The 115,343-nt window shown below is 61.9% G+C and carries 99 protein-coding genes and 2 pseudogenes (1 of these 101 running past the window's edge); 43 read left to right on the top strand and 58 right to left on the bottom strand.

Annotated features, from left to right (window positions below):
* The 8 genes from D0550_RS36405 to purU form a co-directional block, all read right to left on the bottom strand.
* Positions 1 to 446: the beginning of a 3-hydroxyacyl-CoA dehydrogenase NAD-binding domain-containing protein gene (locus tag D0550_RS36405; protein ID WP_116810156.1), read on the bottom strand. Its footprint begins 1,675 nt before the window's first position; 446 of the gene's 2,121 nt are visible here — the first part of the coding sequence; it begins with the start codon at positions 444 to 446; its stop codon lies beyond the left edge, outside the window.
* A gap of 14 nt (positions 447 to 460) precedes the next feature.
* Entirely contained in the window at positions 461 to 2,653 is a 2,193-nt protein-coding gene (locus D0550_RS15830; protein WP_116810155.1) for a TonB-dependent receptor, read from the bottom strand.
* Positions 2,654 to 2,721: 68 nt separating this feature from the next.
* Positions 2,722 to 4,050 (bottom strand): MFS transporter, encoded by a 1,329-nt coding sequence (locus D0550_RS15825; RefSeq protein ID WP_161965854.1) that lies wholly within the window; start codon positions 4,048 to 4,050, stop codon positions 2,722 to 2,724.
* 4 nt (positions 4,051 to 4,054) lie between these two features.
* Positions 4,055 to 5,200: an alpha/beta fold hydrolase gene (locus D0550_RS35325; protein ID WP_161965853.1), complete on the bottom strand. Its 1,146-nt coding sequence runs from the start codon at positions 5,198 to 5,200 to the stop codon at positions 4,055 to 4,057.
* Positions 5,197 to 6,978, bottom strand: a complete 1,782-nt coding sequence (locus D0550_RS15815) for a feruloyl-CoA synthase (RefSeq protein WP_206606321.1) — start codon at positions 6,976 to 6,978, stop codon at positions 5,197 to 5,199. Before D0550_RS15815 ends, D0550_RS35325 begins: the two co-directional genes overlap by 4 nt.
* Before the next feature lie 118 nt (positions 6,979 to 7,096).
* The gene (locus tag D0550_RS35185) at positions 7,097 to 7,384 is read right to left on the bottom strand and encodes a hypothetical protein (RefSeq protein ID WP_162604298.1); all 288 of its coding nucleotides are present in this window, start codon (positions 7,382 to 7,384) and stop codon (positions 7,097 to 7,099) included.
* A 19-nt stretch (positions 7,385 to 7,403) separates the two neighbouring features.
* Positions 7,404 to 8,018: a methylenetetrahydrofolate reductase gene (locus D0550_RS15810; protein WP_116810152.1), complete on the bottom strand. Its 615-nt coding sequence runs from the start codon at positions 8,016 to 8,018 to the stop codon at positions 7,404 to 7,406.
* Between the two features lie 13 nt (positions 8,019 to 8,031).
* The gene (gene purU / locus D0550_RS15805; RefSeq protein WP_116810200.1) at positions 8,032 to 8,877 is read right to left on the bottom strand and encodes a formyltetrahydrofolate deformylase; all 846 of its coding nucleotides are present in this window, start codon (positions 8,875 to 8,877) and stop codon (positions 8,032 to 8,034) included.
* A gap of 136 nt (positions 8,878 to 9,013) precedes the next feature.
* Here purU and D0550_RS15800 point away from each other — a divergent pair, with 136 nt between their 5' ends.
* The 4 genes from D0550_RS15800 to D0550_RS15785 all read left to right on the top strand — a co-directional run bounded on the left by D0550_RS15800 (position 9,014) and on the right by D0550_RS15785 (position 11,933).
* Entirely contained in the window at positions 9,014 to 9,961 is a 948-nt protein-coding gene (locus D0550_RS15800) for a LysR family transcriptional regulator (protein ID WP_116810151.1), read from the top strand.
* 18 nt (positions 9,962 to 9,979) lie between these two features.
* Positions 9,980 to 10,642 carry a hypothetical protein gene (locus D0550_RS15795; RefSeq protein ID WP_116810150.1) on the top strand — a complete coding sequence of 221 codons (663 nt, stop codon included), beginning with the start codon at positions 9,980 to 9,982 and terminating at the stop codon, positions 10,640 to 10,642.
* A gap of 62 nt (positions 10,643 to 10,704) precedes the next feature.
* Positions 10,705 to 11,451 (top strand): class I SAM-dependent methyltransferase, encoded by a 747-nt coding sequence (locus tag D0550_RS15790; RefSeq protein ID WP_116810149.1) that lies wholly within the window; start codon positions 10,705 to 10,707, stop codon positions 11,449 to 11,451.
* A gap of 122 nt (positions 11,452 to 11,573) precedes the next feature.
* A complete protein-coding gene (locus tag D0550_RS15785) occupies positions 11,574 to 11,933 on the top strand; it encodes a hypothetical protein (RefSeq protein ID WP_116810148.1) in 360 nt (119 codons plus the stop codon).
* Here the strand turns inward: D0550_RS15785 and D0550_RS15780 are convergent.
* The 5 genes from D0550_RS15780 to D0550_RS15760 all read right to left on the bottom strand — a co-directional run bounded on the left by D0550_RS15780 (position 11,914) and on the right by D0550_RS15760 (position 19,708).
* Positions 11,914 to 13,296 (bottom strand): sensor histidine kinase, encoded by a 1,383-nt coding sequence (locus D0550_RS15780; RefSeq protein ID WP_116810147.1) that lies wholly within the window; start codon positions 13,294 to 13,296, stop codon positions 11,914 to 11,916. The two genes, D0550_RS15785 and D0550_RS15780, sit on opposite strands and share 20 nt — an antisense overlap.
* The gene (locus tag D0550_RS15775) at positions 13,289 to 13,969 is read right to left on the bottom strand and encodes a response regulator transcription factor (protein WP_116810146.1); all 681 of its coding nucleotides are present in this window, start codon (positions 13,967 to 13,969) and stop codon (positions 13,289 to 13,291) included. Before D0550_RS15775 ends, D0550_RS15780 begins: the two co-directional genes overlap by 8 nt.
* A gap of 79 nt (positions 13,970 to 14,048) precedes the next feature.
* Positions 14,049 to 17,165, bottom strand: coding sequence for a multidrug efflux RND transporter permease subunit (locus D0550_RS15770; protein WP_116810145.1), 3,117 nt, complete (start codon positions 17,163 to 17,165; stop codon positions 14,049 to 14,051).
* Complete coding sequence (locus tag D0550_RS15765) at positions 17,162 to 18,325, bottom strand: efflux RND transporter periplasmic adaptor subunit (protein WP_206606320.1); 1,164 nt, start codon at positions 18,323 to 18,325, stop codon at positions 17,162 to 17,164. Before D0550_RS15765 ends, D0550_RS15770 begins: the two co-directional genes overlap by 4 nt.
* 9 nt (positions 18,326 to 18,334) lie before the next feature.
* Positions 18,335 to 19,708 carry an efflux transporter outer membrane subunit gene (locus D0550_RS15760; RefSeq protein WP_116810144.1) on the bottom strand — a complete coding sequence of 458 codons (1,374 nt, stop codon included), beginning with the start codon at positions 19,706 to 19,708 and terminating at the stop codon, positions 18,335 to 18,337.
* A gap of 90 nt (positions 19,709 to 19,798) precedes the next feature.
* Between D0550_RS15760 and D0550_RS15755 the strand changes: the two genes are divergently transcribed.
* Positions 19,799 to 21,073 (top strand): O-acetylhomoserine aminocarboxypropyltransferase/cysteine synthase family protein, encoded by a 1,275-nt coding sequence (locus tag D0550_RS15755; RefSeq protein ID WP_116810143.1) that lies wholly within the window; start codon positions 19,799 to 19,801, stop codon positions 21,071 to 21,073.
* 68 nt (positions 21,074 to 21,141) lie between these two features.
* Here the strand turns inward: D0550_RS15755 and D0550_RS15750 are convergent, their stop codons facing one another.
* The 3 genes from D0550_RS15750 to D0550_RS15740 all read right to left on the bottom strand — a co-directional run bounded on the left by D0550_RS15750 (position 21,142) and on the right by D0550_RS15740 (position 23,448).
* Positions 21,142 to 22,080, bottom strand: coding sequence for a LysR family transcriptional regulator (locus D0550_RS15750; protein WP_116810142.1), 939 nt, complete (start codon positions 22,078 to 22,080; stop codon positions 21,142 to 21,144).
* A gap of 1 nt (position 22,081) precedes the next feature.
* Positions 22,082 to 22,819: a cysteate racemase gene (gene cuyB, locus D0550_RS15745; protein ID WP_116810141.1), complete on the bottom strand. Its 738-nt coding sequence runs from the start codon at positions 22,817 to 22,819 to the stop codon at positions 22,082 to 22,084.
* A gap of 152 nt (positions 22,820 to 22,971) precedes the next feature.
* Positions 22,972 to 23,448, bottom strand: coding sequence for a hypothetical protein (locus D0550_RS15740; RefSeq protein ID WP_153067195.1), 477 nt, complete (start codon positions 23,446 to 23,448; stop codon positions 22,972 to 22,974).
* A 1,002-nt stretch (positions 23,449 to 24,450) separates the two neighbouring features.
* Here D0550_RS15740 and amaB point away from each other — a divergent pair.
* The gene (gene amaB, locus D0550_RS15735) at positions 24,451 to 25,968 is read left to right on the top strand and encodes an L-piperidine-6-carboxylate dehydrogenase (RefSeq protein ID WP_116810139.1); all 1,518 of its coding nucleotides are present in this window, start codon (positions 24,451 to 24,453) and stop codon (positions 25,966 to 25,968) included.
* Between the two features lie 126 nt (positions 25,969 to 26,094).
* On the opposite strand, the gene D0550_RS15730 is transcribed toward amaB, so the two are convergent.
* Complete coding sequence (locus D0550_RS15730) at positions 26,095 to 26,418, bottom strand: helix-turn-helix domain-containing protein (RefSeq protein ID WP_116810138.1); 324 nt, start codon at positions 26,416 to 26,418, stop codon at positions 26,095 to 26,097.
* A 242-nt stretch (positions 26,419 to 26,660) separates the two neighbouring features.
* Here D0550_RS15730 and D0550_RS36400 point away from each other — a divergent pair, with 242 nt between their 5' ends.
* From D0550_RS36400 to D0550_RS15710, 4 genes and pseudogenes are all read left to right on the top strand, one after another.
* Positions 26,661 to 26,789 carry a hypothetical protein gene (locus tag D0550_RS36400; RefSeq protein WP_275129246.1) on the top strand — a complete coding sequence of 43 codons (129 nt, stop codon included), beginning with the start codon at positions 26,661 to 26,663 and terminating at the stop codon, positions 26,787 to 26,789.
* Between the two features lie 689 nt (positions 26,790 to 27,478).
* The gene (locus tag D0550_RS15720) at positions 27,479 to 27,871 is read left to right on the top strand and encodes a BON domain-containing protein (RefSeq protein WP_116810136.1); all 393 of its coding nucleotides are present in this window, start codon (positions 27,479 to 27,481) and stop codon (positions 27,869 to 27,871) included.
* 46 nt (positions 27,872 to 27,917) lie between these two features.
* Positions 27,918 to 28,430, top strand: a pseudogene (locus D0550_RS15715) (hypothetical protein); the annotation flags it as partial.
* A gap of 377 nt (positions 28,431 to 28,807) precedes the next feature.
* Positions 28,808 to 29,338, top strand: coding sequence for a hypothetical protein (locus D0550_RS15710; protein WP_116810134.1), 531 nt, complete (start codon positions 28,808 to 28,810; stop codon positions 29,336 to 29,338).
* A gap of 64 nt (positions 29,339 to 29,402) precedes the next feature.
* Here D0550_RS15710 and D0550_RS36395 read toward each other — a convergent pair.
* Both D0550_RS36395 and D0550_RS15705 read right to left on the bottom strand, forming a co-directional pair.
* Positions 29,403 to 29,525, bottom strand: a pseudogene (locus D0550_RS36395) (hypothetical protein); the annotation flags it as partial.
* A gap of 34 nt (positions 29,526 to 29,559) precedes the next feature.
* Positions 29,560 to 30,252, bottom strand: a complete 693-nt coding sequence (locus D0550_RS15705) for a hypothetical protein (RefSeq protein ID WP_116810133.1) — start codon at positions 30,250 to 30,252, stop codon at positions 29,560 to 29,562.
* Between the two features lie 403 nt (positions 30,253 to 30,655).
* On the opposite strand from D0550_RS15705, the gene D0550_RS15700 reads away from it, so the two are divergent.
* Positions 30,656 to 39,157, top strand: coding sequence for a GH36-type glycosyl hydrolase domain-containing protein (locus D0550_RS15700; RefSeq protein ID WP_116810132.1), 8,502 nt, complete (start codon positions 30,656 to 30,658; stop codon positions 39,155 to 39,157).
* Here D0550_RS15700 and D0550_RS15695 read toward each other — a convergent pair.
* A complete protein-coding gene (locus D0550_RS15695) occupies positions 39,131 to 39,379 on the bottom strand; it encodes a BON domain-containing protein (protein WP_161965852.1) in 249 nt (82 codons plus the stop codon). The genes D0550_RS15700 and D0550_RS15695 overlap by 27 nt on opposite strands.
* A gap of 35 nt (positions 39,380 to 39,414) precedes the next feature.
* Here D0550_RS15695 and D0550_RS15690 point away from each other — a divergent pair, with 35 nt between their 5' ends.
* Both D0550_RS15690 and D0550_RS15685 read left to right on the top strand, forming a co-directional pair.
* Positions 39,415 to 43,362, top strand: a complete 3,948-nt coding sequence (locus tag D0550_RS15690; RefSeq protein ID WP_116810130.1) for a chemotaxis protein CheB — start codon at positions 39,415 to 39,417, stop codon at positions 43,360 to 43,362.
* Positions 43,363 to 43,563: 201 nt separating this feature from the next.
* Entirely contained in the window at positions 43,564 to 45,342 is a 1,779-nt protein-coding gene (locus tag D0550_RS15685) for an SLC13 family permease (protein WP_116810129.1), read from the top strand.
* Positions 45,343 to 45,794: 452 nt separating this feature from the next.
* Here D0550_RS15685 and D0550_RS15675 read toward each other — a convergent pair whose 3' ends face one another.
* The 4 genes from D0550_RS15675 to D0550_RS15655 all read right to left on the bottom strand — a co-directional run bounded on the left by D0550_RS15675 (position 45,795) and on the right by D0550_RS15655 (position 49,825).
* Positions 45,795 to 46,514 carry a Crp/Fnr family transcriptional regulator gene (locus D0550_RS15675; RefSeq protein WP_116810127.1) on the bottom strand — a complete coding sequence of 240 codons (720 nt, stop codon included), beginning with the start codon at positions 46,512 to 46,514 and terminating at the stop codon, positions 45,795 to 45,797.
* A 130-nt stretch (positions 46,515 to 46,644) separates the two neighbouring features.
* Positions 46,645 to 47,130 (bottom strand): hypothetical protein, encoded by a 486-nt coding sequence (locus D0550_RS15670; protein WP_116810126.1) that lies wholly within the window; start codon positions 47,128 to 47,130, stop codon positions 46,645 to 46,647.
* Between the two features lie 98 nt (positions 47,131 to 47,228).
* Positions 47,229 to 48,560, bottom strand: coding sequence for a Na+/H+ antiporter NhaA (gene nhaA / locus D0550_RS15665; protein ID WP_116810125.1), 1,332 nt, complete (start codon positions 48,558 to 48,560; stop codon positions 47,229 to 47,231).
* A gap of 554 nt (positions 48,561 to 49,114) precedes the next feature.
* Positions 49,115 to 49,825, bottom strand: coding sequence for a Crp/Fnr family transcriptional regulator (locus D0550_RS15655; RefSeq protein WP_206606319.1), 711 nt, complete (start codon positions 49,823 to 49,825; stop codon positions 49,115 to 49,117).
* Between the two features lie 396 nt (positions 49,826 to 50,221).
* On the opposite strand from D0550_RS15655, the gene D0550_RS15650 reads away from it, so the two are divergent.
* Together D0550_RS15650 and D0550_RS15645 are read left to right on the top strand one after the other, a co-directional pair.
* Positions 50,222 to 50,572, top strand: a complete 351-nt coding sequence (locus tag D0550_RS15650; RefSeq protein WP_161965850.1) for a DUF4398 domain-containing protein — start codon at positions 50,222 to 50,224, stop codon at positions 50,570 to 50,572.
* A 33-nt stretch (positions 50,573 to 50,605) separates the two neighbouring features.
* Positions 50,606 to 51,439 carry an OmpA family protein gene (locus tag D0550_RS15645; protein WP_116810121.1) on the top strand — a complete coding sequence of 278 codons (834 nt, stop codon included), beginning with the start codon at positions 50,606 to 50,608 and terminating at the stop codon, positions 51,437 to 51,439.
* A gap of 104 nt (positions 51,440 to 51,543) precedes the next feature.
* Here D0550_RS15645 and D0550_RS15640 read toward each other — a convergent pair whose 3' ends face one another.
* From D0550_RS15640 to D0550_RS15625, 4 genes are all read right to left on the bottom strand, one after another.
* Complete coding sequence (locus D0550_RS15640; protein ID WP_116810120.1) at positions 51,544 to 51,822, bottom strand: hypothetical protein; 279 nt, start codon at positions 51,820 to 51,822, stop codon at positions 51,544 to 51,546.
* Between the two features lie 25 nt (positions 51,823 to 51,847).
* Positions 51,848 to 52,228 (bottom strand): hypothetical protein, encoded by a 381-nt coding sequence (locus D0550_RS15635; RefSeq protein ID WP_153067194.1) that lies wholly within the window; start codon positions 52,226 to 52,228, stop codon positions 51,848 to 51,850.
* Between the two features lie 16 nt (positions 52,229 to 52,244).
* Positions 52,245 to 52,868, bottom strand: coding sequence for a hypothetical protein (locus D0550_RS15630; protein WP_153067193.1), 624 nt, complete (start codon positions 52,866 to 52,868; stop codon positions 52,245 to 52,247).
* A gap of 332 nt (positions 52,869 to 53,200) precedes the next feature.
* A complete protein-coding gene (locus tag D0550_RS15625) occupies positions 53,201 to 53,416 on the bottom strand; it encodes a CsbD family protein (protein WP_116810117.1) in 216 nt (71 codons plus the stop codon).
* A gap of 305 nt (positions 53,417 to 53,721) precedes the next feature.
* Between D0550_RS15625 and D0550_RS15620 the strand changes: the two genes are divergently transcribed.
* From D0550_RS15620 to D0550_RS15600, 5 genes are all read left to right on the top strand, one after another.
* Positions 53,722 to 54,312 (top strand): hypothetical protein, encoded by a 591-nt coding sequence (locus tag D0550_RS15620; RefSeq protein WP_153067192.1) that lies wholly within the window; start codon positions 53,722 to 53,724, stop codon positions 54,310 to 54,312.
* A gap of 62 nt (positions 54,313 to 54,374) precedes the next feature.
* Entirely contained in the window at positions 54,375 to 54,785 is a 411-nt protein-coding gene (locus D0550_RS15615; protein WP_153067191.1) for a hypothetical protein, read from the top strand.
* Between the two features lie 224 nt (positions 54,786 to 55,009).
* Positions 55,010 to 55,285 (top strand): RNA recognition motif domain-containing protein, encoded by a 276-nt coding sequence (locus D0550_RS15610; RefSeq protein ID WP_116810198.1) that lies wholly within the window; start codon positions 55,010 to 55,012, stop codon positions 55,283 to 55,285.
* An 85-nt stretch (positions 55,286 to 55,370) separates the two neighbouring features.
* Positions 55,371 to 55,598 (top strand): hypothetical protein, encoded by a 228-nt coding sequence (locus tag D0550_RS15605; RefSeq protein WP_116810114.1) that lies wholly within the window; start codon positions 55,371 to 55,373, stop codon positions 55,596 to 55,598.
* A gap of 78 nt (positions 55,599 to 55,676) precedes the next feature.
* Positions 55,677 to 57,239 carry a PAS domain-containing sensor histidine kinase gene (locus D0550_RS15600; protein WP_206606318.1) on the top strand — a complete coding sequence of 521 codons (1,563 nt, stop codon included), beginning with the start codon at positions 55,677 to 55,679 and terminating at the stop codon, positions 57,237 to 57,239.
* A gap of 17 nt (positions 57,240 to 57,256) precedes the next feature.
* On the opposite strand, the gene dsbG is transcribed toward D0550_RS15600, so the two are convergent.
* From dsbG to pstS, 4 genes are all read right to left on the bottom strand, one after another.
* A complete protein-coding gene (gene dsbG, locus D0550_RS15595) occupies positions 57,257 to 58,045 on the bottom strand; it encodes a thiol:disulfide interchange protein DsbG (protein ID WP_116810112.1) in 789 nt (262 codons plus the stop codon).
* Between the two features lie 99 nt (positions 58,046 to 58,144).
* On the bottom strand, positions 58,145 to 58,951 hold the full coding sequence (pstA, locus tag D0550_RS15590; protein WP_241520814.1) for a phosphate ABC transporter permease PstA: 807 nt from the start codon (positions 58,949 to 58,951) through the stop codon (positions 58,145 to 58,147).
* 41 nt (positions 58,952 to 58,992) lie between these two features.
* Entirely contained in the window at positions 58,993 to 59,982 is a 990-nt protein-coding gene (pstC, locus tag D0550_RS15585; protein WP_116810110.1) for a phosphate ABC transporter permease subunit PstC, read from the bottom strand.
* Positions 59,983 to 60,013: 31 nt separating this feature from the next.
* The gene (pstS, locus tag D0550_RS15580) at positions 60,014 to 61,060 is read right to left on the bottom strand and encodes a phosphate ABC transporter substrate-binding protein PstS (RefSeq protein WP_116810109.1); all 1,047 of its coding nucleotides are present in this window, start codon (positions 61,058 to 61,060) and stop codon (positions 60,014 to 60,016) included.
* A gap of 91 nt (positions 61,061 to 61,151) precedes the next feature.
* Between pstS and D0550_RS15575 the strand changes: the two genes are divergently transcribed.
* A complete protein-coding gene (locus tag D0550_RS15575; protein WP_116810108.1) occupies positions 61,152 to 61,940 on the top strand; it encodes a creatininase family protein in 789 nt (262 codons plus the stop codon).
* Between the two features lie 13 nt (positions 61,941 to 61,953).
* On the opposite strand, the gene D0550_RS15570 is transcribed toward D0550_RS15575, so the two are convergent.
* A complete protein-coding gene (locus D0550_RS15570; RefSeq protein ID WP_116810107.1) occupies positions 61,954 to 63,153 on the bottom strand; it encodes a GTP cyclohydrolase II in 1,200 nt (399 codons plus the stop codon).
* 57 nt (positions 63,154 to 63,210) lie between these two features.
* On the opposite strand from D0550_RS15570, the gene D0550_RS15565 reads away from it, so the two are divergent.
* On the top strand, positions 63,211 to 64,137 hold the full coding sequence (locus tag D0550_RS15565; protein ID WP_161965849.1) for a RibD family protein: 927 nt from the start codon (positions 63,211 to 63,213) through the stop codon (positions 64,135 to 64,137).
* Here D0550_RS15565 and D0550_RS15560 read toward each other — a convergent pair.
* From D0550_RS15560 to D0550_RS15545, 4 genes are read right to left on the bottom strand one after another with little or no spacing between them, the layout of a single operon-like run.
* The gene (locus D0550_RS15560) at positions 64,118 to 64,933 is read right to left on the bottom strand and encodes a class I SAM-dependent methyltransferase (RefSeq protein WP_153067190.1); all 816 of its coding nucleotides are present in this window, start codon (positions 64,931 to 64,933) and stop codon (positions 64,118 to 64,120) included. The two genes, D0550_RS15565 and D0550_RS15560, sit on opposite strands and share 20 nt — an antisense overlap.
* Positions 64,930 to 65,985, bottom strand: a complete 1,056-nt coding sequence (locus D0550_RS15555) for a glycosyltransferase family 4 protein (protein ID WP_206606317.1) — start codon at positions 65,983 to 65,985, stop codon at positions 64,930 to 64,932. The genes D0550_RS15560 and D0550_RS15555 overlap by 4 nt, the downstream gene beginning before the upstream one ends.
* Positions 65,986 to 66,034: 49 nt before the next feature.
* Positions 66,035 to 66,436, bottom strand: a complete 402-nt coding sequence (locus tag D0550_RS15550) for a 6-pyruvoyl trahydropterin synthase family protein (protein WP_116810104.1) — start codon at positions 66,434 to 66,436, stop codon at positions 66,035 to 66,037.
* Entirely contained in the window at positions 66,436 to 67,410 is a 975-nt protein-coding gene (locus D0550_RS15545; protein WP_116810196.1) for a zinc-dependent alcohol dehydrogenase, read from the bottom strand. The genes D0550_RS15550 and D0550_RS15545 overlap by 1 nt, the downstream gene beginning before the upstream one ends.
* Here D0550_RS15545 and D0550_RS15540 point away from each other — a divergent pair.
* Together D0550_RS15540 and D0550_RS15535 are read left to right on the top strand one after the other, a co-directional pair.
* Positions 67,409 to 68,152, top strand: coding sequence for a CDP-alcohol phosphatidyltransferase family protein (locus tag D0550_RS15540; RefSeq protein WP_161965848.1), 744 nt, complete (start codon positions 67,409 to 67,411; stop codon positions 68,150 to 68,152). The two genes, D0550_RS15545 and D0550_RS15540, sit on opposite strands and share 2 nt — an antisense overlap.
* A complete protein-coding gene (locus D0550_RS15535) occupies positions 68,152 to 69,837 on the top strand; it encodes an alkaline phosphatase family protein (protein ID WP_116810102.1) in 1,686 nt (561 codons plus the stop codon). Before D0550_RS15540 ends, D0550_RS15535 begins: the two co-directional genes overlap by 1 nt.
* A 52-nt stretch (positions 69,838 to 69,889) precedes the next feature.
* Here the strand turns inward: D0550_RS15535 and D0550_RS15530 are convergent, their stop codons facing one another.
* From D0550_RS15530 to D0550_RS15515, 4 genes are all read right to left on the bottom strand, one after another.
* A complete protein-coding gene (locus D0550_RS15530; RefSeq protein ID WP_153067188.1) occupies positions 69,890 to 71,494 on the bottom strand; it encodes a PepSY-associated TM helix domain-containing protein in 1,605 nt (534 codons plus the stop codon).
* Positions 71,491 to 71,688: a hypothetical protein gene (locus D0550_RS15525; RefSeq protein WP_206606316.1), complete on the bottom strand. Its 198-nt coding sequence runs from the start codon at positions 71,686 to 71,688 to the stop codon at positions 71,491 to 71,493. The genes D0550_RS15530 and D0550_RS15525 overlap by 4 nt, the downstream gene beginning before the upstream one ends.
* A 374-nt stretch (positions 71,689 to 72,062) precedes the next feature.
* Complete coding sequence (locus D0550_RS15520; RefSeq protein WP_116810100.1) at positions 72,063 to 73,076, bottom strand: transposase; 1,014 nt, start codon at positions 73,074 to 73,076, stop codon at positions 72,063 to 72,065.
* A gap of 145 nt (positions 73,077 to 73,221) precedes the next feature.
* The gene (locus D0550_RS15515; RefSeq protein ID WP_206606315.1) at positions 73,222 to 73,923 is read right to left on the bottom strand and encodes a hypothetical protein; all 702 of its coding nucleotides are present in this window, start codon (positions 73,921 to 73,923) and stop codon (positions 73,222 to 73,224) included.
* A gap of 332 nt (positions 73,924 to 74,255) precedes the next feature.
* Between D0550_RS15515 and D0550_RS15510 the strand changes: the two genes are divergently transcribed.
* The 3 genes from D0550_RS15510 (at position 74,256) to D0550_RS15505 (ending at position 77,760) form a co-directional block, all read left to right on the top strand.
* A complete protein-coding gene (locus D0550_RS15510; protein WP_116810098.1) occupies positions 74,256 to 76,250 on the top strand; it encodes a PAS domain-containing hybrid sensor histidine kinase/response regulator in 1,995 nt (664 codons plus the stop codon).
* A complete protein-coding gene (locus tag D0550_RS37155) occupies positions 76,247 to 76,360 on the top strand; it encodes a hypothetical protein (RefSeq protein WP_414717297.1) in 114 nt (37 codons plus the stop codon). The genes D0550_RS15510 and D0550_RS37155 overlap by 4 nt, the downstream gene beginning before the upstream one ends.
* A 260-nt stretch (positions 76,361 to 76,620) precedes the next feature.
* On the top strand, positions 76,621 to 77,760 hold the full coding sequence (locus D0550_RS15505; protein WP_116810097.1) for a DEAD/DEAH box helicase: 1,140 nt from the start codon (positions 76,621 to 76,623) through the stop codon (positions 77,758 to 77,760).
* Here the strand turns inward: D0550_RS15505 and D0550_RS15500 are convergent.
* Complete coding sequence (locus D0550_RS15500; protein WP_116810194.1) at positions 77,757 to 78,995, bottom strand: DEAD/DEAH box helicase; 1,239 nt, start codon at positions 78,993 to 78,995, stop codon at positions 77,757 to 77,759. The two genes, D0550_RS15505 and D0550_RS15500, sit on opposite strands and share 4 nt — an antisense overlap.
* An 11-nt stretch (positions 78,996 to 79,006) precedes the next feature.
* Positions 79,007 to 80,377 (bottom strand): ATP-dependent RNA helicase DbpA, encoded by a 1,371-nt coding sequence (gene dbpA, locus D0550_RS15495; RefSeq protein WP_116810096.1) that lies wholly within the window; start codon positions 80,375 to 80,377, stop codon positions 79,007 to 79,009.
* 83 nt (positions 80,378 to 80,460) lie between these two features.
* On the opposite strand from dbpA, the gene D0550_RS15490 reads away from it, so the two are divergent.
* Positions 80,461 to 81,057: a DUF1415 domain-containing protein gene (locus tag D0550_RS15490; protein ID WP_206606313.1), complete on the top strand. Its 597-nt coding sequence runs from the start codon at positions 80,461 to 80,463 to the stop codon at positions 81,055 to 81,057.
* An 11-nt stretch (positions 81,058 to 81,068) separates the two neighbouring features.
* On the opposite strand, the gene D0550_RS15485 is transcribed toward D0550_RS15490, so the two are convergent.
* The 7 genes from D0550_RS15485 to D0550_RS15450 all read right to left on the bottom strand — a co-directional run bounded on the left by D0550_RS15485 (position 81,069) and on the right by D0550_RS15450 (position 88,853).
* Positions 81,069 to 81,818, bottom strand: coding sequence for a 3-keto-disaccharide hydrolase (locus D0550_RS15485; protein ID WP_116810095.1), 750 nt, complete (start codon positions 81,816 to 81,818; stop codon positions 81,069 to 81,071).
* Between the two features lie 93 nt (positions 81,819 to 81,911).
* A complete protein-coding gene (locus tag D0550_RS15480) occupies positions 81,912 to 82,598 on the bottom strand; it encodes an RNA polymerase sigma factor (RefSeq protein ID WP_116810094.1) in 687 nt (228 codons plus the stop codon).
* The gene (locus D0550_RS15475; RefSeq protein ID WP_414717298.1) at positions 82,595 to 82,939 is read right to left on the bottom strand and encodes a cupredoxin domain-containing protein; all 345 of its coding nucleotides are present in this window, start codon (positions 82,937 to 82,939) and stop codon (positions 82,595 to 82,597) included. The genes D0550_RS15480 and D0550_RS15475 overlap by 4 nt, the downstream gene beginning before the upstream one ends.
* Positions 82,923 to 83,471: a DUF4142 domain-containing protein gene (locus tag D0550_RS15470; protein ID WP_116810093.1), complete on the bottom strand. Its 549-nt coding sequence runs from the start codon at positions 83,469 to 83,471 to the stop codon at positions 82,923 to 82,925. The genes D0550_RS15475 and D0550_RS15470 overlap by 17 nt, the downstream gene beginning before the upstream one ends.
* A 100-nt stretch (positions 83,472 to 83,571) precedes the next feature.
* Positions 83,572 to 83,964 (bottom strand): RidA family protein, encoded by a 393-nt coding sequence (locus tag D0550_RS15465; RefSeq protein WP_116810092.1) that lies wholly within the window; start codon positions 83,962 to 83,964, stop codon positions 83,572 to 83,574.
* Between the two features lie 314 nt (positions 83,965 to 84,278).
* Positions 84,279 to 87,305: an AAA domain-containing protein gene (locus tag D0550_RS15455; protein ID WP_116810090.1), complete on the bottom strand. Its 3,027-nt coding sequence runs from the start codon at positions 87,303 to 87,305 to the stop codon at positions 84,279 to 84,281.
* 87 nt (positions 87,306 to 87,392) lie between these two features.
* Positions 87,393 to 88,853 (bottom strand): AAA domain-containing protein, encoded by a 1,461-nt coding sequence (locus D0550_RS15450; RefSeq protein ID WP_161965846.1) that lies wholly within the window; start codon positions 88,851 to 88,853, stop codon positions 87,393 to 87,395.
* A 124-nt stretch (positions 88,854 to 88,977) separates the two neighbouring features.
* Here D0550_RS15450 and D0550_RS15445 point away from each other — a divergent pair, with 124 nt between their 5' ends.
* Genes D0550_RS15445 through D0550_RS15420 form a run of 6 tightly spaced genes read left to right on the top strand, consistent with a single transcriptional unit; the run spans position 88,978 to position 94,234 of the window.
* Positions 88,978 to 90,000: an AAA family ATPase gene (locus tag D0550_RS15445; RefSeq protein ID WP_116810191.1), complete on the top strand. Its 1,023-nt coding sequence runs from the start codon at positions 88,978 to 88,980 to the stop codon at positions 89,998 to 90,000.
* A gap of 2 nt (positions 90,001 to 90,002) precedes the next feature.
* On the top strand, positions 90,003 to 90,854 hold the full coding sequence (locus tag D0550_RS15440; protein WP_116810088.1) for a DUF58 domain-containing protein: 852 nt from the start codon (positions 90,003 to 90,005) through the stop codon (positions 90,852 to 90,854).
* Complete coding sequence (locus D0550_RS15435) at positions 90,851 to 91,732, top strand: hypothetical protein (RefSeq protein ID WP_116810087.1); 882 nt, start codon at positions 90,851 to 90,853, stop codon at positions 91,730 to 91,732. The genes D0550_RS15440 and D0550_RS15435 overlap by 4 nt, the downstream gene beginning before the upstream one ends.
* Positions 91,729 to 92,742 (top strand): vWA domain-containing protein, encoded by a 1,014-nt coding sequence (locus tag D0550_RS15430; protein ID WP_116810086.1) that lies wholly within the window; start codon positions 91,729 to 91,731, stop codon positions 92,740 to 92,742. The genes D0550_RS15435 and D0550_RS15430 overlap by 4 nt, the downstream gene beginning before the upstream one ends.
* Complete coding sequence (locus D0550_RS15425; RefSeq protein WP_116810085.1) at positions 92,739 to 93,275, top strand: MxaK protein; 537 nt, start codon at positions 92,739 to 92,741, stop codon at positions 93,273 to 93,275. Before D0550_RS15430 ends, D0550_RS15425 begins: the two co-directional genes overlap by 4 nt.
* Positions 93,272 to 94,234 carry a vWA domain-containing protein gene (locus D0550_RS15420; protein ID WP_116810084.1) on the top strand — a complete coding sequence of 321 codons (963 nt, stop codon included), beginning with the start codon at positions 93,272 to 93,274 and terminating at the stop codon, positions 94,232 to 94,234. The genes D0550_RS15425 and D0550_RS15420 overlap by 4 nt, the downstream gene beginning before the upstream one ends.
* Here D0550_RS15420 and D0550_RS15415 read toward each other — a convergent pair.
* The 4 genes from D0550_RS15415 to D0550_RS15400 are packed head-to-tail and all read right to left on the bottom strand — an operon-like array spanning position 94,210 to position 99,734.
* Positions 94,210 to 95,775: an amino acid adenylation domain-containing protein gene (locus D0550_RS15415; protein ID WP_116810083.1), complete on the bottom strand. Its 1,566-nt coding sequence runs from the start codon at positions 95,773 to 95,775 to the stop codon at positions 94,210 to 94,212. The two genes, D0550_RS15420 and D0550_RS15415, sit on opposite strands and share 25 nt — an antisense overlap.
* Positions 95,776 to 95,779: 4 nt before the next feature.
* On the bottom strand, positions 95,780 to 96,031 hold the full coding sequence (locus tag D0550_RS15410; RefSeq protein WP_116810082.1) for an acyl carrier protein: 252 nt from the start codon (positions 96,029 to 96,031) through the stop codon (positions 95,780 to 95,782).
* 11 nt (positions 96,032 to 96,042) lie between these two features.
* A complete protein-coding gene (locus D0550_RS15405) occupies positions 96,043 to 98,595 on the bottom strand; it encodes an SGNH/GDSL hydrolase family protein (protein WP_116810081.1) in 2,553 nt (850 codons plus the stop codon).
* Positions 98,592 to 99,734, bottom strand: a complete 1,143-nt coding sequence (locus D0550_RS15400; RefSeq protein WP_116810080.1) for an acyl-CoA dehydrogenase family protein — start codon at positions 99,732 to 99,734, stop codon at positions 98,592 to 98,594. The genes D0550_RS15405 and D0550_RS15400 overlap by 4 nt, the downstream gene beginning before the upstream one ends.
* 486 nt (positions 99,735 to 100,220) lie before the next feature.
* On the opposite strand from D0550_RS15400, the gene D0550_RS15395 reads away from it, so the two are divergent.
* Genes D0550_RS15395 through D0550_RS15375 form a run of 5 tightly spaced genes read left to right on the top strand, consistent with a single transcriptional unit; the run spans position 100,221 to position 107,374 of the window.
* Entirely contained in the window at positions 100,221 to 100,817 is a 597-nt protein-coding gene (locus D0550_RS15395; RefSeq protein WP_161965845.1) for a c-type cytochrome, read from the top strand.
* Positions 100,817 to 101,971 carry a cytochrome-c peroxidase gene (locus D0550_RS15390; protein ID WP_116810190.1) on the top strand — a complete coding sequence of 385 codons (1,155 nt, stop codon included), beginning with the start codon at positions 100,817 to 100,819 and terminating at the stop codon, positions 101,969 to 101,971. The genes D0550_RS15395 and D0550_RS15390 overlap by 1 nt, the downstream gene beginning before the upstream one ends.
* A gap of 2 nt (positions 101,972 to 101,973) precedes the next feature.
* On the top strand, positions 101,974 to 103,494 hold the full coding sequence (locus D0550_RS15385; RefSeq protein ID WP_116810078.1) for a parallel beta-helix domain-containing protein: 1,521 nt from the start codon (positions 101,974 to 101,976) through the stop codon (positions 103,492 to 103,494).
* Positions 103,495 to 103,526: 32 nt separating this feature from the next.
* Positions 103,527 to 105,947 carry a TonB-dependent receptor gene (locus D0550_RS15380; RefSeq protein WP_206606310.1) on the top strand — a complete coding sequence of 807 codons (2,421 nt, stop codon included), beginning with the start codon at positions 103,527 to 103,529 and terminating at the stop codon, positions 105,945 to 105,947.
* A gap of 17 nt (positions 105,948 to 105,964) precedes the next feature.
* On the top strand, positions 105,965 to 107,374 hold the full coding sequence (locus D0550_RS15375; RefSeq protein WP_206606309.1) for an aldehyde dehydrogenase family protein: 1,410 nt from the start codon (positions 105,965 to 105,967) through the stop codon (positions 107,372 to 107,374).
* On the opposite strand, the gene D0550_RS15370 is transcribed toward D0550_RS15375, so the two are convergent.
* Both D0550_RS15370 and D0550_RS15365 read right to left on the bottom strand, forming a co-directional pair.
* Entirely contained in the window at positions 107,358 to 108,701 is a 1,344-nt protein-coding gene (locus D0550_RS15370; protein ID WP_116810075.1) for a sensor histidine kinase, read from the bottom strand. The genes D0550_RS15375 and D0550_RS15370 overlap by 17 nt on opposite strands.
* Entirely contained in the window at positions 108,698 to 109,438 is a 741-nt protein-coding gene (locus tag D0550_RS15365) for a response regulator (protein WP_116810074.1), read from the bottom strand. The genes D0550_RS15370 and D0550_RS15365 overlap by 4 nt, the downstream gene beginning before the upstream one ends.
* Positions 109,439 to 109,665: 227 nt before the next feature.
* Here D0550_RS15365 and D0550_RS15360 point away from each other — a divergent pair, with 227 nt between their 5' ends.
* Genes D0550_RS15360 through D0550_RS15350 form a run of 3 tightly spaced genes read left to right on the top strand, consistent with a single transcriptional unit; the run spans position 109,666 to position 111,954 of the window.
* Positions 109,666 to 110,406 carry an SDR family NAD(P)-dependent oxidoreductase gene (locus tag D0550_RS15360; protein ID WP_174842499.1) on the top strand — a complete coding sequence of 247 codons (741 nt, stop codon included), beginning with the start codon at positions 109,666 to 109,668 and terminating at the stop codon, positions 110,404 to 110,406.
* Positions 110,407 to 110,416: 10 nt separating this feature from the next.
* Complete coding sequence (locus tag D0550_RS15355) at positions 110,417 to 111,451, top strand: alpha/beta fold hydrolase (RefSeq protein ID WP_116810073.1); 1,035 nt, start codon at positions 110,417 to 110,419, stop codon at positions 111,449 to 111,451.
* Positions 111,451 to 111,954 (top strand): cytochrome P460 family protein, encoded by a 504-nt coding sequence (locus D0550_RS15350; RefSeq protein ID WP_116810072.1) that lies wholly within the window; start codon positions 111,451 to 111,453, stop codon positions 111,952 to 111,954. The genes D0550_RS15355 and D0550_RS15350 overlap by 1 nt, the downstream gene beginning before the upstream one ends.
* Before the next feature lie 14 nt (positions 111,955 to 111,968).
* Here D0550_RS15350 and D0550_RS15345 read toward each other — a convergent pair whose 3' ends face one another.
* Together D0550_RS15345 and D0550_RS15340 are read right to left on the bottom strand one after the other, a co-directional pair.
* Positions 111,969 to 112,574: a response regulator transcription factor gene (locus D0550_RS15345; protein WP_116810071.1), complete on the bottom strand. Its 606-nt coding sequence runs from the start codon at positions 112,572 to 112,574 to the stop codon at positions 111,969 to 111,971.
* Entirely contained in the window at positions 112,571 to 114,538 is a 1,968-nt protein-coding gene (locus D0550_RS15340; protein ID WP_116810070.1) for an ATP-binding protein, read from the bottom strand. Before D0550_RS15340 ends, D0550_RS15345 begins: the two co-directional genes overlap by 4 nt.
* A gap of 236 nt (positions 114,539 to 114,774) precedes the next feature.
* Between D0550_RS15340 and D0550_RS15335 the strand changes: the two genes are divergently transcribed.
* The coding region (locus tag D0550_RS15335) for a glycosyltransferase family 2 protein (protein ID WP_349770720.1) at positions 114,775 to 115,343 on the top strand (569 nt) is incomplete at its 3' end.

The following is a 115,343-nucleotide window of genomic DNA, read 5'->3' as shown; positions in this document are numbered from 1 at the left end:
GCCGCCGCACCAATCACTCGCGGCAGCCGCTGCGTGCCGCCCGCGCCTGGAATCAATCCCAGGGTGATCTCCGGAAAGCCGAGCTTCGCATCCGCAGTCGCCACTCGGTAGTGACATGCGAGCGCCAGCTCGACGCCGCCACCAAGTGCCACGCCCTGCACAGCTGCGACGATCGGTTTGTTCGACGCTTCGATGGACGCGAACACCGCTTGCAATGTCGGCTCAGTCATCGGCCCGTCGAATTCGCCAATATCGGCACCGGCCGAAAACGTCTTGCCCGAGCAGGCGATGACGACGGCCCTCACAGACTCATCGGCGAGCGCTGCCTCAAGTGCACGCGCGAGGCCGGCGCGGACCGGTGCTGCCAGAACATTCACTGGCGGATAATCGATCAGCGACCAGCCGATCCGGTTCCTGCATTGATACTGAACGGCTTCAGGAGGCATCGATCCCTGACTCCTCAAAACTTATAACCGGCGGTCACGCCGTACGTCCGTGGCGGCAAATAGGTGCCGGTGATCGTGCGCGCGGTGGATGTCACATAGATGCCGGACACGATCATCTCGTCCGATAGGTTCTTACCCCAGAAATTCAATGTGAACTTGCCGCCGACGCCGGTGTACAGCAGGTTGGCGTCATACAGCGTAAAGCCGTCCTGGCCGGTCACATCGTCATTGAACTCGGTGTAGTACTGCTTGTCCCGGCTCGACACAACGCCGGTCAATGCCAGCGATGCGCCGCTGGTCAGCGGCCACTGGTACGTCGCCGACAGCTCGGCAGTCCAATCCGGTGTGTTACGAGGACGGTTCCCCGTCAGGTCTTCAGGCGGCAGGCTCGATCCGCCCGGCCCGAAGAGCGCCGGGTTGATCGGGTTCTGCGACAGGAACTTGTCGAAGCGGATGTGATAATAGGTGCCGGCAAACGACATCTTGAAGCGGTCGGTGGCGAGCCAGCTGGTTTCCAGCTCGACCCCTTTGCCGTCGGTGGTTGCTGCGTTCTCGAGCCGCGCGGCATAGAACGGCGGCGCGGTGATGGCGTAAGTGCGATCGTACTGCGCGTCCTCGACCTTGTACTTGAACGCCGCGATGTTGAGCATCAGCGTGTCCTTCAACAGCCGGCTCTTCAAGCCGGCTTCGATGTTCTCGATGGTCTCGGGATTCACCAGATTGGGCACGCGCTCGCCCAGGTTGGCCGTGCCGCTCTTGAAACCTTCCGAATACGTGGCGTACAGCATGACCGAGTCCACCGGCCGCAGCTCGACGCCGAACTCCGGAGAGAAATCCGAATAGTCTCGCGACGCCCGCCGCACCGGATCGAAGACGGCGGCCGGGTCCACCGGGCTGGCCACTGCAAAATGATTCTCCATCGTGCGCTTCTCGGAGCTGTAGCGCGCGCCCGCTTTGATAGAGAACATCTTGGTCAGATCGTAAGTGAAGTTGGTGAACAACGCCCAAGCGTCCACATCGAGCGTGGCGGGCACGATCACGCGTGAGCGTGCGGGCTGTCGCACCGGATCCCGCCCCAGCAACACCAGACTGTCGATGGACTCAGTCAGGTAATAAGCGGCGGCGATACCATGCAACCTGTCGCCTTCGTAGATGAACTGCAGTTCTTGAGAGAACTGCTCATCGCCGATTGCCTGTAACTGCGTCGTCGACGTGGGCGCCGGCGGGAAGTTGCCGTTGACCGTGTCCGAAACATCGAAATCCTGCGTCAGCCGATCGTCGAACTCGCGATAGTTGGTCAGAGATTTGAACGACACCGCATCGCTCGCGCGCACAGTCAGCGTCGCGGTGGCCGCCCAAGTTTCGCTTTCGAAAGTCGGGCGGAAATCGCCGCCGGCGTTGCGCGAGTTCGGCGACACATTCGGCAAGCCGGTCGCCCGCAGGCTGGGCAGCGGCGGATCAGGAAACATTGGCCCGATGAAGTGCACCGACTTGCTGTGATCGTCTTCCTTGGAATACTCGCCACTGAGCAACAGATCCACGTCCCCACTGAACTTGAACTGCAGGTGGCCGCGCGTGCCGATCACGTTGAGGTCGTCGATGTCCTTGCCACTGCCAGTGTGCTTGCCGAAGCCGTCGCGATGTTGGTAGTGGACCGCGACGCGGCCGAGCAGGTTGTCGGTCAGCGGCCCGCTGATCGCAGAGTCCAGGCCGTAGCTCAAGTCGCTGCCGCCGATCGAGAGATTGGTATAGCCGCCGAAGTTCTGCGTGGGCTTCGCCGTCACCAAGTTGATGGAACCGCCAGTGGCATTGCGGCCATACAGTGTGCCCTGCGGACCACGCAGCGCTTCGACCCGCTCCAGGTCGAACAGCGAGGCGAATTGCGCGGCCGCTTGTGCGACCACCGCGCCATCGACGTGCAGCGCCACTGAGGGATCGATGCCGGCAAACGAGCTATTCAAACCGACGCCGCGGATGAACAGCTTTGCAAACGCGAAGTCATTGCCGAATGTGACACCCGGCACGCGATGCTGCAGATCCTCGAGCTTCGAGATGTTGCTACGGAACAGATCGTCGGCGGACACCGCCGTGACCGCCAGGCTCACGTCTTGCAACGATTGTTCGCGTTTTTGCGCCGTCACGATTACTTCTTCCAGCTCGGCAGCGCGCGCTGTCAACGGCAGCGTCAACGTCAATGCCACGGCCATCGTCGCAACTCGTCTTGATGAATACACGGCAGCCCCCTGTCGTATCGACCCTGATTTATCCGACCTCTTTAGCGGCTCAGCGCCAGCCGCGGCGGCGCGGCCAGCATCGATCCTCGCAGTAACCAGATGGACATCGCGGACAGCACCGCACCTAGCGCCATGATCGCGGCGACGCTGGGGCGGCTCGTTCCTGCCGCCATCAGCCAACCGCCGAGCACCGGACCGAGCATGCCGCCGAAGCGACCCAGCCCGATGGCCAGGCCCGTGCCCGTGGCGCGCAGGTGCGTCGGGAACACGCGAACGAAAGTTGCGTAAAACCCGACTGCCGACGAATAGAGAAACCAGCCGAGCGCGAACGCGACCGCCTTGAGAGCAAACAGATCGGGTTGCGTGCGACCGAATACGGCCAGCGAGAGCGCGGTCAGGAGCATCGCGCCGCTCGCCAATGGTTTGAGATTGATGTGTCGGGCGAGATACCCGAGCAGCGCGCCACCGATGATCCCGCCCAGATTGGTCCAGACAGACACTTCGGCGCCGACACTCGCAGTAAAGCCCAATGCCGTGACGATGGAAGGAATCCAGCCGAGGACGTAGTAGCACGTCATCATGTAGAGGAAGTACGCCGCGCAGATCAGCGCCGTCTGCGCGGCGAGTTCCTTATCGAACGCGGCCCAAACGTTCATGCGCGGCTGCCGCGTTCGGGCTGGCATCTCCGTAATGTTTGCTCGACCCATGCGGCGCAGGATCCAATTCACGCGATTCAATGCGTCCGGTGAACGTTTGAACATCAGGAACTCAATTGACTCTGGCAGGCGCCGCCACACCACGACGAGGATCAGCGTCGACACCACGCCGCCAAAGAGGAAGACCGAGCGCCAGTCGAACTCGCGCAGCAACCAGGCGGCAGCCATGCCGCCCAGCACGCCACCGAGGGGATAGCCGATGGTCATGAGACTGACGCAGAAGTCCCGGCGAGCGTCGTTCGAATATTCGGCGACCATTGCATTGATGGAAGCCAGCATGCCGCCGATGCCCAGCCCGGTGACGATGCGCCAGATCGACAGCATGATCACATCGCTAGCGGTCGCGGACAGCAGCATGCCCACGGTCATCAGAATCAGGCACAGCAGGATGATGGGACGTCGGCCGAGGGAATCGGCAAGCGGCGCCAGCAGCAGCGATCCCACCGACATGCCAACCAAGCCGGTCGAAATGACGATGCCGAGCCCGCCCGGCCCCAAGCCCCACTCGCGCGTGATACCCGGCCCGGCGAAAGTGATTGCGAGGATGTCGAAGCCATCGAGCGCGTTGAGCGCGACACAGATCGCGACCGCTGCGATTTGAAACGAGCTCATGGGCTCGCGACGCAGTTGCGCACTGGGATCGGATGACGTCATGCCCTCACCCACCGCTTTCGACATGCAGGAGAAAGCGTGCCTGACGATGCGCGATGCGCCACAGTCCGTCCGAGCACAATCGCAACGTGTCTTCGAATTCGCCGACGACCTGCCGGTCGGCATGACCCGTCCACACCAACACGTTGCTGATGGCATGTGCTTCGTCGGGCGCGCGCAAATCGACGACGCTTCCGGCAACCAAGTGTCGAGTTACATGGGAAGTGGGTCGCGATCGATAGGACTCGAGCAACGCATCTATACCTTTCAGAGGCTCTTTGCCCGGTCGTACGACGACTGCATCGCTCGTAAAGAACGCGGCGAAGCCGTCGAGATCGTTGGCATCGAGTTTGAGCGCAGCCCGACAAACCACGTCGCGACACGCGGACTCGGCAAGCTGACGTTCTAGAAGTGCGATGGGTCGCTGCCCCTGCGCAATATCTTCCTTACCGCTCAACCATTCCGCCAACGCGGCCGTGACGGCCTCCGGTTGTTCCAGCGTACTCATGTGACCGCTTTCCTCGATGATGCGCAGACGCGCGCCGCGCACGATCACGGCCATCTGCAAGTGTTGCGATAACGGACTCCAGCTGTCCTGACGCCCGCAGGCCACGAGCGTCGGACACTGGATGGCGAGCAACTGCTCCATCGCATTGGGTCTCGCGAGCAGCGCTCGGATCTGCGCAGCAAATATCTCCGGCGTCTTGCGCTCGACCATGTCGACGACGGCTTCGAACAGCGGCGAGTCGAGTCGCTTCGGATGCAGCATCCCCAACGCCCACCGTCGGCCCATCGAGTGCATGCCGTTGCGACGAGCATCCTCGAGCAGCGCCAGCCGAGATGTTTGTTCCTCCTCTCCTCGGACGCCCGGCTGGCGCGGCTGCCAGCCGGAGTCGAGCAGCGCGAGACGCTCGACTCGCTGAGGCGCGAGCCGCATCACTTCGAGCGCCACTCTTCCGCCCATCGAATGTCCCGCCAGTGCGAATCGCTCGGCCGGTGCATCGCGCAGGATGGCTTGGGCCATGTCGGTGAGTGAATCGATCGAGCCATGATCGGGCACCCAGGTGCGCGCGTGGCTCGACAGAGCGCGCCTTTGTTCCGACCACACGAACTCGTCGCAGAGCAATCCCGGGATCAGCACCAGCGTGGTCATGACAGCACCACCACGCCGGGCTCGCGAGCCGATGAATACAACCGCTCCACCATCGCTTGCCGAGCCCCAATCACGGCGCGCTGATTGATCGTGCCTTTGTCTGTGATTTCGCCGGCGGCAATCGAGGGCGGCTGCTCTAGAACGAGCGCACGAGCGACTCGCTGCGAGCCACCTCCCGCTTGATGCGCCAGCGCCTTGAGCAGATCGCTCAACCATGTCTGCACACCGGCATCGGAGAGCCGTGTGGCCGCTGCACTAAGAAACACCAACATGCCCAGCTCGTCGCGATCCTGGCCGACGAACACGACGTCGTGGATGAACGGCGAGCCCGCTGTCAGCACCGCCGAACGCATCGCACCGACATTGACCCAGGTGCCGCTGGAGAGTTTGAAATCCTCGGCGATACGGCCGTCGAAACGCAGGCCGAGCTCGGGCTGTGCCGGATCCAGGAACACCGCGGCATCGCCGCTGCAAAAGAATCCTTCGTCATCGAAGGCCTCGCGGCTGATCTCGGGCTGCCGCCAATAGCCGGGTGTGATGCTCGGCCCGCGATAGCGCACTTCGAGCTTGTCCGCCACAGGGGCAAGCTTCACTTCGACGCCCGGCGCCGGCAGTCCGATCACCCCCGGCTGCCAGGTCGGCAGATGCGCTGAGATAGCGAACGGAGCCGTCTCCGTCATGCCCAATCCCATGGTCATCGGAGTCTTGCGCCCGCGCACCTGCATGGACATCTGGTCGATCGCGTCCTGCACCGGCTTCGGCAGGCCGGCACCGGCGGGAAATATCAATTTCATGCGGCTGAAGAAACGCGCACGCAGCTGCTCATCGCTGCGCATTGCTTCGACCAGCATCTCCAAACCTTTCGGCACGGTGTAGTAGACGCTGGAGGCCACCTCGCGCAGATTCGCCACCGTTTGCGCCATGCCCGCCGCGGTCGGCTTGCCCGCATCGATGTATAGCGTGCCTCCATGCATCAACACCGTTCCCATATTGGCGTTGCCGCCGGCCGTGTGATGCCAGGGCAGCCAATCCACCAGCACCGGCGGCTCCTCTTCGAGAAACGGATAGCACTGCGCATACATCTTCTGGTTGCATGAAAGCATGCGATGCGTGTTGATGACCGCCTTCGGCATGCGCGTGGAGCCGGAGGTGAACATGAACTTGGCGATCGTGTCGCCAGTCACCGCTTCGTGAGCGCGCTCGACGTCGACACTCGCCTCGCCCAGCAGACTGGCGAACGGTGTGTGACTTCGCGAGGAGAAGTGGCCGTTGAGAGCAACGACTTCCGTCTGCGCCGGAACAGCCAGAGATACCGCCTTGTCGAAGACATCGGCATTCTCGGCATACACCAGTCCCGGTGTCAGCAGCGAGACCGCGTGCAGAACCCGACGTGCCTCGGGATCGACGAGCGAATATGCCGGCGATAGCGGCGCGGCCGGCACGCCGATATGCATGGCGGCGAACGTGAGCAGTGCATGCTCGATACTGTTGCCAGACAGAATGACCAGCGGCCGCTCGGCACTGAGGCCCCGTTGCAGCAAACCTGCGCCGATTCTCTGGATCTGTTCGAACGCAGCCGCATAGCAGAGCTTGCACCATTCGCCATGGGCATCGCGCTGGGCGAGCCAGACGGCATCGGGCCGCTCCCTGGCCCAGCGCGTGAGATATTCAGTAAAGCGGCGGGGATAGGAACGCAACGGATCGACAGAGCGCAGCGACCAACAGCCGTCGGTGCGCCGCTCAGCCACTCCTGCGTATGGACCCAGCCTTGTGTCCACTCCATCCCCCGCTCTATCCGACTCTTTGTATTCGATCCGGCGGCAGATTATTGGGAGGCGGCAGACCCGCGCGCCAATACCGAACCGCGGCCAAGCGATAAACTTTGCTGATAGATCCCTAGCCGACGCGGAAGCCGCCGTGCCGATCGAGCGTGAAATCGCCGGCGCCCACGCGCTGCAGCCATTCGCACGTTCGGAGCAATCCGCCGAAAGTGAAAAAATGGACTCCGTCATACAGATCGGGCCGCGACACGCCGGCCAGCGTTCGCATGAGCTTCTCCGGCCCGTGATCGTCGATAAGTTTCACGAGCGCGGTCGGCCTCGCGCCCAGCGCGCGAATCGATGGACCGACGCCACAGCGCACGGCATAGCGGAGCAGCGTCGCGATACCGGCCGGGCCAGCCAAGCCTGCGACGAGCTTCGCGTTAACACCGTCGGCGCGTAAGCCCGCGGCCCACTCGAGAAATGGCGGTGCTTCGAAAGAAAAAGAACTGCGTGAGCAATGTGACCTGCAATCCTGCCGCTTGCGCCAGCTCCGCCTTCTCACGCTCCGCGCGACGGATTTCGACGAGTGACACTTGCGGATGTCCTTCGGGATGACCGGCCAGCGAAATCCGGCGTAAACCGTGTTCGCTCAGCTTGCCGGCTCGCAACACTTCGGCGACCGTCGAATAGGGTCCGCTCGCGTGCGGATAATCGCCGGAGATCAGCAGTATCTCTGCCACCTCGGCTCGGCGGGTCGCTTCGTGCAGGAACTCATCGAGTGTGCGCTCGCTGTCCAGCAAGCGTACCGGCACGTGCGGCACCGGATCGAATCCCGCCTCTCTCACGTCACGACAGGTAGCGAGCGTCTGCTGCCAGGTTTGCTTCGGCAGATGACTTACATAGACCTTTTTTCCCGGCGGTAACAGCGCGCGCGCCCGATGCAGGTGCCGTGCGTCCTGGACGTTCATCTCGATGGAACACTCTCGCGCCATCCTGGCAATGCTGGCCGGATCGACGACGGACGGCGGCATGCTCTCGACCTTGGGTTGTGTCATGGTCGGCCTGGGCTCAGCGAAAGACGACGGTGCGTTTGCCGTTCAACAAGATGCGGTGCTCGACATGCCATTTCACCGCACGCGCCAGCACCGCACACTCGACGTCGCGCCCCACAGCGGCGCAATCCTCCGCGCTCATGGCGTGATCGACGCGAGCTACGTCCTGCTCGATGATCGGTCCCTCGTCTAAATCCTCGGTAACATAGTGCGCCGTGGCGCCGATCAGCTTGACGCCGCGATCGTGCGCCTGCTGATACGGCCTCGCCCCCTGAAAGCTCGGCAGGAACGAGTGATGGATGTTGATGGCGCGTCCCTCGAGCCTTTGGCACAAGGCCGGCGACAGAATCTGCATGTACCGGGCCAGCACGACCAGATCGGCCCGCGCTTCGCCCACGATCTCCAGCAGCTGTTGCTCCTGCCGCGGCTTGTTCTCCGGACTCACCGGCAGGTAATGAAACGGAATGTCGTTGGCGGCGCAGAGCCGATAGAAATCGCGATGGTTGGAGACGATCGCCGGGATCTCGACGGCGAGCGCACCGGTGCGATAGCGATACAACAAGTCATTGAGGCAGTGACCGAACCTGGAAACCAGCAGCACGACCCGCTGTTTCCGGGTGAGGTCGTAGCAGTCCCACTGCATGGCAAACTGCTCGCCGATGGGCGCAAACGCCGCTTGCAGGGCCTCGACCGGCTGGCCCGGCTCGCTATCGAAACAAACCCTCATGAAAAAACGCTGCGCCTGGTCGCCGAACTGCGCGCTCTCCACGATGTTGCAGCGATGTTCGAACAGAAAGCCGGCGACGGCAGCGACGATGCCTCTGCGGTCCGGACAGGAAAGCCTGAGGATGTAACGCTGCATGCGCAACTTTGCTTCGAGGTCGCCCCCAACCCGGACCATGCTCCCGTCCCGGGCCTCATCCGGCAACACGATCTGGAATATTGTCTCTATTTATGAAATGAATAGAGCACGCAGTCCGCATGGGTAATACATCTATATGAGCGAGCTGGACCTGAACCTGCTGTACGTGCTGGTGGCACTCGACGACTGCCGCAGCGTCAGCGACGCGGCTCTGAAACTGCATCGCAGCCAGCCCGCCGTGAGCGCCTCGCTGGGCAAGCTGCGGAGTTTCTTCGACGACCCCTTGTTCGTGCGCATCGGCAATACCATGCAGCCCACGCCACGAGGCCGGGACATCGTCGACTCGGCTCGCGCCATTCTCAGACGCATCGGCACCGATATCATCGCCTCGCCGGTCTTCGATCCCGCGACCCTGGCCGGGCCCATCTCACTGGCCATGTCCGATGTGGGAGAGATCGTATTTCTGCCGAAGCTGCTCAAGGACCTGCGTCGGCTCGCGCCGCAGGCAAGCATCAACGCCGTCAGCCTGCCGGCGGCACAGATTGCCGACGGGCTGGAAGCCGGGACCGTCGATCTGGCCATGGGGTATTTTCCCGACCTGAAGAAAAACAATTTCTTTCAGCAGGTGCTGTTCCTGGATGGCTTCGTCGGTCTGCTACGTGCCGACCATCCGCTGACCGCGAAGAAACTCAGCTTGAAGCAGTTCCTGCAGCTGGAACACGCGGTGGTTCGTGCCGAGAGCCGCAGCCAAGAGGTCATCGAAGGCTACTTGAAACGTAAGCGCATTCAGCGCCGCGTCGTACTGACGACGCCCCACTTCGGCAGCGCCCCGGTGATCGTTGCGCAGTCCGATCTCATGGTCACCGTGCCCGAGCCGCTCGCTTACTATTTCTCGGGCGCCTCGCCGCACGTTCGCATGGTGGGCCTGCCCTTCCCCTCGCCGCGAATTCCACTGCGGCAATTCTGGCATCGCAAGTTTCATCACGACCCGCGGAGCCGCTGGCTGCGAACGTTGACGGCGGAATTGTTCCAGAGGGATCAGCGGTACAGCCGCGATGCTTTGGCTCTACAATCCAGCGCCTGAGCTTCAGGGCGCGGCAAGATGATGACAGCCGGCGATACCATCGACTCCGCGACACGCGTCATCGAGGTACGCGTGGCCGAACTGCGACAATTGTTCAATGAGATGGACCCGGCGCCGTTTCGCAGCCGCGATCTGGATCCGAACGCAGAAGACTTCATCGTTGCGTGGAGCAAAGAGCTGCCGCGCGACAGCGCGCTGGCACTGCAGGTCCATCTCGATCGTTCCCCGGGGCGTCCCGACGAGGCTGCGATGCTTCGTGATGCAGTCCACGAGTATTTCGGTGGCAGGACGATCGCGGCCCGGCAGCGATTGCGTGGTCTGTTTCATCGCGGGCGAATCAGTCTGGTCATCGGGCTCGCCTTTCTGGCGGTGGCGATCGCAGCGAGTCAGCTGCTCGATACGCTGCAGCCGCGCGGTGGCGTCCTCTCCGTCGTGCGAGAAAGCCTGTTGATCGGCGGGTGGGTCGCGATGTGGCGACCGATCGAAATCTTTCTCTACGACTGGTGGCCGATTCGAGCAGAGGCGCGCCTGTTTGCTCGACTGGCCACGATGCCGGTTCGTATCAAGTACGGCACTGAGCGCCCGTCGCAAGCCTGGCAACAAGACTGGCCTGCGGTGTCACAAGATGGGAGGAGCAATCTCCAGCGCCAGGTTCGCGCCCCTGCTCCCGACGCGCAATGACGATCAGAACAGCAGGATCGCATATGATCGTCACTTGAATTCCTGATAGCCGGGCTCCGCGTATGGCACAGAACATTTACGACGATGCGACATTCTTTGCAGGCTATAGCCAGCTGCCGCGCCAGGTGCATGGACTCGCCGCGGCTCCGGAATGGCCAGCGCTGCGCGCCATGCTTCCCGACCTGACAGGCAAGCGGATCGTGGATCTGGGCTGCGGCTTCGGCTGGTTCGCCCGCTGGGCGCGAGAGCACGGGGCTGCATCGGTGCTCGGGCTGGATATATCCGACAACATGATCGGCCGCGCGAGAGCCACCACACAGGATCAGGCGATCGAATATCGGATGGCAGATCTCGACGCGTTCGATCTGCCGGAGATGTCATTCGAACTGGCCTACAGCTCGTTGGCCTTCCATTACATCGAGGACTTCGCCCGGCTGGTTCGTACGGTGCATCGTGCGCTCGTTCCGGGTGGTCATTTCGTGTTCAGCATCGAGCATCCGATCTATATGGCGGCAAAGCAGCCGGGCTGGATGACTCACGAGCAGGGCCACAGAACCTGGCCGGTCGACCACTACGCCAGCGAAGGCGAGCGCCACACGGATTGGATTGCCAGCGGTGTACTCAAGTTTCATCGCACGCTCGGGACGACGGTGAATACGCTCATCGATACCGGCTTCGTGCTGCGACACCTCGAAGAGTTCGCCCCCACCCGCGAGCAGGTTGCTCAGTGTCCCGAGCTGGTTGAGGAGATGGATCGGCCTCTGATGCTGCTGATGGCCGCGCAACGTAACGGCACATACGAAAGCTGATATTTCGGAATTCCCGAGTTCATCAAATCCCTGATTCGTTCGTGTGGCCGTTGACAGCTTTCCGCTGCCGCGTCATTTTCTAGCGCCAATCGATGCCAAACCAACGAATCAGGATGATTTGTATGAATCGCGCACGCAGGTTGAACGGACGAGCGTTGATTTGGCTCTTCAGTGCGCTCGCCGGGGCCTTGCCCGGGATATCTCAAGCAACCTTGATCTATAAGACCGGGCTCATCGACGAGGTCCAGATCGAAAGTCACGAAAGGGTCGGCCGCGAAGATGTGGTCTGGCTGAAGCTGACTGGCAGCTGGGGAGAGGTCGATTGCCTGGCGGACTGGGGCTGGTTCAATTCGAAGACCAGCCCACAACTCCTCGCCGCGGCACTGGCGACTCGGGTGAGTGGGATGCAGGCGAAAGTTTACGTCGACGATGGCATGCCGAAGCTGAGCGGCTACTGCCAGATCACGATTGTGACGATGTGACGATTGGCAGCAGCCCGATCGTCATCGTCACCCGCAGCCCCGGATGATTGTCCGAGAACTCCAGAGTCCCGCCATGCAGCCGGGCAACAGCCTCGACCAGGCTGAGCCCCAGCCCTACGCCCGGCGTACCTCTGCTGGCGTCACCGCGATAGAAGCGTTGCGCCAGCTTGGACTTCTCTGCATCGCCGATGCCCGGGCCATCGTCTGAGACGACGATCTGCGCCGACTCCCCCGTCCGCCGCTGCACCTCGACGCTGATCGCGGCATGCTCGGGAACGTACTTCACCGCGTTGTCGATCAGGTTGCTGATGGCCTGCGCCAGCAGCAGCGGATCGCCGGAGATCCGCACTGGCCCCCGGTCTCGTGCTGTCAGACTGACGCCTTTCAGCTCAGCGGCCGGCAGATAGAACTCCACGACTTCCGCGGCAACTCGCGCGACGTCGACCTGCACGAAACCGGAGCGACGCATGCCTGTGTCGATCTCGGCCAGCCGCAGCAGCGCGTTGAACATGCCGATGACACGATCGACGTCGGCAACGGCGAGCTCGATCTCCGCGAACGTCGTGTTCGAGTCCGGTCGGTTGAGCGACAACTCCTCCAGCCGCGAACGCAGCTCTGCCAGCGGCGTGCGCAGGTCGTGCGCTATGGAGTTGGAAACATTGCGGATGCCATTCACCAGCTGTTCGATCTGATCGAGCATGCCGTTGAGCGTTTGTGAGAACGTATCCAGCTCATCGCCGCGCTGCCGCGTCGGCAAGCGATGGCTCAGATCCCCCTGCATGATGGCGGAGATCGTGTGCCGGATGCTTTCGACACGAAACAGCAGCGCTTGCTGAATCAGGACGCCGCCGACGATGCCCACGATCGTCAGAATGGAAACCGCCACTGCGAGGCCATACCAGAAATTCCTCTGCAGCGGTTCGAGCCTCGCCGTGTCGCGCCCTACCAGCAAGTGGTAGCCGCCAGGCAGCTCGGTGTCCAACAGGACTGAGCGCGTCGGCACGCCACCCAGATTCACAGTGGCCGTGAAAGTTCCCGCCCGCGCTGGCGTGCCTGCCGGCCAGGCGGGCAGATTTCCCGCCAGCGGTCGCAACGATGCGTCCGTCATCAACAGAATTCTTTCATAGGCAATCTGCAGCGCCATACGCTCGTGGATGAATGCAACGAGACCTTCGGGGCCCTCGCGGTGGAAGACCTCGGCCAGTCTCTGTGCATCCTCCCTGAGGAACTCCGCACGGCCATCTTCGATCGTCACTCGCCACGCATACCACAGCGGCGCGGCGAACAAGATGAGCGCAACGATGCCAAAAGCGACATACCCGAATGCCAAGGCCACAGGCGAGAGTTGAACGCTTCTACGCATGCGCCGTAATCATGTAGCCCGCGCTGCGCACCGTGCGCAGCAGCGGTTTCTCGGAGGCGCCATCGATCTTCTGGCGCAGCTTGCTCACGTGGACGTCCACAACGTTGGTCTGCGGGTCGAAGTGATAGTCCCAGACGCCTTCGAGCAGCATGGTTCGCGTCACCACCTGATCCGCGTGCCGCATGAGAAACTCCAGCAGCTTGAACTCCCGCGGCTGCAGCACGATTGCCCGGGCACCGCGTGTCACCTTGCGCGAGAGCAAATCCATGCGCAGATCGCCGACTTCGAGGATCGTGTCCGCGTGGCTGCTCTGTGAACGGCGCACCAAAGCATCGAGACGAGCCAGCAATTCGCCGAAAGCAAACGGCTTGGTGAGATAGTCGTCACCGCCACTGCGCAAGCCTGCAATCCGTTCGTCGACATCCGACAGCGCGCTCAAGATGAGAATCGGCGTGCTGTTACCGGATTGCCGCAGCGCCTTGATGATCGCGAGACCGTCGATCTGACCCGGCAGCATTCGATCCATGATGATGACGTCATAAGACTCGCTGGCCGCGAGAAACAATCCATCGCGGCCGTTGTCGGCGTGGTCCGCAGTGTGGCCGGCTTCCTGCAGTCCTTTCACGACGAAGCGCGTGACCCGCTCGTTGTCTTCTACCAGCAGAACCTTCATGACACACCACTGATATGGATGCCGCACCCAAGATGCTCGCCGCCGCCGTTCTTTGCATCGTGGTGCATGCGTAACACTCCTAGCCCGCAGGTGAATCTGCTGCTGCGGCCGGCACGTGCGCCGCTTTGCGGCGTCGTCCAAGGCGCAGATTGAGGCGATCCAGATACAGGTAAATGACCGGTGTCGTGAACAAGGTCAGCGCCTGGCTGAGCAACAAACCGCCGACCATCGTGTAGCCCAGCGGCTGACGCAGTTCCGAGCCGGTGCCGTGGCCCAGCATCAGCGGCAACGCTCCCAGCAGAGCCGCCATAGTGGTCATCATGATCGGCCGGAACCGCAGCAGGCAGGCCTGGCGGATCGACTGCTCCGGCGACAGGTGTTGTTCGCGCTCCGCCTGAATCGCGAAGTCCACCATCATGATGCCGTTCTTCTTGACGATGCCGATCAACAGAATGATGCCGATGAGCGCGACCACGGACAGATCGAAATGGAACACCATCAGCATCAACAGCGCCCCGACGCCGGCGGAAGGCAGCGTGGACAGGATGGTCAGCGGATGGATGTAACTCTCATAGAGCATTCCGAGAATGATGTAGACGACGACCAGCGCGGCGAGGATCAGATAAGGCTCGGTCTTGAGCGATGACTGGAACGCCTGCGCCGTGCCTTGAAACGTGCCCTCCAGCGCCGCCGGCTTCTGGTTATCTGCCATCGCCTGGTTGATCGCATCCACCGCCTGGCCGAGCGCGACGCCGGGCGCCAGGTTGAAAGACAGCGTGACCGCCGGAAACTGTCCCTGGTGGTTGATGGACAGCGCCGACACATGACCGGTATCGAACCGGGCGAACGTCGACAGCGGGATCTGCTGGCCCGTGAGCGGCGATTTCACGTAGAGCTTATTGAGCGTATCCGGCTGGCTCTGCAGCTCCGGCGTGACTTCGAGAATGACGTGATAGCTGTTGAGCTGCGTGAAGTACTGCGTGACCTGGCGCTGACCGAACGCATCGTAGAGCGTCTGGTCGATCGCTCCGGGCTGAATGCCGAAGCGCGCCGCCTGATCCCGATCGATCGTCAATGACAGCATCGAGCTATCGGTCTGCTGATCGGAGGCGACATCGCGCAGTTGCGGCAGCTTCTTTAACGCGTCCAGCAATTTCGGCGCCCACTGATTCAGCTCATCGGAGTCAGCATCCTGCAACGTGTACTGATATTGCGTGCGAGACAATCGCCCGCCGAGGTTCACGTCCTGCACGGACTGCAGATACAGCGTGGCGCCCGGCACACTCTCCATTTTGGCGCGGAGGCGGCGGATGATCTCGTCAGCGCTTGCCGAGCGTTCACCGCGCGGCTTCAGGCCAATGACTGTGAATGCATTGTTGAGCGGGCGGCTGCCGCCGACCGCCGCGCCCCAGCTCGCGACGTCCGGATCAGCCGCCACCACATCCGTCAGCTGATGCAGTAGTTGCACCATGCGGCTGAAAGAAACGTCTTGGGCCGCATCCGAGATGCCGAAAATGATGCCGGTGTCCTGTTGGGGGAAGAATCCCTTGGGCTCCACGACGAACAAACCAATCACCAGCGCCACGGTGCCGAGGAAGACCAACAGCGTGCTGCGCTGATGCCCCAGGACAAAGTCGAGCCCACGCGTATATAGCGCCAGCATTCTGTCGAAACCGCGCTCGACAATCGTGTACAGGCGCCCGTGTCTTACATGCTTTTCGTCGCGCAGAAACAGCGCGCACATCGTCGGCGACAGTGTCAACGACACGAAGGCCGAAACCAGGATGGTCATCGTGACCGTGAGGGCAAACTCCCGGAACAGACGGCCGACGATACCGCCCATCAGCAACAACGGAATGAACACGGCGACCAGCGACAGGCTGATCGACAGGATCGTAAATCCGATCTCTCCCGCGCCTTTCAACGCGGCCTCGAACGGCGACAGCCCGCTCTCGATGTGACGATAGATGTTCTCCAGCATCACGATGGCGTCGTCGACCACGAAGCCCACGGCGATCGCCAGCGCCATCAGCGAGAGATTGTCCAGGCTGAAGTTGAGGACGTACATCGCAGCTGCCGTGCCCAGCAGCGCCAGCGGCACGGTGACGGCGGGAATGAGCGTGGCCAGGCCGTTGCGGAGAAACAGAAAGATCACCACGACCACCAGCGCGAAAGTCAGCAGCAGCGTGTACTCCACGTCGTGCACCGACGCCTTGATCGTCGTCGTCCGATCGATCACCTTGTCCACCTTGAGCGCCGGCGGCACGGCCAGCAACATCTGCGGCAACTGGGTTTGGATCTGCGACACTACATCGATGATGTTGGCGCCGGGTTGCTTGTAGATCAGCAGCAGAATCCCGGGCTCGTTGTTCTCCCAGGCGGTGAGCTGATTGTTTTCCGGACCGTCGACTGCGACGCCGATATCGCGAATCCGCACTGGCGCGCCGTTGTGGTAGGCCACCACCACGTCGTTCCAGGGAGCGGCCTTGAGCAATTGATCGTTATCGTAGATGGCGAAACTGTGGGCGACGCCATTGATCGCTCCTTTCGGCGACTCGGTGGTCGCTGTGGAAATGACGCCTGCCACATCTTCGAGCTGCAGCCCCAGCGCGGCAATCTTCGCCGGATCGACCTGCACGCGTACTGCCGGTTTCTGCTGTCCGCCGATGTTCACCTGAGCGACGCCGGGAATTTGCGAGATCCGCTGCGAGATCACGTTTTCGGCATAGTCGTCCACCTCAGTGAGCGGCAACGTATCGGAATGAACTGCGAGCACCAGCACAGCGGCATCGGCAGGATTGACCTTGCGGTACGTGGGCGGCGACGGCAGGTTCTTCGGCAATTGTCCGCCGGCCGCATCGATTGCCGTCTGCACGTCCTGGGCCGCCGCGTCGATGTTACGGGCCAGATCGAACTGGATCGTGATCTGCGTCATCCCCAGCACGCTGCTCGAGGTCATTTGCGACACGTCGGAGATTTCGGCGAACTGATATTCCAGCGGCGTCGCCACTGCTGACGCCATTGTCTCGGGACTGGCGCCGGGCAATTGCGCGGTCACCATGATCGTCGGGAAGTCCACCTGCGGCAGCGGCGCCACGGGCAGCAACGGGTAGACCGCCAGGCCCGTGAGGAAGATGCCCATCATCAACAGCGAGGTTGCGATCGGCCGGCGGATGAACGGAGCAGAAATATTCATGACGCACGACTCGGGGTCACCTTGACCCGCGCGCCGGCCCGCAATCGATACTGATTGCTGACCACGACGCGCTCGCCTGGCTGCAGGCCGCTCGCCACGACACTGCGCTGATCGTTCTCCCCTGCGATCTGCAGCGGCCGCGCTTCCACCGTGGAGTCCGGCTTCAGAACGTAGGTGAACATGCCACCGGCGCCCCGCAGTACTGCACTGGAGGGTATCGTCAGCGCATTCTTTTCGGTGCGCGTGAGTACCTTCGCATTGACGAATTCTCCGGGCCACAGCGTGTTGCTGGCATTGGCGAAAGTCGCCTTCACCCGAATCGTGCCAGTGGACTGATCGATCTGATTGTCGATGAGCGACACAACGCCGTGGTCGAGCAGTGTTTTCTCGTCACGAGACCTGGCTTCCACAGTCACCGGCCCGGCTGCGAGCGCGGTGCTCATTGCCGGCAGTGACTCCTCCGGCAGCGTGAATATCACGGCAATCGGCTGCACCTGCGTAACCACGACAATGCCGCCAGTGTCGGTCGCATGCACGTTGTTGCCGGGATCGACCAGACGAATACCGGTGCGTCCCTCGATCGGCGATGTGATATTCGTGTAATCGAGCTGGGTGCGCGCGTTGTCGATCGCCGCCTGATCGACCTTGAGCTGTGCATCGAGCTGCGCCACCACTGCGCGCTGGTCATCGACCGTCTGCTTGCTGGCGAGATCGTTCGGAGCAAGCTCCAGGTATCGCTCCAGATCATGCTGTGCGCTCACCCGCTGAGCCGCATCCTTGAGCTTGGTCGCAGTGGCCTGATCCAGCGCCGCCTGATAAGGACGAGGATCGATCTGCGCCAGCAGCTCTCCCTGCTTGACGGTCTGCCCTTCCACGAAACCCACCTTCTGCAACGTTCCATCCACGCGCGGGGTGATCGTCACGGTGTAGAACGCCTGCACCGTGCCCAGACCTTCGAGATACACCGGCACGTCCGCGCGTGTTGCCGGCATCACTTCTACAGGAACGATTTGCGACGCCTTCGGGTCATTCGCGCCGGCAGCGGTTGTCCCATGCGATTGCGAGAGCCAGCGCCAAGCCAGCAGCGCGAGGACGACCACGCCCGCGCTTAGCATCACCCAACGAGTCGTGCTCATTCCGAACCAACGACGCTCGCTCATGAGGATTGCCTACGCTCGCTGCCAACCACCGCCGAGCGCGTTGAAGAGCCCGACTACCGCTTGCATATGAGAGAGCTTGGCCTGCACGAGCGCATCCTGCGCGGTGAACAGGGCCCCCTCCGTGTTGAGCACGGTCAAAATGTTCACCGTGCCGGCCCGCATCTGCGATTGCGCGAAGTCATACGCACGACGCGCCTTCGTGACCGCGTCTTGCTGACGTTGCTCCTGATCGGTGGTCTGCTGAACCGCCGTGAGTTGGTCCTCGACGTTGCCGAAAGCTGAGATCACGACTTTGTGATAGTCGGCCAGCAACTCGGTGTAACGCGCCTCGTTCAACTGCACCTGGCCTCGCAGCGCGCCGCCTTCGAAGATGGGTTGAGTCAACGCCGCGGTCAGTGCATAGACCCGATTGACCGGATTCAGCACCGTGGACAACGCCGCGCTGACGAAGCCGCCACTCGCCGTCAATTCGATGCTGGGAAACAGGGCGGCACGAGCGGCAGTAATGTCGGCATTCGCGGCCACGAGTTGCGCCTCCGCTTCGGCCACATCGGGGCGTCGAGCGAGGAGCTCAGAAGGCAGCCCCGGCGTTACCCGCGGCTGCGAAAGATCGCCCAGTACACCGCTCGTGACATCCACGTTTTCCGGCGGTTCTCCCACGAGAATGGCCAACGCATTGATCGACTGTCGCAGCTGCTGCGCGAGCGGCGGGATCGCGGCGCTGAGCGTGGCAACTGTCGTGTCCTGTTGGGCGACGTCGAGCGCAGTCACCGTTCCTATCTGTTGCTCCAGCTGCAGCCCTTTGAGAATTTTCTGCGCGGTCGCGAGATTGTCCTGTGCGACGTCCAGTCGTTCTCGCAAACTCAGAACCTGGAAGTACGTGCTGGCAACGCTGCTCATGACCGTGAGCTCGACCGTCGCCCGGTCGTAACGGCTTGCGGCTGCGGCAGCTTTCGCCGCATTGCTGGTCGCGCGATTCTTGCCCCAGAAGTCGACTTCGTAACTCGCGTTCACTTGCGGGCCGAACTGCCAGCGCGTCGTGGGCCCCAGGTTCGAGATCTGCTGGCGTTCGCGGGTCGCAGTGGCGCCGGCATCGACGGAAGGCAGCAACGGCGCCCCGGCGATGCGAACCTGCGCGTCTGCCTGCTCAACTCGCGCGATGGCCGCGCCGATGTCATCGTTCGCCCTATTGGCTTGCGCGATCAACTCGTTGAGTCGGGGCGAATTGAAGCCGGTCCACCAATCGGAGGAAGGCCATGCGGCGGGCTCCTGCGTGCCGGTGTCACGCCACGCGGACGGTGTGGCTACGTCCGGGCGCTGATACTCGCGCCCCACACTGCAAGCACCGAGCCCAGCCAGCAAAAAAATGAGGCCAGTACGCATGGCCTCGACACTACCTCGGCGTCCATGCAGGCCAGGTTGGCAACGAGTTAAAGTCTGTTAATGTGAGCCTTTTTTCCCGCGAGCGAAGCCATGAAAGACCAGACGATCGCCATCCACGGCGGCTACGAAACCGAACCGACCACGCACGCCGTCGCCGTGCCCATCTACCAGAACGTCGCTTTTGAGTTCGACAATGCCCAGCATGGCGCGGATCTGTTCAATCTGGCAGTCCCGGGCAACATCTACACCCGAATCATGAACCCGACGTGCGATGTGCTCGAAAAGCGCATCGCGCTGCTGGAGGGTGGCGTGGGCGCCCTGGCGGTTTCCGCGGGCAGCGCCGCGATTCACTACGCGATCGTCAATCTGGCGGAAGCCGGCGACAACATCGTGACCACGCCGCAGCTCTATGGTGGCACGTACACGCTGTTCGCTCACATGCTGCCGAAGCTCGGCATTGAAGTGCGCTTCGCCGCGAGCGACTCCGCCAGCGATCTGGAAAAGCTGATCGACAAGAAAACACGGGCGGTGTTCTTCGAGTCCATCGGCAACCCCGCAGGCAACATCGTCGACGTAGCGGCCGTGACCGCCATGGCTCACAGCCACGGTGTCGCCACCATCGTCGACAACACCGTCGCGACACCCGTGCTGCTCAAAGCATTCGACCACGGCGCGGACATCGTCGTGCATTCGGCCACCAAGTACATTGGCGGCCATGGCACGACCCTGGGCGGCTTGATCGTGGACTCCGGCAAGTTCCCCTGGGCCACCCATAAAGAGCGCTATCCGATGTTCAACGAGCCGGAAGCGTCTTATCACGGCGTCGTGTACGTCGATGCGCTCGGGCCAGCTGCTTATATTGGCCGTGCGCGAACCGTGCCGTTGCGAAACACCGGTTCCGCATTGTCGCCGTTCAATGCCTTTCAGCTACTGCAAGGAATGGAGACGCTGCCGCTGCGCATGCAACGGCATTGCGAGAACGCGCAGCGCGTCGCCGAGCACTTGCAATCTCACAAAGCCATTCAATGGGTACGGTATGCGGGCTTGAAGGATCATCCGCATCACGCCCTGGCACAGAAATATATGAAAGGTCGCGCCGCGGGTATTCTTACCTTCGGCGTGCAGGGCGGCTTCGAAGCAGGCGTCAAATTCTACGATGCGCTCAAGCTGTTCAAGCGCCTCGTGAACATCGGCGACGCCAAATCGCTGGCGTGCCATCCGGCATCCACCACGCATCGGCAGCTGAGCGAGGACGAACAGCGCAAGGTGGGCGTCACGCCGGAGGCCATCCGGCTGTCAGTCGGTATCGAAGACATCGAGGACATCCTCGAAGATCTCGATCAGGCGCTGGCTGCGGCCCGTTGAACCAGCATCGATGAAGCTGCGGGGGTCGCGGCAATACGTCGCGACCTCCATTCCACTCGTGCTTGTCGTTACGCGCCACGCTTCCGCGTTCGCGCCTGGACTGGCGCCATACCACGCAATGCGCGCCACAACCGCTCTACTTGCGCATTCCGAGCTTGTCGATCCCGATAGGCGACCACCGACATGCTCTGGCTCCAGCCTTCCAGCGGCACCAGAGCTCCCGGCGGTGCACCTTGCGCCGAACAGTCCGGCAGCCAGGCGACACCGCGCCCTGCCACAGCAAGATTGCGCAGCACATCCGCCATGTCTGCCTCGAACACACAGCGACCGATCAGTCGCGGCCGCGCCGATTCGATGATGAGCTCCACCATGCGTCCCAGATAGGCACCGGAGGAATACATCAATAGCGACAATGGCGCCCGCTGCGTGCCCGGAAAATGTTTCTGCAGATTCGCGGCCAGACTCGCCGCCACGTAGGGACGCAGATTCTCCGAGCCGATGACGACGCGCTCGTATTGGGCGGACAGATGAATCGGTTGCTGTGCCGTGTGGAAACAAATGAGCAGGTCCGCATTGCCCGAGACCAGCGCGGTGACCGTGTCGTGAACGTTTCCCGGCAGCGCTGTGCACGTCACATCGTCCATGCCTCGACCCCGCGGCAGACCCGACCACTCTGCCCACCAGGAAGCCAACCGACCGGTTGCGAGAGCATGCGGAAGCGCGATGCGCACCTGCTGCCGCCGCCCGACGACTGCACCGGTGAGCGACACCTTGGCATCCGCCACTTGCAACACGATCTCTGCGGCGCGCTCGCGGAACCGCTCGCCTTCGGCCGTCAGCTTGGTGGGAAAAGTACTGCGATCGATCAGCGGTACACCCAGCCACTGTTCCAGGCTCTGAATCCGCCGACTGAACGCGGCCTGCGAGCTGTTACGGATCTCGGCAGCACGCGTGAAGTTGCCCGTTTCGGCGATGGTCAGGAAATCTTGCAGCCAGCGAATGTCCATACTAATGCTCGAGAGTTAGACGGCGCGCCTCCGTATCGTGACGCATGCCTTCTTTCACACACAACCGGGCGAGCGCGAGGGTCGAATCAATACATCGACTCTGTATCGCCGTATTGGCCAGTGCGACCGGCAATTCGGTGCAGCCGAGGATCAACACTTCCGCGCCTGCGGACAATAAGCGATCCGCCGCCTCGACAGCGGCGTGCGTCGCCTGCGCCAGCTTACCGGCCTTGACGGCTGCGATCGACACATCGACCAGCTGCTGTACGTCCTGGCCGCCACCCAACAACGGCTCGAACCCCGGGCCCAAACGACCGGAATAAACGCCCGCGAGGTGCGTACCTCGCGTCGCCATCAACGCGACCTGCTTGCCGTGCAGCTCTCTGAAAATCAGCTCCTGCCGCACGGCTTCCGCGATGTGCAGCAGAGGCAACTGTTGCAGTTGTGAGAGCTGCGCGTACCAGTGATGAGCAGTGTTACAGGGAATCACTGCGAACTCCGCACCGGCCCGCGCCAGGGTTCGCAAGCCGGCAAGCATCGGCGCCAACGGGGCGTCGCTGCCGGCCATGATCGCACGGGTGCGGTCAGGAATCTGCGGCACCTGATGCACGATCAAGGGCAGATGCTCCTGATCGCAGCTCGCCGGCGTCAACGCCACTACTTTGGCCATGAAGTCGATGGTCGCCATCGGGCCCATGCCGCCGAGCACACCGATCAGGCGCCGCACTGAATCGCTCATTGCGACAGTGTGATGGCAGCGCGTAGCGGCCCGATGCAGACTTTGCATGGCGAGGATTCATGGCAGCCGCCGGCCGTGCGCCCGCGAAATTTCTTTGACGCGATCGACGATCAGCGCGGCTCACCAGCCAGGAACCGGCATCCATCGCCGTCTCACCGCTTTGGATCATCGAGCCATCGGCCGGTGTCGCACCAGAACGGGCGAGCGCGGAACACCAGCTCTTTCGGCGCTTCGTACAGTCTCTCGGGCAATGCAAAGTGCTTGTAGAACAAGCTCGACTCGAGACGCGCGCCCTGCTTCATCGGGTTGCCGCAAGACTTCCAGGGACACACATCCATGGAAAAATCCTGGTACCGGAATTTTTCCTGACCGGCGATCACAGACGCCCGCATCGATGCATTCTCCATGAAGCCCGCGGCGTTCGGCCACTCCGAGGCACCGGTGCATATCTGTCGCCGGCTCTTCGACTCCAACACCAGCTTGAATCGCCGCTCGCTCGGTACATCGACTGCCGTGAACGTGTAATCCCGCTCAGCAACCGGGCCAGCGTCACCGTCCCCGGTCGTCGGCGGCCCCGAGCACGCGCCAACGAGCAGGCTCAGCACTGCAATCGAACCGGGCAACCTCATGGCTGGGCGGTCTCGCCTCCTGCCCGCCTCCCAAGATATTCGCAGCCGTCGCCTTTTGTCCGGAAGTGGGTGAAGCCACACGATGGATCAGCCTTCGATCTCAGAATTGCGCGTGCGAGCCCTGCGACACTTCCTTGGCCTCCCAGACCCATGGCATACGTTAGTTGGTGCAGAACCGGAGATCATAGGGATAGTTGAACCGCGGATTGAAATCTCTACTTTGAACAATTGCTGAAGGAACGACAAAATCGTCGATTGGCAGTTTCCCGTGCAGCCGGTCATCCTTCCTCAGGATGTAAACACATCCCTCACCTTGGTGAGGAGTGCAAAAGCCTGAGGGTAGATCTTTGATGTCGTAGCGAATGCCGCGATCTAGAAAATATACTCGCCTGTCTTCGTAGAAGTAGTGACCGCCTCTTTCATCTGCCCACCTCATTGTCGGGACGCAAATTTCACTGTCCGCATGAGATGTAAGCGCAAGAAGAAATGCTCTCTCTTCATGGCTATATGAAGCTGTCAACTCATAAAGATGCTCCGGCACAATTTGCTCACCTTCTCGTTTCTGAGTCACGCACGACACTTGAGTCGACGCCAGGAGAAGAGCAGTCAGCGCTGTTGTTTTCCACGCTCCATTCATTTACCACCCCATCTTCATCAGGCAGCCTGGTCTCTGGCCCAATCTGAAGCGCGCGAGCGACGTTAGCTCACAACTACTTTTGTCGGGGCGGAAGGAGCGCGCCTTGGCTCTTCCTTGACCCAGCGGAGCTGTTGTTAGATCGATCAGGCCCGGCTGCTATGATGTTGTATGAGTATAGGTCGCGACGGCCCTGCATTGTCAACGCCGCCCGAAAGCAGATTCCGGCAGCATGGCCGTGTGTATCGTCGAGACCGAGCAGGAACGCTGGCGATGAATGTTCCTCCGTCCTATAGTACCTATCACTCTGGCGAGCAATCGCACGACGGCAACGGCCTGTTGCTGACTCAACTCAAAGGGCTACGGCAATGAATGGCATACTGCAACGACTCGGCCTCGAGCCAACGAATCCCGGCACCTGGTCCGGTTCGCGTGCTTCGTCAACGCAATCCGCGCCGCTCATCGAGTCGATCAATCCAACGACCAACGAAGCGATTGCGAGCGTGCGCGCAACCACGCCAGCCGAGTACGACAGCGTCATTTCGGCGGCGAAGGAAGCCTTTGTCGAGTGGCGCAAAGTTCCAGCGCCAGTGCGCGGCGATGTCATCCGACGCCTCGGCCATGCCTTGCGCGACAACAAGGATGCACTCGGCAGCCTGGTGAGCCTGGAGAACGGCAAGATCAAGGCCGAAGGCGACGGCGAAGTGCAGGAGATGATCGACATCTGCGACTTCGCAGTCGGACAGTCGCGCATGATGTACGGCAGAACGATGCATTCGGAACGCCGACAGCATCGCATGTACGAGCAGTGGCATCCGCTCGGCGTCGTCGGCGTCATCTCGGCATTCAACTTCCCGGTCGCAGTCTGGTCCTGGAACGCCTGCATCGCGGCGATCTGCGGCAACGTCAACGTCTGGAAGCCGTCACCGAAGACTGCGCTGTGTGGTGTCGCCGTACAGAAGATCTGTAACGAGGTGCTGGCCACTGCGGGCCTGCCGGAAATCTTTCATCTGATCAACGACGGCGACAACCGGCTCGCCGAGCGCTTCGTCGACGATAAGCGGGTCGATCTGGTCTCGTTCACCGGCTCCAGCGCGGTCGGCCGCAAGGTCGGCGAACGAGTCGCCGCGCGCATGGGCAAGAGCCTGTTGGAGCTCGGCGGCAACAACGCCATCATCGTCGACGAGTTCGCGAATCTCGACATCGCCATTCCCGCCATCGTGTTCGGTGCGGTCGGCACCGCAGGCCAGCGCTGTACATCGACCCGTCGCGTAATCGTGCACAAATCGCGCTTCGAGGAATTAAATCAGAAGCTGGTGCGTGCCTACGGGCAAGTGCGCATCGGCGATCCGCTCGATCCGAAGACGCTGATGGGCCCGCTGATCGATGAGTCCTCGGTCAAGCGCTTCGAGCACGCAGTCGCTGCCGTAACAGCAGCCGGTGGTGAGCTGCTTTGCGGCGGCAAGCGTCTCGATCGTCCCGGCAATTTCGTCGAGCCTGCCATCGCGATGGCGCAGAACGATTGGGCCATCGTGCAGGAAGAAACCTTCGGCCCGATCCTCTACCTGATCCCCTACTCCGAGCTGGATGAGGCCATTGCCATACAGAACGGCGTCGCGCAGGGCTTGTCGTCGGCGATCTTCACCGACAACCTGCAGCATGCGGAATATTTCCTGTCACAGCTGGGCTCCGACTGCGGCATTGCCAACGTCAACCTCGGCACCTCCGGTGCGGAGATCGGCGGCGCCTTCGGCGGAGAAAAGGAAACTGGCGGCGGCCGCGAATCGGGCTCGGACGCGTGGAAAGCGTACATGCGACGCCAGACCAACACGATCAACTGGGGCAAGGAACTGCCGCTCGCGCAGGGCATCGACTTCCGCCTGTAGTTCGGCGAACACGATCCAGGACCGAACGGTCGGCCACACCGGTGGCATGATCGGAACCGGTCGGGCGTCACTAAAAACAAATAATTCGACCAAGCGTGAAACGGACCGGTCGATCGATTGCGGGCCTCAGGGCGCGTCGTCAGCGCCGACGACGCCGCCCTCGCCTTCGAAGCGCATGATCTGTCGTACATCCTGACGGGTGAACTTCAATCTGACGCCGCACCCCATCCCGTCTGCTTCACCGAGCATGACGATTCCAAATTTATCGAAGGCGCGACACACCGCCTCTGCATCACTTTCCGAGTGCAGCCAGGCGCTGCCGTTCGCTTCCATCGCAGCAATCGTCTCGGTCGTCACTCCGACCGCCGCCGCGAAATCCTCTCGGTTGATTCCGGTCAAGGCTCGCGCCGCAGCGATCAGGCGGCCGGTCATCTTGATTTCGGGAGTCATACGCACGCCTCTGTACAAGAAAGCCACTAGCATGCAGGACAACAAGAACGTCGTCATGGTACCGCATGCCGAAGCAGTCATCAGCGTGCCCCCTGGAGGATGCCGCCATGAGTGCAGCTGGTAAGCGCATGTGCTGAAACTCATACGGACAAAGATGCCGAGCACCGGGGCGCAAAGCGTATTACACTGCTAGCCAGCCGGCTCATCGCAGCTGCATCTCACCCCCCAAGCTGAAGAGAACCTTGAACAAAACCCCAAACTACAAGCAGCAAAAAAAGCGTCGCGAAGACATGCAAAAGAAGAGAAACGAAGAAAAGCAGCGTCAGCAGGCCGCGCGCAAGCCTTCCGACATGCCGCCGCCGAAACCTTGAGCGTGATGCTTGGTTGCGCCGGACGGTATCCCGTCCGATGAGCAGATCAGCGCAGCAACCAAGCCTGGCCAGAACGAGTGGCGAGTGGCCAGCAACTCCACCTCTTGCGCTGCGCGCCCGTATCTAACCGGTCGCGCAACGCCACCACGCAACGCCACGCTCCGTTCGCTTTCCAGAGGCCGCAACGTCACCGCCGAGCTCAGCCATGAGCTCCTGCTTGCGGCCGGCCAATTCGGACCCCATCGCCTTCAGGTTCAGAGCGCTGCCCCTGGAGCAGAGGAAACAATTCTGTTCCTTCCTCTTCGACGTGATGTTTGACGTACTCGCTCAGGACTGTCACGGTCGCCGTAGAGCTCGTCCGTAGCCTCAGCGGATTCGAACGTGTCGAACAACTCCGCTACCTCTCGATGTTCCGTCTCCAGCAGTTCGACCACATTGGCAGCCGCGACGTAGGCCCTGAACAACAGCCTCGGCAACGATTGAACAGCGCGTGATCGTTGAGTTGGTCGATACATGTGCTCGGACGCCTACGGTGGAACACAGCGTTTTGCAGATCGCAGCGAATCGCTCTGGCGGCGGCGGACCGAGGACAAAACAAAGCAGGAACTTCGCGTCCTCCTGGCCGTTAGTCCGCCACACGGGGGCTCCATGCGGTCATCTCGATCTCAGCCATCCGCGAGGACCTCTCCATGCCCACGTCATTTTCATTTTCGACTGCTCTACTTGCCGGGCTCCTCACAGTCAGCGCAGTGAATGCGCAGACTACCGAGCCGGCAGCCAAGCCGGTCGCTGCCGACAACACCAAGGCGAATGCGACAGACCGGAACACGGCTGCCAAGTCGCCGACCGATCAATCGAACGATCGGGACGCGATTGCAGTTACCGCTGGCATTCGCAGAGCAGTGCTGGACGACAAGGCGCTGTCGACCTCAGCGCACAACATCAAGATCGTTACCGACGGCGATGTCGTAACGCTGCGCGGCCCGGTCGAGAGCGCCGACGAAAAGCAGCGTGTCGAAGCGTTGGCGATGAAAGCAGCGGCCGGCAAGCAGGTGCGCAACGAAATTTCCGTTGCTCGCTGAGCCCGCAGCCGCCACCTGAATTTTTTAATTATTCGAGGAATCATGTATGAAGAACGCAGTCTACGGCATTGCCAACACCCCTGAGCAGGCCGAATCCATTGTCACCCGGTTGCAGTCCTCGGGTGTTTCGACTTCCGATATCTCGGTGCTTTTTCCAGACAAGGCAGGCACACGAGACTTTGCGCATGAAAAGAACACCAAGGCCCCCGAGGGCGCGACGACCGGCGGACTCGCGGGCATGGGCGTCGGTGGCGCCTTGGGCCTGCTGGCGGGCATTGGCGCGCTGGCTATTCCCGGCGTCGGTCCTTTGATCGCGGCCGGCCCCATCATGGGTGCGCTGAGTGGCGCAGCTGTTGGCGGCGCAACAGGAGGTCTCATTGGCGCTCTGGTCGGACTGGGAATCCCTGAACTGGAGGCCAAGCAATACGAAGGGAAGGTTCGAGCAGGCAATATTCTGATTTCGGTCCACACGGAGAATGGCGAAGAGCGCGCGCGTGCCAAGCAAGTGCTCGAGGAAGCCGGTGCTACGGACGTGAGCTCCACGAGTGAAGCCAGCGTTCCCAAGGACTCACGTGCCACTGCAAGAGTCGTCAGGGAGGACTTCGATGGCGAGGTGACGCGAGGATCAAGCGACGCCAGCGATAGGAGTGCTGAGGAAGTCGATGGCGAGCGCACATCGACAACCAGTGAGCGCTCGGTTGCAACGAGTGCAACTCGACGCCCGCTGTAACACAACACGATGATCCAGTCGGTGCGCCCGAATGGCGCTCCGACTGCAAGCTCATAAAGATACTCCGACTACTTCAGTTGCCCGATGAAGCGTAGTGAAGACTGAATGTTCGCTACCGCACCGAGCGTTCGGCTGCAGCAGAGCAAACTCCATACTTGAATCAAAACGCTGGCAACAATCGGTCGCCGTGGCCGGGAGACGCTCCCATGGATGCCGTTCATTTGACTCATGTGCCGCTTGCCGAAGTGCAACCCGGGTCACTACTTCTGGTGGGACCGACCGACACCGATCTGGAGCAATATTTCGCCATCGCAGCGAATGGAGCCTGGGCCCCCTCCGCGGTCCGCCTGGTGTCCTTGCGGGCCGATCGTGGCGCCCTGCGGGCAGTACGAATCGAGCTTTCGCGCCCGCAGAAGCCTGAGCGCCGCGTCCTGGATTTAGGGCGGCAATTTACCCTGGAGCCCAATCTATATGAGCAAGTCCGGACCGATTTTCGTGAGCTGTCCGAGCTCGAGCCAGGTGACTTGCTCGTGCACGGCGCGCAACACCTGCTCGTGGTTGCGCCCGCGACCAACATGCCGCCGCTGGTCGTTGACCTGAGCGGCGGAGAAGTGATCGAGCTGTCGGCGGCCTCGGTGGCGGTCATCACCCACTGGAACATCTTCGTTCGTAAGGGGGACGGTCAGATAATTTGCTTGGTCGACACCAAGTCCCACAAACAAGCCAGCGCGCACTGATTGCGGATGCTCAGTAACCAGACGAGCCGCGCCGCTGCCATCCGCGCACCAATCCTCCGTAACCCTATAAGAAGGTGCGTGCTGCGGCTCGTTCCGCCTTTTTGACTTTCTTCGCCGCCCGCTTCTCGTCGAGCGTCTTGGTTGGCTTTTTTTTCTGGTCTTTCTTTCGGTCCTGGCCCTTGCTCATGGATCACCCCTTTTGGTCGTCAGCACTGTGGATATCAATCGTTGACGCAGGCCGCGCCGTGGAGGTGAAAGCCCCGGTCGCATTTCCAGGCGTCGCCAGAGTAGTCCAGATGAGCATTCGCCGGGACTCGTACCGCGACGCACGCAGCATCCTCCCGGCGGAAGCCACGTTCACATTCCCAACTGCTTCCAGCGCGCGACAGAAATGCGTTCGCCGGCAGCTCGATGGGAATGCAGGCCGCCTGCGAGGACTGGAAGCCGCGATCGCACTCCCAACCTGGACCGTACGACGAGTCGACCGAGTGCGCGTTGCTCGGGATCTTGATGGCCAGGCATTGGCCCTGCGCCTCGCGATAGCCGCGCTCGCACCGCCAGCCGCTACCGAATGAATCATCCAGATAGGCATGCTGCGGCACTTTGACTGACGTGCACCCGTCGCTGGTTCTCAGGTAGCCCCGGTTGCATCGCCATTCATTCCCCGATGCGTCCAGGTAGGCGTTCGCCGGCACGGCGATACGCGAACAGCCATTGGCGATTCTTTGGAAGCCAGTCATGCATTCCCAGCCCATTCCAGAGCGAGCTGCCGTGGCGTTATCCGGCAGGCTGTCCGGCGCTTCCGCCCGGGACGGGGAGCCCAAGGTCGTGAGCGCCATCAGCAATGCCAACGCCAGCAAGCTTTCGGGGCGCGGCGAACTCAGCGACATCCAAGAAATCAGCTTGTAACTCATTCACCGCTCCTGACGACAGCCCGCAATGTGTGGCGGAATGTAGTACGGCGTCCGTGCGCTAACGAACATAGCCCCGATGCGACCGTAACCGATGCCGCCTATAAGTTCGCTACCGTACCGACGGCTCGGACACCTCAGGCACACAGTGCCTGCTGGAATCCTTCGCTGGAGACATGTCCTTGAACTCGATCTACCATCGTCGCTGGCGCCGTACTGGAACGAATGAGACTCACCGGAGTATGCGCCGATAGCCGCTAATTACAGCCGCAGTGACGCGCGCGATCGATCTCACGCCTCCACGCGCACCCACGGAAGTACGCCATGGAGCAGACCTTTCTTGAAAAGGATCTTATCTCGCCTGCCTGGGTGGCAGCGGCCCGCGCCGCCTTGGAATAGCTCCGCGATGATTCGCGCGGAGTTGTTCAGCATCACGCGACTCGAACAGCACGCTGAAAGCCTGGCGCAATCACAACCCGTCACGACGCGACCGCAACGCAGGCGCTCGCTCAATACGCGCCTGAGCGATAACGAGGCGGTGCTGCTCGGCGCTTATCGCACGATTACTTCGGCAGCGAGCAAAGGCAGCAACATCACACCCGCCGGGGAATGGCTGGTAGACAACTATCATGTGATCGAACAACAGATCCGCAAGATCCACAACGACCTGCCGCCGAGCTTCTATCGACAGCTGCCGAAGCTCGCCGACGGTCCGTTCGCCGGCTATCCCCGTATCTTCGGCATGGCGTGGGCCTGCGTCGCGCACAGCGACAGCCGCTTCGATCTGGACGCGTTGATTCGCTTCGTGCGTGCGTACCAAGTGGTGCAACCGCTGACGATCGGCGAGTTATGGGCCATGGCGATCACGCTGCGCATCGTGCTGGTAGAGAACCTGCGCCGCGCTGCCGAACGCATCGTGAGCGCTCGAGCCGAGCGCGAACAGGCCGATCGAGTCGCCGACCGGCTGCTCGGTGTGAATGGACTCACGATCGATCAACAGGCGCTGTTCCGATACTTCCAGAGGCACGGCGAGCTCCCCGCATCGTTCGTGGTGCAGGTAGTGAAGCGCTTGCGCGATCAGGACCCACGCGTGACGCCAGCGCTGCAGTGGCTGGAGGAGCAGCTCATCGCGCAGGGCACCACCTCCGATCAGATGGTCTACGACGAGCACCAGCGCCAGGGTGCGACCAACGTCACCGTGCGCAACATCATCACCAGCATGCGCCTGATCTCCGACGTGAACTGGGCGGAATTCTTCGAAGCCGTGAGCCTGGTCGAGGCGGTGCTGCGCCGGGAGACCGATCTGGCACAAATGGATTTCGCCACCCGCAACTTATATCGCAGCGCCATCGAGACCTTGTCCCACCGGTCCGCCTGCAGCGAGTTGGAAACAACGCATGCCCTGATCGCCGCCACCCAAGCAATTGCCGCCTCCGATCCCGAGGCGCTCCGCAAGCGGGACCCTGGCTATCATCTCTTGGGACGCGGACGACGCTGCTTTGAAAAGCTCCTTGGATACCGCGCACCGCTGCTCCATTGGCCGCGGGTCCTCAGCGACGCAGTAGGACCCATTGGCTACATTCTTTCGGTGCTACTGGTCGCTACGCTCATCATCTCAGTACCACTGGCCGCACTGGCGGCCGAGGGAATCGCGCTGTCGTATTTGTTGGTGTGCGCACTGCTGGGAATGATTCCCGCCCTCGACTTATCGGTCGCCCTGGTGAACCGTGCGCTGACGCGCGGATTCGGCGCAACGATGTTGCCTGGGTTGTCGCTGCGTAAGGGCATTCCGGCGAGCATGCGAACCATGATCGTAGTGCCGGCGCTGCTGACCACACGCGAGGCTATCGAAACACTGCTCGAACGACTCGAAGTTCACTATCTCGCCTCCTCTCACGGCGAGCTGCATCTCGCGCTGCTGCTGGACTGGACCGACGCGGCGACCGAGCAAACCGCCAACGACGCCGGTCTGTTACAGATAGCGGCCGACGGCATCGCTCATCTCAACCGTGTCCACGACGCTCCCTCGAAGGGAGCGCGCTTCTATGCGCTGCATCGGCGACGTGTCTGGAGCGACAGCGAGCAACACTGGATGGGCTGGGAGCGCAAGCGAGGCAAACTGCATGAGTTCAATCGGCTGCTGCGTGGCTCCGTCGACACGACGTTCATTGCTATCGACACCAGTATGCCGCCGGTGCCGCCCGATGTTCGCTACGTCATCACGCTCGACGCAGATACACGATTGCCGAGAGAAGCCGTGCGACGGCTGGTCGGTAAGCTGGCGCATCCGCTCAATCATGCCCGATTCGATGCGACCACCGGCCGGGTCGTCGAAGGCTATGGCGTGCTCCAGCCGCGGGTGACGCCGTCGCTGCCGATCGGTCGCGAAGGCTCGCTGTTCCAACGCACCTTCTCCAGCATGACCGGCATCGACCCGTACGGCGCGGCGGTCTCCGACGTGTACCAGGATCTGTTCGGCGAAGGTTCCTACGCCGGCAAAGGCATCTACGATGTCGACGCGTTCGAAGCGGCGCTGGCCGATCGGGTCCCGACCGGCTCGCTGCTCAGCCATGATCTGTTCGAAGGCACCTTCGCACGCGCCGGACTCGCTTCGGACGTCGAGGTCATCGAAGAATTTCCCGCGCGCTACGACGTCGCGGCGGCACGCCATCATCGTTGGGTACGTGGCGACTGGCAGTTGCTGCCGTGGCTGTTCGGTCGTCCGGATGCGGCTCGACGCGGCACTGGCTCGTTGCCGCTGCTCGGCCAATGGAAGATGGTCGACAATCTGCGCCGCAGTCTGTCCGCTCCGACTGCCCTGCTCGCTCTGCTGACAGGCTGGTTGCTGCCGCTGCACGCGGCCTCGATATGGACCGCGTTCGTGCTGACGGCGATTGCGCTACCGGCGCTCCTGCCAGCATTGGCTGCGATAGTGCCTCGACGCGGCGTCATCGCCCGCAGTCATCTGACTGCCTGGAGTCAGGACGTGGCGCTCGCCTGCACGCAGATCGGCTTGCTCATCGCATTTCTCCCGCATCAGGCCTGGCTCATGGTCGATGCCATCTGCCGCACGCTGTATCGATTGGCCATCAGCCGACGCAACTTGCTCGAGTGGGTCACAGCGGCTCAATCGCAGCTCGCCGCGCAACCGGGACTGGCGGGTATCTACCGGCACATGAGCGCAAGCGTGCTCGCCGCGCTGAGCGCCGTGACCCTGCTTGCCTTCGGAAAGTTCGCGGCAATCTGGGTGGCAATGCCGTTCGTGATGCTGTGGACCGCGGCACCCGCGATCGCACGCTGGATCAGCGCATCGCCGCTGGTCGCCGGTCGCTTGCCCGTCTGCGACGCCGATCGTCGGGAATTGCGCCTGGTCGCGCGTCGCACCTGGCGATATTTCGAAACGTTCGTCTGCGCCACTGACCGCATGCTGCCGCCGGACAACTTTCAAGAGGATCCGCAGCCCGTCGTGGCACATCGCACGTCGCCGACGAACATGGGCTTGTATCTTTTGTGCACCGTCAGTGCTCGCGACTTCGGCTGGACCGGAACGCTGGAAAGCATCGAGCGCCTGGAAGCGACACTCGCGACCATGCAGCGTTTGCAACGATTTCGCGGCCACTTCTACAACTGGTATGACACGCGCGATCTACGACCGCTCGAACCGCAGTATGTATCCTCGGTCGACAGCGGCAACCTGGCAGCACACCTGCTCACAGTCGCCAATGCCTGCCATGAGTGGATCCGTGTCCCGATCGGTACCGCAGCTCACTTCGACGGCATTGCGGATGCCGTTCACCTGGCCCGTGATGCTCTGCTGAGACTTCCGGACGATCATCGCACTCAGTCGCTCACGCGCCAGCAGCTGGCCGAGTCCTTGACGGGACTATGCAAAGCTTTCGAGCGCGAACCGCCCACTGCGGATATCACGACTGCGCTCGTCCACGCCGACACGCAAGCAACCATCCTGAGCGACGGCGCTCGAGCCCTGGCGAGCGAGCGTGATGCATCGGGATATCAGGATCTGCTGTTCTGGGCGGAGGCGACGCAGCGCTCGATCCAAAGCTGGCAACGCGACCTCCAAGCGCCGGAAACTGGAGACCAGAACATGCCGGGACGGCTGCTGGCACTTGCAGCCTGCGCACGCGAGCTGGCCCTGGCGATGGATTTCGGCTTCCTTCTCGACCCTGAGCGCAAGCTGCTTGCCATTGGGTATCGCGTCCCAGAGGGCGTGCTCGATGAGAGTTGCTACGACTTGCTGGCATCCGAGGCACGTCTGGCGAGCTTCTTCTCCATCGCGAAAAACGATGTGCCGGCAAGCCACTGGTTCCGGCTCGGTCGCGAAGTCACGCCGGTTGGACGTGGCGCGGCACTCATCTCCTGGTCCGGTTCGATGTTCGAGTACCTCATGCCATCGCTCGTCCTGCGCGCACCGGCAGGCAGCCTGCTCGAACAGACCAGCCGCCTCATCGTGCGCCGGCAGATTGGCTACGGTGCATCGCTGGACATTCCATGGGGAGTTTCCGAATCGGCGTATGGCGCGCGCGATCTGGAGCTCACTTATCAGTATTCCAACTTCGGCGTGCCCGGCCTCGGACTCAAACGCGGCCTGAGCGAAAATCTCGTCATCGCCCCGTACGCAACGGGTCTTGCAACCATGGTCGATCCGAAGGCGGCGATGCTGAACTATGCGCGCCTTGCCAGTGCAGGCGCACTCGGCACGTACGGATTCTATGAAGCGCTCGACTACACACGTACCCGGGTGCCGGAGGGCACCGATGCCGTGATCGTCAAGGCCTTCATGGCACACCATCAAGGAATGACCATCGCAGCTGCGGCCAATGTCTTGTTCGACGGCAGGATGCGTGCGCGATTCCACGCCGACCCCATGGTGCAGGCTGCCGAGTTGCTGTTGCACGAACGGACGCCGCGTGATGTGTCCGTTACTCATCCAAGAGCCGAAGAAGTGACAGCCGCCGTGCGCAGCGACGACCGACAGATGCCTACGTTGCGACGGCTGCACACCGCGCATTCCGCCACTCCGCAGACACATATTCTCTCGAACGGACGCTATGCGGTGATGCTGAGCGCCGCCGGGTCTGGTTACAGCAGATGGGGCGACATCGGCATCACGCGTCTGCAAGAGGACGCCACACGCGATGATTCGGGCAGCTACGTGTTCGTGCGCAATGCCGCCAGCGGCGCGGTGTGGTCGGCGGGCTTTCAGCCGTGTGGCGTCGAACCCGACAGTTATGAAGTCACATTCAGCGAGGACCGTGCGGAATTCGTGCGCGTCGACGCGACAGTCATCACAACCCTCGAGGTCGTCGTATCCCCAGAGGACAATGCCGAGGTCCGACGGGTTTCGATCACGAATACAGGCAATAGCGCGATCGATCTCGATGTCACCTCTTACGGCGAGCTGGCGCTTGCTCCACCGGCGGCCGACGCGGCCCATCCCGCATTCTCGAAACTGTTCGTCCAGACCGAGTTCGTGGCAAATCTCGGCGTCCTGCTGGCAACTAGGCGACGGCGCGCCAACGGCGAGCCGGAAATCTGGGCGGCACATCACGTGGCCGTCGAAGGCACGATCCTGGGGACGGTGGAATATGAGACCGATCGCGCCCGTTTTCTGGGGCGAGGCTGCGAAGCTCATGAACCGGTCGCGGTCATGGATGGTCGGCCGCTGACCAAGACCGTCGGTACCGTGCTCGATCCGGTGTTCGCGCTCAGACAGCGCGTTCGCATCCAGCCAGGCGCACTGGCGCGGCTATCGTTCTGGACTTGCGTTTCAGCCACTCGCGCCAGCGTGCTGGACCTGTTCGACAAACATCGGGACGCCAACGCCTTCAGCCGCGCCGCGACGCTGGCATGGACCCAGGCGCAAGTACAACTACATCACCTGGGCATCACGGCGGAAGAAGCCCACTTGTTTCAACGCGTCGCCGGCCATGTCCTGTTCGCCGATGCTTCCTTGAGGCCCTCCTCGGCGGCGATTCAGCGCGGTGGCTGCACGCGACCCACCCTTTGGGCCCACGGCATCTCGGGCGATGTGCCGATCGTGCTGTTGCGGATCGAGCACATAGAGGACATGGCAATCGCCCGGCAGCTGCTGCAGGCACACGAATACTGGCGCTTGAAGCAACTCGCCGTGGATCTGGTGATCCTCAACGAGCGCGCCGCGTCTTATGTGCAGGATCTGCAAATTGCCCTCGAAGGGATGGTCCGCACGCGCCAATCGCAACCACAGCTTCATGTCGACAGCACCAAGGGGTCGGTCTTCGTACTACGCACCGACCTGATTTCCGCCGAGACACGCGCGACGTTGTCGTCAGTTGCGCGGGCTGTATTCATCGGTGCGAGAGGCGCACTTGCAGATCAACTGCACCGTCGCGCGGGTCCCGCGGATGCTCCGACAGGAATGCGGCGGCCGAGAGTGAGTAACAGCGCTCGCACCGGCGTACCGACGCCGCCACAACAGGAATTCTTCAACGGCATGGGCGGCTTCGCGGATGACGGGCGTGAGTACGCGATCACTCTCGATTCCGGACAAACAACGCCGGCGCCGTGGATCAACGTAATCGCCAATCCGCACTTCGGCTTTCAGATCTCGGCCGATGGCGGCGGCTATACCTGGTCGATCAACAGTCGCGAGAATCAGCTCACGCAATGGTGCAACGATCCCGTGACCGACCGGCCCAGTGAAGTTCTGTATGTGCGCGATGAGGATACCGGAGTACTGTGGACCCCGACGCGCGCGCCGACATGCGATGCCAGCGCGCCCTATCACGTTCGTCACGGCTGGGGCTACAGCGCCTTCGAACATCACGCCCATGAGGTCGCGCTCGAGCTGCTGCTCTACGTGCCACTAGAGGATTCCATCAAGATCTCTCGACTGCGGATCCGCAATACCTCGACGCGAAATCGACACCTCTGCGTGACTGCCTACGTCGAATGGGTCCTGGGCACGTCACGCGCCGCATCCGCGCCCTTCGTGGTAACGGAAATGGATGCTCAGACCGGCGCGATGTTCGCTCGCAATCCATGGAATTCTCAGTTCGCGTCACACGTCGCGTTCGCAGATCTCGCTGGTCGGCAAACGCAGTGGACCGGCGACCGCTGCGAGTTCCTCGGACGGCATGGCACACTCGAGCAACCGGCTGCGTTGGGCGTCGTCCCTCAGCTTTCCGGGCGCGTCGGAGCCGGCCTGGATCCCTGCTGCGCACTGCAGACGTCGATCACGGTCGAGCCGGACGAATGCATCGAAATTGTTTTCCTGCTCGGTGAAGCCGCGAGCGCGGCCGATGCACGCTTGCTGCTGCAACACTATCGCAACGCCGATCTCGATGCCGTGCTCACCCGCGTCAAGGATTTCTGGGACGAAACGCTCGGCACGATTCGAGTCAAAACACCGGATCGCTCCATGGATCTGATGCTCAATGGCTGGCTGCTATATCAAACGTTGGTGTGCCGTATCTGGGCGCGTTCGGCGTTTTACCAGGCCAGCGGCGCCTATGGATTCCGCGACCAGCTGCAGGATGGGATGGCGATCGTGACATCGCAGCCAGCGCTCACTCGTGAACATCTGCTGCGCGCAGCCGGCCGTCAGTTCCGGCAAGGAGATGTGCAACATTGGTGGCTGCCACCGGCCGGGCAAGGCGTTCGTACGCGCATCAGTGATGATCGAGTGTGGCTCGCGTACGCCGCCGTCCACTACCTCATCAGAACCGACGATACCGCGGTTTTGGACGAAAGCATCGCGTATCTCGAAGGCGGCACGCTGCAACCCGGGCAACACGACGCGTACTTCCAGCCGAATATTTCCGATACTGCCGCGACGTTCTTCGAGCATTGCGCGCACGCTCTGGACGACAGCCTCACGCTCGGCGTGCATGGCTTGCCATTGATAGGAACGGGCGACTGGAACGACGGCATGAATCGCGTCGGCGAGCAGGGCCGCGGCGAAAGCGTCTGGCTCGGATGGTTTCTGCACACGACGCTTTGTGCTTTTGCACCTTTCGCCATCGCCCGGAACGAGACGGCGCGTGCCGAACGGTGGATAACGCACGCGACGAAACTACGCGAATCGCTCGAACGCGAAGCCTGGGACGGCAACTGGTATCGACGCGGATACTATGACGACGGCACGCCGTTAGGCTCGGCAGCCAGCGACGAGTGCCGCATCGACTCCATTGCGCAGTCGTGGAGTGTCATCTCCGGCGCTGCCGATGCGACGCGCGCCGCTCGAGCCATGGCAGCGGTCGATGAGCAACTCATCCGGCCGGACGACGGTCTCGCGTTACTGTTCACGCCGCCCTTCGATCGCACGTCGCACGATCCTGGTTACATCAAAGGTTATCCGCCCGGCGTTCGGGAGAATGGCGGACAGTACACTCACGCTGCTGCGTGGTCCGTCATCGCCTGTGCGCGACTGGGCCAGGGAAACGAAGCAGCCGCATTGTTTGCTCTGCTGAACCCGATCAACCGCACGAGCACCCGAACGGCGGTTCGCCGCTACAAGGTGGAACCCTATGTCGTCGCCGCCGATGTTTACTCAGTGGCACCTCACGTCGGACGCGGTGGCTGGACGTGGTACACCGGCTCGGCAGGATGGCTGTACCGCGCCGGCATCGAAGCCATTCTCGGCCTGCACGTTCAGGGAACGCAGCTACTGCTGACGCCTTGCATTCCGAAACAATGGCCGCGCTTCGACGTAGTCTTCAGATATCGCTCGGCTCGCTATGAAATCGCCGTCATGAATCCCAACGGCGTGAGCCACGGCGTGACTGCAGTCGCTCTGGATGGGCTTCCGCTGTCTTCAGGCAAGCCACGCATACAGCTGCTGGACGACGGGACCCTGCATCGCGTCGAGCTGATCCTCGGTTCAACCAAGGCGACGCACGTCCAATGAATCCTCGACTCGCAGCACCCCATGGACATGCCCCGTAACATGCAGCGCCTCGATGCGTACGATGTCCGTCCCGACGAAGCCGCTGAGCTCGACGATTCCGGCCAGCGTCTGCACGCAAATATCGTAGCTGGCGGTGATCGGATCCTCTCCCAGGGCCGCCCTCACTTTCGCCGTGATGACTCCATCCGTGATCGCCTCTCGCGTCGACTGTTGTGTGCTCATGGCGATCTCCGCTGTCATTTGCTACCGCGCCACTTATGCGCTTTCCACGGCGGGAATGCCAGGGCTCAAAAGCCGGGAAAAAACTCGGGACGAGCTGCATCGCTTCAGCCGCCGGTCAGCGCAAAGGCTCCCTGTGGCGTTGCGATGACCGCAAATCATCGACAAATTCACTGCGCCTCCGACTGATCGGCGCTCCGACCCCACCGGTCGCTTTCTGTGCGAGAACACACTATGAGCAGCTACTGCAAAAAGACTCGCCAAGATGGCCCTCGGCGTGCCTATCATCCACGGCATGGAAATGGCCAACTCCCTGCCGGGCGAGCGGCTTCGCCACGCGAAGACTTGCTACTAAAGAGTCGGGAATATTCATGACCGCGCGGAAAAAGAGTTCCAGACCCCGCGCGGCTGGCAAAAAGAAGGCCTTGCCGCGATCAACCGGCCGCGCTAGATCGTCTGCGGTGGAATCCATCGCACCTCTGGTGGTGGGCATAGGCGCGTCTGCCGGTGGACTCGAGGCATTCACGACGTTCTTCACTAACATGCCGGCGGATTCTGGCATGGCGTTCGTCCTAATCCAGCATCTCGACCCGCACCACAAGAGCATGCTCGTGGACCTGCTCGGCCGGCACACTGCCATGCCGGTCGTGGAGGCCGCTAACGGCATGCGCGTCGGCGCCAACCGCATCTTTATCATTCCGCCGAATGCGACGCTCGCCTTGCGAGGCGGTGTGCTGCGCGTGTCAAAACCCGCGCCGGCGCGAGAGCATCGGCGGCCGATCGACACCTTCTTTGCTTCGCTAGCCGAGGATCAGGGTGAACGGGCGGTCTGCGTGGTGCTGTCAGGCACTGGCAGCGATGGCACGCTGGGCTTGCGGAAGATAAAGGAACACGGCGGCCTCAGTCTGGCGCAGGCCAACGCGGATGCCATGGCCATGAGTGGCATGCCACAGAGCGCCGCCGCCACGGGCCTGGTCGACCACATCATTCCCGTCGCGCAGATGCCGGGCCTGCTCAGGGACTACCAGCGGCACCTGCATGAGATCGCCCCCCGAAAAGACGGCGATGGCAACCGCGTCGATATGCCTGAGCATCTCACCGCGATCTGCACTTTGTTGCGCGCCGGCACAGGTCATGACTTCAGCCAGTACAAACGCAATACGTTGCTGCGAAGAATCCAGCGCCGCATGCAGGTATTGCGCATCGATACTGTGCCCGCCTTCATCGACCGTCTGCGTAAGGAGCCGCGCCAGGTCGAACTGCTATTCCGTGAGATCCTGATCGGCGTCACTCAGTTCTTCCGCGATCCGCAGGCCTTCGAGACCCTGGAGAAGAGCGTCATTGCGAAACTGCTGGAGCACAAGCACACCGATGACTCGATCCGGATCTGGGTACCGGCCTGCGCCACCGGCGAGGAGGTCTATTCCATCGCCATTCTGGTTAGAGAAGCGCTGGAACGCCACGGGCTTGATTTGAAAGTTCAGATCTTCGGTACCGACATCGACGATGCGGCGGTCGCGGTTGCCCGAGCCGCTCGCTATCACAGGAGAATGGACGGCGTGCCGCGCGAGCGCATCGAGCGATGGTTCGCGACGGACGGTGAAGAGTACTGTCCGGTGCGACAAATCCGCGAGATGTGCATTTTCTCCACGCATAGCGTGATCAAAGACCCGCCCTTCTCACGGCTCGATCTGATCTCGTGCCGAAATCTGCTTATTTACCTGGAACCGGGCCTGCAGGATCGTCTGATGCAGACCTTCCACTACGCAGTGCGGCCGGGTGGCTATCTATATCTGGGACAGTCGGAAAGCATCACGCGCAAGACCAAGCTCTTTGCGACGATCGACAAGAAATATCGGATCTTCCAGCGCCGCGAGACCTCGGCCGCGGCACCCGACTTTCTCCTGGCCCCGCCGCCGACGGCAAAGGCCGATCTCGCGGCGAGACCCGCGGCGCGCGGCACCGATCCCATCGACGTCGAAGTCCGGCGCGTCATGGAGAAACACTCGCCCGCCTATGTAGTGATCGATCGGCACCATGACATCCTGCATTTTTCGGGCGGAGAGCTCGGCCGCTTCCTCGAGCCCTCGCCCGGGACAGCGAGCCTGAACCTGCTCGGCATCGTTCGCAAGGCGCTGCGCCCGGCAGTACGGGCGGCCATGCAACGAGCGCACCGGACAGAACAGACCGTGACCAGCGAGCACCCGATGCTCAAGATCGACCGCAAGAATCGTTCGATCAAGCTCATCGTCGCGCCCCTTGCCGATGAGCGCGGCGCCGAGGGCAGACGATGGGTGGTCGCTTTCCAGGAAACCCCGGTTCCCTCCGCAGGCCAGGATGCCAAGGGCGGCGCCGACACGCCGCACCCTGACGTGCAGGCACTGGAACAGGAACTGCTGACGACAAAAACACAACTACGGGCCACCATCGATGAGCTGGAAACCTCCAACGAGGAGATGAAATCCGCCAACGAAGAGTATCAATCGGTCAACGAGGAGCTGCAGTCCTCGAACGAGGAATTGGAGACCGCCAAGGAGGAGATGCAGTCCGTCAACGAGGAGCTGCAGACGGTCAACGCGGAGCTGAGCAGCAAGAACGAGACGCTGACGCGCCTGAACAGCGATCTGAAGAATCTGCTCGACAGCACGCAGATCGCCACGCTCTTTCTCGACAACCAGCTGCGTATCACGTACTTCACGCCGGCAATGACCGAGCTCTTTCATCTGCGCGACAGCGATCGTGGACGGCCGATCACGGATCTCGTCACGCGCATCCACTACAACGATCTGCGTCGCGATGTAACGAAAGTGCTACGCACTCTCAGCGTCATCGAGCACGAAGTGAGCATCGTCGAGGACGACACCGTCTTCCTGATGCGCATGCGGCCGTATCGCACCGTGGACAACATCATCGACGGCGTGGTGATCACGTTCCTGGATATCACAGCCCGCAAACGTCACGAAGCGACCAGCGCTCACCTCGCCGCGATCGTCGAGTCTTCGCAGGACGCGATCATCAGCCATACCTTCGACGGCACGATCACCAGTTGGAATGCGGGCGCCGAGGCGATTTTCGGCTACACGGCGGCCGAGGCGATCGGTCAGCCGTTCTCCATATTGATTCCGCCCGACCAGGGCAACGATGTGCCGCAGATCCTGAACAAAGTGAAACGAGGTGAACGAGTCGAGCACTTCGAGATCGATCGAATCCGTAAAGACGGCAAGCAGATCGATGTCTCGCTCACGCATTCTCCGATCAAGGATGCCAGCGGCAAGATCGTCGCCGCCTCGACGATTGCGCGCGAGTTCACCGAGCGCAAACTGATCGAGGATCACCGCAAGCTGCTGGTCGCGGAGCTGGATCACCGCATCAAGAACACGCTCACTGTCATCAGCTCATTGGTCGCGCAATCCGTGAAGAGCGCGGCTTCACCCAGCGACTTTGCACGGATCGTCCAGGCTCGCATCCGCTCGTTGGGCCGGGTCCACGATCTGCTCAATTTGCATCAGCAGCACCATGCCGAGCTGCACGACGTGGTATCCGGCGAGCTGGCCGTGTACCGTCCAGGCAAGGAAGATCGCATTCACATCGCCGGTACGCAGCGCATATGCCTGACCGCGAAGGCAGCCCAAACGCTCTCGATGGCAATGCACGAACTGTGCACCAACGCGGCCAAGTATGGCGCGTTGTCCACGGCCGCGGGCCAGGTCGACGTGAGCTGGCAAGTCATGAATTCGACGCCAGATGTCCGTCTGTCGCTCGAGTGGATCGAAACCGGCGGACCGCCCGTGGCTGCGCCGACCCGGCGCGGTTTCGGCAGTGAGTTGATCGAGCGTATCGTGCAGTATGAATTGGAGGCCAAAGTGCAGCGCGACTTCGCGAGCCGAGGAGTACGCTGCGCGATCGACTTTCCGCTGAACGACAAGAATGGTTACGTCATGCTTACCAAAGGCGACGCTAGCCAGCAGTCATTGGACCCGGCTTAGCTTGCGAGCCGGTCATGATCGAGTGCTTACACTCGACGGCCTGACGACTTCTCAGCAAGAAGAACGAGCCGCTCGGCTGGCGTGGTTCACCGGTTCACCGCGCGCGGCGCAGGAACTTTGCGGCAAGCAGGCAATTGATTCGATGTCCCCTGCCGTGCAGCCGAGGTGTTCACGTGCCTTGCACCGCCGCGGAATAGAATCATGACGATGGAGCAGATCCTCGCCTTCGCGATCCTCACGGGTATGATGGCGCTATTCGTGTGGGGACGTCTGAGATATGACCTTGTCGCTGGTCTTGCGCTACTGGCTGCCGTAGTCGTCGGCGTGGTGCCCTTCGAGGCTGCATTCAGGGGCTTCAGCGACGATATCGTGGTCATCGTGGGCAGTGCCTTACTGGTCAGTGCGGCAGTGGCGCGCTCCGGCATCATCGAGGCCGTCCTGCATCCGCTCACACCGAAGATCACCTCTACACGTACCCAGCTCGTCCTGCTGGTCACTACCGTCACCGTGCTATCCGCCTTCGTAAAAAACATCGGCGCACTTGCGATGATGCTGCCGGTAGCTTTTCAGATGGCCAAGCGCTCCAAAACCTCACCCTCGGTGTTTCTGATGCCCATGGCCTTCGGTTCGCTGCTCGGCGGGCTCACAACACTGATCGGTACGTCGCCGAACATCATCGTTTCGCGCCTGCGTGCCGAAATCACGGGCGCGCCCTTCGCGATGTTCGACTTCGCACCCGTCGGCGTCGGGCTCGCGGCGGTCGGGATCGTATTCCTCGCCATCGCATATCGTCTGCTGCCGCTGGATCGCGCAGGAGCACCGACGTTGGGCGAAGCCATGGATATTCATGATTATCTCACCGAGGGCCGCGTTCGGGCCGAGTCAACGATCGTTGGCAAGACAATGGCCGATCTGCGTGGATCTGCTGGCCCAGAGGTTGTCGTGACGGCTATCGTTCGCGACGGCGAGAGAATATCGCCGCTCCCGGATCTGGTGATGCGACAGAACGATATCGTGCTGCTGCAAGGGGAGCCGGCAGCTCTACAGCAAGCGCTCGCGCGGGTGGGCCTCGAACTGGCAGGCGAGGCTCGCAGCACGAGGGGCGACAAGGTCAATGAGGAGATCGGCGGTATCGAAGCGATTATCGGTCCCGACTCGCTACTCATCGGCCAGGCTGCCGGAGATCTGGCACTGCATGCGCGGTTCAATGTAAATCTGCTCGCAGTAAGTCGCAGTGGCCAGCGTTTCGCCGATCGACTGCGCGACATCCAGCTGCGAGCGGGAGATATCATCGTACTGCAGGGCTCGCTCGGTAACATGCCTGCGCTGCTGCGAGATCTGGGCTGCCTGCCACTGGCCCCCCGGGAGATCAGGCTCGGCAGTGCCCGTCGCGGTGTGGTCCCGGTTGCAGTTCTGGCGGGCGCCATGTTGTTGGCGGGCACAGGTCTATTGCCGGTCGGGCTGGCGTTCTTCGCCGCTGCATTGATCGTAGTGTTGTTTGGTTCGCTGTCGCTGCGAGAGGCTTATGCGACCGTGCCGTGGCCATTGCTCGTCATGCTCGGCGCTCTGATTCCGGTGAGTGAGGCGATTCGCACGACGGGGGGCGCGGATCTCATTGCGACCTGGCTCTCGCACATCGCTCATTCACTGCCGCCCTACGCAGCGCTCGCATTGATCATGGCAACAGCCATGGCGCTGACACCGTTCATGAACAATGCGGCGACCGTGCTGGTAATGGCGCCCATCGCCGTGAGCTTCGCTGGCCGTCTTGGTTTTCAGCCGGATGCATTCCTCATGGCCGTTGCAGTGGGAGCCGCTTGTGACTTCCTCACGCCAATCGGGCATCAATGCAACACGCTAGTGTGGGGCCCGGGAGGATACAAGTTTGGCGACTACGCACGCCTGGGTGCGCCGCTGTCATTGCTTGTCATCGGGTTGGGCGTGCCGTTGATCATGCTGGCATGGCCATTGGCACGATAGCAGCCGGGCGGACAAGCGTAGGCGCAAGAGACATTAGTGGCCCATGAACGATACGGTCACTGACGATCGGTCGAGTACTTGACTCATATGTGCGCCACCGCACCGAGGGCGACTGGGCGTCGGCGCATCCTCATAGCGACGCTCGTTGAAGCATTGCCAGGATCAGGGCATGAACCGCGAAGAAATCGCTCGACCCGAGGACTCGCCCGCCCTCGGCCCCCCAGCGCCAATTCGTAGCACCGATGTCGACGTGGGAAGCGCGGCAAGAGACATTCCCTCCCCGCTCGTTCACATCGACGCGCGCGCCGTGTCCGCACTCTCAATCAAGGCGCTGGCACGCTACCAGCAAACAAAGAAGTCCTGCTCGCTCGCAAGGGGGGACGAAGCAGCCATCCTCGCTACTTTCGTTCCCGGCGCGCGGACGGCACGCGCCCCGCGTCCAGCCACGTGAATCAAGACTGCGTAACGGCCGGCAGCAGGCGATCAAACTCCTTCTTGACCACGGCGTAGCATTCGCAGGTCCGTGCCTCCAGGCCCGGGCGATCGAGCACCTTGATGCGTCCACGACTGTATTTGATCAATCCGGCGTTTTGCAGATTGCCTGCCGCTTCTGTCACACCTTCACGACGCACGCCCAACATGTTGGCGATCAACTCCTGTGTCATCACCAGTTCGTTGCCGACCAAACGATCCAAACTCAGCAACAGCCAGCGGCACAGTTGCTGGTCGAGCGAGTGATGCCGGTTACACACGGCGGTCTGCGCCATTTGCGTCAGCAGCGCCTGCGTGTACCTCAGGAGCAGATGCTGCATCGGTCCACCGAGCGTGAACTCCTCCTTGAGAAATTTGCCAGACCATCGGTAGGCGTAGCCAGCACTCTGCACCACCGCACGGCTCGGAGTGGTTTCGCCGCCCATGAAGAGCGACACACCGATGATCCCTTCGTTGCCGACCACGGCAATTTCCACTGAGGAACCGTCTGCCAACGTATATAGGAGCGAAACGATCGCGGTCGTCGGAAAGTACACCGCCCGCTGACGACTACCGGATTCGTATAGGGCTTCTCCCAGCGGCAGCTCTACGAGCTTCAGACTTTTGCTCACTCGCTCCAGATTCTCCGCGGGCAACGCGGCCAGGAGTTGATTCTGACGAGGATCGTGGGCGGCCGTCATTGAGAGGGGCCCGAGCATATTTGCGCTCCGCGCGCCACCAGATTGTGTGCGCTAACGACTATACACCGACGCAGCATCTAATCGTGAAGCGCGGAGTCAGGTGAAGTTTACAGCGCTCGGCGCTCCCGATTCAGCCCGGAGCGCTCGCCACGTAGCTGAATCCCTGCACTCGCCCGTCTCGAAGCACCACTGGTTCGATATCGAAAGTGCCCAAGAACGCGCTTCCGTCCCGCCGGCGGCGCCACGCTCGCCGCGTGAGGTGGCCATCGATAACCGCTGCTCGCAAATCACGATACGGCTGTCGCCTTGCAACTTCCTCGGAGACGTAGAACAGCGACAAATGACGGTCCTCGACTTCCTCGGAGGCGTAGTCGCGTCCATCCGGGCTGCCGTACCAACAGACCACAACTCCCGTCTCGTCCAGCATGGCCAACGAACTCGATCGCCCAGCCGCGGCCATTTTCATGTGCAGCCGCGCACCGCGCTTCGACAACGCTCGTCGCCGCCACAATCGAATCTTGTCGGAGCGGCCATCAGTGGGTTTGGCTTGATCCCACTTCGATATCGATAACGATGACCAACCCGGCTGCTTGTCGCCCTTGCCTTCGAGCTTCATGGCTCCTCCATATAACCCTACTATGCACTGAGGGCATCTTCCGGTCGGTGCGCTAGCGAACATTGCACAGCGACGGCCCAATTGCGTCACACGTGAGCTCAGCATCGCGAATCACTGCGGAACACCCACGCCAACGCTGCAAGGCCGAGTGCGCCCGAGACGATCGATGCCGCGAAAATACCCGCTTTGGCGCTGTCGATCAGATGGTGGTCGAACGCGCGACCGGCGATAAAGAGCGCCATCGTGAAGCCGATACCGCCAAGCACGCTGCCCCCCGCCAGCACTCCCCAACTCAACCCGGGTGGACGTGTTGCGATTCCCGTGCGCACCGCCAGCCAGCAGAAGGTCAGTATTCCCGCCGGCTTGCCCACGACGAACGCGAAGAAGATCGTCGCCGTGAGTGAAACATCCAGACTGGTCAAGGCCAGGGGTAAGCCGGCGTTCGCGAGCGCAAACACCGGCATGACGACGAAGCTCACCCAGGGATGGAGTGCAATCTGGATGCGTTCGACCGGAGCCAGAGATTCGCGGGCAGCGATGGCCGCCAGTTGCAGCGTTTCCCGATCCTTGGTGTCGCTGCTGTCCGCCGCGGCATCCGGATGCGCGACGACCTCGTCGAGTATCGCGTATAGCCGCTCATCACTTACCCATCTGCGAGCCGGTGTCAGTAGCCCGAGAATGACTCCCGCAATCGTGGCATGAATGCCCGAGGCATCGATGGCGAGCCAGACCAGCACGCCCATCACAAAATACGCAGGCATGCTGCGCACTCCTATCCGCGCCAGGGCAGCTATGCCTGCAATACATACGGCAGCGAATGCGACCGGCAACCAGGCGATCTGAGCGCTGTAGCCAACGGCAACGACCAGTATTGCTCCCACATCGTCGACGATCGCCAGCGACAGCATGAACACGCCCAAGGCCGGCGGAACACGTCGGCCCAGCAGCGCAAGACAGCCGATGACGAACGCGGTATCAGTTGCCATCACGGTGCCCCAACCCGCACCGCCGGCCTGACCGGCTTGGAACAGCAGATATAGCGTTGCGGGCATGATCATGCCGCCCAGCGCGCCGGCGATCGACAACGCGGCTACGCGCCCATTGCTCAACTCACCCAGCACCAGCTCGCGCTTGAGCTCGACCGCCACCAGGAAGAAGAACCCCGTCATCAAGGCATCGTTGATCCACTCTCTGAGCGAGCGGACGAACTCGACCGCGCCGAATCGCAACCCCATCGGCAAGTCCCAAAAGGCAGCGAAGAAGTGCGCCCAGGGAGAGTTGGAAAGCACGAACGCAACGAGCGCGGCAACCAGCAAAACCACGCCGCCGAGCGTCTCGATGCGCAGGAACCTGCCGAACGGATTGGTCACCCGATCCACGGGCTCACGCGGCAACCTGGCCAGGTCTGAAGTGAGCCTGCTTTCGCTCATGCTCGGTGCGTGCGCGACGCTGCGCGATACGGTGTGTAACTATGGTTACGGGCGCTGTTGAGAATCTGGGCCATCTTGGATGCATGTTACCGGATGCATCCTTTGCCCGTGGCGCACACTGCCGAGTCGAGCATCGCCTAAGTTGGATACCGCACCGACGGCAGCGCGGCATCCGCGCACAGTTACGTTTTGCAACAGGAGTAGCGTCCTTGCCTTGGCTGACCGCGCGCAGCAACGCCGACTCGCCGCAGGACGATGACCCCATCCTCTTCAGGAGAACCCCATGCGTCGCACGACAATCGGAAATCGCTGGAACACGCCGGGCCGGCGCTACGCCGGAGGCTGGCGCCAAAATCCGTGGATCAATGCCCTGTGCAACCCTTTGCACGCTCGGAGCGAAACCGCAGATCGCTCCACCGCATCAGTCGATGCAGATTCCGCTGCGGACCGGCGCCAGGACAGCAGCCAGGACCGGCAGCAAAAAGCTGCCGTGAGAACCTGGGAAAATGAAGGCGGCAGTCTCGGCATTCATCCGGGCATGAGCAGATAGTGTCTCAGCCACTAAGCTTATGCGCCGTCCGCCGCGCTGATGCCTCGTCAGCGCCACGAGACCTAGGCGCGGACCGCAATGAGCCCAAAGCCCGCTCATACATGTCGTTTGCTCCCCGATAACAGGCGCACGACGCCAGCTCGAGTGCAGCCCCGTCCAGGATGGTGATGTCGCCGCGTCGGTAATCGATCAGACCTTCATCTCGCAACGAGTTCGCAGCGTTTGTAATCCCCACCCGCCGCACGCCGAGCATATGTGCGAGGAGTTCCTGGGTGACATGAAACTGATTCCCACGCGCCTGATCGCGGGTCATCAACAGGCGCCGTGCCAGACGCGCCCGCACCTGGTGATAGTGCGAACAAGCCGTCGTCTGGGCCAGTTGCCCCATCAGCACGTACACATAACAGCTCAGCAGCCCGCGCAGTGCGATGTTCTTCCGCAAATGCCGCTGAAAAGCGTCGGCACCGAGCCGCCACGCCATGCCTGACCGCTGGACTGTTGCATGCTGCGCAGATGTGTTGACGCCCAGGACGAGCGACGAGCCGAGCATACCCTCGTGACCGATGCTGCCGACCTCCAGACGCGATCCATCGCGCAGCGTGGTTACCAGGGAGATGATGCCCTCGGTCGGGAAGTACACCTCTCGCATCCGCTCGCCCGATCTACAGATGACCTCAGCGGATTGCAGCTCGACCTGCTCGAAGTCAGCGAACAAGCGCTCTCGGTCCGGCCCGGTCAATGTCGCCACCAGACGGTTCTCACCTGCACTTTGTTTGCAAGAAACCAATGAACTCTCGCGCAAGGGCTGAGAATGTTTCAGCCTCGCCGCTGAAGATACGCGCACCGGAGTCACCGCGATGTACGTTGGCGCACACCCGGATGAATATTCCGAGCTGGCGATGCCAATCGCGCGCATCCGCCCTATGTGCGTCAGCGCACCGAGATCCCGAGCGCGGCGGCGCAATCTCAGCACATGAGCTGCCGATCCGGCAGGCTCACCCGAACGGAGATAATTTCAATGCGCGCTTCCTCGACTGGTCTCGGAGATGTTTGTTCGCGGTTGATTGTTGCAACACATAGCCACCGAAAGAGTACCGCACTGGCCGTTGGCATGAGCCTCCTCGCGACGCTCGGCGCATGCACTAACACTTCCTCCCTCACGAAGGAGCGAGTCGCCCGCAGCGACGCATCGGTTCAGCAGGCACAACAGACCGTGGGGCAATCCGAAGCCGGCGCAATAGAGCTGCAGCAGGCCAGAGACAAACTGAGCACGGCCAAGGCTGCGCTCGCCAAAGAGCAGCAGCAGGAGGCGGAGCGCTCGGCCACGCAGGCGCACTTGTATGCCGAGCTTGCGATAGCGAAATCGCAGAGCGCCAGCGCACGCAAGGCCGCTGATGAAGTACTCGCCAGCGTCGAGGTGTTACGCACAGAAGCCGAACGCACGTCGCCAACACAACGCTGATCGTTTCCCAATCATACGCATGAGGTCACGGACATGAAATTCAACAAGCGCATCGTGCTGAGCGTGGCGGTAGCCGCGATACTAAGCGCGTGCAATGCCACCCCCGAGCGCAGCGAGACACTGGAACGAGCGCGCACCCTGGTGCCGGAAACGGAACAATCGCCACGCGCGGGCGTAGCGGCAGCCGATATCGCCAACGCACGCACTTCACTGGACGCGGCAAATCGTCTCGCCGAATCCAAAAGCAAGACAGCCGACATGGAGTTCGAAGCCACGAACGCCGTGCTCAGCGCGCAAATCGCCAACGAGAGGATTCTGATCGCGCAAGCCAACGAGCAAGTCGCCGATGGCACGGCTCAGCGGCAGGCAGTTCTGCTTCAGGCGCGCGAGCGTGACGCGCAGCGCAGTGCCAATCAAGCGAGCGATGCGCGTAACCAGGCCAAGTCTCTCGAGGCGGAGCTGGCGGATATGAAACTGCAGAAGACCGACAGAGGCCTGGTTCTGACGCTTGGCGACGTGCTGTTCGACTCCGCGCAGTCGACGTTGAGACCGGGCGCCGACGCACCGCTCGACCGCCTCGCCACAGCCCTGAAAGAACAACCCGATCGCAAAGTACTCATCGAAGGCCATACCGACAATGTGGGCTCGGAGCAGAACAACATGGACTTGTCAGAACGCCGGGCTCAGTCCGTGCAGGGCAGCCTGATCCGGCAGGGTGTGGATCGCAGTCAGATCACGGCGGTCGGCAAGGGTGAAGATTTCCCCATCGCGAGCAATGACAGCGCCGCGGGCCGCCAATCGAACCGTCGGGTCGAACTGATCTTCACCGACGGCGCCGCGCACGTCGCGGCAGAGTCAGGTCGATGACAGCCCTGCTGGCAGCACAACGCAACAGCAATTGACCCAGCCGTGCGGAGGACGTGCGAAGCGGCAGGACGGGCGCAGGGCCATGTTTGATCGCTACGCCGGCGCTACGAATGCACGCTCTCGTACGCCACCAAACGAGACCTGAGTCTCGCGATCGCCGCTCCGAACTCCGCACGCGCACTCGGGGACGCCGGCAACTGCTGTCTTAGGAGCTGATCCGCGGCATCATGAGCCATGCGCGCCTTCTTGTAGTACTTGCGCGCTGTCGCGCAGTCCTGCGCCTGGTTGGACAAGTTCATGAACTCAACAGCGCGCCTGAGATCCCCCGCGATGGATTCGCTGGTGGCTCGCTGAATCATGTGTAGCTCTGGTGTGTATTGCATTCGCTCTCCCGAGCAGCGCCGACGGTCACTCTTCGCGACTCGGCTTGAGTTGCCTGGCGAATCGGTAATCCACCGCGGTTCCCAGGCCGAGCTCCGTAGCCTTGCAACGAACCGACGCCGGGTCACGGTGCAATTGCGTCGCCAACTGCATCACGCACTCATCCGCGTGCTGCCAGCTCGTTGCAGTTCGGCCGTGCAAGAAGGCTTTCAGCTGCACGATCTCCGGCTCCTGCCATTCTCCTTGCGACCGAGCAACCGCCTCACGACGCAGTTTAGCTGCCTCTTCGTCACGAATAGCCTGGGTCAGTACGTCGATCAAAGTAGCTTTGTGCTCCGAGGGCATCTCGTTCGTGATCACAAAGCGCAGCGCGGCATGCAACGCTGCCGACCGGTGTGGATGTCTCATATCCTCACCTGCATGTTCAACTCTCGGGCACCGCGACGCACGCGCTCTCATGCTTGCGAAAGCCCGCTTCGCACGACCAATCGTCTCCCGCGTAACCGATGAACGCATTGGCTGGAACTCGCACAGCGACACAGCTCGCGTCTTGCTTGCGAAAGCCACGCTCGCAGCGCCATTCACGACCACGGTCATCGAGGTATGCGTTCGCCGGGATGACTATGGGGGAGCACTGGTTGTCGATCCGCTGAAAGCCGCGCTCACACTGCCAATCGTCACCGGCGCGAACGAGATATGCGTTAGCAGGAACATCGATCGCGACACACCGATCCTGCGTCTGCCTGAAGCCTCGATCGCATTGCCAGCCGAAGCTGTGGATCGAGTCGAGCAGGTAGGCATGTGCGGGCAGTTCGATCTTCACGCAGGATTCGCCAACCGCGCGATAGCCGCGATTGCAGCGCCAGCCCTGATCGAAGCCGGAGTCCACCGCATAACCATTCTGCGGCACTCGCACGGCCGTGCATTGCTCGCCTTCACGACGGAATCCCCGATCACAGCGCCAGGACGAGCCTCGAGCCTCTAAATAGGCATTGGCCGGAACGACCACGGTGACGCAACGCCCCGCCACCTCTCGATAGCCGCGCACGCATTCCCAGCCGCCACCATAGCTTCTCTGACGCGCATTATCCGGAATAGCAGAATGTGAGTTCTGCGCTTGACCGCTAACCGTCACTGCAACGAGCAATACCGCAGTACATCCAGCAACGAGTCGGGTGGTCGCCCAAGTGCGCAAGCCATTTCTCCATGGTACTAGCCGGCGAGCAGTGTGCGCGCTTCGGTGGCCTTTAGATAGGTATAAATCTGCGCGCCCGCGCGTGCGCGCTACTTCTACTCCTTTGAGAACTCCATTGAACGTATCGAGATCGTTGTAATCGTTAGTGTTATGTTCGTCGTCGAACGCGCCTGCTGGCCCAGGCGCTACTTTGGCCGATAATTCTTGTTGCGCGCCTCGAATGCGCGGATCTCTCGCTCCGCCTCGCTGCGATTGATGCCGTAAACCTCTTGAATTGCGCTCAGTAGCGAGGCTCTCTTGCCAGCGATCGCACGCAATTGCTCCTCATCGAGCTTCAGCCAGCGCGCCTTGACCGTGCCCTGGAATTGCGCCCAGTTATTCTCTGCCAAAGTCCAATTCATATAGTTATCACGCCGCGAAAAAAAGGGCGCGCAGCCTACTACTGTTTACAGCAACTTGCTTGGGAGTCGTCCAGGCGACCTGGCGTAGCTGGCGGCCTACGATGCGGTTTATTTAATTTATCTTCCAATCCGTATCTATTTGCACTGACTGCGCGCACACTGCAAAGAGTTTGTGGAGTCGTCCGCATTGGCGAAGGATGCCTGGCCACTACCTCGCGCAGCATTGCGTATTGCTCGACGTGCAGCAGAGCCTGCCTCACCTTACTGCGCGCGCCCATTCCTTCACCACACTGTCGGAGAGCTTCGTGAACATATACAGACTGCATCGGAGCGTCAGTCGCGCACTAGCGCGAGTGAGCGGCGGGGCCAATGGCACAGCTTCCGCACGCTACTGGACAATTCCCACCGTCTCGAATTCAGACGTCGATTCGCAGGACTGCACGAACTGGCGACGCCGTCTACTCGCCGCGCGAGGCCAGCAGATTCACATCACAAGCGTGGAACGCGCCGATCGCTGCGCCATAGCCATCCTCGACGCCAGCGGCATCGTGATTTCCTGGCACGACCACTTACCACGCGCCCGCCCCTATGATCCTGGCGTCCTGAATCGCCACATGTCGCAGTTCTATCTGCCAGATGATATCGCGCTACACGTTCCCGCCCGTCACTTGTCCATCGCGACCGAGTACGGCGTGGATACGCAGCGTGGCTGGCGACGCCGGCCGGGCGGAGAAATATTCTGGGGTGCGACGGTCATGCAAAGCATCCTGCTGGGTGACGGCGAATTGCTGGGATATTCGCATGTAACACGCCTGGTGCGTGGACCAGCACAACACCTCGTCAGGCCACTGCGAGCAAAACCGCCACGAACGACAAGCCTTGCTTTGATGGCGTAGTTGGCAACGGCATGAGATCACAGCGCACGAATCGGCACGCGACCCGGCAAGCGGGTTCTGTCGTGGCGCTGTCCAGAACCGACGATGATGACCAGTTCACGTGCACCTTGACGGATTGGAATTTCATTCGCGATCTCGGCCGGACGTTCGGGTGGCATCCGGCGGGAACCACCTATCTGCCCCAGCATGGCCAGCGAGCGCGACACAACCCGATCAAACATGACTATCAGCCCGGCGACAGTGAGGATAGTAAGCGGGTCGAAGCGGATGACTCCGCACAATGGGCGGCCGCACTGAGCGCAGCGCAACGATCGCCATTCATCTCAGGCATGCTTCGAACGCACGCTCGGGCGCAGGATGGGAATCACACGGAAGCCGAGCGATCCTTGCACTCACAATTGCAGAGCTTCATCGAGTTTGCCCGTCGCGGAGCATTCACGATCGCGCTCGAGGCGCGTGCGGTGAGCATGTAGCAGCCGTTGCAAGAAACCCGAGCGTGGCCGTCCATGAAGATGTATAGTGGGCTTGGCTCGTAACCTTTCTCTTTATCTTCGTCTGGCCACCGCCGTCCCGGCGCCTCTCGGCCACGCAACCTAAACCGAATCGTTCTCGAACCTTGGCGATGGCGTCGCTGGCGCTGTCAGGTCTATCTGCGTTCTTTCGATTCGTCCGAACGCCCTTTTTCAGAGAGTTGCAAATGAGCAAGATTTACGTGGGCAATCTGCCCTTTTCCGTCACAGAAGACAGCTTACGCACGTTGTTTTCTCAGCATGGCACGGTCGAGTCGGTTGCATTGATCAGTGATCGCGAGACCGGTCAGCCTCGTGGCTTTGGCTTCGTCGAAATGCCTCGCGCCGACGCTGCACGCGCCATCCAGAGCCTGAACGGCCAGGACATGGGCGGCCGAGCACTCAAGGTCAACGAGGCGCAGGACAAGCCCCGTGGCGGTGGCGGCGGTCAACGGCGCTGGTAATTCGGCTCGCCCGGGACGCCACCCCCGGGCGATCGCTTACAGGCGAAGTTGCGGCGCTATGACCGACATCCGAAGTTGCTGACCCATGGTCAAGTTTGGAACATTGTCGGTCGAGCAGCCTTTCCGCATTGAGGAGATCGTTCGCGCTCCCGCGCCCGACGGTAGCAATGCAGTGTGGCACCGATATGTGATCTCCCAGAGCAGCAACACCATCTGCGGTCTGCGAGCGGGCCAACATGCAGACGTACTGTCGCAAGTCGAAGCGATGGTCGAGCGTTTGAATCTGCGCCGCATGGGCAGGCGATTCAAATAATTCGATTGCAGTGAACTGACGCCGTCCTGCCGCAGTTGTTACTTCATGGGACAGCAATTCGATACAACCGCACCTCCCGTGAGCGACCTGGCGGCCAGCCCGGGACTGGAGGACAGCGGCCGGCAGTTGGCCCGCCTGATCGATGGCGTGCGCGATTGCGCCATCTACATGATCGACCGCACCGGCTACGTGGTCACCTGGAACCCGGGCGCGGAGCGCATCAAAGGTTATACCGCCAAGGAGATCGTCGGGCGGCACTTCAGTGATTTCTACACCCCGGAAGACCGTCGCGCGGAGCTACCGGCTCATGCGCTCAGCACTGCCGAGCGCACCGGCAAATTCGAAGGCGAAGGCTGGCGCGTAAGGAAGGATGGCACCCGATTCTGGGCCAGTGTCCTGGTCGACGCGCTGCAATCGCCGGCGGGCGAGTTGCTCGGATTCGCCAAGATCACGCGCGATATGACCGCACCCCGGCTGATGCAGGAGCAGTTGAATCAAGCGCAGAAGATGGAGGCGATCGGTCAGCTGACCGGGGGAGTCGCACACGACTTCAACAACCTGTTGACAGTGATCCTCGGCAACCTCGATAGCCTTTCCCTGGAGCTGCCCCCGGAACGCATTCGCTGGCGACGCCGCGTCGATCACGCGTTACGCGCGGCGCAGCGGGCGGCCACCCTGACGCAGCAACTGCTCGCCTTCGCGCGCCGCCAGCCGCTCAAACCCAAACCTGTCGAGATCAATCACTTGCTGGCGGGGTGGACCGAAATGATTCGCCGCACGCTACCGGAGAAGGTGCACATACGCCGCCTCCAGGACGATGCGGCGGGCATCGCCGAGGTCGATGCGAACCAGCTCGAGAATGCACTGCTGAACCTGGTCGTGAATGCGCGCGACGCAATGCCCGATGGCGGCACATTGACCATTGAAACGGCAACCTCGAGCGTGACTGAAGACGATGCGCATCTGCTGCCGGAACTGAAGCCCGGCACGTATATCCTGATCTGTGTCACCGACACCGGCACCGGCATGTCGCCCGAGGTCGTCGAGCGAGCGTTCGATCCATTTTTCACGACCAAGATGCTGGGCCAGGGGACCGGGCTCGGACTCAGTCAGGTCTTCGGCTTCGTCAAACAATCAGGCGGGCACGTCAAGATCTATAGTCGCCCAGGACAAGGCACGACGATCAAGATCTATCTCCCTCAGAGCGCCACCACCGAGGATCAGGGCCCCGCGACGTTAGTCGCTGCGACTGCAAAGCCAACCCGGGACGAAACGATTCTCGTCGTCGAGGACAACGACGCGGTGAGAAGCTTTACGACGGACACATTGCGCGAGTTCGGATTGAATGTGATCGAGGCGAGCGATGCATCCGAGGCACTGAAGATCCTGGAGCGCAATCGACGCATCGATCTGTTGTTCACCGATATCGGCCTGCCGGGACTGAACGGTCGAGAGCTGGCAGCCGCCGTGCAACGCCAATATCCGAAGGTGCGACTGTTGTTCACGAGCGGTTACGCCCAAATGCCCTCGTCCACCTCGACGCATGCCTCGATGGACATCGCGCTGCTCTCCAAGCCTTTCACCCGGACCGAGCTTTACGAGCAAATTTGCCACTCGCTCAGCGATCCGCCACGGGCTTGATCGCCGACTTCGGTCACTCAGAACGATCCCAACACCGTCCTCATATCTTCCGGCGCAGGCATTCCCGAGCGGGATTGCACGATGCCCCTTTCATCGCGAAACAAAATGCCGGGCGTGCCCTGGATGCCGAGCTGGTGCATCAGGCGCTCATTCGCATCGAGCTTGGCCTGCACTTCGGCTGAAACTGTTTTGACACCCTCGATGCCGCCCTCCGCCTGCCGCTGCTCGTTGCGAGTCAATGCTTCGGACGGAGATTTCGCGGTCAGAATCGCGGCCGCCTTGTTTGCACTGTCGGCACGGATGACGCCCACCAGGATGTGCCTGAGCTGGACCTTGCCCGATTGGACCCAGCGCCGCGACGCCTCCCAGAAGCGATGGCAGTACGTGCAGTTGGGATCGGTGAACACGTACACCACCCGCGGCGCGGAGGCGTTGCCGTCGATGACCCACTGACTTCGTTCCAGCTGCTCCCACATCCGTTGCGACAGCGGCTGCGAGACCAGACGCTCCAGCACGGCAGCACTCATATCTTCTCCCTTCGAATTCACCATCGCGCCGACGACCGCGTGCTCCCCGTCCGGCGTGACATACAAGGCCACCGGCCCGCTGCCGGAAGCTCCGGCGAAACCGCGCAACCCTCCGGGCGCATCAAACTCGCCGAAGATTTCCAAGCCCTGCTGCTCCAGGTTCTTGATGACGGGAGGCCGCTGCGCCTTGGCAACTTCTGCCGCCATTGCGGCTTTTACCGACACGACCTGCGCCACGGCGAGCGCGAGCATGATTGCGAGACGACGGCCGCTTGACATTCAGTGAGTTCTCCATCGGGAGTAGGTGTGAGCGCGGCGAAACCATTTCCTGTCGCGCGACTGGTGAGACCTTCGCCGGACCGCAAAGATCCCTCGACCTCACAGAGTGTGGTGATCCCCTGAGCTGCCCGACAGGGCGCGGGCAATGATGCTCAATGCGAGCACGAAGGTTGTGATCAACAGCGCGCCGGTCCACGCGAGCGACTGCCAGTCCCGATACGGGCTCATTGCAAACTGGAAGATCACCACCGGCAGATTGGCCATGGGCTGGCGCAGATCGGTGCTCCAGAACTGATTGTTCAACGCCGTGAACAACAACGGGGCCGTCTCGCCGCTGATGCGCGCGATGCCCAACAAGGCACCGGTGACGAGTCCGCGCTTGGCCGCCGGGTACACGATATGCGTGATCGTGCGCCAGGGCTGCGCACCGAGCGCCGCCGAGCCGTGGCGAATCGAGTCAGGCACGACCATCAGCATATCCTCTGTGGTTCGCACCACGACGGGAATCAAAATGATGGACAGCGCCACGGCGCCGGCAATCGCTGAGAAATGGCCCATCGTCGTCACCAGCAACGTGTAGACGAACAGGCCGATGATGATGGATGGCGCGCTCAACAGGACGTCGTTGATGAAGCGCATCAGCGTGCTCAACCGACGCCCGCGCCCGTATTCGGCAAGATAGGTTCCCGCGAGCACGCCGATAGGTGTGCCCATGGCAAACCCGATGAGCGTCATCATCAGGCTGCCATAGAGTGCGTTGAGCAAGCCACCGGCGTTGCCGGGCGCTGGTGTCATTTGCGTAAAGACATCGAAAGACAAGCCGCTCACGCCGCGGGCGATCAGCGTCCACAGAATCAGCCCGAGCACCGCCAGGCCCGCGAGCGTAGCGAGCGCGCTGGCGCTCATCGCAACCCACGCTATGACCTTGCGTCTACGTAGCCCACGAGTCATTGCATGCGCCCCGACCGTAGCTCCATCCGCAGCAACAGCAACCGGGCCACCGCGATCACCACGAAGGTAATGACGAACAACAGCAGACCGAGCGCGATCAATGAAGAGGCGTACAAATCGCCCACCGCTTCGGTGAATTCATTGGCGATGGCGGCCGAAATCGTCGTGCCGGGCGCGAGCAACGACATGCTGATGCGATGTGCGTTGCCGATCACAAACGTGACGGCCATCGTTTCTCCGAGCGCCCGGCCCAGCCCCAGCATTACGCCACCGACGATGCCGCCCCGAGCCGACGGCACCACCACGTCCCAGACGACATCCCATTGCGTGGCACCGACTGCATAGGCCGCCTCTTTCAAGGCAATCGGCGTCATCCGAAACACTTCGCGCATCACCGCCGTGATGAAAGGCAGCACCATGATCGCCAGCACCAATCCAGCGGTCAGCACGCCGATGCCGAAAGGCGGGCCACTGAACAGCGCATTGATGCCGGGAATGGGAGCCGCAACATCGATCAACCACGGCTGCACATATTGTTGAAGCAGCGGCGCCAGAACGAACAGGCCCCAGATGCCATACACGATACTGGGCACCGCCGCGAGCAGCTCGATGCCGGTAGATATCGGCCCGCGCAGCCATCTCGGACAGGTCTCCGTAAGAAACACCGCAATCCCGAAGGCGAGCGGAATCGCAATCAACATTGCGATCGCCGAGGTAATGACAGTGCCGTACAAAGGCGCGAGCGCACCGAATTGCTCGGTAACGGGATTCCAAACCTCGGTGGTCAGGAACTGCAGCTTGAACGTACGCAGCGCCGGCCAGCTGCCGTGAATGAGAGTAACGATGATGCCGGAGAGCAACACCAGCACCGCTACCGCCGATGCAAGCGTCAATCCGCGAAACGCCCGCTCGATGCGAGCCTCGCGCGACATGAATGCGCGAGTGGCATGCTGGGCGTTCTGTGATGTGATTACCGCAGTTGGCATGATCGCCTCGGAGCCGTGCGCTTGCTCGATATTACCGACCGTCCCAGACCGCGCTGCCGCCAGACGTGATCGATGAGCGCCAGGTCTGCTCCACCTGCTCGATCAGATTCTTTGGTAACGGCACATAGTCGAGCTGTTGCGCCATGGAAGCGCCATTGGCAAATGCCCACGCAAAGAACTTGAGCGCCTCGGCCGCGGCTTGCCTGTCCTGCACGTCGCGATGCATGAGGATGAAGCTCGCGCCCGTAATCGGCCAGCTGTGCTCGCCAGGTTGATTGGTGAGAATCAGATAGTAACTATCCGCCGTCGCCCAATCGGCGCTCGCGGCTGCCGCCTGGAACGCACTCGCCTGCGGCACGACGACTTTGCCGTCGTGATTCTTCAACCGCACATACGTGAGCCTGTTCTGCTTTGCGAAGGCGAATTCGACGTAGCCGATGGCCCCGCCGGTCTGCGCAACCATATTGGCGACGCCTTCGTTACCTTTCGCGCCAATGCCGATTGGCCACTGCACCGAGGTATTGGCGCCGATGCTCTGTTTGAACTTGGGGCTGACCTTGGCAAGAAAGTCCGTGAACAGGAAGTTCGTGCCCGAGCCGTCGGAGCGATAGATCGGTGCGATCGCCAGCGCGGGCAGCGTGAGATTTGCATTGAGTTGGCCGATGCGACTGTCATTCCATTTGGTGATCTCACCCAGGTAGATGCCGGCGAGCGTCGGGCCGTCCAGCGTCAGCGCACCGGCGCTCAGCCCTTTGATGTTCACGACCGGCACGACGCCACCGATGACCATTGGAAACTGCACCAGCCCCGCGGCCTGCAACTGCGCCGGCTGCAAAGGCATGTCGGATGCCCCAAACGTCACCGTCTTCGCTTTGATCTGTTTGATGCCGCCGCCCGAGCCGATCGACTGATAGTTGAGCCCCACGCCGGTTTGTTTCTTATACGCGTCGGCCCACTTCGCATAGATCGGATAGGGAAAGGTCGCGCCGGCGCCGGAAATGTCGGCAGCCTGGACCAGGGCCGTGAACGCGAGCGCCGCGAGCAGGAGCGCTCCCCGTTTTAGCATCGACATCGTCATGGGCTAACCCGCTAACCCGTACCGCGCAGGTTGGCGCCCTATTTTGCGCACTACCATCCGCACATCGGGCAGCCAGTGCTAAAGTCGCGAGATGATTACGACCTGTTATTGGGAAAACTGCACGACCCGCGACCTGCTCGAACTAGAGCCGGAGCGCACGGTCGCGCTGCTGCCGGTAAGCGCCGTAGAACAGCACGGCCCACACCTGCCGCTCGCGACTGATGCAATCATCTGCGAGGGACTGGTACGTTCGACGATGCAGCGAGTGCGAGAAGACCTGCTGGTGCTGCCACCCATGGCCATCGGACACAGCCTGGAACACATTGCATTCGCAGGCACGCTGAGCGTAGCCGCGGAGCCATTGCTTGCCACGTGGCTGGAGATCGGTCGCAGCGTCGCGCGAACCGGCCTGCGCAAACTCATCATTCTCAATACGCACGGTGGGAACATTCCGCTCGTGCAGCTAGCCGCGCTTCGACTGCGGCAGGAACTGGGAATGCTGGTGGTGCGCGCGAACTACTTTTCTTTTGGCAGTCCCTCGGGGCTGTTTAGCGCAGATGAGTTACGGCACGGGATCCACGGCGGCGAAATGGAAACATCGCTCATGTTGCATCTGAGGCCAGAGCTGGTCCGTCAGGAGGCATTGGCCGACTTTCGAGCACTCACCCACGACATGGCCGCTCGCAACGAATTGCTCGGGCCCGAGAAACCGATCGGATTTGGCTGGATGAGCCAGGATCTCAGCGAGCACGGCGTCTGCGGGAACGCAGCTCGGGCAGATGCAAAGCGTGGCGAGATGCTGCTCTCCCATCAGGCCGACAAGCTCGCAACCCTGATAGAAGAGTGTCAGTCGACGCCGCTGGCCACGTTGCGGCCGTGAACCGCGCCCGCGACTAGAGAATCTCGTCCAGATTGATCTCGGGCAGCAAGTGTCCGGCGCGCTCGCGCTTGGCGTGCACATAGCGGGCGTTGTGCCGATTCACTGCGCCGATCAAGCTTTGACCGCCGACCACTTCGATGCCTGCGCTGCGCAGCGCCTCGATCTTGTCCAGATTGTTCGTGAGTAGCTGGATACGAGTCATGCCCAGGTGTCGAAGCATGCTGGCCGCCGCACCATAGCTGCGCTCATCTGCACCGAAACCCAAGTGCCTGTCGGCCTCGATGGTATCCAAGCCAGTATCTTGCAACTCATAAGCGCGCAGCTTGTTGGCCAGTCCAATGCCGCGTCCCTCTTGTGCCAGATAGAGCAAGACGCCGCCACCGACGGCAGCCAGTTGCTCGACTCCGCTGCGCAGCTGGTCGCCGCAGTCACAACGCAGGCTGGCAAGCAGATCTCCGGTCAGACACGCGGAATGCAAACGGACCGACACGGGCCCGGGCTTCGGGGAACCGATCAGCACGGCGACATGCTCGGCAGCGTCGCGATTATCGCGAAACAGCACCAGACGGCACTCCTCGTGACCGGCCAGAGGCACGCGTGCTTCACTGACCCGCTCGAGGTCGGAACTTGCTGACGGCACGAGTCGCTCGAGCTGAGCTTTGGTGATCGTCAGCACTTCCTGCGGTGCTGTCGGTAACGGAATGATCAGAGCTGCTGGCAACAAGCGTGCGCTCTTGGCCAGCTGCAACACGTCGGCGATGAGGGTATCGCACGGCTCGACGGCAAAGCGACGATCCGATGCGATCAGTCCAGAGTTGCTCGGGTGGACACCGGCGAGCCACCCCACAACTGACGCCGAAGTCAGCTGATGCGTGCGCAACAGTACCGCGTCGTGGTCGACGCCATCCGCTGCAGAGGCAGAAAATCCCAGCGTTTCGGCGCGCTCTCGGGTAATTGCGAGCGCCAGACCGGCCTTCCCCGCCACCTGCTCCAGGCGCGCCAGCAAGGTCGTCGAGACTGTTTCCGCGGCCGCCACCAGCATGCCGCGCCGAACCGCGCCGGAATCATCCGTCTCGCAGCAATACAGAGCCCGCCCGCAACGTAACTCGTGGATGGCTCGTTCGATGGCGACCAGCGCCGGATCACCGTTGATTTCCTGCACTTTGAAGCGTCTTTGCAAAAGTATTGGCGTGCCCGGTAACGTAGCCTCCATGCAATTCGTTCCTGCGATCATGCACAGCAGCGTACCGCGAATTCGGCAATGGGGTCTATGACGCATCTTTACAGACAAGCATGGCCGCTGGTTCGTGCGGCCGCCGATGCCGTCCGCGGCGGCAATCGGATCGAGAATGGCGCGCAATTCGCTTTCGATGGCCAGAAGCTCGAGCCGGCGGCAAGCGGAAAACAGCCGATCCTTGCGTTCGATCACGGCTGGCGATCGTTGCTGCCCGCATCAGATGAGCGGCAAGTCTGCTTGGATATGTACCTGCCGCTGATCGCAGCTCGCACCGACTCGCCGCTGGTGCTGGGACAACTCGGGCAGAGCCTCGACGGCTTCATCGCGACGGCGAATGGACAGTCACATTTCGTGACCGGACCGACGAGCATCCTGCATCTGCATTGTCTGCGCGCGCTCAGCGATTGCGTCATCGTCGGTGCCGGCACAGTGGCGGCCGACGATCCGCGCCTGACGACACGATTGGTGGATGGCCCGAATCCTGTGCGCGTGGTGCTCGATCCGCAGCTGCGACTGCCGATCACTCATCAGGTGTTCAGCGATGGTCAGGCACCGACGCTGCGCGTGCGGGCTCGCGGCGTGCCACTGCCAGCACAGCTCGAATCTGCCAACGTCGAAGACATCGAAGTCGACACACTCGCCGGCAAACTGGACCTGCGCGCGCTGTTGGCGGAGTTGGGGTCACGAGGCATGCGGACCATTTTGGTGGAAGGCGGCGGCGTCACCGTTTCGGCATTTCTCGCGGCCAGGCTGATCGATCGTATGCATATCGTCGTGGCGCCGTTCGTCATCGGCGAAGGCCGCCCCGGGCTGCGGATCCCTTCGGCCGATCAACTGCGAGATTGCGTGCGACCGCCGCCGCGCGTCTATGCACTTGGCGGCGATGTTCTCTTCGACTGCGATATGCGCAGCCATTCGCCGATCGAGAACGCCCCGTCCATCATTCGCAAGGTGCTGTAGGCCACGCCATGAAATCCTGATGGCCCACTCGAATGCGCGACGATCCCGACGCGATGTCGGCGTCGCGGCGCCCGCTCCAGCGCTCGATGCGCGCCGCCTCCGAAGGTGCCATCTCGCGGGCCGCGCCGCTCCAGCCCGCAATCAGCTCCCGCTGAAAGGCTCGCTCCTCGGATTCGATCAGCCAATCGCTCGGCGCGATCCGTGTTTGAAAACCAAGCGCTGCAAACACCTCGCACGCATAGCGCGTCGCATCGGGACCCAACGCGGGGCCGAATCCTTTGTCACCCCGCTGATGGCGATTCACGAGACCGATCACCCACTCGTCATCAGGGTCGTCCGGCAGACACTGCACGCGTCCGTCGTAACTCAAAGAGAACAGCACGGGCACGCTCAGCGCCGCGCATCGCGACGCCAGCGACGCCAACCAGTCAGCCGACACCAGATCGAGCAGCGCCGAAGCCGTGACGAGCTGGCACTGCGATATCGGCAGCGAACTCAGATCAGTCGCGAGATCCAGTTGCTGTGAGATCACCTCGCATTGAAAGTGCGCACCCTCCAATATCGCGGGCTGACGCTCGATCAATCGAGGATCGTTATCCACGAGGCACCAGCGTTGCTCGCCGCCGAGTAACGGAGCCATATAGCGGATGTTCGCACCTGTGCCCGCGCCGAGGTCGAGCACTCGCAGCGGTCGTGATACCAGCAGCGAACGCAAAGCAATCACAAGCTCTTCACTACGGGCACGGGTGTCGCAAGGCTCTCGCAGCTCGAGCCAGTCGGGACTGAATCCACTCATCTCAGCGCTCCGGCGACACTGGCCAGGATCTCGGACATGCGTTCGGATGCGGCGCTCCAGCTGGATAACTTCGCGCCTGCGGCGCGCGCTCCAGCAGCAAGCTGCCGTCGCAGGTCCGCATCGGCCAGCACTCGCGACAATGCATCCCGCAAAGCGGTCCAATCGCCAGGCTCAACCAGCACGCCAGCCTCTGGTCGCACCAACTCCTCGATGGCCCCAGTTCGCGTGCTGATGATCGGCAAGCCATGCGCGAGCGCCTGAGCCACGACCATGCCATAGCCTTCGTAGTGTGTGGCCAATACGAAGAGATCGGCGGCACGAAACTGTCGCTGGAGCGCAGCTTCGTCGAGCTCACCCATCAAAGTGACACGATCTTCCAAACCGGACGCCTCGATGCGCATTTTTAATGCGCGCACTGTCGCCGGACTGCGCTCCACGCTGCCCACGCACGTGAGTGTCCAATCCATCTCGGTGAGATCGGTGAGCGCGTCGACCAGGAGCTCATGGCCTTTGCGCGCGGTGACAGTGGCGACACACAACATGCGCACCGGCGCGTCGGGATCGCAGACCCGCTCGTCCGCGTGGCGCGGCTGATCGACTCCCGGTTCGACCACCGCGATGCGGTCGCTTGCGACATCGAAGTCGGCCAATGCTCGTCCTGTGCGCTGACTGGTCACAACGACCAGACGCATGGCTTGCAAAGCGCGGCGCTCCGACTCGTGCAGTCGGCTGACGAGCTCCGGCGACAGCCCGGTCTCGGCCGCAAGCGGATGATGGATCAGCCCGACCATGCGCAAGCGATCCTTGTGAGCGTGCACCACCTCCGGCATCGCGCCTAACGCCAGCCCATCGATCACGACGAGACTGTCGGCAGGCAATGCCGAGAGTTGTCGTTGTGCGTCTTCGAGCGCCTGCGCGGTCGGCGTGGGAAAACTGCTATCGAGCGCGACAACCGTCGAGTTCCAGCGCAGCTGTCGCAACCCTTCGAGCATGCGTCGATCGTACTCGTAGCCGCCAGTGGCGGTGAGCAGGTCGCCCGGCAGGACCAGCACTAGCGCATGCCCACTTGTGATTGAAGTATCCAGCCGCGCACCTGCTACTTCACTTGAGGCTACTTTCGTACGCGGCCCATGCAACGTGCGACTCGTGCAGCGTCACGCGCAACGAGTCGATCTCGCGCGCGCCCTCACCGAGCTTGCCTGCGTGCACGCTCGCTGCGAGGCGATCGAAAATGACCTTGGCGAGAAATTCAGTAGTGGTGTTCCGGCCGCGGAATTCCGGCACTTCATCGAGGTTGCGATAGTTCAGCGCTGCCACGATCGACTTCAGTTCTTCGCCGGCGCGCCCGATGTCCACCACGATCGAATCCGCATCCAGCTCGCGCCTGCGGAATTCGACATCGACGACGTACGTCGCACCGTGCAGCCGCTGCGCCGGCCCGAACACTTCACCTTGGAAACTGTGCGCGATCATCATGTGCTCGCGAACGCAAACGCTAAACATCAGTCGTACCTCACCCGGTGCATGATCGTCTCGCCCGGTGCGCTGGACAGTTGCTCCATGGTCCGTGGCAGATCCATGAAACGGCTTTCCGAGTTGATGAGCTTGTCGAGAGCTGCATCGTTCAATAGAGACAGGGCGAGTTGTAGTCGCGATTGTAACGTGCGACGCGCGCGCCGAGGCCCGGCCACCGTGCCGACCTGCGACGATTTCAGGACTAGCCGGCGCGAGTGGAATGCTTCGCCGAGCGGCAAGCTCACCTGCCGATCCCCGTACCAGCTCAGCTCCAGCACCGTGGCCTCGAAGCCGGCGAGGCGCAAAGCAAGTGCGGCGCCGACATCCGAACCACTTGCATGGACGACGATGTCGGCTTCGCCACGAGCGTCGTCAGGTAATGCAAACGTCGCCCCCAAATCGCATGCGATCGCCCTGCGCCGTGGGTTAATGTCGATCAATTCGACTTCGCACCCCGGAATGCGAGCGGCCAACCGAGCCACCAGACACCCTACGCTACCGGCGCCCACCACGCTGACGCGATCGCCGGGCAGCACGCCGGCATCCCACAGCGCGTTCAACGCCGTCTCCATGTTCGCAGCCAGCACGGCGCGCTGCGCGGGTACGTCAGGCGGCAACGGATGCACCGCCGATGAGGGGACAACGAAGCGATCTTGATGCGGATGCAGGCAGAATATTTCGCGGCCCTCATACTCCGAGGGGCCGTGAACTACACGGCCAACCATGCAGTAGCCATATTTCACGGGTGTCGGGAAGTCGCCCTCCTGGAACGGGGCGCGCATCCGCGAGTACTCCGATGGCGGGACTTTGCCCCTGAAGACGAGCGACTCGGTGCCGCGACTGACACCGCTGAACAGCGCCTGTACGATGAGTTCACCGACGCCCGGTGCGGCGAGCGGCGATTGCCGGATCTCACCGCAGGCCGGCCCAGTAACCCAGAACGAGAGAGATCGATCGGACATGCTGGAGGAGGAATGCTCCCGGCTGCTGCTGAAGAATGCGCTACGGAGCATTCTAGCGATAATGCTGCTCGGGGTGACGTCGGCCTGGATGATGGATGAGATCCTCAACCTCGGCGGCACGCTGCTGTCCAGAACCGTGGTGCTGTTTTCCATCGGCGCCCTGCTCGTGTTCTGGCCGTTGCGAGCGCATCATCCATTCGACCGCTTGGGCGTGGCCAACCACATCACCATGGCACGCGGCGCGATGGTGCTGCTGTTGCTTGGCTTGGTCGGTGCCGACTCGACACCGCAGATCGAGGCGGCCGCGCTGGGCATCGCGATGTTCAGCTCCGGCCTGGACGCAGCGGATGGCTGGGCAGCACGTCGCACACAAATGAGCAGCGCGTACGGCGCGCGCTTCGACATGGAAACCGATGCGCTGCTGATACTCACGCTCAGCCTGTTGGCGTGGCAATTCGAGAAAGCCGGCGCGTGGGTGCTGATCTCCGGTTTGATTCGCTATGCGTTCGTGGTCGCCTCCTGGCTTCTGCCGTGGCTTCAGCAGCCATTGCCGCCGAGCCAGCGTCGGAAAACTGTTGCCGCAATACAGATGGTGTCTTTGGTGATTGCGATCGCTCCCTTCGTCAGTAGTGACGTCAGCGTGCCGCTGTGCGCGTGCGCGCTCGCCGTGCTCGCTTGGTCTTTCCTTGTCGACATCGTTGCGCTCAAGCGGCGTAGCTCGGATTCGACGGCGGTCACCTGATGCATCGTTCCATCGAGTTTGCTGACCGTCGGACCTCCAGCGCTGCGCTGCTGTGGCGTGTCGTTGCGGTCGCCGCAGCGCTGTGGCTACTCAACGCGCTCGTTACGTTTCACAACGTCTGGCCCACCGCCTTCATCCGTCCAGCGGGCGAACTGTCGATTGAGCTCGCCGGCATTCTGTTGTTGATGTCTGCATGGCTGCAGGTGCGAAACGCAGTACCGCGCCGGATGCTGGGCGTGCTCGCTGTGCTCTTCGTGTTAGGTGCGATTGGACGCTACGCGGAAGTGACCGCGCCTGCCCTCTATGGCCGCGAGGTCAACCTTTACTGGGATCTGCCGCATATGAGCTCGGTCGCGGCGATGCTGTCGCGTGTCGCCGCTCCGTGGCTGGTCGCTCTGATCGTCGTGGCTGCAGTTGCAGGTTTGGCACTGCTTTACTACGCAGCGTTCTGGTCGTGGCGTCAGATTGCCGGGGCGCTGCAGTTCCCACTCATGCGCGCGGCCGCCAGCGTCGCGGCCATCATGGTCTTCATCGGCTTCACTCTGGAAAACACGGCTGCAGAGCGCCCCCGCATTCCCCGGTACTCCATGCCGATCGGCAAGACGTACGGACAGCAGTTCGCAAAAGTGGGCGCCGCGTGGCTCGAGCGCGGCACCGTGCGCCAGTTACCGCCGTCACCTGCGTTGGAATCGACCCTGTCGGCGATCGATCGCAGCGATGTGATGGTCGTGTTTGTCGAATCGTATGGGCGCGTCGCTTACGACAATCCCGATTTCTTCGCAACACTCGCTCCGGCACGTGCCGAACTGGCAGCCGCCGTCAGCGATACGGGCCGCACCGTCGTCTCGGGCTATGTGGAATCGCCCACGTTCGGCGGCGGCTCGTGGCTGGCGCATTTGAATTTCCTCTCCGGCATCGAGGTGAAGGACTCCAGCCGCGCTCAGCTGTTGATGACGCAGTCTCGTCGTTTGTTCGGAGACGTGCTGGCCGAGCACGGTTATCGACGCGTCGGACTGATGCCCGGCTTGAAAATGGATTGGCCCGAAGGCGTGTTCTATCACTTCGACCGGATCTACGACGATCGTGCGCTGGAGTACCAGGGTCCGGCGTTCGGCTGGTGGCGGATTCCCGATCAATTCTCGCTGGCCAAGCTGGAGACACTGGAAGTGGCGCCCCGCACCGATCGCAAGCCGCTCTTCGTCGTCTTTCCGACCATCACCACGCACACCCCCTTCCGCCCGACCCCGCCTTATCAACCAGACTGGTCGCGGATGCTGGCCGCGGAGCCCTTCGACGAAGCGCCGTTGCATGAATCGTTGTCGCAACGGCCCGAGTGGACCAACCTCGCACCGAGCTATACGGACGCGCTGACTTACTCGTTGCAAACGTTCGCAGGCTATTTGCGCACTCAGCGCCGGGACGATCTGATCATCGTCATCATCGGCGATCATCAACCTCCGGCCATGGTGAGCGGGGTCGACGCGTCATGGGACGTCCCGGTGCACGTGATCAGCAGCAACCCGGCAGTGTTGGACACCCTTACTCACTGCGGCTTTGTTCCAGGCCTGATCCCGGCGCCGAAGAGGCTGGGCGGCATGTATCAGCTCGGGCCGGCCTTGCTGTCCGCCTTCGAGGTACCGACTGATGCCTCACGCAGCAGAACTTGTATGCGCGCGGACCCTTGAAGCCCCCCGAAACCTGGACACCCATCACGAAACCTCGAAACCTGGACACCCATCACGAACGCCGTCCGGCCCCCGACGACACCTGGACACCCAGCACGAACATCGCTGCCAGGCCCAGCATCGCTAGATCGAAGCCCGCGTAGATCCACAGGCCTTGCGCAATCGAATTGCCCAGGTGCGTGCTGGTGGTCAGCGCATTCACGATAGGCAGCAATGCGAATAACAGCGCCGCCACGGCGAACTGCGTCGACCACGCGCCGCGAGCTCTCTGTAGCGCCGCGACACCAAAACTCAGCGCCCAAAAAATGAAGAAGCAGCGCACCTCCCACGTCGAGCGCTGCGCCAGGTCGATCGGCAGCAAGCGGTTGGCCAGAAAGTATCCAGCGATGGCCCACCAGATTCCCGCGATCGTGCCTCGGCTCAGAACCTGCAAAACCTGGACACCCATGGCGCGGCCTGAAAGCCTGGACCAAAACCTGGACACCCATCGCGGGCTGAGAGCCTGGACACCCATCAATTCCTGATCAGCAGCAAAACCTGGACAGCCATCAATTCCCGCTGGCAGACGCTTGACCGACCACAGAATCAGACCACTGGCCGCCAGTGCTGCACCCAGCATCGCACAGAACGCAAACAACCAGCGTAGCGTCGTCGGCGAAAAATGAGCGGAGTGCAGGCCTTTGAGAACGCCATACGCCCGTAGCGCAGGCAGCTCATCCGGTGTGGACCATAGGACCTCGCCGGTCGTACCGTCGAAAGTCAGCACTTGCGCGTTCGCCGAAATCCGCCCCTCAGCACTGCGTCGCATGTGGATGCGAGCACCCTCGTCATTCGGATGGTCGATGCTGATGCTCGTGGGCAACGCGCCGTCCCAGCGTCGAGCAGCCTCACGCAACAGCGGCGCAATCGGCGCCAGATTGGCACAACGACCGACAGCGGCGCTCGGACCTGGACTAGGAAGAATTTCCGCGAGGAAGGCACCAGAGTCGTAGCGGTATTGCGCGTCCACCGCGGCCGGCATGTACATGAGCATCAACGTGACCAGCCCTGTGTACGTGATCATGACGTGATAAGGCAAAGCAAGCACACCCGCCATGGTGTGCGCTTCCCGCCAGGGACGCGGGCCGGTGCCCCGCCGAAAGGTGAACAGGTTCCGAAAGATGTTCCGGTGAGTGACGATGCCAGTGAGCAGCGAGACGAACATGACCATCGCGCACGCACCCACGATCCAGCGCCCCCGCTCCGACGGCACGCCGAGCTCCGAATGTACTTGACGCAGGAACTCACCGCCGCGTGTGCTACGGCTACGGAGCTCTTCGTGCGTGACCGGATCGAGCTCCACACTTTCGAAGCGTCGAAGTAAATTCGTTTGGCCGCCACCTGACCAGCCCAGACGCAACGTGGGACTGCGGGCGTTCGGCACGTCAATCAACCAACGAGGAGAATCCGGCGCCCGCTGCTGAAGAATGGTCAGCGCCTGTGCGATGGCGTCGGGATGCGGCCGCGCCTGGCTCAACTCAGGCCGCATCCAGTGCGAAATCTCGTCGCGAAAGTAACTGAGCGTGCCGCTGACGAACACCACGTACAGTATCCAGCCGACGACGATCCCGGCCCAGCGATGCAACCCAGCCATCGATTGGCGAAAGCTGCCTGTCATCCCCACATCGTCCTGGTCGCCAGCCACAGCGCCGCCCGGAACACGCCAATTGCGGCAACCAGGCTCAGCACCATGCGCAGGTCACTGCGAATCGCGAACACGCTCAATACGATGCCGGCATAGATCGCAAACGAGAGCATCGTCGCCGCGAGCACCGCCTCCGCTGGTTGCATCGGCAACAGCAGCGCGAGCACGGCAACCACCAATGATGTCAGGATGTAGCCGCCTACAACCGCCGCGACAACTCGGATCGCTATCGAGAGGCGGTCATGCGAAAGGCGGCGTGATGTCACAATGGGGGTGGAGGCTGGTGCTGGTGGATGAGAGCGGACGGAGGATATGCGGCCGCACCGGACCAAAACAGACACAGATTCAGCCAAAACCTGGACACCCACTAAGAGCCCAACCTCAGAATCTGGACACCCATCAACCTCAGGATCTGGACACCCATCAATTCCTGATGCCAACGGGATCTGCACATCCCTCACTCAAGATCGACCTGTTCTCAGCGAAGGCTGCAACGGAAGCCGAAGTCGCGGTTTGAAGCGAGCGCGGCCGCTGACCATGACTATGTCTGCCGTAACCTCCGCGTCGCCCCCACGCCTCGAATCCAGCACTGGCCTAGTCTTCTGGCATGAGCCCGCAAGCGCTCGAGTCGACCTATGGCGCGTCCAAAGAGGTTACCGCCCGGCCGCATCGTTCGCAGCCACGCATCCGCATCGATCTGCAATCGAGCCAGCACGGAGGGCAGATCCTGCTCGATAGCTCCGGGCTTGCCTGCCCGGCGTCGCCGTCCGCTCCAATCGAGCAGTTGCAGGTAATCGAGGAACTCCATCGGTATGCGGGATCGATCCGGACCGGCTGATTGGCTAAAGGGAACCAATGGCGGCGGTACTTGACCGCCCGCCCGGCCGCTTTGCGGTTGCCGCGGCCGCAACGACTCACGCCGGAACTGCCGTAAACGTGCGTGGATCGAAGTGAACTCGGACTCCTCGGGTGTCGCCGCAATGCCTGCCCGAACCGGATTGAGGTCGACGTACGCCATCGCCGTCAGCAAGCCTGTATCGTCCAGCAGCGCCTGCGATTTGAATCGTCCCTCCCAGAACCGGCCGGTGCACTCATCCTCGGCGTTGGCCCGCCGCGCCAGATACTCGTTCAAACAACGCATGTACCAGCTGATATCGATCAATCGCAGGCGCCAGCGCTCGATCAACTGTTCGGCCATCATTTGTTCGGCTGCGCTCGCGCGGCCATCCTGCCAACGCTCGATCAAGGGCGGCGCGCTGAAGAGCTGAGTCCATCTCGTCACAATCTCGGCATGACTCCAGCCGGCGATTCGCTGCCGATCCACTCGCAATACCAGATGATAGTGGTTGCTCATGATGGCGTAGGCACACAGCTCGATCGCGAAGACATCAGCGAGGTGACGCAGCCGGTGCACGACCCAGGCCTTGCGATGCGAGTAGTCCTTACTTGCGTACGCGTCGTAGCCCCACAGCCAGGCACGACGTACACAGCGGGCAACGACGTGGTAGTACGGCGTGTCCTCCAGCGAAATGAGCAACTTGCGTGGATAGCCCATGAGCGCATCATTCCAGCGGCCATCACGCCCTTGAACTCCACTAACTGGGCAATTCGCTAGAAATCCGGCGAACACGGACCCTGCTGGTGTGGTGGGTGTCCAGGCGCTACTCCGCTTCTAGCCGCTAGTGGGTGCCCAACAACGTTCAGTGGGCGTCCAACAACATTTTCAGCTTAGGCAATGCCTCAGTGACGACCGGCACGTCACGATATGCGCCGACCCTTGTGACAATGGATTCGTACATTTTGATCTGGTCCCTCAGTAGCGCATCGACGCTCAGTCCCGCCGCCGTTCGCTGTATCACCGCGATCGCGTAGATTTCTGAGATCAGGACAGCACCGTGCTCGAGAGCGTCACGGCGGATTTTGCGAAGTGTCAGCACCCGATCGGCGACAATGGCGCATTGAGTTGCATCCATGGCTCTTCGCACGAGCATGGCCTCGCGACGTTTGACCGCGCCCCCATCTTCCTGCTCCCGCGCCTCGTCGAGCCTTGCGAGCAGAATTTCGAGGTCCATGATTTCGATGGATTGCGCCCTGATGCAGCCGAGCGCTTCGGCATTGTCTAAATTAACTACTGCATCACTGTGCTGCCGGAATTGCGGTTCTGCCGCGGCGACAGCCGCGACCGCTCGGCGTAGGGCTGATTTTTTCTCGGAGGACGATGCTCCGCCGGTCGACGCGACGCGTACGAGGTGCACGACTGCGTCCGTGACTTCGGTCAGCTGCTTGCGCTCTGGCGTCCTGGGGGTGAACACCTCCGATTGAGGCGTGCAGCCTCCGAATGCCACCATCGCCAGAATTGCGACCACGAGTGCTCGCATCATCTCCGTTTGCATCAGATTCATCCATGACATCGGACATTCGCGCCGGATCATACCGGGCAGAAACTGAACAGAAGCTGGCAGTTGAACGAGCCGGCGTTTTATAGCGTAGCCCCAGTGGCCGAGTTCAACGGCGCGGCTTGTGAGCATTGTCACATTTCGTATTGTCTCGCGTTGACAGCCCAACCGAGGGAAATGAGACGCACGTTCCGCATTCTGTAACGGCCGGTGCATCGCGTCACAAAGTGCTTGCTCGGTGCTGGACAGTGATAACGCTACCTTGCGATGGTCCTCCTCGCAGAAATAAGAGTGCGCCGTCTTACATCGCGGCGCCGGGTCGCTGCAGGGTGGAGCGCATGGGTGTCCAACAAACATTGCTATGGAGCCTGGCCGGGCTGGCGATCGCCTTGTGCCTGTCCATTATCTATCTCGTAGCCAGGCTACGCGCGGTTCAGCGCACTGGCGACGATCGTCAGTCGGGCGAGCGTGCGCTGCTGCGCACGGTGATCGATAACGTTCCCGACTTCATCTATGCGAAGGACGTGGACGGCCGGTTCCTCGTGGCGAACCTCGCGGTCGCCCGCAATCTCGGCATGACTCCGGATCAGCTGCTGGGCAAGCACGACTTCGATCTGTTTCCCCGGGAGGTTGCCAAGAGCTTTCACGAAGACGAGCAGGCGTTGATCCGCTCGGGTCAGCCGCTGGTGGATCGTGAGGAGATCGTGACCGATGCGGCCGGCCAGCCGCACGATTTTCTGACCAGCAAGATTCCGGTGCACGATGACCGAGGCCGTGTGACCGGGCTGGTCGGCATCGGCAGAGATATCACCATGGGTAAGCGCATGGTCGCCGAGATGCGAGTTGCTCGCGAAGCGGCAGAAGCTGCCAATCGCTCGAAGAGCGAGTTCCTTGCCAACATGAGCCATGAGATCCGGACACCCATCAACGGCGTGCTCGGCATGGCGGAGTTGCTGCTCGACACCTCGCTGGACCACACGCAGCGTGACTACGCGCGGACCATTCACGAGAGCGGCAAAGCACTGCTCACCGTGATCAACGACATTCTGGACTTCTCCAAGATCGAGGCGGGCAAGCTCGACCTCGAGCAGGTCGACATGGACCTGCGCAGCATCGTCGAAGACGTTGGCCGGATGATTGCGTTCCAGGCGCATCGCAAACGGCTGGAGCTGGCGCTGGATATCGATGGGGACTTGCCGGCTGCAGTCAAAGGCGATCCCGGCCGCTTGCGCCAGATCCTCACCAATCTCGGTGGCAACGCGCTGAAATTCACCTCCACAGGCGAGGTTGCCATCGAGGTCAAAGTAATGGAGTCGGACAGCAGTGGCACGCTGGTCCGGTTCGAGGTCCGCGATACCGGCATAGGCATTCCCGCGGATCGCATCGATCGTTTGTTCCAGCCCTTCTCGCAAGTCGATGCATCCACCACGCGCCAGTTCGGCGGCACCGGCCTAGGATTGTCCATCGTGCGCCGACTCACGGATCTGATGGGTGGCAAATGTGGCGTCAGCAGCGTGCCCGGCAACGGCTCCACGTTCTGGTTCACGCTGCGTTTCGCGGTAGCGGATCAGAATATCCAGCACCGCACCCCCATGCCGCTGACTCTCAAGGATCGTCGGGTCCTGGTGGTCGACGACAATCAAACGAATCTTAAAATTCTGGCCGGTCAGATGGCTCGTTGCGGCATGCTGGCGACGTGCGTGCCGTCGGCTGCCCGCGCTCTCGAAACATTGCGCATGGCGGCGGCAGCAGGTCTTCCTTATGAAGTCGCGCTACTCGACCACGACATGCCCGAGATGGATGGCTCACAGCTCGGCGCGCTCATCAATGAAGATCCCGCGATCAACTCCACGCGGGTGGTGCTCCTCACCTCCTCCGGCCAACCCGGCGAAAGCTCGCATTTCTCACGCATGGGATTCGCGGCTTATTTGCTGAAGCCCGTGAGCCACAGCGATCTGGTGGACACCCTGATGATCGTCCTGGGCGCCGCGCCCGACGATCGCGACGCGCCCAAACCACCCATCGTCACCCAGCACGAATTGCTGGCGATGCGCGCGCGAGAGAAGCGAACGCGCGTATTGCTCGCCGAAGACAATCTCGTCAATCAGAAAGTGGGCGTGAAACTGCTCGAGAAAATCGGCTGCACGGTCGAAGTCGCCGCCAACGGCAAGGAAGCGGTCCGCGCTTGGGAGACCGGGCACTTCGACGTCATTCTAATGGACTGCCAGATGCCCGAATTGGATGGCTATCAGGCCACGCAACGCAACAAATCCGCGCTCGCGAATCGGCGTCCCATCGCACGCCGATCATCGCGCTCACCGCACACGCCATGAAAGGCGCCGACGAGGAATGCCGGGCGGCGGGTATGAATGACTACATCACCAAGCCGATCGATAGTGAGGTGTTGAGGGCCTGTATTGCCCGGCACTGCGCGAAGAGCTGAGCATGGCTGTCCACTCTCTGGCCCTGCGGAGCATGGCTGTCCATTCTCCGCGGCCCCGCTCTGGTGTTGGCCCTGCGGAACATGGCTGTCCATTCTTTGGTCCGCGCTGCTGCTGCTCCCTGGCTCTGCGGAACATGGCTGTCCATCTTCTGGCCCTCTCTCTGTCTGGCTGGTGTGTGGCTGTCCATTCTCTGGAAGAGCTGAGCATGGGTGTCCAATCTCTGTAGAATTGCCGGAGCCCACTAGACGACCGACTTGCCATGACCTTCACCGAGCTGCAGCTGGCGCCTGATCTGATCGCGGCGCTGGAAAAGCAGCAGATCAGCCGCCCCACCCCCATCCAGAGCGCGGCGCTGCCGGTCTTGTCGGCCGGCCGCGATGCGTATCTGCACGCCGAAACCGGCACCGGCAAGACGCTCGCCTACTTGCTACCGATTTTCGGCCGCCTCGACACCGCTCAGGCCGCCACGCAAGCTGTGATCGTCGCGCCGACCCACGAGCTGGCGCTGCAGATCCATCGTCAATGCTGCGATCTGGCGCAAAATGCCGGCTGGCCGGTGCGTTCGCTGCTGCTGATCGGCGGCACGTCCACCGAGCGGCAAATCGACAAGCTGAAAAAGAAGCCACACCTGGTGGTCGGCTCGCCGGGCCGTATTGCGGAGTTGCTCGCCAGAGGCAAGCTCAAGGCGCAGCATGTTCGCAGCATCGTCATCGATGAGGCGGATCGGCTGCTGAGCGACGAGAGCCTGCTCGCCGTTCGCGCCATCATCCAGGCTGCGCCGCGCACCCGACAGCTGATATTTGCGTCAGCGACGCTGGAGCGCCAGAGCATGGAGATCGTCAAGGAGCTGGCGCCGGAGTTGCTCATGCTCGAGGCGGGCGCCGCCGCAGTCAACGAAAATATCGAGCATCTCTACCTGATCTGCGAAGAGCGCGACAAGCCCGATCAGCTACGTAAGCTATTGCATGCGCTCGCGCCGGAACGCGCGATCGTTTTCGTCCACCGCAACGATGTCGCCGAGAGGATCGCACTCAAACTGGCGCATCATAAAATCCCCGCCGCCGATTTGAATGCGGCGCTCTACAAAGAGGATCGAAAGCGCGCGATGGACGGCTTTCGCAAGGGAACGATTCGAGTGCTGATCGCCTCGGACATCGCCGCACGCGGCTTGGACATCAAAGGCGTCACGCATGTGTTCAACTTCGACGTGCCCACTATAAGCCAGGCGTATCTGCATCGTGTGGGTCGCACGGGCCGCGCCGGCACACAGGGGCTCGCGGTCACACTGATGACCGAAATCGAAGCGAGGCTGGTGCGCCGTTACCAGGAAGAACTCGGCATCGACATGCAGTGCGTGCGCACGCGCGAAGGCAAGGTACTACCTGTCGGACGGCCTTAGTTCAAACCGCCCCGCTCCCGCAGTTTGTCTTTCTTGCTCTTGCGCTTGCCTTTGATCCCACCAGTTCCGGGCGCAGCAGCGACTGGCGCGGCCGTTTCCACCGGCTCGAATCCCGCAACGATCTCGCGAGCCAGCGTCAGCTTGTGTCGCTTTTCAATCAACCGAAAATGCGACTCCGTGCTCGCGCTCACAAAGCTCACCGCAACACCCGACTGGCCGGCACGCCCAGTGCGACCGATCCGGTGAATGTAGTCGTCAGTGGATCGCGGCAGATCGAAATTCACGACCGCGGGCAAGTGCACGATGTCGATGCCGCGGGCCGCGACGTCGGTTGCGACCAGAACCTGTAGCTGCTGCGCTTTGAAATCCGCCAGCGCTTGAGTTCGCGCGCCCTGGCTGAGCTCGCCATGAAACGCCTCGGCGTTGATTCCCGCGCGCCGCAGCTTCTCCGCCACGTGCTCCGTCGAGTACTTGGTGGCGACGAAGACCAGCACGCGAGTCCAGCCGTGCTCCCGAATCAGGCGAAGTAACAACTGAGTGCGACGAGGTGCGTCAACGTGGATGGCACGCTGGTGGATATCCGGCACCGTCGCCGGTGTCGAGGGAACATCGACTCGCAGCGGATCGCGCAGCAGAATCTCTGCAAGCGCGTTGACCGCTGGCGGGAATGTTGCGGAGAACAGCAGAGTCTGACGGCGCTCGGGCAACCAGCTCAAAACGTTCGCAAGCTCGTCTGCAAAGCCAAGTTCCAGCAATCGATCGGCCTCATCGAGTACCAACGTCGCCACCGACCGCAGATGTAAGGCGTTGTGCTCCACCAGATCCAGCAGTCGACCGGGCGTCGCCACGACCATGTCGGCACCGCCTCGCAACGCCATCATTTGCGGATTGATGGATACGCCGCCGAACACCACCGACACCTTGACTGGATCAAGCAAATAGCGCGCGTAGGCGTCGATCGAGGCGCCGATCTGCGCGGCCAGTTCGCGCGTGGGAACGAGGATCAGCGAACGAAGGGGCCGCGGCGTGTCACGCCTGGCTTGCGAATACCGCTGCAGCAGTGGCAGAGCAAACGCCGCCGTTTTACCCGAGCCCGTATGAGCGCACGCCCAAACATCCCGCCCGCTCAGCACGCCCGGGATCACCGCGCTCTGAATGGGAGTGGGCGCGCTGTAATTTCTCTCTTCGACGGCGCGAACGATTTGCGGCGACAGCCCGAGTGAAGCAAAGGTCATGGGCGCGCCCGTCATCCGATCTTCCGAATCCTGAAGCTGCGTCCCTTGATCTTGCCGGCGCGCAACCGCTGCATCGCCCTGGCGTGCGATGCTCGCTCGATGGCCACGTAAGTGCGAGTAGGAAACACATCGATCTTGCCGACGGCAGTGCCGGGCAGTCCAGCATCGCCGGTCAATGCGCCCAGCAGATCGCCGGGACGCAATTTATCCTGACGCCCGGCATCGATTGCCAGTGTGACGAACGGCGCGGACCAAGGTTCGGCATCGGACAGTGGTGGTACTGTGCCCCAGGTGAGTGCTGTGCCCAGCCGCTCTTCAATCACCCTGGCCCGATTTGATTCGCGCGGCGAGCAAAGGCTGAGGGCGATGCCACGGCGACCGGCGCGCCCAGTCCGGCCAATGCGGTGAAGGTGCGTATCAGCATCGCTGGCGATATCGAAGTTGATAACCATCGCCAGATCCGCGATGTCCAACCCGCGCGCGGCGACATCTGAGGCAACCAGAATAGTGCAGCTCCGATTCGCGAAGCGCACCAGCATCTCCTCACGGTCGCGTTGATCCAAGTCGCCATGCAACGCCAGCACCGAGAAGCCGCACTTGAACAGATCCTCGGCGACGGCGCGCACTTCTTGTCGAGTGTTACAAAACACCACTGCGGACTCCGGCCGATGCTGCAACAGCAGGGATTCGAGCGCATGCAGTTTCGATTCGGCCTCGACCTCGAAAAACGTCTGCTCGATCAGTATCTCGTCCGCTTCGCTCGCGATCGTTACGTCCAGGGCATCACGTTGAAACTCGCGGCTCAGCTCGCGAATCGACTGCGGAATGGTCGCTGAGAACAGCAGCGTCTGCCGCTGCTCCGGCGTGACCTGAACGATGGCGCCGATTGCGTCCGCGAACCCCATGTCGAGCATGCGATCCGCCTCGTCGAGCACCAACACCTTGACTGCTTGCAGCGGCAACGCCTGCATCTCGATCAACTCGAGAATGCGACCTGGCGTGCCGACCACGATGTGGGGCTCGTGTGCGAGCGAAGCCAGATGTGGCCGCAAGGGCACGCCGCCGCAGAGGGTCAGCACTTTCACATTCGGTATGAAGCGCGCCAGCCGCCGGATTTCGCGACTGACCTGGTCCGCCAGCTCGCGTGTCGGGCATAACACCAGACCTTGCAGTTGAACCACCGTCGCATCGAGCGACGACAACAAGCCGAGCGCGAAAGCTGCCGTCTTGCCGCTGCCAGTACGCGCCTGCGCTACGACGTCACGCCGGGAAAGGATGGCGGGCAGGCTCGCCTCCTGTACCGGAGTCATCTGCGCATAACCCACTTCCGCCAGTGCCCGCTGCAGCGGCTCGATCATCGTCAATTTGGAGAATTCAGTCATCCCACCATGATCGCACGTATTACACTGCCCATCGACCAGGCTCGGCACGCCGGCCTCTCCTTCCTCCCGACCTGAAGAGCACCTTGAACAAGCCACCCGACGCAGAAACCCTGAGCGCCACGCCCGGGCAGGACGGCGTCCCGTCCGAAGAGCAGGTCATTGCAGCAACCCGCGTCTGGCTCGAACGAGCGGTGATTGGCCAGCAACTCTGCCCTTTCGCGGCGGTCCCGTATCGAAGCGATCGCGTGCGCTTCTGTGTCAGCGCGCAGCGCTCCGCCGACGGGCTGCTCGAAGACCTGTGTCGTGAACTGCAGCTATTGCGGGATACAGACCCGCTCCAGTGCGAGACCACGCTGCTCATTCACCCCCACGCGTTGAATGATTTTCTCGACTACAACGATTTCCTCGACGTCTGCGACGCCGCGGTGGCCGAGCTGGGATTGGAAGGCGAATTGCAAGTGGCCAGCTTTCATCCGGACTATCAATTCGCCGGCACCCGCAAACAGGACATCACGAACTTCACCAATCGCTCGCCCTATCCGATGTTGCATCTACTGCGCGAAGCCAGCATCGAGCGCGCGGCGGCAAGCTTTCCGGACATCGACCAGATTGGCCCCCGGAATATGGACACCCTGCGTCGACTGGGTCACGAAGGATGGCGGCGACTTTGGCTCGATTGACGCGGCATCCCTCAAAGCTTCCGCAGCCAAATGTTACGGAAGCGCACCTCGTGCGAATGATCCTGCAAGCGGATGGGCATGTCGCCGTGGGCCTTGTAGCTCGGCGCACCAATGTAAGCCGTGGCGCCTTTTAGTGAAACGTTGTTCTGTATCAGCACGCCGTTGTGGAGCACCGTCATGCGCGCCGGCGAATTCAGCGAACCGTCGGCAGCAAACCGCGGCGCTGTGAAAATAATGTCATAGGTTTGCCATTGGCCGGCGGGCAGGCTGGCATTCACGAGCGGCGGATATTGTTTGTAGATAGCGCCCGCCTGGCCGTTGACGTACGTTTTGTTCTCAAACGTGTCGAGCACCTGCACCTCGTACACGTCCTGCAGAAACACGCCGCTGTTGGCACGATCCTGATCGACTTTGTCCGCTGGCAGTGGCGGCGCGTACCATTCGACATGCAGTTGCACGTCGCCGAAGCTGGCGCGAGTTTGAATGTCACCCGTGCCTGGCGCGACCACGAACTCGCCCTGCTCCACTCGCCACTTGGCCGGCCCGCCATCCTTTTCGCTTTTCCAGGCATTCAGATGTTTGCCGTCGAAGAGCACGACAGCGTCCGAAGGCGGCGCTCCGGCAGTCGCACCCGGCGTCACTTTCTTCGGGACCGGCGACCACACTTCGGTGGCTTTCGGGTCACCGGCGGGCGCATTCGCTGCCTGCGCAGCCACCGTTAACAAGCCGGCGAGCACTGCCAGAAGTTTGGGTCGATACATCAGCTCCCTCGATGAAGACGACTGGCGCTGGGCGCCGATCAGGCGTTGTACCACAAGACTCGCGATATTGGCTGCGCCCGCTACTTTCTTGCCTCAAGATTGTTCACTGAGGCGAGCGAGAACCCGGGCGATCACGCCATCACAACGCCCGCCGCCGAACTCGAACACGTCGCGCTCCGCCAGATCGATTTCCTGTGCCAACGCTTCACGCAGCAAGCTCCGCGCGCGGAAATGACGGCTGCGCACGGTGTCTTCGGGAATATCTAGGGTTAGTGCGGTGTCCTGCACACTGAGCTCTTCGACGGAACGCAGTACAAAGACCAGACGGAACGGCTCCGGCAGCTCATCGAGCTTGTGTTCCAGAATATCTCGTATCTGCGCGCGACCGATCGCCTTGTCGGGCAGCTCCGATTCCCGGGCAGCCACGGAATCGACTTCGGGTCTGTTGGTTGAACTGACCATGGGAATCACATTCTGGCGGCGATGGTTACGACGCAAGCGCCCCGAGCACTCATTCAGGACCAGACGCGATAGCCAGGTGGACAGTGCCGCATCACCGCGGAACTGCGGCAACGACTGATACGCAGATAGATACACTTCCTGCAGCACATCGTCGGCTTCGGTCGGGTCTTTGAGAACCGCCCTCGCGAGTCGATAGAGGCGACGATTGTAGCGACGCATCAGCCCCGCGAAGGCGACCTGATCTCCTCCCGCGACACGACGCGCGATGGAGATGTCGTCCTCATCCGTCGGCACTGACGATGCGATATCAGTTGTCATTGGACGATCAGCGTCCCCTTCATGCTTGGATGATAAGTGCACGTATAAGTGTAGCGGCCCGACGCGGTTGCAGTGTACGTCCAGGATTGTCCGGCGGCGATGTCACCCGAGTCGAATGTTTTCCCGTCCGCAGTCACGGTGTGCGGAAACAGATCCTTGTTGACCCAGACTACCCGGTCGCCGCGCCTGACCGACAGCTTCACAGGATCGAAGCGCATATTCTCGATGCTGACAGTGTGGGTCGCCGGCTCCGCAGACAGGGCGCGGTCAGCGACCGTCGCCACTGCCAGGAGCGAACTGCCCACCACCGCCAGCATGCGCCGATCAGCCACTGGTCTTATCCAAGGAAGTCTTGTCCAAGGAAGCCTGCAGTTCCTTTGCATGGTCCAGATGCGCAACGAATGCCGGCCGCACCTTGACCAGGAGCGCCTTCAACTCTGCATTCTGCGCGTTGGGAATCAGCGTCTGGTCCATCGCGTCCAGCACCGCCTGGTGATAAGCGACTTCGTGATCGATATAAGCTTTGTCGAACGCCGGGCCGCTCAGCTTCTTCAGTTTCGCGAGGTTCTCATCGCCGCCCTTCTGCAAGCTCTTGCTGGTGTCGTTCGGCGCCGGCGTCACGTGCAGTTTCGTGACGAGCGCCTCGGCCGATTTGTTTACGCCGCTGTGGTCCGTGACCATGCGTTGCCCGAAGTCTCTGACTTCCTGCGAGTGGCCGTGGGATTGGGCCAGCTTGCCGGCGTCGATATCGATCTGATTTGCGGTGACGACGATATGGGCAATCTGCGCATCGGTCGGGCCGGCGTTCGCTGCACCAGCGTTGACAGCAACGAGCGCAAGCGCCGCTGCGAGCGCGGTAAGCCAAGTGTTCATGGGTCGCTCCTGATTTAAGGGATCCTACGTGACATTGGATGTCACGAGTCGGAGCGCCGTTCCCGAGCGCGTTTTTGTTGGAACTCCAGCTTGGTGATATTCAGCCAGGAATACGCGCGATAACCTTGATCTCGAAATCGAACCCCGCGAGCCAGTTGACGCCGATCGCCGTCCAGTTCGGATAGGGCGCTTGCGGGAAGACTTCGCTCTTGACGGTCATGATCGTGCCGAACTGATTTTCGGGATCGGTATGGAAGGTCGTCACGTCGACGATATCGTCAAGCCCGCATCCACCCGCTTGCAGGGTCGCCTCGAGATTGGCGAATGCCAGACGGACCTGAGCCTCAAAGTCCGGCTCGGGCGAGCCGTCACTGCGACTGCCGACCTGACCGGAAACGAAAAGGAGATCACCTGATCTGATCGCCGCGGAATACGTCTGTGACGTGTAGAGGTCATGTCGACCGGCGGGGAAAACGGCGTCACGTCGGGCCATATGGGAATTCTCCTCACGGATGGGATGTAGGTCGACACCCGACTGAAGCCAGAAAATCACATAGCTGGGTGCTTCGTTAGCAACGTTTCGAGCGTCGCGATGAAGAAGTCCGGTACTTCCTCCGCCACGAAATGACCGCTTCCGAGTGCCGTCACGCTCTGCAGATCGCGGGCTTCATCACGAAGCGAATGGGTGAGGATATCACCAGCGCTATGCTCGCCTGCTAGCGCGTCCGAGTACCCGCCAGCAGGCAATCGACCAGCACGAGGCTTTAAACGATGTCAGGCTGCAAATACGCGAGCGGCCACCGATGCCTATGGCTGTCGCCCGAGCTTTCTGCGCGGCCTGGCCGCCTTCCTCGGTTCGGATTCCGGCGGCTCGCCAGCTACCGCAACCGGGGCCGTTGAGGTCGCCGGCACGATCGGCCGGCCCGTCATTTCCTGTAGTTCCTCGACCAGGGATTTCGCGGGCGTATCCTCGACAGGTGCGGCTGCCACTTCCTCCGGCTCGACCGGCTCGATGCCGAGCTCTTGCAAACGATCGAACACCCGACGCAACGCCGCGTCCGGATCTCGATAGAACGCACTGCCACGGATGCGCACGAACTCCCACCCGAGGCGCTCGAGCACGGCTTGGCGCGCAACGTCCTCAGTGAGGCTCTCGGGTGTGCGATAACGATCGCCGTCGCACTCCACCGCCAGTCGCTTGCCGTCGCTCTCGATCACCATGTCGATGCGGAAGTGACCAATGCTCATCTGCTGTTTCACGCGGAAGCCGGCGGCCGTCAGGCGCTTCGCCACTTCGCGTTCGAGCGGCGACTCCGGCTCCAAGCGTTCCCGCTCGGCACCGGGTGCAGACAGATTCGGCTGCTGCGCATGCTGGAGCAATTGGAAACGCAAGTCATCGGTCTTCAGGTCGTGATCCGCATCGAATGAATACACGACCCAGAGCTGATCTCGCGCACGGCTCGCGGCAACGTTGTAACGTTTCTTGACCAGCTCATACGCGCCTTCTCGCACCGTGCGTAGTGCGGCCTCTTCCGGCGCGCTATCCACGAGCGACAACAAGATGATGTCGCGCTCGTCGCCCTGGAACTCGGCCGAGATGCCGGCGAGGATGCGCCGCTTCTCCAGCTCTACGCTGTCGATCCGCTTGTGGAGTAGCGACTGGATCAATAGCGCCTGCTCCTCCTTCACCATCGAGATCACGCCGATGGTCTTGCCGTCGTAGGCGGGATGGCGCGTCATCGCTTTGATCAACGACACGATCGCTTCGGCCTCTTTCGGGTTCACATCTCCCTGCCGCCCCCCTTCCACTGGATACGGAACGCACGCCGGCTTGATGTGTGTCGAATTCGCCGCACGCAGCGGCAGAATCTTGCCGTCGTAGGACAGCCGATTGCTGAAGGCAATGATCTCCGGCACCGAGCGGAAATGCTCGATCAACCGCACCGCATCTCCAAACGCCTGCCGCCCGATGTCATAGATGGAGGACATGGCATCGAACAGATGTGCGTTCGGGAAGTCATGCAGCATCGACTTGCGCAGATTCTCGAGCGCGGTCTGTTCCTTGCCCACGCCCAAGGGCGTCACTTGCTCGTGGTCGCCGACGATGACGACTTGCCGCGCCATGTACAGCGGGATGAGCGCATTGAGATCCGCCTGGCTGGCCTCGTCGACGATCACCAGATCGAAGCGCGTCGCCCGCGGATCGAACGTCTCGGCGACCATGGAGATCGGCATGATCCACACCGGCACCGCTTCGACCGAATGTTTCATGAGCTTGCGGGCTTCGGTGAGCAATGTCTGGCGACGCTCGGGATGACGGGTCGACATCAAGCGCTTCGCCGTATCCAGCCAGCCGATCAGCGCTTGCCGGATCGCATTGTTTCCTTGCAGGCGCGCCAGCTGCTGGCCCCACGCGGTAGCGTCGATCAGCTCCTGGGTCACGGGCCGCAAGCGGTCGCGGCTGCGATCCGCTTCATACTGCAGCGTCTGGGCATCCAGTCGGTCCATCTGCACCAGCGCGTCATGCAGCTGACGATAGATCCAGGCCAGTTCCAGATCGCCCGGTGGATGACCCTTGTCATGCGGCGCCTTGCGATCCTGCAAGCGGTCCGCCCAGCGAGGTGCAACGTCGCGAAGGCGCGCCAGCAATTCGTCACGTTCCGCCGTCAGCGGCTTCACGGCCAACAGGCGCTGCACGTACTCGATCGCCGCTCTATATCCATTCGCATCGCGAGCTTCGACCGCTGCGAGCAGTCGGGAAGTGCATCCCGCGCCGATGGACTTCGGATCGATGTCGCCAACTCGCGTGGCGAGCTGGTCGAACCAGTCATCGATTTCACGGCGCTTGCGCCGGTCCGCTTCAGTGGCGAGCAATGGCGGCAGCACTTCAGCAGACAGTCGCTCGACCGTCTGATACTCCGCCAACGGGCTCGGCTCGCGCGGAATCTGCGCAACCAATTCATCCAGTCGCAAGCCTTCGTCGCGCAGGGCATCGGCTAGCGTGCCCCACGTATGCGCATGCCAATCGAGACAATGACGCATCTCGTCCGTGAGCGCCCGGCAGGCCAGCTCCGGCTCCGGCCCCATGGAGCGAAACAGCGAATTGATGTGTCCGCCGATGAGTGCATTCCAGGCGTCTTCGATTTCGAGCCGCCGCACTTCCAGGTCGGCCACCATCTCCAGCACATGGAAGTGATCGATACGAGAGGGCTCCCCCGCCGCGACCGACGCGGACTTCACGAACTGTCGCCACTCCGAGCGCGCGGCCATCGTCAGGAAGCCCAAGCCTCGCCCCGCCTCCAGGTGTTGCACGATCTCCTGAGCGATGCGTCTCTGGGTTTCCGCCGACATCGACTTGGACAACTGCGGCCGATGGTGGCGCAACAGCGCGCATTGAGCGTTCGCTTCTGCCGCCTCTTCGATGCCGTGAATCAATTGCTCCCAAACTTCGCGCTGTGTGCCGCCGTTGATGCCGGCGACGATGGCGTACGGCCGCCACGCCTGCCGGCGTCGCAGCTCCGAGAATTCTTCGGCCAAGGTGGCGGCTAGCGCGTGGATCGCCGCGCTGCTGCCGGTTTGCGTCCATCGATGCGTGCCCGCGGACAAGTCCGCCGCTGCGAGCCGCTGATGTTCCGACGCTTGCGATTCAAACTCGCGCTCGGCCGGCAATTCATCGAGATTGGGTAGCGGACGACGCGCGTCCTGCTCCTCATCCGCCGTGAATGCGGCACCCAAAGCATATAGGCGGCCTAGCTCGTTGGAATTGAGCGGCAACGACACCGCAAGTTTCACCGGCCCCGGAATCCACGCGTGCTGCGCACCGTGCGCCTTCACGTACTTCGCGGCGTCGGACGGCGAGAAACGCCGCTCATCGACTGTGATCTCGCGATACTCGTTTTTTTTCGAGCGCCTTCGCGCAGATCACGCTTGCAGCACCTTCAGTTCCGTGAGCAACTCTCTGCGCCGCTGCCCAAGCCGCGTGGCCCGCGACACCAGCGACGCACTGGTCTCGGTCGTCAATCGTTCGGTGATGGAGCCGATGGATGTTTCCAATTGACGTCGCGCATCCTGGTCGCTGCCCAACACGGCGACACATAACGGACGCAACACATCCGGCACCTTGTCACGCAGCACGCGCAACGCTTTCGCGGTCTGCGCCGTGACGAGGATCGACTTGCCCTGGGCGAGCTGGTGGCCGATCAAGTTCGCAATCGTATGCGTCTTGCCGGTGCCGGGAGGACCTTGCACCAGCACCGAGCCGCTGTGGCTCAAGCGCTTGATGATCTGGATCTGCTCCTGGTTCGCTTCCTTGCCGAGCAGCACGTCATCGTCTTCGATCGGAGCCGCAGCCACCGTCGCCGGAGCTTCCTCGACCGCCGTGCCCGCAATCTGCACCATCGCCGGCGCAAACGCTTTGCGCTGATCGATATCGTCGATGATGGCGTCAACCGCATTCGCGATACCACCGACGCGCTTGCGCAGTATCAGCATCGGATCGCGCCACATGCGCGGCGCGTCGGAAGGTTCGTCGGTAATGCGCTCCTTGAACAGGCGGCCACTGGTGGGCGATAGCGTCTGCACCAGCGTCTTCAGATAACTTTCCGTGTCGTCGCCACCCCACGGATGCAGGTTGGAGTTTTCCAGCTCCGCTGTTCGATTGCGCAGCGATGCCGCCGCCGCGTTCTGCAAGTCCACGAACAGCGCGCTGTACAACTCGGTCGGCCGATCCGTCTCGTGAATGCTGAATTCCGCGGCGCTGGCATCGAAGCGCAGCTCGACCCGCTTGAGCATCACCGGATGATCGATGGGAACACTGCCTTCGATCGACGAGACCGCACGCCAATTGAGCCGGCCATCGGCAGCAACCAGCTCGAGCAGTTCGCCGTCGCGCTCGATGGCCGAATGAATCTCATAGAACAGCTCGAAAAAGCCCAGCGCCTTGCGGGCGGCGAGCTCCGAAACGGCCCACTCCTCGCGCACAGCAACCCAGGCCTCGAAATCCGCCAGGCGCTGCTGGTCATCGTCGAAACGAATATTGAGCGGCGGGCTATCGGCAGCCGCGACGTTGCGAGTCGCCGAGAAATACGCCGCCTTGGTGGGATCGTCCCAGTCCGGTAACAGCCAGTTGCTGACGTTGAACGGCGGCGCTGGACACTGCGTCGACGCTGGACGCGCGATCCGTAACAGACAGTCGTCCGAAACATGCGCGCCGTCGTTGGGACCGGGACGATTGATCTGCACGCACGGATGATCCGGCGCATCGGCCAGCCGAATCGCCCGAGGATGCTGGCTCACATGTCGAACTGGAGGAAACCGCAGCTGGTTGGCTTCCTTCAGGAACAGGTAGAGCTGCCGGAGTTTGTGCCGAATGTGATCGATCATCTGACCAGTATTCGGCGCCGCGTCTGAACCAGATTTAAGGACGTGGCAAATTGGCGCGGAAAGCACCAGACTAGGCCCCAGCGCGGTGTCGCAGGTCGGTAGAGTCTCCTCAGCGAGGGTTCCGATGGCTTCCGACGAACAGCTGCAAGATTGGCGGGATCGGGCGTTGCGGGTCGAGGAGGAAGTCGGCCGAGCCATCATCGGCCAGCGCGACACCATTTGGCTGATCAATGTGGCGCTGTTCGCTCGCGGGCACGTGCTGCTCGAAGGCGATGTGGGCGTGGGCAAGACGACCATTCTGCGCGCCTTCTCTCGCGCCATCGGCGGCGATTTCGAGCGCGTCGAGGGCACCGTCGATCTGATGCCGGGCGACCTCATCTATCACACCTACGTCGACGCCGAAGGCAAGCCGAGGATCGAGCCAGGTCCATTGCTCCGGCACGGCGAACGGCTGGCGACATTCTTCTTCAACGAGATCAACCGCGCTCGCCCGCAGGTTCAATCCCTGCTGCTGCGCGCGATGGCCGAGCGCACCGTCTCGGCATTCAATCGCGAGTATCAATTTCCGCACATGATCGTGTTCGCCGACCGCAACCGGGTCGAGAAGGAGGAAACCTTCGAGCTCGCGTCCGCGGCTCGCGACCGTTTCATGTTCGAGCTGCGCATGCCCACGCCCGTCGAGCCGGAAATACGTCGCTCATTGGTGTTCGATCCCGACTTTCACGACGTCGACCAGCTGATCGAACGAGTCGCCGAGGCCATTCTGCCCTGGCAACAGTTGAATGAGATCGGTGCGGCGATCCAGCGCAGTATCCATGCGAGCGAGGTACTGGAACGCTACGTGTTGGATTTATGGGCTGCGAGTCAGGCCCCTGAGAGCTTTGGCGTGCGACTGGATGGCGTCGACATGTCGAAGCTGATACTCGCCGGTGTGAGTCCTCGCGGCATGATGTCTCTGACGCGTGCCGCGCGCGTCGTAGCCTGGCTCGCCGGCCGAACTCACATGACGCCAGCGGACATTCACGCAGTGGCTCCGTGGACACTCGGCCATCGAGTGTTCTTTACGCCGGTGTACGAGTTGCGTCGGACGCAGCTCGCCCCGGCGCTCATCGAACAAATTCTGGAACACGTCCCAACGCCGCGCTGACGATGAACACCTCACGCGAGTTTCACTACAGATTGCCGCGCCGATCCGGTGGCTGGCGACCTGGCTCGCATCCCGGCTCGAGCCTCGGCGCCGGCCAGGAGTTCGTCTCGCACGTGAGCCTTTACGACCGGCCGGATCCACGCCGGCTGGATCTGCGTGCCAGCCTGCGTGAAGTTCGCGGAGATTGGCTGGTTCGAGTCAATCGCCAGCGGGTCAGCGTGCCGGTCCATGTCATCGCTGACGTTTCGACCTCGATGAGCTTCGGCTTTCCCAAGTCGAAGCTGCAGGTCGTGGCAGATTTCGTGACAGCGCTCGGGCACAGTGCGTTCCGTGTTGGCGATTCGCTCGGCATGCTCGCGTTCGATGCGCGAGAGCGCCGGGACCTGTTCGTACCAGCGCTGTTGAGTCGTGGCGTGGGCGAAGTAATGGCTTCGATGCTAGCCAGCTGCGAAGGCACGGCCGGCAGCGATGGATTGGAGGAAGCCGCCTTACATCTGGCCGGACGTCACGGTTTGACCTTCCTCGCTTCCGACTTTCACTGGCCACTGGATCGATTGGATGGCGTGCTCGATCTGCTCGCGCACTCCTACATCGTACCGCTCGTCGTCTGGGATCCCGCCGAGGCACAATCTCCGAAACACGACGGGCTCATGCCCCTGAGAGATGTGGAGTCCGGCCGTCGGAGCACCCTCTGGTTGCGGCCAAATATGCGCGCTCGCTGGCACGAGGCCGTGGAACGACGGCGTGCCGAGTTGAATGCGCTATTCACGGCCCGGGGCATTCGTCCTTTCTACATCAGCGGCGAATTCGACAGCGAGGCGCTATCGCACTATTTCTTCGAGGCCACGGTATGAGCCGCGGCATCGAAATGTTACGGGTTACGCTGGTGATCGTACTCACAGCCGGCGCGGCCAATATGATGGCCGCTCAACAGCGCGTGGTGCCCACCACCGTGGAGCAGCCACGGCCGTTCGGGTACGTCATTGGGGACGTCGTCACGCAACGCGTGCTGCTAACGACGCCGCGTGAGGAATTCGAGCCCACCGCGCTGCCGCCAGTACAGCGCGTCAACAATTGGTTCGTGCGTCGCGCGAGCAGAATTGAAGCGGCTCCGGACGGGAGACGTTGGCTGGTGGTCGACTATCAGCTGATCAACTCGCCACAGGCGCTCGCCACCGTCCGGCTGCCCGCGTGGAAGATCGAGGACAAGGCCCATGGCACGCAGCTCGATATTCCGGCGGCACCGCTCAGCGCCGCCCCACTGGTCTCGAATTCTTCGTCCAGTACTGACGTCGAACTTCGACCGGATCGCGAAGTATCGACCGTCGACACCGACTCCCCGCGCGCGAATGTACTTCTCTGGTCAATCGCGCTGGGTGTCATCTTGCTGGCATGGCTTGCCTGGCTGCAGTGGCGCAATTGGCGGGACAGTTACAACCGACCGTTCGCGCGAGCCCTGCACCAACTGCGACGTATGGATGAGATGGCGCCTGAGGCCTGGCAAACCGTGCACCGCGCCTTCGACCAGACCGCCGGTCGTGTGCTGCAAATAGATACCTTGCCCACTTTGTTCGAACGGGCGCCATATCTGCAGCCGCAGCGCGCGGACATCGAACGTTTTTTCGCTCAATCCAACGAGCGATTCTTCGGCACCGGAGCGCAGAGCAACCTCTTGTCGGTGCGTGCGCTCTGCCTCGAGCTGCGCCGAATCGAACGGCAGCACGCGCAATGAGCAGCTCACTCGCGTTCGAGCATCCATGGGTGCTGCTACTCCTGCCGCTGGCGCTGCTGCCACTGTTGCGCAGTCGACGTGACACACTCGCGTTTCCGTCCGTCGCCTGGCTGCCGCGGGACCGTGTGGGCCGCATCATCGGCTGGCTTTGGCCTGCGTTTGCAGTCCTCGCTCTGGCGAGCAGCATCTTCGCGTTGGCTCAGCCAGGCCGTCCGCAAACGCAGGTGCAGAGAACCGGCAAAGGCGCGGAGATCCTGGTGCTGCTGGATCGTAGTCGCAGCATGGATGATCGGATGCTGCCCGCCAACTGGCGAGAGCTCGATCCGACCACGCTGCTACATCACCTCGGGCGCGGCCCGCAAAAGGCTCAGGTGGCACGCCAGTTGTTGTCACAGTTCGTCACACGGCGTCCCGACGATCGCTTTTCGCTGATGTACTTCAGTAATCGGCCGCTGAGTGTCGTGCCATTCACTCAGCACGATGCAGTCATGCTAGCAGGCATCGAGGCAGGTGGCGTCGGCCGTGGGTTGGCCGATACAGAGGTGGGCCGCGCACTCACCGCAGGGATCGCCCAGTTCGATCAACGCGCTTACTCGGGCAGTCGAATCATGCTGTTGGTGTCGGACGGGGGCGCGCACCTGGATGAAGACACGAAAAAGCGCATCCGCATCGGGCTCGCACGCAATCGCATCGCGCTCTACTGGATCTATCTGCGCTCCTACAACAGCGCGACACTCGACACCACCGAGGCGCGCTGGGAAAACGCACCCGAGATGGCTTTGCATCGCTTCTTTCAGACGTTACAAACGCCCTATCGCGTGTATCAGGCCGAGGACCCTGAGAGTCTATCCAGAGCAGTCGCCGACGTCGGACTCCAACAGAACCTGCCGCTCGATTTCATGGAGCAGATTCCACGCCAGGACTATAGCCGCCTGTTTCTCGCCGTCGCCGCGTTCTCGTGCACGATGCTGCTGTTGTATCGCTCCATGTTGCTGCGGAGCTTGCCGTGAAGCGCTCCACTGTTCATAGCGCGTTCGCCGTGGCTGCGCTCGTGTGCGGAAGCCTGGTCGTGTATCACGCGCTACGCCTCGATCAGATCAAACGCACCAACGCGGCGATTGCGAGTGCACGCGTATCGGACTTCCAAGCAGACGTGCCGGAAGCCCGCTTTGCACGTGCGCTGGCACTCGCCCGCGCCGGTGATTCCGACCCTGCGGTGAAAGCCTACAAAGCGCTGATCGAGGGCGACCGCCGCGATCTGAGCCAGGCCGCGCGCTACAACCTCGGCAACTTGTATATGCGTGACGCGCTCGTGAACGGCCCGAGCCAGGCATTCCGGTCGCTGCCGCTCATCGAGCTGGCGAAACAGCAGTATCGAGACGTCTTGCGCAACGAGCCGGCGGACTGGGACGCCCGATACAATCTTTCGCGCGCTTTGCAGCTGGCACCGGAGCTCGAACAGGAGCTCGAAGAAAAGGAAGCCCCGCCGGAGAAGGAGCAGAGTCCCAGCACCCTGCAAGGGGTGAGGATCGACCTGCCATGAGGTCGCTGCGCGTGGCGCTGGACAAAGACTCGCGCGTCATCACGCTCGCGCTGCTGTTGCTGTTGATTGCGCTCGTCATGCCCTCCGTCGAGCTGCCACACGATGCTTACGACTACATCCTGGTCTTCGACATCAGTCAGAGCATGAACGTCGAGGATTACCAACTCGACGGAGCGCCGACGAGCCGACTTGCCTTCGCACACGAGGCGGCTCGCCACCTGTTGCGCGATCTGCCTTGCGGCTCTCGCGTCGGCTGGGCCGCGTTCACCGGCTACCGGACGATCCCGTTGCTCGCCCCCGTCGATGTCTGCGCTTACTACAACGACTTGCTGGCATCGCTCGATCAGATCGATGGACGAATGCGCTGGTCCAATGCGAGCGAAATCACCAAGGGCGTGTATTGGGCGGTGCAGACGGCGCGGGAAATGAAGCTCTCACCGGCGGGACACCCCGACGTCGTTTTCATTACTGACGGCCAGGAGGCACCGCCGCTCGATCCTCGCAATCCTCCCCGACTGCTCGAAGATCTGCCGAATCATGCGATCCACGGCTGGCTCATTGGAACCGGCGCCGACACGCCCAGTCCGATCCCGAGAATCGATGAGGAAGGTCATCGCCAGGGTTACTGGCGCGCCGATGAGGTCCTCCAACCCAGCGCCATTGGCGACACTAGCGTGCCAGACCTGGAACATCTGTCCGGACTGCGCGAGCCACATCTGCAAGCGCTCGCGGATCAGGTCGGATTCAACTACGCGCGGTTGACCGATCTCGCATCGCTGAGCAAGGCTCTGCGCGACCAGCGATTCGCACGGCGTCGGCCGACACCGACCGATCTGTATTGGTTACCTGCGTCGATTGCAGTGTTGTTGCTCGCGCTGCGCTTCCGGCCGGATTGGCGCCAACTCCAACGACACTCCCCTCGCGAAGGCCGTGCTCAAGCGACCGTCCGCAACCGCTGATAGTCGATCTTGTCCGTCGAGGTTCTCGGCAGCGCCGGTACGACGGAGAAGATGTCGGGAATCATGTAAGGCGGCAGCGCCTGTGCCGAATACGCTTTTAGAGCGATGCGGGTCAGTGTTCTCTCTTCTTGGCAAGCCACGAACGCCAGGATCCGAACCCCCGACTCCGGATCGGGGAGCGCGATCACTGCCGCCTCACGCACATCCGGATTACGCAGCAGTGCGGCTTCGATCTCGCCCAGCTCTACGCGGTACCCGCGCCGCTTGACCATGCGATCGCGGCGGCCAACATATCGATAGCCAACCTCCGGTTCCTCACAAACGATATCGCCGGTTCGATACCAGCGCTCACCCGTCTCGTCCACGAGGAAGGCACGCTCATTGTGATCAGGCAGATTCCAATAGCCGCGCATCACGTTTGGACCCGACACGAGCAACTCGCCCGACTCTCCGGCGGCGACGCAGTCGCCTCGATCATCTACGACCTTGCCGCGGTTTGGCGGACAGATCCTGCCGATCGGAAACGTGGACATTTGCTCCAACCGTGCGTCCGGCGGCACTTCGTACCATGTGCAAACGTTCGTTTCCGTGGGGCCATACAAGTTGAAGTACTGCGGCTGCGTCCACATGGCCTGCAGCGCCCGGTATTGCGGAATCGGAAAGACCTCGCCCGCGAAGAACACCATGCGCAGCGATCCAAAGTCGTGTTTAGCGAGCTTGCCGTAGTTGGCCAGCAGACTGAGGATGGAGGGAGTCGAGTACCAAACGGAAATGCGCTCGGCGGCGATTGCAGCCGCCAGCTTGATGGGCTCCTTGCCCAGTTCCTCTCCAATCAGCACGAGCGTTGCGCCGTGCTTCAACGAGACATAGATGTCGAGAATCGACAGGTCGAAGTGAAACGGCGCGTGCGATGAAAAGCGATCGTCGGCGCGCGGCGCGAAGGTCTCGCTGCACCAATCGATGAAACTCAGCGCGTTGCCATGCGAGAGGACCACACCCTTGGGTTTACCCGTCGACCCAGAGGTATAGAGAATGTAGGCGATATCGTCCGCGCCGGTCTCGACCGATGCGACCGAGGCCGCCGGCTCAGATCGCTGTAACGTTTCCAGCAATTCCTCCATCGGCTGCGTTGCCCCGACGTCGAGCACGAGCCTCGTAGGCGACGCCGCCAGGCTCCCAAGGGCATCGACAAGCTCAGATTCCAAGTCGCGCTCGGTCACCACAACCTTCACGTTGCAGTCATTCAGAATGTACGCAGCGCGCGCAGCCGGCGACTCGGCATCCACTGGAACGTAAGCAGCACCCGCTTTCAGAGCACCAAAGATCGTTGCGACCGCCTCGATCGATTTGTGCAGCCTTAGGCCCACGCGATCGCCACGGCGAACGCCCATATGGACCAGTCGATCGCGCACCCGGTCGGAGAGCGCGGACAGTTGCGAGTAGGTAACGCTTCGTCCGCCAGGAACCGTGACCGCGATTTTCTCCGGGAATTCGCGCGCCGTGTGCTCGAGCAAACCGGCCAGGGATCGAACCGCGCTCATGGCACTAGCCACGCTGCTTCGCAGTCACTAACGCTGCGATGCTTGCGACCGTGGAGAGATTGCCCGCATCCAGATCGTCCGCCTCGAACTCCACTTGATACTGCGCTTCGAGGAACGTGACCAACTTCAAGGTCGACATCGAGTCGAGGATGCCGCTCTCCTTGAGCTCGGTCGAATCGGTCAGATTGGCGGCATCCTCGCCCGGCAGAAAGTTTTCCAGGATGAATCTGCGCACCAGCTCGCGTACGTTTTCCATTCGTTCTTCCTTTATTCGTGAGTACGGTTTTGCAGCTGTTCCGGCGGCAGCGCGCCGATCAGCTGCGTGTAAAGGGCATCCGCGATCACCTGATGCCCCATCGCGTTTGGATGATCGTCCCAGGGCGCCACTCTCAACAGGGCACGATCCTCCGCTGGAAATACGTCGAACAGATCGAAGACGAGAAACTGGGCGCGACGGATGGCTTCAATGTTTGGCACCTCCGCGGGCGCATCGTCGATGACGGCGTTGAGCGCCAGCACCGCGGGAACCGCACCGTTGTCGCGTGCGACAGTCGCAACACGTTCCAACGCCCAGTCGTTAACCTCATCGGAGATGCGCCGTACGCGAGCTTCAAACTCTCCTTGAGGCATGCGCGGCTGCAGCCCCAGCGTGCGGGCCAGAGCTCGGCCTATCTCTGTGGGAATGGGCACCGATCCGCGGTCGACGTGATCGATGCCAGCGCGAGCCAGGATGGCGCGCAGATCTTCGGAAACGGGGATCTCTTTCCAGGTGACCTTCCCAATGTAGGTTTCCGTCATCGCGCGCCCCCGATGATAGTGAGTGACGATCACCATGTCGGGAGCGAACTGCAGCACACGGTCCTCCAGCATTGCCAACTGCTGCGGCATCGTAAAACCGTCCACTGCGAAATTGAGAATCTCGAATTTCCGCTGGTCCGTACCCGCAAGCTCGCTGTTGAGCCGCTGCTCGACCAGATGTTCGAACGTTTCTCCATCAGCAACGCCATTGCCCATGGCATGAGACGGCCCCAGCAGTGCGATACGGTAAGTGCCGGCAGGCTTCTGCAGCGAGTACTCCTGGTCCCGCATCCCGAAGGCATTGGTGGTAAACGTATTGCCGTTCCAGACCAGATTGAGCGAAGGATTCAGGTCACGCTCCACGGCATCCTCGCGCGTGCGAATGATGCCCGCCTGAGCCGCATCGAGCCATTGCGACCGGTCGACCTGAGAATCGGCAACGACAGCATTGATCTGTCCGCGCACATCCAGTTGCTCGTAGTAGCCGCGGTGATGTTTCGCGGCATCCTGCACGTTCAAGCCTGTCTCCTGCAGAGATGCGAGCGCCCTGTCCCAGGACTGCGGTCCGAGATCTCGAATCGCGGGCCAGGAGATCACGAGCAGGAACATCAGCGACGCCATGCTGCGCACCCAAGGCTGCCGCCATCGCGAGCTCGCCGCCCGCTTGCTGGCCTCCCAATCGAATCCACCGAGCAACGCGACGACGCCGAATATCGCCAGCAGCAGCGCGATGCCCTTCAGGTCTATGTCAGCGGCGCTGGCCAGCATCCAGAGCCATTGGCCGACGGATTCTGCGCTCCACAACGACCACAGCAGGCAGAACGCAAAGAAAGTTGCGGCAGCCTGCAATCCCATCCTCCTATCCCAGCCACCAGCACTGCGCTTGGGAGCCTTGGCCGCGCGCAACTCCTTCAGTGCACCGCGCACGACCAGAGCGCCGAGGATTCCCCAGAACAGCGCATCGGGCCACGTCATCGGAAACCCGCCGCGCAACCAGAACCATTGGTACGAGTGCAGCAACCACGTGGTAACGAACACCGCCGCGGTCGACAGACCCACCGCCATAGCGGGACCGAGGCGCTTCACCCGGAAGTACATGGGGTAGAAGACGGTCTTCATCATGAAGTCCGTCCAGTAGATATTGATTCTGCGCCACAGCTCGGTGAAGCCGTGCGCCAGATAGTAGAGCTTGTGAGTCTCGGGCAAGCGAAAGCCGAACAGATGCAACAGGCCCACGATCAGATGAAACTGACCGGACACCTTGAGGTACAGCAGGAAGGTAGCGAACATGAGCTGCACGACATCCGACAGACGCGCGACGTCGGCAGGGTCGTTGAGCAGGTTGTAGTAGACGAACCGGTACAGGACCAGGTGCACGAGCCCCCGGGAGATCCACAGGATGCCCTGCTCATAAATGGCTGCCTCATCGGCATCGAAGTGGGTGCGCCGGAAAGTCTGATAGTCGACCACCGGATAGAGCGGAAAGGCGACGTTGGGCAGCATGAAGAAATAAGCCAGTGAGGACCACCAGGTGCGCTCACCTTGCTCGCTCTTCAACGCTCGCATGTAGAGGACCAGGCGGAACATGAACATCGAGCCCAGGATCGGCCAGATCGCCGCCGACCAGGGTGAGCCCACCAGATTCATGCGCAGCATGGCCAATCCCGCGCCGGCCAGGACAAGCAACGCGATCCTCAACCGCAACGCGATCGGGATGTGACAGATAGCGATCAGCGTCAGCCCAAGCGCGATCAGCCAGGCGCCATCGGCCAGGCCGAAAACAACGAAAACGGCTGCGATGGAAACGCAGGTGAACAACGGCAGTCGATAATGCAGCGGCAGCGCGATGCTGACCAGAAACCCGCCCGCCGCCAGCCACAGCACCTTCGTAAATGGCACGCCTTCGAGCTGGTAGACATGCACGACGAGCAGGATCAAGGCCAGCTGCCCGATGCTCGACCAATGGCGCAAGTACGCGCTGACACCGACCGGCCGGACTGCGACAGCTGCTTCCGTTCTCACAACCCCAACCCCCGCGCGATGATGTTGCGTTGAATTTCCGACGTCCCCGAGTAGAGCGTGCTGCCAACCGAATCGCGCAGATCGCGCTCGATCTGCATGTCGGTCATGTAGCCGTAGCCGCCGAAGACCTGCACGGCATCCAGACATGATTTGACGAAGCTCTCCGAGACGTGGAGCTTCGCCAGCGCCGCCTCCACCGTGGCATCCTGATTCGCATCCTTGAGCGCGCCAATCCGGTAGACGAGCGGCCGGCACGTCTCGAGCCGCACTTTCATATCTACGATTCGATTCGCAACCGACTGGTACTTGCCGATAGGTTTGCCGAACTGTTTGCGCGTCCTGGCATATGCCAGGCATTCGTCCAGTTGCCGTCGCATCACCCCGAGGCAGCTGGCCAGAATGCAGCCGCGCTCCCACTCCATCGAGCATTCGAAGATCAGCACGCCCCTGCCTTCACGGCCGAGGCGCTGCGCGACCGGCACTCGACAGCCATCGAACACGACTTGCGCCATCGGCGAGGTACGCAGCCCCATCTTGTCGAGCTTGCGGTCGATGACCAGGCCGGGCGTGTCTCGCTCGATGATGAAGGCGGTGATTCCGGTGGCGCCCAGAGCGGGATTGACGGTGGCGTACGCAACGAAGACGTCCGCGACCGGAGCATTGGTAACAAAGGTCTTCGTGCCGCTCAGCACGTAATAGTCACCCTCGCGACGCGCGCGCGTCCGCATGCTGAAGATGTCCGATCCCGCATCCGGCTCCGACGCCGCATTTGCGCCTATGACCGAGCCATCGCAAAGCGACTTGAGATACCTTTGTTTCTGCGCTTCATCGCCGTATCTCAAGATCGGGATCGAGTTGGTCCACAGATGAGCATTGAGCGAGAACAGCAGCCCCTGGTCTCGCAGGCCGCGGCCGAGCCCTTCCATCACTGCCAATAGATCTGAAAGCCCCAGCCCGAGGCCCCCATATTCCTGCGGGATCGGCATGCCGAGCACGCCGAACTCGGCGCAGCGCTGCCAGCCGCTCCGATCGAACGTTGCACTGCGGTCACGCTCGACCATATCGGCAGGCAGACGCTGTGCGAACTCGAAGGCGGCGTCTTGAAGTCTGAGTTGTTCGGCGGAAAGCAAACTACTCATTACCGAATCCCCGCGAGACGGAGTGGATCTGTTTATGTCCCGCGCGATTTGTATGGAGTTTTGCTCGCGCGAACAGCCTCACATGCACTAACCGAGCCCAACCTCGATCAGGGCAGTCCAGTCAATCGATTAGCGCGGAAAACCGGCTTGCATGGCCGCGCGACATGTAAACGTCAGCAACACTCCCGGCGCAGCGCCGCCGATTTGTATACGACGGCTCCGGATCCATCGCGAGCACGGTCCCACTGTCGGACAGTTTTTAGAAACATCGCCCGCCGCGATTGCAATCCGTGGGTAGGTCGGGTATGAACGCAGCGCAACAGCAAGCAACATACAACAGCATCTTTCTTTCTGATGCGCTCGAGCCCATCCCGATCGGCACACGTCGTCCCTGGGGAGGCGACGGTGATGCGGATATCGAACAAGCGAGCGGCAGCGCCAGGCCGACGCTCGCGGCGAACCGCGTTCACGTCATGGATCGGAGCAGTGTTGCTGATATACGGCGCAGGATGTTTCGCCGCCGATGGCGACAAACTGTTCGCACAGTGCGCGGCGTGCCACGGCAGCAAGGGTGAAGGCAACGCGACGTTCAACGCGCCCGCCATTGCCGGCCAGGACACGACATACCTCGAGCGCCAGTTGCGCAACTTCCGGAATCGCCGTCGCGGCATCGACAAGTCCGATGTCCCGGGAGCTCAAATGCAGGCAGCGGCGACGGCGACGCTCGCTAACGACGCGGCTATCGCGAAAGTCGCGAGCTATGTCGCGAGCCTCCCAAAGACCATTACCGCAGTCGCCGCGCCCGGCAATCTGCACAACGGAAACAACCTTTACCAAGGCAAGTGCGGCGCCTGTCATGGCGGAGCGGCCGAAGGCAACCCAGCGCTGAACGCACCGCGACTCGCCGGTCTCGACGCCCCTTATATCAAGCGGCAGTTTGCGCACTTCCGGGATGGAGTGCGCGGCACCGACCCGCAAGACACCCCCGGTCGGCAGATGGCCATGATGGCCAAGACACTGCCATCGGACCGCGATCTCGACGACATCATCGCGTTCATTCATCGGCAGGGCCGCCCCAAATGATGCGCGCGCTCGTGTTGCTCATCGCGGCCGCAGGGACCGCTGGCGCAACCGGGCCGGCATCGACCGATTTCACGCTCAACACCTCTTGCCCGCCGGGATTCGAGAAAACAACGGCCGGCGTGTGCGAACTGCGCACGCTCTATCAATTCTACGACTCGCTCGAGAATCGCGGCCTCGGCGGCACACGCACCGCTCTGCCGCCGCACCGGGACGGATTCACGCCACAGCAGATTGACCTCGGGCGATATCTCTTCTTCGATCCTGTGCTGTCGGGCGATGGCACGCTGTCTTGCGCGAGCTGCCATGATCCCACTCGCGGCCTCTCCGACGCACGTCCGAGATCCATCGGCATCCATGGTGAAGACGCGGGCCGCGCTGCGCCGACACTATGGAACGTGGCATTCCTCAAGCGCTTCTTCTGGGATGCGCGCGCGAGCTCTCTCGAAGCGCAGGCGCCCGGCTCGCTCTACTCGCGCCGTGAGATGGGCAACACGCCGACACAGCTGCTCGCAAGTGTGAACGGCAACGCGATCTATCGTCACCTGTTCCAGCAAGCTTTCCCCAGCCATCGCGATCCAATCACTGAGCAACAGGTTTTCACGGCGCTTGCCGCCTTCCAAACCTCGCTCGTGTCCCTCAACAGTCGTTACGACCGCTATGTTCATGGCTACGATGCCGCGCTCTCGGAACGTGAGATCGAGGGGCTGAACGTATTTCGCTCGTTCGTCGCGCGCTGTTCCGAGTGCCACACGCCGCCATTGTTCACCAACGAGCAGATCGCGGTCATCGGCATGCCCGAGCCCGTCGGCCACCCGTTCGACGTTGGCGCCGAGCCCATTCTGGACAGCCCGAAATTAAAGGGCGGATTCAAGGTGCCCACGCTGCGGAACATCACGCGCACCGCCCCCTACTCACACTCCGGCGCATTCACCGACCTGCGCAGCGTCGTCGAGTTCTACAACAAGGGACGGGGCAACGCGGTGCCCGAGGACTTGCATCTCTATCTGCACTGGCACATCTCGGATCCAAAGCTCACGGACGCCGAGGTCGATCGGATCGTGGATTTTCTGGGCACCCTGACGGACGAGACGTTCCTGCCGCAGCAACCGGCGCGACTCCCGTCCGGCCTGACGCCCATCAAGCGAGGGAAATAAAGATGAAGAAGGGCCTCATCGTGGGATTGCTCGTGGCCGCAGTGTCGTTCGGCGCTGGCGCGTACTTCGGCCGTGGCAGCAAGCAGGATCTGACGATCAGTTCATCGACGCATGGAGCCAGCTATAGCGGTGGCTTCAAGACTGAGGGCGCCGCTGCGACACCGGGGACCGCGATCAGATCAGTCGCAGGTCCGGCGCCGACCAACGTCGTCGTGGTCAAGGATGGCGAATCGATTCAGGCGGCGATCAAAGCAGCGCCGCAGGGAACCATCGTCCGCGTGATGCCCGGCACGTATCACGAAACCGTGTACATCGACAAAGACGACATCCGCATCATCGGCGTGATCGAGGCCGGTCGCCGTGCCGTGCTCGACGGCCAGAAGAAACTCAACGACGCCATTCTCTACTCGGGCAACAACTTCGTCGCCGAAAACCTCGAGATCCGCAACTACAAGGGCAACGGGATCATGGGGCAGGCCGGCAACAACTTCGAGATCCGCAACAACGTGATCGCGGAATCCGGCGTGTACGGCATCTTTCCGCAACTCGGCAAGAACGGCATCGTCGAGCACAACGTGGTTTCAGGGATCGCCGACGCTGCCATCTACATCGGCATGAGCGACAACATCCTGGTCGCGCACAACGACGTGTTCGACAGCGTCGCCGGCATCGAGATCGAGAACAGCCGCCATGCCATCGTCGAGCACAACTACGTGCACAACAACTCGGGCGGTCTGCTCGCGTTCGTCACGCCGGGGCTGCCGATCAAGGACACGGTCGATGTGATCTTCCGTAACAACTTCGTGGTCGGAAACAACCACCCGAACTTCGGCGCGCCCGGCTCGACCGTAGCCGGCATTCCGGCCGGCACCGGCATCCTGGTCATGGCGGCCGACGACGTGGTCATCGAGGGCAATGTCATCTCCGACAACAAGGTGTCCGGCATCATCATCACGGACCACGCCCATGCGCAGAACATCACCGCCGATCCGGAATCGGATCCGAACTCGGATCGCGTGAAAATCCTCGACAACGTGATGCTCAGGAACGGCTACGACACGATCACGGAGGCCAAAGCGCTGCTGCTCGCCGAGGGCAAGGTGGGAGCGAAGAATCTCGACATCGTGCGCGTTGGCCCCAGCCCGGACAGCTGCATCATCAATCGCCACCAGTATGTAACCGTTGGCGTGAGTGACTTCACTGAATGTGAGTTCACCAACACCGCCGCCACCGTCCATTACCTGCTGCCGCCCGTACCGCCACGCGAGATCAAACCGGGCGAACGCGGCAAGGTGGTGTATCTCGGCATCTGCACCGGTTGCCATACCTATAACGGCCGCATGATCGGTCCGCCGGTGCAAGTGATCCAGGCGCTGTACATGGATAACCCGCAGGGCCTCGCCGACTTCATCGCCAAGCCCGTGAAGAAGCGCGATGACTATCCCGAAATGCCACCGCAGGACTATCTCGATCCCGAGACGCGTCTCGCAGTCGCGCACTACATGCTGCAAGTGACGAATTGATCTCACTGACGATCTCACTGATGGAGAACAAGATGAGCAATCGCAGGAACCGGCTCGCGTATGCAATCGCCACGGTGCTGACGGGGACGGGATTCGCGGCCACGGCGCCCGAAGTTGCATTGGCGCAGGAAGCCGAGGTCAGCGGCCTCGAGGAAATTCTGGTGACCGCGCAGCGACGCACGCAATCGCTGCAGGAGGTGCCAATCGCGATGCAAATTGTGGACAGCGCACTGATCAAAGACGTCGTAGCGGAAAATCTTGGCGATCTGAATGGCTTTGTGCCCGGCCTGGTTGTTTCGGACGGCAGCCCCACGCAGCCGCGCTATCAGATCCGCGGCATCCAGACAGGTGACTTCGGCGTTGGCACCGAACCCGCAGTGGGTGTGTACGTCGACGGCGTCTATGCGGCGCGCTCCGGCGCATCGCTGCTCGCATTCAACGACGTCGAGCGCATCGAGGTGTTGAAGGGTCCTCAAGGCACGCTGTTTGGACGCAATAGCGCCGCCGGCGCGATCTCGATCGTCACTCGCCAACCGCAGGACGAATTTCACTCGTTGCTGCGGGTCCGCGTTGGTGAGTACGGCAAGCAATACTACGAAGGCATGCTGAATACGCCGATCGGTGACAGCGTCGCCCTGCGTATCAACGGCGTTTATAACAAGAGCGACGGCTGGCTCAAGGATTCAGCCACAGGCCAGGAGCTCATGCCCGAGGAGAACTGGGCCGGCCGGGTCGCGCTGCGCTGGAAGCTGTCGGAACAGACGAGCGCGACGCTCTCCTGGGACCATGACGACCTCGATCAGCTGGCGCGACCGGCAATCGGCCTCGTGCCGGTGCAGGCCGGTCAGACGCAGATCCCCTACCCGGCCGACCGCACCACCTACCTCGATCCTCGCAAAGCGCCGGTCTATAACGATGTGGTCGGCAATGAGGAATCGCGTCAACTCGATCAGGTGAACCTGTTCATCGACCACACCTTCGGCGAGGCGGACTTTCGCTCCAGCACCTCGTGGCGCCAGTTCGACACCGTCAACCGCGAGGACGAAGACGGCACGAATCTGATCGCCACGTATTTCGATACAGCCAACATCGAGAACAACAAGAGCTTTTACCAGGAGTTCAAGTTCTCCGGCAGAACCGCACGCATCGACTGGGTCGGTGGCGTGAGCTATTACAAAGAGAAGGCCAATCAGATCAGCGACACGCACACCTTCACCGACGGCATCGATACCCTCGCGGTCAACCTCGGCATCTACGACGAGTTGGGCATTCCGTTCCCGCTGTTCGCCGGCACCAGCAGCTTCATCGAGCCGTTCGGTGTCAGCATGCTCGGCCTGCCGTGGCGCGAAGCCATGTACAACCGCGGCGACTTCGAGGCGTACGCGGCATTCGGCGACGTGATCTGGCACGTCAACGACCGCACCAACCTGACCTTCGGTCTGCGCTACACGCACGACACCAAGAAGTTCACGTGGATCAATGGCCCGCATGAGACCCCGGAGCTCGACCAGGTGGTCGCGGGACTCGAACAGGTGGGCTTCTTCACGATATTCCCGATTCCGCCCGAGGCGTATCGCTTCGCGGATGTCGTGTTCCAGGTGGACACGCCGCCCGGCGGCGTGTCCAAGAAAGACTCTTGGGACGACGTGAGCCCGCGCCTGGTGCTCGACTACAAGATTACCCCGAACGTCATGATGTTTGGCTCGCTCGCCAAAGGCTACAAGGCCGGCGGCTATAACAGCACCGAGGTCGGATCGGAGTTCGAGAACGAGGACGTGTGGAATGTCGAGACCGGCATCAAGAGCGTGTTCCCGCAGGTGGGCGTGATTCTCAACGCTTCGGCGTTCTACTACATCTATGAAAATAAGCAGGCGATCTCGCTGGTCAGCGACATCGAAGGCTCCGAGATTCCGCAGTACCTGATCGACACCAGCGACGAGAAAGCTTGGGGCATCGACGTTGACGCACAGTGGCGCCCGATAGATCAGTTCAGGCTCTACGCCAACGTTGCCTTCATCGACGCGACGTACAAGAAGAAAGTGACGCGGGGCGAGGATCCACTCAACCTCTCGGGCGAACCGACGGGTGAGCCGTATCTCAGCGCCTCGCTTGGAGCGAGCTACAGTTGGGCGCTGGGCGCCACAGGCGACGTGGAGTTGTCAGGCCGGTACGCGTATCGTGGCAAGTCGCGCTGTAACGCGGACTCCGAGCGACAGGGCAATTGCGCACTGCAGGCCGCCTTCAAGGTCGGCGAGGCCACGCAGCGTCTCGACCTGCGGCTTGGCTGGACCAGCGCGAACGACACGCTCGGCCTCGCGGCATACGTAACGAACGTGCTGAACGATCAGTACGTGACCGGCATCAACAACCTTACGACCGACACGTTCGGCACGCCGTTCGCTTCGATCTCCAGACCGCGCCAGTGGGGCGTGGAAGCGATGGTCTCGTTTTGAGAGAAATGGAACTGCTAATGGATGATTCCGCCGCGAGGCTGTTCGAGTCGCAGGCAGCAACGGCATTGCGGCTGAGACAATCGACCGCCGCTCAGCGCCGCCTCAAGTTGACGCAACTGGTCGACGCCACTCTGGAGCGCAAGGATGCGCTACTGGAGGCGGCCAGCCGTGACTTGAGCAAACATCCGACGGAAACCATCCTCACTGAGCTGCTGCCGCTGCTCGGCGAGGCGAAGCATGCCATTGCGAAGTTGAAACGCTGGATGAAGCCGCATCGGATCAGCCCGACCATGGCAACGCTCGGCACGACCTCCCGCGTGATGTATCAGCCCAAAGGCCGCTGCCTCATCATCAGCCCCTGGAACTATCCATTGAGCTTGTCCCTGGGGCCGCTGGTCTCCGCCGTGGCCGCGGGCAACACGGCGATTCTCAAGCCCTCGGAGTTCACGCCTCACACCAATCGCGTCGTCGCGGACATCATCAAGGCCGTATTCGCGAGCGACGAAGTCGCCGTCGTCGAAGGTGCGGCGGAGACTGCCACCGCCCTGCTCTCGCTACCCTTCGACCATATCTTTTTCACGGGCTCGCCGGCCGTCGGCAAGATCGTCATGGCGGCGGCGGCTCGCAATCTCACCTCGGTGACGCTGGAGCTCGGAGGAAAATCACCTGTCATCGTGGACGCGACTGCGGATCTGCGCAGTGCCGCGGAACACATCATCTGGGGAAAGATGGTGAACGCAGGCCAAACCTGCATCGCCCCCGACTATGTGTACGTGCATCGTGATGTCGCCGACCGCTTTGTCGATCTGTGCCGCAGCACCATCGCCCAGCGCTACGGCGACAGCGACGCTGCGATCAAGAGCAGTCCCGATTTTCCCCGCATGATTCATCGTCGGCACGCAGAACGCGTCGCTCGGCTCATCGATGAAGCGGTACAGGCCGGCGGCCAGATCGCGTGTGGCGGCACAGCCGACGCCGATTCGCGCTACGTCGCACCCACACTGCTGCGAGACGTTCCACCCAATGCGCAGATTCGCACCGAGGAGATCTTCGGTCCGGTGTTGCCCATCCTCACATTCGATTCTCTCGACACAATCATCGCGGAGATCAACGCGGCACCGAAACCGTTGGCGCTGTACGTGTGGAGCAAGAGTGCGCGCACCGTCCAAGCGATCGAAACGAATACGAGCTCCGGCAGCCTGTGCGTGAACCTGTGCTTACAGCAATTTGCACAACACAATTTGCCGTTTGGCGGCGTCAACACCTCGGGCATCGGCAATGCGCACGGCCTCTTCGGTTTCAAAGCGTTCTCTCACGAGCGCGCGGTGATGTCCGCCGGCCCGCTCTCGGCCCTGGAACTGCTGTTTCCTCCCTACAACGCGCGCAAGCGTCGGCTGAGCGATTTGCTGATCAAGTACGTGACGTGAGCGGCACGGCGGCGCTGAGAGTCACGGTCGCCCGCAACCCACCACCCTCGCGATTGCTCAACGCCAGGCTGCCGCCCAGCGCCTGCGTGAGTTGTTGAGCGATCGCCAGGCCCAAACCGGTACCGCCACTCGCGCGACACCGTGATGACTCGAGCCGATGGAATGGCTGCAGCACCGCTTCCAACTGATCCGCTGGAATGCCCGGACCGCGATCCATGACTTCGATGCAGACCCGCCCCGGTTCCACACGCAGCGCCGCTTCGGCATTGCCTGCATATGCCAGCGCATTGTCGATCAGGTTCTGTACGACCCGGCGCAGCACCTGCGGGTGCGTTTGCAACGATGGCTTGTCGCCAGCGCTGCGCACCACAGCCTTGCCCATGTCTTGATAATCACCCACCACGCTGTCGAGGAAGGATTCCAGATCGAGCCGCACTGACGGTCCCATAGCCACATTGGCGCTGCGAGCATAGTTCACTCCTTCGCGGACCAGCTGGCTGACATGGTTTACATCCTGCAATAGACGCTCCTGCGCAGGGCTTTCGTCCATGGCCTCCAGACGCAGCCGCATTCGAGTGATCGGTGTCTGCAGATCGTGTGAAATCGCAGCCAGGATCTGCATGCGCTCAGCCACGTGGGCGGCAACACGCGAGCGCAACGCGTTGAGCGCACGCGCGGCCTTCACCACTTCCGACGGGCCCACCTGTGAAAGTTGCTCACCCGCCCCCGATGGATCCATCCGATCGGCGGCCTCTGCCAACTGCGCCAGGGGTCTCGTTGCCAGTCGTACCGCAAGCCACGCGCATCCCAACAGCAAGATCACTTGCACTACCAGCACCCAGGGCAGCCATCGCGCAATCGGCAACAAGGAAGGCGTGACTTCGATGGTCAACGGCTGCCCATCCGCCAGAGTCAATTCCACCTCGTAGCGCTCGGGCGATGCGGATACCGCTCGCGGGCGCAGCTCATAGCGTTGGTTCAGCGAACGGTCGATCAACCCCGTCACCTGCCGGGCTCGATCGCTCGCCAACGGCCCGCCCGGCGCAGCGGGACGCAGCAGATATCGATAGGTACGACGCTCCAACCGCGGCAGCCATGCTGTTCGCTGCGCTGCTGGCAGATGTTCGAGGAGCGCGACACTCACCGGAATGTCTTGCTCCAAGCCAGTCAGCATCATCGAACGCGTAGCGCCGGCGCGTTCGTAGAACAAGGATCCGAAGGAAAGCGCGTGCGCCAGCAGCAGCCCCGCGGCAAGAATCAAGATGAGCCGCCCGCCCAGGGTGCCGGGCAGCACGCGGAATTCACGTTTCGAGGTGGCACCACTCATTCGTCCTCACCCACGAGCACCACCGGCTGACTGAAGACATAGCCCTCACTGCGAACGGTCTTGATGTAGGTCTGCTCGCGTGCGCCATCACCAAGACGTTGCCGCAGGCGACTCACCAACAGGTCGATGGAGCGATCGAACATTTCCGCATCCCGTCCTTGGGTCAGGTTGAGCAACTGGTCGCGGCTCAGCACCCGTTGCGGGTGATCGATGAAGACGCGCAGCAGTCGAAACTCCGCACCGCTCAGCGCATAAGCCGTGCCTTCCCGGTCCAACAAATGACGCGCCGTGGTATCCAGGCGCCACTGGCCAAAAGCGATCAAACGTGCGGCTTCGCTGACTTGCAGGTTGGGCGGCAACATACGAGTGCGGCGGATCACTGCGGTGATCCGCGCCAATAGCTCTCGCGAGGAGAACGGCTTGACCACGTAATCGTCCGCGCCCATCTCCAGGCCGACGATGCGATCCGTTTCGTCGTCGCGGGCCGTCAGCATCACCACCGGAATGCTACGAAACTTCCCAGCGCGCAAATTTCGGCAAAGAGACAGGCCATCTTCGCCCGGCATCATGACGTCCAGGACGATGAGATCCACGTCGCTGGTTTCCAGTACGGCGCGCAGCTCGCGTCCATTCGCCGCCAGGCTGGTGCGCAGCCCGTTTTTGCGCAGGTAATCGCCGACCATCTGGCGAATGTCGAGATCGTCGTCGACAACCAGAATGTGGTCGATATGGGACATCGCAGGCCTCCAATCGCAAACGAGCAGCTATTGCCTTCGGCACGAATCGTACCGCCCCACGGCGGTGCCTGCCGGGAGGCTTTGTATCACTGTGTATCTGCAGCGGCGATCCCATGGATTCGCTGACAAATCCGCCCGCTCTGGACACGTCGCCGACACGTCCCTCGCTTGCAATGGTGCCATCGCCGACGCAGCTGCCGTTGGCCCCGCAACTAGAGGTCATTCCCATGCAAACCGACTCGAAAACTTCCCAGAAAGCCGCGCTGGTGTTCGGCGGCTCTCGCGGTATCGGCGCCGCTGTCGCCAAGCGCCTGGCTCGCGAAGGCTACGCCGTCGCGTTGACCTACGTCTCGCGTCCGGACAAGGCCGCCGAGGTGGTAGCGAGCATTCAGGGCGCGGGCGGACGGGCACTCGCCATCAAAGCCGACAGCGCCGATCCAACTCAAATCACCGCAGCGGTAGCGGCCGCCGTTGAGCGCTTCGGCCGATTGCATGTGGCGGTGGTCAGTGCCGGTCTTTACCAGGGCGCGCCGTTGGATCAATTCCGCCTGGAAACGTTGGATCGAATGTTGAGCGTCAATGTCCGCGGTGTGTTTCTGGCGATTCAAGCGGCGGCGGCGCACCTGAGCGACGGCGGCCGCATCATCACCATCGGCAGCAACGTGGCGGTTCGCAGTGGCGTGGTCGGCAGCAGCGTCTACGCAATGACCAAGTCGGCGGTCGCCACGCTGGTGCGCGAGCTCGCCCTGGACCTGGCGCCGCGCCGGATCACGGTCAACAACATCCAGCCCGGCCCGATCGAAACCGACATCACCGCCGATTTCCTGGAGGCGCTCGCCCAGCGCAATCCGCTGGGTCGAGTGGGACGGCCAGAGGAAGTGGCCGGGCTGGTCGCTTATCTGAGCGGCGATGAATCGGGCTACATGACCGGCGCCAGTCTGACGATCGATGGTGGCTTCACCCTCTAAGGACGATGTCATGAACGCCAACCTTTCTGCTATCGCACGCCCCCAACGTTCGCGCCTGGCTGCGCGCGTCATCTTGAGCTTCGCGGCCCTGCTCGCCGCTGGGACTACATCCGCTATGACATCCTCCTCGCTGATCGCAAACAAACAGGTGGAGGCCAACGACCTCAGCATCGGCTACGCCGAGCTGGGTCCGGCCGACGGCCAGGTCGTAATCCTGCTGCATGGATGGCCTTACGACATCAACAGCTATGGCGAAGTGGCGCCGCTGCTCGCATCGAAGGGTTATCGCGTGATCGTGCCGCATCTGCGCGGCTACGGCAGCACGCGCTTCCTCTCGAAAGATGCGCTTCACAATGGCGAGCCGGCGGCGCTGGCTTCGGATGTGATCGGCTTGATGGATGCGCTGCAGATCGACCGTGCCGTGCTAGCGGGCTATGACTGGGGCGCACGCTCGGCGGGCATCGTCGCTGCGTTGTGGCCTGAGCGCGTCAAGGCACTGGTCTCGGTGAGCGGCTATTTGATAAGCAGCCAAGCGGCCGGTCAGCAACCGCTGCCACCCAAAGCCGAGCTGCAGTGGTGGTATCAATATTACTTCGCCACCGAGCGTGGCCGCGCGGGCTATGCGCAGTACACGCATGACTTCGCCAAACAAATCTGGCAGCTGGCCTCTCCGCAATGGCATTTCGACGATGCCACGTTCGAGCGCAGCGCCGCGGCACTGGACAACCCCGACCACGTCGCCATCGTCATTCATAACTATCGTTGGCGACTCGGGCTGGCGCAGGGCGAGCCGAAGTACGCTGCAATCGAACAGCGACTGGCACAAAGCCCGACGATCGGCGTGCCGACGATCACGATCGAAGGCGATGCCAATGGAGCGCCGCATCCGCTGCCAGCAACTTACGCGAGCAAGTTCACTGGTCCGTACCAGCACCGCTTGTTTACAGGCGGCATTGGACACAACCCACCGCAGGAAGCTCCGAGCGAGTTCACACAGGCGGTTCTCGATGCCGATCGCTTGGCTACATCCCGAGGAGCACGCTGATGCGTAAACGATTTTTCAGTGGATTCGGTATCGCGATCATCACGCTGGCAGCCCTCTGCGTCGTGCATGCCGAAACCGATAGTCACAAGAAATCTCCGATCTATGGCGTCGAGCTACCAAGGCAGTATCGGGATTGGCCGCTGATCGCGCCGGCGCACGAGGCCGCGCCGTTCGATGAGTTGCGCGTCGTGCTGGGAAACGCAGCGGCGATGCGCGCCTATCGCGACAACATCCGGCCCTTCCCCGACGGCGCGGTGCTGATCAAGCTGGCGTGGCAGCACGTGCAGTCTCCTGACTTCAAGTCAGCGTCGATCCCAGGGGACGCAACCACGGTGCAAGTCATGGTGAAGAATTCGAAACGTTACGCGGCTACCGGAGGCTGGGGCTACGGACGCTTCATCGCTGGTCAGCCGGCCGACGAGGCGCAACACCAGACGTGCCATGCCAGTCACGCGGCACTCGTCAAAGATCGAGACTATGTCTTTACTCGGTTGGCGCCTTGAAACTGCGCTTTGGATCAGGACGAAACGCTCAGGCTGAGTTTCACCAGGTCCGCCGCGCTACGACTCTGCAGTTTCTCCATGACGCGTGCTTTGTAAACTTCCACGGTGCGCGGGCTGATGCCGAGCTGTCGCGCGATATCGCGGTTCTGCAGACCGTTGGCAAGAAGATCGAACACCTCGCGCTCGCGGGGTGTGAGCCGCTCCAGCATGCTGAGTTTCTTCCGTTGCTCGCTGGCAGCCGCACGGCATTGTGCGTCGATGCCGATCGCGTTTCTCAGGACGTCAACGAGCACCTCGTCGTCGACGGGCTTTTCCAGAAAATCGACGGCGCCGTTCTTGAGCGCCGTGCGTGCGGTCGAAACATCGCCGTGCGCCGTAAGCACGACGATAGGTAGCTGGACACCTCGGGCACGCAGCTCGATCTGCAGCTCCAGACCCGACATGCCGGGCATGCGCAGGTCGGTCAGCAGACAACCGCACATCTCGGGACTGTACGTGGCGAGAAACTGCTCGGCGCCCGCAAACACCTGCGTTCGCAACCGCTTGAGCGACAACAGCAGGCTCAGCGAATCGCGCACGGCGGCATCGTCATCGACCAGAAATACGGTAGGTTCGTTCATAAGTTGGACTGCGTCGTTGCAGTGGTGGGGATACACAGCACAAAGCGCGCACCGCCGAGCGAGCCGCCCGGCTCGGCCCACAGATCGCCGCCTTGGGCGCGGATCAGCGAACGGCTGATCGCAAGCCCCAGGCCCATGCCGGCCGGCTTGCTGGTCACGAAGGGCTCGAACAACTGCGCGGCAATTTCAGGCGTTGGTCCCGGGCCGGTGTCTTCGATCGCTATGCTCACGGTCCGCACGTCATGCGTGGCGGTCACCGCAATCTCATGATCCGCTCGGCCGGTCGCCGCGATGGCATCGAGGGCATTGCCCAGCAGATTGTGCAGAATCATTTCGATCTGCGTGCCATCGCAGTTCACCGGCGGCAGGTCGGCAGCGAAGTCTGTATGCAAGCGGCTTTGAGTTTGCGTCAGCCGCTCGTCGTGGCTGCGAACGACAGAGGCGATCAACTGCGGAATCTCGATGATCTCCCGCTGCGGCTCGCTGCCGCGATAGAAATCACGCAGACGTCGCAATACATCGGAAGTTCGGATGGCTTCGTTAGCTGCCTTATCGAGCGTGATTCCAAGACGCTTGTCCTGATCGTGGAGCGGATCGGCGAGAATCTGCGCCGCGCGCAAATAAGAGACCAGCGCGGTAATGGGTTGGTTCAGCTCGTGTGTCACGGCCGAGGCGAGTTCGCCCGCAACGGCAAACCGCATGGCACGCGCCAGTGCTTCCTCGCGCTCGCGCGCCTGCGCCTCGCTCGCCAACCGCTCTGTGATGTCTCGGACCACGAGGATGTAACCTTGCGCACTCGCGGTGTCCCGATTCGCCCATGCGAGATCCGTTGGGAAGGTCGAGCCGTCGCCTCGCACCCCTCTCGGGCTGGCGCGACCTTGGCTCGAATCGAGCTCGATGGATTCGAGCCGCGCCGACAGTGGCTGCCCCGCCAACTGCTTTTCGCTCATACCGAACATGTCGGCAGCCGCTGCGTTGGCCGACACGATCCGCAGGTTTGTGTCCGTCGTCACTATCGCATCGGGCGCCATCGCCATGATGGCACGTTGCTCACCTTCGCGCTCCGCCACCCGGCGCAACGCCACGGCTCGATCGGCTGCCACCGCACCGAGCAGCAATCCCGTCGTTCCCAAAGTCACCATCAGCAACTGCAGATCGAGCAGCGGCGGCGTGTAGATGAGGTCATCCTCCACCGTCAGCATCAGGCTGAACTGCAGGATCAGAATGCACAACGCTGTGCCCGGCACTCCCCAGCGCAGAGCGACCCAGATGACGGGCACGAACAGCGGATAGAAGAAGCGCATGTCCTCCGTGTTGTGATCGCCGAAGATGCCCCAGAGCAAAACCCCGATCAGAACGGCCAGGCCGGCCACTTCCACGCGACGAGCCGCTATCGCGCGCAGCCCCTCTCGCCACCGAGGCGCGCTCAGCAAGACGGGCGTGACAGTCAAGATGCCGTTGAAGTCGCCAACAAAGTAGCGCGCGATGCGTCCGATGATCCGCTCGATCGGCACCCCACTGGTCGGCCTGAATAGCAGCGCGTATCCGCAAGCGACGCAGAGCGTAACGATTGCCCCCACAACGAGCAGCCACACGACGTGCCGTGGAAACTCGATCGATTCGGCCAGTTCGTGTCTTCTCAACACGTGCGCGCCACACGCGTAAACAGCAGCGATGAGCGCAGCTCCCAGCAGCAGCACGGACCAGCCTGCCTGCTGTCCTCGAATCATGATTTCCGCAAGTACGACGGCCAGCAGCGTCAGCCATGCCCGCGAGGCGCCGCAAACGATCAGCATCGCCATAGTCAATCCGGCCTGGGGATTCCACGGCGTGATGCCGAGTTTCAGCTCCGGCTGCACGTAACTCAGCCAGTCGAGCAGTACGTAACCGGCGATGTAGGCCACCGCCATGGCAAACGTACGCGGCCACGCGGATTCATGAAGCTGCCCAGCGATGGATGACATGCGCCGCGAGCGTAGTGACTCGATGGATCGATGTCACGTATGGAGGCCCTTACGGTCCGGCCCTAATAGAGTGCGTCGCAGCAGCATGAAAAACTCGATCGCGCCCTATGAAAACCTCCACTTCAGCTGCCGCCCTCGACCGCCGCCCGCACCTTGCGGACGCCGCCGTCGAACGTTCGCTCGCTGAAACCAGCAGCGTGCGACAAACGTGCGAGCCCGCGGCAGTCGTCCTGCCGATGACGCTCCTGGTGATGACTCACAACGAAGCCGAGAAGATCGGCCGATGCCTCGACAGTGTGACATTCGTTGCGGAAAAGCTGGTCATCGATTGCGGCAGCTCAGACGCCACGGTCGAGATCGCGAAGACGCACGGTGCGCGCGTGGTCCATCAGGACTGGCTCGGATTCGGCAAGCAACGCAACTTCGGCGCGACCCAGGCGGCGCACGACTGGATCTTGTATCTCGACGCGGACGAGTATCTGTCGGCCGAACTGGTCGGCGAAATGATGCGTCATCTGCCCGCCCTGCTCGCTTCGGAGAGTGCTGGCGCGACGTTGGTTCGCGCCTCCTGGTTCATGGGCGCGCCGATGCGCTGGTATCGGCCCATGGCGCGAGAAAAGATCACGCGTCTGTATCATCGACGACGTGCCCGCTGGCGCGACGTGCGTGTGCATGAATCGCTGGAATTCACCGGGCACGTCACCCGCTTTCGCGCCCCGGTCTACCACGACCACAATCCCACCCTCGTACATCGTCAATGCAAGCTGCTGCGTTATGCCTGTCTCTTATACACATCTGACGCTGC

It is taken from the genome of Steroidobacter cummioxidans (genome assembly GCF_003104955.1).
This window is presented reverse-complemented; position numbering and strand designations above follow the sequence as displayed.

Coding starts and splice junctions, on each gene's coding strand:
- D0550_RS15430 (WP_116810086.1), top strand. CDS start 91,729: ATGAGCAGCTCACTCGCGTTCGAGCATCCATGGGTGCTGCTACTCCTG.
- D0550_RS15570 (WP_116810107.1), bottom strand. CDS start 63,153: ATGGAGGCTACGTTACCGGGCACGCCAATACTTTTGCAAAGACGCTTC.
- D0550_RS15695 (WP_161965852.1), bottom strand. CDS start 39,379: ATGAGCACACAACAGTCGACGCGAGAGGCGATCACGGATGGAGTCATC.
- D0550_RS15645 (WP_116810121.1), top strand. CDS start 50,606: ATGAAATTCAACAAGCGCATCGTGCTGAGCGTGGCGGTAGCCGCGATA.
- D0550_RS15505 (WP_116810097.1), top strand. CDS start 76,621: ATGACCTTCACCGAGCTGCAGCTGGCGCCTGATCTGATCGCGGCGCTG.
- D0550_RS15795 (WP_116810150.1), top strand. CDS start 9,980: ATGATGACAGCCGGCGATACCATCGACTCCGCGACACGCGTCATCGAG.
- D0550_RS15385 (WP_116810078.1), top strand. CDS start 101,974: ATGAAGAAGGGCCTCATCGTGGGATTGCTCGTGGCCGCAGTGTCGTTC.
- D0550_RS15450 (WP_161965846.1), bottom strand. CDS start 88,853: ATGATCGATCACATTCGGCACAAACTCCGGCAGCTCTACCTGTTCCTG.
- D0550_RS37155 (WP_414717297.1), top strand. CDS start 76,247: ATGAAAGGCGCCGACGAGGAATGCCGGGCGGCGGGTATGAATGACTAC.
- D0550_RS15445 (WP_116810191.1), top strand. CDS start 88,978: ATGGCTTCCGACGAACAGCTGCAAGATTGGCGGGATCGGGCGTTGCGG.
- D0550_RS15670 (WP_116810126.1), bottom strand. CDS start 47,130: ATGAAGCTCGAAGGCAAGGGCGACAAGCAGCCGGGTTGGTCATCGTTA.
- nhaA (WP_116810125.1), bottom strand. CDS start 48,560: ATGAGCGAAAGCAGGCTCACTTCAGACCTGGCCAGGTTGCCGCGTGAG.
- D0550_RS15355 (WP_116810073.1), top strand. CDS start 110,417: ATGAACGCCAACCTTTCTGCTATCGCACGCCCCCAACGTTCGCGCCTG.
- D0550_RS15365 (WP_116810074.1), bottom strand. CDS start 109,438: ATGTCCCATATCGACCACATTCTGGTTGTCGACGACGATCTCGACATT.
- cuyB (WP_116810141.1), bottom strand. CDS start 22,819: ATGAGCGATTCAGTGCGGCGCCTGATCGGTGTGCTCGGCGGCATGGGC.
- D0550_RS15420 (WP_116810084.1), top strand. CDS start 93,272: ATGAGGTCGCTGCGCGTGGCGCTGGACAAAGACTCGCGCGTCATCACG.
- D0550_RS15700 (WP_116810132.1), top strand. CDS start 30,656: ATGATTCGCGCGGAGTTGTTCAGCATCACGCGACTCGAACAGCACGCT.
- D0550_RS15575 (WP_116810108.1), top strand. CDS start 61,152: ATGATTACGACCTGTTATTGGGAAAACTGCACGACCCGCGACCTGCTC.
- D0550_RS15370 (WP_116810075.1), bottom strand. CDS start 108,701: ATGAGTGGTGCCACCTCGAAACGTGAATTCCGCGTGCTGCCCGGCACC.
- D0550_RS15790 (WP_116810149.1), top strand. CDS start 10,705: ATGGCACAGAACATTTACGACGATGCGACATTCTTTGCAGGCTATAGC.
- D0550_RS15690 (WP_116810130.1), top strand. CDS start 39,415: ATGCGCTTTCCACGGCGGGAATGCCAGGGCTCAAAAGCCGGGAAAAAA.
- D0550_RS15375 (WP_206606309.1), top strand. CDS start 105,965: ATGGATGATTCCGCCGCGAGGCTGTTCGAGTCGCAGGCAGCAACGGCA.
- D0550_RS15530 (WP_153067188.1), bottom strand. CDS start 71,494: ATGACAGGCAGCTTTCGCCAATCGATGGCTGGGTTGCATCGCTGGGCC.
- D0550_RS15565 (WP_161965849.1), top strand. CDS start 63,211: ATGACGCATCTTTACAGACAAGCATGGCCGCTGGTTCGTGCGGCCGCC.
- D0550_RS15520 (WP_116810100.1), bottom strand. CDS start 73,076: ATGGGCTATCCACGCAAGTTGCTCATTTCGCTGGAGGACACGCCGTAC.
- pstS (WP_116810109.1), bottom strand. CDS start 61,060: ATGACGATGTCGATGCTAAAACGGGGAGCGCTCCTGCTCGCGGCGCTC.
- D0550_RS15510 (WP_116810098.1), top strand. CDS start 74,256: ATGGGTGTCCAACAAACATTGCTATGGAGCCTGGCCGGGCTGGCGATC.
- dbpA (WP_116810096.1), bottom strand. CDS start 80,377: ATGACTGAATTCTCCAAATTGACGATGATCGAGCCGCTGCAGCGGGCA.
- dsbG (WP_116810112.1), bottom strand. CDS start 58,045: ATGTCAAGCGGCCGTCGTCTCGCAATCATGCTCGCGCTCGCCGTGGCG.
- D0550_RS15650 (WP_161965850.1), top strand. CDS start 50,222: ATGAGCCTCCTCGCGACGCTCGGCGCATGCACTAACACTTCCTCCCTC.
- D0550_RS15720 (WP_116810136.1), top strand. CDS start 27,479: ATGCCCACGTCATTTTCATTTTCGACTGCTCTACTTGCCGGGCTCCTC.
- pstA (WP_241520814.1), bottom strand. CDS start 58,951: ATGAGCGCCAGCGCGCTCGCTACGCTCGCGGGCCTGGCGGTGCTCGGG.
- D0550_RS15825 (WP_161965854.1), bottom strand. CDS start 4,050: ATGACGTCATCCGATCCCAGTGCGCAACTGCGTCGCGAGCCCATGAGC.
- D0550_RS15705 (WP_116810133.1), bottom strand. CDS start 30,252: ATGAGTTACAAGCTGATTTCTTGGATGTCGCTGAGTTCGCCGCGCCCC.
- D0550_RS15685 (WP_116810129.1), top strand. CDS start 43,564: ATGACGATGGAGCAGATCCTCGCCTTCGCGATCCTCACGGGTATGATG.
- purU (WP_116810200.1), bottom strand. CDS start 8,877: ATGCAGCGTTACATCCTCAGGCTTTCCTGTCCGGACCGCAGAGGCATC.
- D0550_RS15440 (WP_116810088.1), top strand. CDS start 90,003: ATGAACACCTCACGCGAGTTTCACTACAGATTGCCGCGCCGATCCGGT.
- D0550_RS15500 (WP_116810194.1), bottom strand. CDS start 78,995: ATGACCTTTGCTTCACTCGGGCTGTCGCCGCAAATCGTTCGCGCCGTC.
- D0550_RS15410 (WP_116810082.1), bottom strand. CDS start 96,031: ATGGAAAACGTACGCGAGCTGGTGCGCAGATTCATCCTGGAAAACTTT.
- D0550_RS15470 (WP_116810093.1), bottom strand. CDS start 83,471: ATGAACACTTGGCTTACCGCGCTCGCAGCGGCGCTTGCGCTCGTTGCT.
- D0550_RS15535 (WP_116810102.1), top strand. CDS start 68,152: ATGCATCGTTCCATCGAGTTTGCTGACCGTCGGACCTCCAGCGCTGCG.
- D0550_RS15485 (WP_116810095.1), bottom strand. CDS start 81,818: ATGTATCGACCCAAACTTCTGGCAGTGCTCGCCGGCTTGTTAACGGTG.
- D0550_RS15435 (WP_116810087.1), top strand. CDS start 90,851: ATGAGCCGCGGCATCGAAATGTTACGGGTTACGCTGGTGATCGTACTC.
- D0550_RS15800 (WP_116810151.1), top strand. CDS start 9,014: ATGAGCGAGCTGGACCTGAACCTGCTGTACGTGCTGGTGGCACTCGAC.
- D0550_RS15780 (WP_116810147.1), bottom strand. CDS start 13,296: ATGCGTAGAAGCGTTCAACTCTCGCCTGTGGCCTTGGCATTCGGGTAT.
- D0550_RS15740 (WP_153067195.1), bottom strand. CDS start 23,448: ATGAGGTTGCCCGGTTCGATTGCAGTGCTGAGCCTGCTCGTTGGCGCG.
- D0550_RS15380 (WP_206606310.1), top strand. CDS start 103,527: ATGAGCAATCGCAGGAACCGGCTCGCGTATGCAATCGCCACGGTGCTG.
- D0550_RS15760 (WP_116810144.1), bottom strand. CDS start 19,708: ATGCGTACTGGCCTCATTTTTTTGCTGGCTGGGCTCGGTGCTTGCAGT.
- D0550_RS15560 (WP_153067190.1), bottom strand. CDS start 64,933: ATGAGTGGATTCAGTCCCGACTGGCTCGAGCTGCGAGAGCCTTGCGAC.
- D0550_RS15400 (WP_116810080.1), bottom strand. CDS start 99,734: ATGAGTAGTTTGCTTTCCGCCGAACAACTCAGACTTCAAGACGCCGCC.
- pstC (WP_116810110.1), bottom strand. CDS start 59,982: ATGCCAACTGCGGTAATCACATCACAGAACGCCCAGCATGCCACTCGC.
- D0550_RS15640 (WP_116810120.1), bottom strand. CDS start 51,822: ATGCAATACACACCAGAGCTACACATGATTCAGCGAGCCACCAGCGAA.
- D0550_RS15340 (WP_116810070.1), bottom strand. CDS start 114,538: ATGTCATCCATCGCTGGGCAGCTTCATGAATCCGCGTGGCCGCGTACG.
- D0550_RS15730 (WP_116810138.1), bottom strand. CDS start 26,418: ATGACTCCCGAAATCAAGATGACCGGCCGCCTGATCGCTGCGGCGCGA.
- D0550_RS15625 (WP_116810117.1), bottom strand. CDS start 53,416: ATGAATTGGACTTTGGCAGAGAATAACTGGGCGCAATTCCAGGGCACG.
- D0550_RS15765 (WP_206606320.1), bottom strand. CDS start 18,325: ATGAGCGAGCGTCGTTGGTTCGGAATGAGCACGACTCGTTGGGTGATG.
- D0550_RS35325 (WP_161965853.1), bottom strand. CDS start 5,200: ATGACCACGCTGGTGCTGATCCCGGGATTGCTCTGCGACGAGTTCGTG.
- D0550_RS15605 (WP_116810114.1), top strand. CDS start 55,371: ATGGTCAAGTTTGGAACATTGTCGGTCGAGCAGCCTTTCCGCATTGAG.
- D0550_RS15550 (WP_116810104.1), bottom strand. CDS start 66,436: ATGTTTAGCGTTTGCGTTCGCGAGCACATGATGATCGCGCACAGTTTC.
- D0550_RS15785 (WP_116810148.1), top strand. CDS start 11,574: ATGAATCGCGCACGCAGGTTGAACGGACGAGCGTTGATTTGGCTCTTC.
- D0550_RS15830 (WP_116810155.1), bottom strand. CDS start 2,653: ATGGCCGTGGCATTGACGTTGACGCTGCCGTTGACAGCGCGCGCTGCC.
- D0550_RS15345 (WP_116810071.1), bottom strand. CDS start 112,574: ATGAACGAACCTACCGTATTTCTGGTCGATGACGATGCCGCCGTGCGC.
- D0550_RS15350 (WP_116810072.1), top strand. CDS start 111,451: ATGCGTAAACGATTTTTCAGTGGATTCGGTATCGCGATCATCACGCTG.
- D0550_RS15810 (WP_116810152.1), bottom strand. CDS start 8,018: ATGACACAACCCAAGGTCGAGAGCATGCCGCCGTCCGTCGTCGATCCG.
- D0550_RS15610 (WP_116810198.1), top strand. CDS start 55,010: ATGAGCAAGATTTACGTGGGCAATCTGCCCTTTTCCGTCACAGAAGAC.
- D0550_RS15465 (WP_116810092.1), bottom strand. CDS start 83,964: ATGGCCCGACGTGACGCCGTTTTCCCCGCCGGTCGACATGACCTCTAC.
- D0550_RS15360 (WP_174842499.1), top strand. CDS start 109,666: ATGCAAACCGACTCGAAAACTTCCCAGAAAGCCGCGCTGGTGTTCGGC.
- amaB (WP_116810139.1), top strand. CDS start 24,451: ATGAATGGCATACTGCAACGACTCGGCCTCGAGCCAACGAATCCCGGC.
- D0550_RS15390 (WP_116810190.1), top strand. CDS start 100,817: ATGCGCGCGCTCGTGTTGCTCATCGCGGCCGCAGGGACCGCTGGCGCA.
- D0550_RS15770 (WP_116810145.1), bottom strand. CDS start 17,165: ATGAATATTTCTGCTCCGTTCATCCGCCGGCCGATCGCAACCTCGCTG.
- D0550_RS15750 (WP_116810142.1), bottom strand. CDS start 22,080: ATGGACATTCGCTGGCTGCAAGATTTCCTGACCATCGCCGAAACGGGC.
- D0550_RS15710 (WP_116810134.1), top strand. CDS start 28,808: ATGGATGCCGTTCATTTGACTCATGTGCCGCTTGCCGAAGTGCAACCC.
- D0550_RS15635 (WP_153067194.1), bottom strand. CDS start 52,228: ATGAGACATCCACACCGGTCGGCAGCGTTGCATGCCGCGCTGCGCTTT.
- D0550_RS15755 (WP_116810143.1), top strand. CDS start 19,799: ATGAAAGACCAGACGATCGCCATCCACGGCGGCTACGAAACCGAACCG.
- D0550_RS15775 (WP_116810146.1), bottom strand. CDS start 13,969: ATGAAGGTTCTGCTGGTAGAAGACAACGAGCGGGTCACGCGCTTCGTC.
- D0550_RS15515 (WP_206606315.1), bottom strand. CDS start 73,923: ATGAATCTGATGCAAACGGAGATGATGCGAGCACTCGTGGTCGCAATT.
- D0550_RS15675 (WP_116810127.1), bottom strand. CDS start 46,514: ATGACGGCCGCCCACGATCCTCGTCAGAATCAACTCCTGGCCGCGTTG.
- D0550_RS15415 (WP_116810083.1), bottom strand. CDS start 95,775: ATGAGCGCGGTTCGATCCCTGGCCGGTTTGCTCGAGCACACGGCGCGC.
- D0550_RS15480 (WP_116810094.1), bottom strand. CDS start 82,598: ATGACAACTGATATCGCATCGTCAGTGCCGACGGATGAGGACGACATC.
- D0550_RS15540 (WP_161965848.1), top strand. CDS start 67,409: ATGCTGGAGGAGGAATGCTCCCGGCTGCTGCTGAAGAATGCGCTACGG.
- D0550_RS15545 (WP_116810196.1), bottom strand. CDS start 67,410: ATGTCCGATCGATCTCTCTCGTTCTGGGTTACTGGGCCGGCCTGCGGT.